The sequence below is a fragment of the Pseudomonas oryzihabitans genome (assembly GCF_032027545.1).
GTDB classification, from domain to species: domain Bacteria; phylum Pseudomonadota; class Gammaproteobacteria; order Pseudomonadales; family Pseudomonadaceae; genus Chryseomonas; species Chryseomonas oryzihabitans_F.
In genome coordinates this window covers 54,365-142,989 of the sequence record NZ_JAVSJB010000011.1, presented here as the reverse complement: position 1 = coordinate 142,989, position 88,625 = coordinate 54,365, and the positions used below count along the sequence as shown (strand labels likewise).

General features: G+C 65.6%; 75 protein-coding genes (1 of these 75 cut by a window edge). 22 read left to right on the top strand and 53 right to left on the bottom strand.

From position 1 onward, the window contains the following. Nucleotides 1–28 precede the first annotated feature (28 nt). From pdxJ to rpoE, 10 genes are all read right to left on the bottom strand, one after another. Complete coding sequence (gene pdxJ / locus RND78_RS18550; protein WP_312731056.1) at nucleotides 29–766, bottom strand: pyridoxine 5'-phosphate synthase; 738 nt, start codon at nucleotides 764–766, stop codon at nucleotides 29–31. After that, entirely contained in the window at nucleotides 759–1,457 is a 699-nt protein-coding gene (gene recO / locus RND78_RS18545) for a DNA repair protein RecO (RefSeq protein ID WP_312731053.1), read from the bottom strand. Before recO ends, pdxJ begins: the two co-directional genes overlap by 8 nt. A 2-nt stretch (nucleotides 1,458–1,459) precedes the next feature. After that, nucleotides 1,460–2,365, bottom strand: coding sequence for a GTPase Era (gene era / locus RND78_RS18540; RefSeq protein ID WP_312731050.1), 906 nt, complete (start codon nucleotides 2,363–2,365; stop codon nucleotides 1,460–1,462). Further along, nucleotides 2,358–3,047, bottom strand: a complete 690-nt coding sequence (gene rnc / locus RND78_RS18535) for a ribonuclease III (RefSeq protein ID WP_312731048.1) — start codon at nucleotides 3,045–3,047, stop codon at nucleotides 2,358–2,360. The genes era and rnc overlap by 8 nt, the downstream gene beginning before the upstream one ends. Beyond that, nucleotides 3,044–3,439, bottom strand: a complete 396-nt coding sequence (locus RND78_RS18530; protein WP_312731046.1) for a DUF4845 domain-containing protein — start codon at nucleotides 3,437–3,439, stop codon at nucleotides 3,044–3,046. Before RND78_RS18530 ends, rnc begins: the two co-directional genes overlap by 4 nt. Next, complete coding sequence (lepB, locus tag RND78_RS18525) at nucleotides 3,436–4,290, bottom strand: signal peptidase I (protein WP_295515335.1); 855 nt, start codon at nucleotides 4,288–4,290, stop codon at nucleotides 3,436–3,438. The genes RND78_RS18530 and lepB overlap by 4 nt, the downstream gene beginning before the upstream one ends. Before the next feature lie 5 nt (nucleotides 4,291–4,295). Beyond that, nucleotides 4,296–6,095, bottom strand: coding sequence for a translation elongation factor 4 (lepA, locus tag RND78_RS18520; protein ID WP_312731039.1), 1,800 nt, complete (start codon nucleotides 6,093–6,095; stop codon nucleotides 4,296–4,298). A 146-nt stretch (nucleotides 6,096–6,241) separates the two neighbouring features. Beyond that, nucleotides 6,242–7,666, bottom strand: coding sequence for a DegQ family serine endoprotease (locus RND78_RS18515; RefSeq protein WP_312731038.1), 1,425 nt, complete (start codon nucleotides 7,664–7,666; stop codon nucleotides 6,242–6,244). 219 nt (nucleotides 7,667–7,885) lie between these two features. Then, the gene (locus RND78_RS18510) at nucleotides 7,886–8,413 is read right to left on the bottom strand and encodes an RseA family anti-sigma factor (protein ID WP_312731037.1); all 528 of its coding nucleotides are present in this window, start codon (nucleotides 8,411–8,413) and stop codon (nucleotides 7,886–7,888) included. Nucleotides 8,414–8,446: 33 nt separating this feature from the next. Next, complete coding sequence (gene rpoE / locus RND78_RS18505; RefSeq protein WP_026083736.1) at nucleotides 8,447–9,028, bottom strand: RNA polymerase sigma factor RpoE; 582 nt, start codon at nucleotides 9,026–9,028, stop codon at nucleotides 8,447–8,449. Between the two features lie 330 nt (nucleotides 9,029–9,358). Between rpoE and nadB the strand changes: the two genes are divergently transcribed. Then, a complete protein-coding gene (gene nadB, locus RND78_RS18500) occupies nucleotides 9,359–10,981 on the top strand; it encodes an L-aspartate oxidase (RefSeq protein WP_312731036.1) in 1,623 nt (540 codons plus the stop codon). Here nadB and RND78_RS18495 read toward each other — a convergent pair. Beyond that, nucleotides 10,938–11,390, bottom strand: coding sequence for a protein YgfX (locus RND78_RS18495; RefSeq protein ID WP_312731035.1), 453 nt, complete (start codon nucleotides 11,388–11,390; stop codon nucleotides 10,938–10,940). The genes nadB and RND78_RS18495 overlap by 44 nt on opposite strands. Further along, on the bottom strand, nucleotides 11,374–11,631 hold the full coding sequence (locus RND78_RS18490) for a succinate dehydrogenase assembly factor 2 (protein ID WP_312731033.1): 258 nt from the start codon (nucleotides 11,629–11,631) through the stop codon (nucleotides 11,374–11,376). The genes RND78_RS18495 and RND78_RS18490 overlap by 17 nt, the downstream gene beginning before the upstream one ends. Before the next feature lie 122 nt (nucleotides 11,632–11,753). On the opposite strand from RND78_RS18490, the gene RND78_RS18485 reads away from it, so the two are divergent. Then, complete coding sequence (locus RND78_RS18485) at nucleotides 11,754–12,671, top strand: folate-binding protein YgfZ (protein ID WP_312731031.1); 918 nt, start codon at nucleotides 11,754–11,756, stop codon at nucleotides 12,669–12,671. A 42-nt stretch (nucleotides 12,672–12,713) separates the two neighbouring features. Then, the gene (locus tag RND78_RS18480; protein ID WP_312731029.1) at nucleotides 12,714–13,541 is read left to right on the top strand and encodes an HDOD domain-containing protein; all 828 of its coding nucleotides are present in this window, start codon (nucleotides 12,714–12,716) and stop codon (nucleotides 13,539–13,541) included. Here the strand turns inward: RND78_RS18480 and RND78_RS18475 are convergent, their stop codons facing one another. Both RND78_RS18475 and RND78_RS18470 read right to left on the bottom strand, forming a co-directional pair. Next, nucleotides 13,542–14,945, bottom strand: a complete 1,404-nt coding sequence (locus RND78_RS18475) for a sensor histidine kinase (RefSeq protein ID WP_312731028.1) — start codon at nucleotides 14,943–14,945, stop codon at nucleotides 13,542–13,544. Beyond that, nucleotides 14,938–15,609, bottom strand: coding sequence for a response regulator (locus RND78_RS18470; RefSeq protein ID WP_312731027.1), 672 nt, complete (start codon nucleotides 15,607–15,609; stop codon nucleotides 14,938–14,940). The genes RND78_RS18475 and RND78_RS18470 overlap by 8 nt, the downstream gene beginning before the upstream one ends. A gap of 339 nt (nucleotides 15,610–15,948) precedes the next feature. Here RND78_RS18470 and RND78_RS18465 point away from each other — a divergent pair, with 339 nt between their 5' ends. Genes RND78_RS18465 through RND78_RS18455 form a run of 3 tightly spaced genes read left to right on the top strand, consistent with a single transcriptional unit; the run spans nucleotide 15,949 to nucleotide 18,947 of the window. Then, nucleotides 15,949–16,929 carry a tripartite tricarboxylate transporter substrate binding protein gene (locus RND78_RS18465; RefSeq protein WP_312731026.1) on the top strand — a complete coding sequence of 327 codons (981 nt, stop codon included), beginning with the start codon at nucleotides 15,949–15,951 and terminating at the stop codon, nucleotides 16,927–16,929. 49 nt (nucleotides 16,930–16,978) lie between these two features. Further along, nucleotides 16,979–17,437, top strand: a complete 459-nt coding sequence (locus tag RND78_RS18460) for a tripartite tricarboxylate transporter TctB family protein (protein ID WP_312731025.1) — start codon at nucleotides 16,979–16,981, stop codon at nucleotides 17,435–17,437. A 1-nt stretch (nucleotide 17,438) separates the two neighbouring features. After that, nucleotides 17,439–18,947 (top strand): tripartite tricarboxylate transporter permease, encoded by a 1,509-nt coding sequence (locus RND78_RS18455; RefSeq protein ID WP_312731024.1) that lies wholly within the window; start codon nucleotides 17,439–17,441, stop codon nucleotides 18,945–18,947. A gap of 55 nt (nucleotides 18,948–19,002) precedes the next feature. On the opposite strand, the gene RND78_RS18450 is transcribed toward RND78_RS18455, so the two are convergent. The 7 genes from RND78_RS18450 to ppc form a co-directional block, all read right to left on the bottom strand. Next, nucleotides 19,003–19,785: a class I SAM-dependent methyltransferase gene (locus tag RND78_RS18450; protein WP_312731022.1), complete on the bottom strand. Its 783-nt coding sequence runs from the start codon at nucleotides 19,783–19,785 to the stop codon at nucleotides 19,003–19,005. 31 nt (nucleotides 19,786–19,816) lie between these two features. Then, a complete protein-coding gene (locus RND78_RS18445; RefSeq protein WP_312731021.1) occupies nucleotides 19,817–20,518 on the bottom strand; it encodes an extensin family protein in 702 nt (233 codons plus the stop codon). A gap of 100 nt (nucleotides 20,519–20,618) precedes the next feature. Next, the gene (locus tag RND78_RS18440; RefSeq protein ID WP_312731020.1) at nucleotides 20,619–21,476 is read right to left on the bottom strand and encodes a DUF72 domain-containing protein; all 858 of its coding nucleotides are present in this window, start codon (nucleotides 21,474–21,476) and stop codon (nucleotides 20,619–20,621) included. After that, nucleotides 21,476–21,835, bottom strand: a complete 360-nt coding sequence (locus RND78_RS18435; RefSeq protein WP_312731018.1) for a hypothetical protein — start codon at nucleotides 21,833–21,835, stop codon at nucleotides 21,476–21,478. The genes RND78_RS18440 and RND78_RS18435 overlap by 1 nt, the downstream gene beginning before the upstream one ends. Before the next feature lie 138 nt (nucleotides 21,836–21,973). Beyond that, nucleotides 21,974–22,657 carry a tRNA (adenosine(37)-N6)-threonylcarbamoyltransferase complex dimerization subunit type 1 TsaB gene (gene tsaB, locus RND78_RS18430; protein ID WP_312731015.1) on the bottom strand — a complete coding sequence of 228 codons (684 nt, stop codon included), beginning with the start codon at nucleotides 22,655–22,657 and terminating at the stop codon, nucleotides 21,974–21,976. Between the two features lie 138 nt (nucleotides 22,658–22,795). Further along, nucleotides 22,796–23,443, bottom strand: a complete 648-nt coding sequence (gene adk, locus RND78_RS18425; protein ID WP_312731013.1) for an adenylate kinase — start codon at nucleotides 23,441–23,443, stop codon at nucleotides 22,796–22,798. Nucleotides 23,444–23,633: 190 nt separating this feature from the next. Further along, entirely contained in the window at nucleotides 23,634–26,270 is a 2,637-nt protein-coding gene (ppc, locus tag RND78_RS18420) for a phosphoenolpyruvate carboxylase (protein ID WP_312731011.1), read from the bottom strand. A 163-nt stretch (nucleotides 26,271–26,433) separates the two neighbouring features. Here ppc and RND78_RS18415 point away from each other — a divergent pair, with 163 nt between their 5' ends. The 3 genes from RND78_RS18415 to RND78_RS18405 all read left to right on the top strand — a co-directional run bounded on the left by RND78_RS18415 (nucleotide 26,434) and on the right by RND78_RS18405 (nucleotide 28,285). Further along, nucleotides 26,434–26,778, top strand: coding sequence for a pilin assembly protein (locus RND78_RS18415; RefSeq protein WP_312731009.1), 345 nt, complete (start codon nucleotides 26,434–26,436; stop codon nucleotides 26,776–26,778). 258 nt (nucleotides 26,779–27,036) lie between these two features. Then, complete coding sequence (locus tag RND78_RS18410) at nucleotides 27,037–27,468, top strand: DUF4398 domain-containing protein (protein WP_288477487.1); 432 nt, start codon at nucleotides 27,037–27,039, stop codon at nucleotides 27,466–27,468. 43 nt (nucleotides 27,469–27,511) lie between these two features. Then, nucleotides 27,512–28,285 (top strand): OmpA family protein, encoded by a 774-nt coding sequence (locus RND78_RS18405; protein WP_312731001.1) that lies wholly within the window; start codon nucleotides 27,512–27,514, stop codon nucleotides 28,283–28,285. A gap of 60 nt (nucleotides 28,286–28,345) precedes the next feature. Here the strand turns inward: RND78_RS18405 and RND78_RS18400 are convergent, their stop codons facing one another. The 5 genes from RND78_RS18400 to msbA form a co-directional block, all read right to left on the bottom strand. Then, nucleotides 28,346–29,830 carry a helicase HerA-like domain-containing protein gene (locus RND78_RS18400; protein WP_312731000.1) on the bottom strand — a complete coding sequence of 495 codons (1,485 nt, stop codon included), beginning with the start codon at nucleotides 29,828–29,830 and terminating at the stop codon, nucleotides 28,346–28,348. 49 nt (nucleotides 29,831–29,879) lie between these two features. Continuing rightward, nucleotides 29,880–31,307, bottom strand: coding sequence for a bifunctional D-glycero-beta-D-manno-heptose-7-phosphate kinase/D-glycero-beta-D-manno-heptose 1-phosphate adenylyltransferase HldE (gene hldE, locus RND78_RS18395; protein WP_312730999.1), 1,428 nt, complete (start codon nucleotides 31,305–31,307; stop codon nucleotides 29,880–29,882). 90 nt (nucleotides 31,308–31,397) lie between these two features. Further along, on the bottom strand, nucleotides 31,398–32,810 hold the full coding sequence (locus tag RND78_RS18390; protein ID WP_312730998.1) for a PIG-L family deacetylase: 1,413 nt from the start codon (nucleotides 32,808–32,810) through the stop codon (nucleotides 31,398–31,400). 1 nt (nucleotide 32,811) lies between these two features. Then, nucleotides 32,812–33,708: a GNAT family N-acetyltransferase gene (locus RND78_RS18385; protein WP_312730996.1), complete on the bottom strand. Its 897-nt coding sequence runs from the start codon at nucleotides 33,706–33,708 to the stop codon at nucleotides 32,812–32,814. Further along, nucleotides 33,702–35,513, bottom strand: a complete 1,812-nt coding sequence (gene msbA, locus RND78_RS18380) for a lipid A export permease/ATP-binding protein MsbA (protein ID WP_312730995.1) — start codon at nucleotides 35,511–35,513, stop codon at nucleotides 33,702–33,704. The genes RND78_RS18385 and msbA overlap by 7 nt, the downstream gene beginning before the upstream one ends. A gap of 476 nt (nucleotides 35,514–35,989) precedes the next feature. Between msbA and RND78_RS18375 the strand changes: the two genes are divergently transcribed. Then, nucleotides 35,990–36,646, top strand: coding sequence for a phosphotransferase (locus RND78_RS18375; RefSeq protein ID WP_312730993.1), 657 nt, complete (start codon nucleotides 35,990–35,992; stop codon nucleotides 36,644–36,646). Next, on the top strand, nucleotides 36,643–37,848 hold the full coding sequence (locus tag RND78_RS18370; protein WP_312730991.1) for an O-antigen ligase family protein: 1,206 nt from the start codon (nucleotides 36,643–36,645) through the stop codon (nucleotides 37,846–37,848). The genes RND78_RS18375 and RND78_RS18370 overlap by 4 nt, the downstream gene beginning before the upstream one ends. Here the strand turns inward: RND78_RS18370 and RND78_RS18365 are convergent. The 14 genes from RND78_RS18365 to glnE all read right to left on the bottom strand — a co-directional run bounded on the left by RND78_RS18365 (nucleotide 37,828) and on the right by glnE (nucleotide 56,558). Further along, a complete protein-coding gene (locus RND78_RS18365; protein ID WP_312730990.1) occupies nucleotides 37,828–38,730 on the bottom strand; it encodes a glycosyltransferase in 903 nt (300 codons plus the stop codon). The genes RND78_RS18370 and RND78_RS18365 overlap by 21 nt on opposite strands. 4 nt (nucleotides 38,731–38,734) lie before the next feature. Next, a complete protein-coding gene (locus tag RND78_RS18360) occupies nucleotides 38,735–39,796 on the bottom strand; it encodes a hypothetical protein (RefSeq protein ID WP_312730988.1) in 1,062 nt (353 codons plus the stop codon). A gap of 42 nt (nucleotides 39,797–39,838) precedes the next feature. After that, nucleotides 39,839–40,798, bottom strand: coding sequence for a glycosyltransferase (locus RND78_RS18355; RefSeq protein WP_312730986.1), 960 nt, complete (start codon nucleotides 40,796–40,798; stop codon nucleotides 39,839–39,841). Next, on the bottom strand, nucleotides 40,795–41,928 hold the full coding sequence (locus RND78_RS18350; RefSeq protein WP_312730985.1) for a glycosyltransferase: 1,134 nt from the start codon (nucleotides 41,926–41,928) through the stop codon (nucleotides 40,795–40,797). The genes RND78_RS18355 and RND78_RS18350 overlap by 4 nt, the downstream gene beginning before the upstream one ends. Next, the gene (locus RND78_RS18345; protein WP_312730984.1) at nucleotides 41,925–43,667 is read right to left on the bottom strand and encodes a carbamoyltransferase; all 1,743 of its coding nucleotides are present in this window, start codon (nucleotides 43,665–43,667) and stop codon (nucleotides 41,925–41,927) included. Before RND78_RS18345 ends, RND78_RS18350 begins: the two co-directional genes overlap by 4 nt. A 222-nt stretch (nucleotides 43,668–43,889) precedes the next feature. Then, on the bottom strand, nucleotides 43,890–46,292 hold the full coding sequence (locus RND78_RS18340; RefSeq protein ID WP_312730983.1) for a glucose/quinate/shikimate family membrane-bound PQQ-dependent dehydrogenase: 2,403 nt from the start codon (nucleotides 46,290–46,292) through the stop codon (nucleotides 43,890–43,892). Nucleotides 46,293–46,497: 205 nt separating this feature from the next. Further along, nucleotides 46,498–47,919 (bottom strand): lipopolysaccharide kinase InaA family protein, encoded by a 1,422-nt coding sequence (locus RND78_RS18335; protein ID WP_312730982.1) that lies wholly within the window; start codon nucleotides 47,917–47,919, stop codon nucleotides 46,498–46,500. Further along, entirely contained in the window at nucleotides 47,916–48,671 is a 756-nt protein-coding gene (locus tag RND78_RS18330; protein ID WP_312730980.1) for a lipopolysaccharide kinase InaA family protein, read from the bottom strand. Before RND78_RS18330 ends, RND78_RS18335 begins: the two co-directional genes overlap by 4 nt. After that, nucleotides 48,668–49,399, bottom strand: a complete 732-nt coding sequence (locus tag RND78_RS18325; protein ID WP_312730978.1) for a lipopolysaccharide kinase InaA family protein — start codon at nucleotides 49,397–49,399, stop codon at nucleotides 48,668–48,670. Before RND78_RS18325 ends, RND78_RS18330 begins: the two co-directional genes overlap by 4 nt. After that, complete coding sequence (gene rfaP, locus RND78_RS18320) at nucleotides 49,399–50,205, bottom strand: lipopolysaccharide core heptose(I) kinase RfaP (protein WP_312730976.1); 807 nt, start codon at nucleotides 50,203–50,205, stop codon at nucleotides 49,399–49,401. The genes RND78_RS18325 and rfaP overlap by 1 nt, the downstream gene beginning before the upstream one ends. Continuing rightward, the gene (locus RND78_RS18315) at nucleotides 50,202–51,320 is read right to left on the bottom strand and encodes a glycosyltransferase family 4 protein (RefSeq protein ID WP_312730974.1); all 1,119 of its coding nucleotides are present in this window, start codon (nucleotides 51,318–51,320) and stop codon (nucleotides 50,202–50,204) included. Before RND78_RS18315 ends, rfaP begins: the two co-directional genes overlap by 4 nt. Next, nucleotides 51,317–52,324, bottom strand: coding sequence for a lipopolysaccharide heptosyltransferase I (waaC, locus tag RND78_RS18310; RefSeq protein ID WP_312730973.1), 1,008 nt, complete (start codon nucleotides 52,322–52,324; stop codon nucleotides 51,317–51,319). Before waaC ends, RND78_RS18315 begins: the two co-directional genes overlap by 4 nt. Next, nucleotides 52,325–53,359: a lipopolysaccharide heptosyltransferase II gene (gene waaF / locus RND78_RS18305; RefSeq protein ID WP_312730972.1), complete on the bottom strand. Its 1,035-nt coding sequence runs from the start codon at nucleotides 53,357–53,359 to the stop codon at nucleotides 52,325–52,327. Nucleotides 53,360–53,615: 256 nt separating this feature from the next. Beyond that, the gene (gene glnE / locus RND78_RS18300) at nucleotides 53,616–56,558 is read right to left on the bottom strand and encodes a bifunctional [glutamate--ammonia ligase]-adenylyl-L-tyrosine phosphorylase/[glutamate--ammonia-ligase] adenylyltransferase (protein WP_312730971.1); all 2,943 of its coding nucleotides are present in this window, start codon (nucleotides 56,556–56,558) and stop codon (nucleotides 53,616–53,618) included. Between the two features lie 329 nt (nucleotides 56,559–56,887). On the opposite strand from glnE, the gene aceE reads away from it, so the two are divergent. The 4 genes from aceE to msrA all read left to right on the top strand — a co-directional run bounded on the left by aceE (nucleotide 56,888) and on the right by msrA (nucleotide 65,136). Further along, nucleotides 56,888–59,530 carry a pyruvate dehydrogenase (acetyl-transferring), homodimeric type gene (aceE, locus tag RND78_RS18295; RefSeq protein WP_312730969.1) on the top strand — a complete coding sequence of 881 codons (2,643 nt, stop codon included), beginning with the start codon at nucleotides 56,888–56,890 and terminating at the stop codon, nucleotides 59,528–59,530. A gap of 28 nt (nucleotides 59,531–59,558) precedes the next feature. Next, entirely contained in the window at nucleotides 59,559–61,544 is a 1,986-nt protein-coding gene (aceF, locus tag RND78_RS18290) for a dihydrolipoyllysine-residue acetyltransferase (RefSeq protein ID WP_312730967.1), read from the top strand. Nucleotides 61,545–61,782: 238 nt separating this feature from the next. Continuing rightward, entirely contained in the window at nucleotides 61,783–64,389 is a 2,607-nt protein-coding gene (locus tag RND78_RS18285; protein WP_312730965.1) for an EAL domain-containing protein, read from the top strand. 81 nt (nucleotides 64,390–64,470) lie between these two features. Then, nucleotides 64,471–65,136 (top strand): peptide-methionine (S)-S-oxide reductase MsrA, encoded by a 666-nt coding sequence (gene msrA / locus RND78_RS18280; protein WP_312730964.1) that lies wholly within the window; start codon nucleotides 64,471–64,473, stop codon nucleotides 65,134–65,136. A gap of 61 nt (nucleotides 65,137–65,197) precedes the next feature. Here msrA and RND78_RS18275 read toward each other — a convergent pair whose 3' ends face one another. Then, nucleotides 65,198–66,034, bottom strand: a complete 837-nt coding sequence (locus tag RND78_RS18275; protein ID WP_059225915.1) for a 23S rRNA (adenine(2030)-N(6))-methyltransferase RlmJ — start codon at nucleotides 66,032–66,034, stop codon at nucleotides 65,198–65,200. Between the two features lie 128 nt (nucleotides 66,035–66,162). On the opposite strand from RND78_RS18275, the gene RND78_RS18270 reads away from it, so the two are divergent. The 3 genes from RND78_RS18270 (at nucleotide 66,163) to selO (ending at nucleotide 72,837) form a co-directional block, all read left to right on the top strand. Then, nucleotides 66,163–67,902, top strand: coding sequence for a potassium/proton antiporter (locus RND78_RS18270; protein ID WP_312730963.1), 1,740 nt, complete (start codon nucleotides 66,163–66,165; stop codon nucleotides 67,900–67,902). A gap of 98 nt (nucleotides 67,903–68,000) precedes the next feature. Beyond that, nucleotides 68,001–71,345 (top strand): mechanosensitive channel MscK, encoded by a 3,345-nt coding sequence (gene mscK / locus RND78_RS18265; RefSeq protein WP_312730961.1) that lies wholly within the window; start codon nucleotides 68,001–68,003, stop codon nucleotides 71,343–71,345. 31 nt (nucleotides 71,346–71,376) lie between these two features. After that, a complete protein-coding gene (selO, locus tag RND78_RS18260) occupies nucleotides 71,377–72,837 on the top strand; it encodes a protein adenylyltransferase SelO (RefSeq protein ID WP_312730960.1) in 1,461 nt (486 codons plus the stop codon). A gap of 27 nt (nucleotides 72,838–72,864) precedes the next feature. Here selO and pncB read toward each other — a convergent pair whose 3' ends face one another. The 10 genes from pncB to RND78_RS18210 form a co-directional block, all read right to left on the bottom strand. Beyond that, nucleotides 72,865–74,067, bottom strand: a complete 1,203-nt coding sequence (gene pncB, locus RND78_RS18255) for a nicotinate phosphoribosyltransferase (RefSeq protein WP_312730958.1) — start codon at nucleotides 74,065–74,067, stop codon at nucleotides 72,865–72,867. A gap of 225 nt (nucleotides 74,068–74,292) precedes the next feature. Continuing rightward, nucleotides 74,293–74,484 carry a hypothetical protein gene (locus RND78_RS18250; protein ID WP_312730956.1) on the bottom strand — a complete coding sequence of 64 codons (192 nt, stop codon included), beginning with the start codon at nucleotides 74,482–74,484 and terminating at the stop codon, nucleotides 74,293–74,295. A gap of 23 nt (nucleotides 74,485–74,507) precedes the next feature. Beyond that, nucleotides 74,508–75,206 (bottom strand): lipopolysaccharide kinase InaA family protein, encoded by a 699-nt coding sequence (locus RND78_RS18245; protein WP_312730955.1) that lies wholly within the window; start codon nucleotides 75,204–75,206, stop codon nucleotides 74,508–74,510. A 30-nt stretch (nucleotides 75,207–75,236) separates the two neighbouring features. Further along, a complete protein-coding gene (locus RND78_RS18240; protein ID WP_312730952.1) occupies nucleotides 75,237–75,923 on the bottom strand; it encodes a class I SAM-dependent methyltransferase in 687 nt (228 codons plus the stop codon). Between the two features lie 253 nt (nucleotides 75,924–76,176). Beyond that, the gene (locus RND78_RS18235) at nucleotides 76,177–77,466 is read right to left on the bottom strand and encodes a HAMP domain-containing sensor histidine kinase (RefSeq protein ID WP_312730950.1); all 1,290 of its coding nucleotides are present in this window, start codon (nucleotides 77,464–77,466) and stop codon (nucleotides 76,177–76,179) included. A gap of 2 nt (nucleotides 77,467–77,468) precedes the next feature. Beyond that, nucleotides 77,469–78,143: a response regulator transcription factor gene (locus RND78_RS18230; protein ID WP_059225924.1), complete on the bottom strand. Its 675-nt coding sequence runs from the start codon at nucleotides 78,141–78,143 to the stop codon at nucleotides 77,469–77,471. A gap of 221 nt (nucleotides 78,144–78,364) precedes the next feature. Continuing rightward, complete coding sequence (gene groL / locus RND78_RS18225) at nucleotides 78,365–80,005, bottom strand: chaperonin GroEL (protein WP_312730947.1); 1,641 nt, start codon at nucleotides 80,003–80,005, stop codon at nucleotides 78,365–78,367. Between the two features lie 39 nt (nucleotides 80,006–80,044). Next, nucleotides 80,045–80,338 carry a co-chaperone GroES gene (locus RND78_RS18220; RefSeq protein WP_007161933.1) on the bottom strand — a complete coding sequence of 98 codons (294 nt, stop codon included), beginning with the start codon at nucleotides 80,336–80,338 and terminating at the stop codon, nucleotides 80,045–80,047. A gap of 189 nt (nucleotides 80,339–80,527) precedes the next feature. Further along, on the bottom strand, nucleotides 80,528–80,986 hold the full coding sequence (locus tag RND78_RS18215; protein WP_312730945.1) for an FxsA family protein: 459 nt from the start codon (nucleotides 80,984–80,986) through the stop codon (nucleotides 80,528–80,530). 151 nt (nucleotides 80,987–81,137) lie between these two features. Further along, nucleotides 81,138–82,145, bottom strand: a complete 1,008-nt coding sequence (locus tag RND78_RS18210) for a DUF481 domain-containing protein (RefSeq protein ID WP_312730943.1) — start codon at nucleotides 82,143–82,145, stop codon at nucleotides 81,138–81,140. Between the two features lie 237 nt (nucleotides 82,146–82,382). On the opposite strand from RND78_RS18210, the gene RND78_RS18205 reads away from it, so the two are divergent. After that, nucleotides 82,383–82,721: an MGMT family protein gene (locus tag RND78_RS18205; protein ID WP_312730942.1), complete on the top strand. Its 339-nt coding sequence runs from the start codon at nucleotides 82,383–82,385 to the stop codon at nucleotides 82,719–82,721. A gap of 28 nt (nucleotides 82,722–82,749) precedes the next feature. Further along, on the top strand, nucleotides 82,750–84,471 hold the full coding sequence (locus RND78_RS18200) for an AmpG family muropeptide MFS transporter (RefSeq protein ID WP_312730941.1): 1,722 nt from the start codon (nucleotides 82,750–82,752) through the stop codon (nucleotides 84,469–84,471). 27 nt (nucleotides 84,472–84,498) lie between these two features. Here the strand turns inward: RND78_RS18200 and RND78_RS18195 are convergent, their stop codons facing one another. Together RND78_RS18195 and RND78_RS18190 are read right to left on the bottom strand one after the other, a co-directional pair. Then, entirely contained in the window at nucleotides 84,499–85,371 is an 873-nt protein-coding gene (locus RND78_RS18195; RefSeq protein WP_312730939.1) for a mechanosensitive ion channel family protein, read from the bottom strand. A gap of 96 nt (nucleotides 85,372–85,467) precedes the next feature. After that, on the bottom strand, nucleotides 85,468–85,947 hold the full coding sequence (locus tag RND78_RS18190; protein ID WP_059225930.1) for a YajQ family cyclic di-GMP-binding protein: 480 nt from the start codon (nucleotides 85,945–85,947) through the stop codon (nucleotides 85,468–85,470). 124 nt (nucleotides 85,948–86,071) lie between these two features. Between RND78_RS18190 and RND78_RS18185 the strand changes: the two genes are divergently transcribed. Both RND78_RS18185 and RND78_RS18180 read left to right on the top strand, forming a co-directional pair. Then, nucleotides 86,072–86,986, top strand: a complete 915-nt coding sequence (locus RND78_RS18185; RefSeq protein WP_312730934.1) for a putative 2-dehydropantoate 2-reductase — start codon at nucleotides 86,072–86,074, stop codon at nucleotides 86,984–86,986. A 43-nt stretch (nucleotides 86,987–87,029) separates the two neighbouring features. After that, nucleotides 87,030–88,625: the 5' portion of an ATP-binding protein gene (locus RND78_RS18180; protein ID WP_312730932.1), read on the top strand. The gene runs 426 nt beyond the window's last position; the window shows 1,596 of its 2,022 coding nt (coding positions 1–1,596); its start codon is at nucleotides 87,030–87,032; its stop codon lies beyond the right edge, outside the window.

Below are 88,625 nucleotides of genomic sequence, written 5' to 3'. Positions count from 1 at the left end.
AGGAACAGGACAACAGGTTATTTCAATTTTATTGCGGAGCGTTGGCGCGGATCAGCTCGGCCATCTCCGCGATCGCCTGCTTGAAGCCGACGAAGACGGCATGGGCCACGATGGCATGACCGATGTTCAGCTCGTTGATGCCAGGCAGCGCCGCTATGGCCTGGACATTATGGTAATGCAGACCATGGCCGGCATTGACCACCAGCCCGAGGCCAGCCGCGAATTCCACGGCCTGGGCCAGGCGCTGCAACTCGTACGCCTGCTCTTTCGAATTCTCGGCTTCCGCGTAGCGACCGGTATGGAGTTCGATCACCGGAGCGCCACTGTCCTTGGCGGCCTGGATCTGCTGCAGATCGGGATCTATAAAGAGGGATACTTCAGACGCGGGCAGCGCGGCAATGGCGTCGCGAATACGCTGGACCTGGCCAAGCACGTCCAACCCACCTTCAGTGGTCAGTTCTTCCCGACGTTCGGGCACCAGGCAGACGTGCTGCGGACGGATCTCCCCGGCGAACGCCAGCATTTCCGGTGTCAGGGCCACTTCGAGATTCATGCGGGTCTGCAGGAGCTCACGCAGAAGACGTACATCCCGCTCCTGGATATGCCGGCGATCTTCGCGCAGGTGCAGCGTGATACCGTCCGCGCCAGCCTCCTCGGCATCCAGCGCTGCCTTGACCGGATCGGGATATCTCGTACCCCGGGCCTGGCGCAGGGTGGCGATATGATCGATGTTGACGCCCAACAGAACACGATGAAGCTCATTCATGGCTGGATTCACTTGGTTTGGCGAACAATTCGCGACTCATCAGGGGCTTGCTGCCCAGGTGTGGCGCCAGAGCCTGGCGCATCAGGCGCTTGGCCGCGCGGACTACGGTGGGATCGTCCCACTCGCCCCGTTCAAGCGCCAGGATTTCCGCACCGGCGAGACAGCCGGGGCGAACCTCCTCCACCGGATCGAAGCCCTGGTCCGGCACAAAGCGATAGAGACGCCGAGCCTCTATGTGCTGGCCATCCAAGGCATGGGTCAGGGAAAAACCGTATCCGAGCAGGTCGAGCAGGCGCCATTCGAAGGTGCGAAGCAGAGGCTCGACAGGACGCCCCTGGGCCAAGGCCGCCAAGGTCAAGCCATAGAGGTCGAACAACGCGGGATAGGGATCTTCGGCAGGCAGCAGGCGGACCAGCAGCTCATTGAGATAGAAGCCACTGAACAGCGCCTGTCCCTGGAGCAGATGAGGCGGCGCCAGGGCAGCCACCCTTTGCAGGTTCTTCAATTCCCCTCGCCCGCCGATCTGGGCTTCGAGGGGAATGAAGGGCCTGGCCAGGCTTCCGGAGCGGGAGCGGGCCGCGCGTAGAACCGTGCGGAGCCGGCCGAAGGCACCGAACACCTCGACCAGGGCACTGCTTTCGCGATAGGGACGTGAATGCAGGACGAACAGCGGTTCGGACGCCTGCGTCATCGCTAGAGGTCGGAGTAACCCAGGGACCGCAGGGCGCGCTCGTCATCGGACCAACCACCCTTGACCTTGACCCAGAGGTTGAGCATGACCTTGGCGTCGAACAGGGTTTCCATGTCCTGGCGGGCTTCCTGGCCGATCCGCTTGATGCGTTCACCCTTCTCGCCGATGAGGATCTTCTTCTGGCCGTCGCGCTCGACGAGGATCAGGCCGTGGATATGCAGCACCCCCTTCTCGTACTTGAACTCCTCGATTTCGACAGCTACCTGGTAGGGCAGCTCGGCGCCCAACTGACGCATGATCTTCTCGCGGATCAGTTCCGCGGCGAGAAAGCGACTGGATCTGTCGGTGATCTGGTCCTCGGGGAAGAAGTGCTCCCCTTCCGGCAGGCGCTCGGCGACCAGCTCTTCGAGCGCGTCGAGGTTGTGGCCGTGCTGGGCGGAAATCGGAATGAGCGTGGCCTCTGGCAACTGCTCCTGCAGCCATTGCAGGTGCGGCAGCATGTCGGCCTTGTCTTCCAGACGGTCCATCTTGTTGACGGCGAGCAGGACCGGGCACTTCACGAAGCGTACCCGCTCCAGCACCATCTGGTCTTCGTCGGTCCAGCGGGTGCGGTCGACCACGAAGACCACGACGTCCACATCGCGCAGGGCGGTGACGGCGGTCTTGTTCATGAAGCGGTTGAGCGCCTTCTGGTTTTCCTTGTGCAGGCCGGGGGTATCGACATAGATGGTCTGCACCTCACCCTCGGTCTTGATGCCGAGCATGTTGTGTCTCGTGGTCTGCGGCTTGCGTGAGGTGATGGCGAGCTTCTGACCCAGGATGTGGTTGAGCAGCGTGGACTTGCCGACGTTGGGACGACCGACGATGGCTACGTAGCCGCACCGCGATGCCTTGAGCTCATCATTCATGACCATTCTCCACGCCCAGGGCGATCAAGGCCGCCGAGGCGGCTATCTGTTCGGCGATACGGCGACTGGCGCCCTGCCCCGTCGTCTTCTCGCTGAGCATCGCGATTTCGCATTCGACGAAGAACACCCGGCAGTGGGGCTCGCCTTCGATGGCGACCACTTCGTAACGCGGCAGCTCGCAGGCCCGCGCCTGCAGGAACTCTTGCAGGCGCGTCTTGGGATCCTTGTTGGTATCGACCGGCGTCAGCTCGCGCAGTTGCGGGCCCAGCCAGGCCATGACCCGCTCCTTGGCCGCGTCCATGCCGGCGTCGAGGTAGATGCCGCCGATCAGGGCTTCCATGGCATCGGCGAGGATGGATTCACGGCGGAAGCCACCGCTCTTGAGTTCACCCGAGCCCAGGCGCAGGTAATCGCCCAGTTCGAAGCTGCGGGCCAGCAATGCCAGGGTCTCCCCCTTCACCAGCTTGGCCCGCAGACGGGACAACTGGCCTTCGCGGGCCTGGGGGAAGTGATCGTAGAGGGCTTCGCCGATGATGAAATTGAGGATGGCGTCACCGAGGAATTCCAGCCGCTCGTTGTTGCGACCGGCGAAACTGCGATGGGTAAGGGCGAGCAGCATCAGATCCGGGTCCTGGAAGGTATAACCCAGCCGACGCTCGAGGCGATCTAGAGATAAAGTCACGGGAGATTTATATGGAAATCACGGTTGAAACGAACGACCAGATCGATGTTGCGGATCAGGTGTTCACGTTCTTCGTAGTCGAGATGGACCAGCAGACGATTGCCGTCGACCTCGACGCGCATGGCCTTCTGCAGATCGAGATCACGGATGTCGTTCACCTGCATACCCTTCCCCACATAGCTGTAGACGTCGGACACGCTGCGAATCTGCTGGTCGTGGTTGTCGCCAATGGATTCGATGACCTTGCTCAGGGCATTGTAGTCCATGTAATGCGGGATGAGCTTGAAGGCGGTACTGGCGAGGAAGGCGATGATGCAGAGCGCCAGGAGACCGCCGAGGAACGACAGACCTTGCTGACGAGACGGACGACAGGGCGCACTGCGATTCATCATCGAATGATACCTACGCGGGACAGGGTGGGCATGCTCTGCAGCTTGGGTTCCGGCCAGCTCAGCCAGACGGCGAAGGCCTTGCCGACGATATTGCGGTCGGGAACCATGCCGAGCAAGTCACGCGGGATGTTGGGGTCGTCCCAGTAGCGGCTGTCGTTGGAGTTGTCGCGGTTGTCACCCATCATGAAGTAGTGGCCGGCGGGGACCTTCCACTCGTGATCGGGCTCCATGCGATAGCGGGTCATCTCTTCGCGGATCAGGTGCTCGGCCTTGCCGAGTTGCTCCTTGAACAGCTTGACGCTGCCCAGCGAACCGGGCTCGTCGCCTACCAGCTGTTCGCTGACGTGCTGGCCGTTGATGTACAGCTGCTTGTCGCTGGTGTAGCGGATGGTATCGCCCGGCACACCGACGACGCGTTTGATGTAGTTGACGCTGGGATCGCTGGGATAGCGGAACACCATGACGTCGCCGCGCTGGGGGTCGCCGACCGGGATGACCTTGAGGTCGATCACCGGCAGACGGATGCCGTAGGCGAACTTGTTCACCAGGATGAAGTCACCCACTTCCAGGGTCGGCTTCATGGAACCCGAAGGGATCTGGAAGGGTTCCACCAGGAAGGACCTTAGGATCAGCACGATGGCCAGGACCGGGAAGAAGGACTTGCCGTATTCGACCAGTGCCGGCTCCTTGTTCAGTTGCTCCAGCACGACCGGGTCCGGCTCGCTCACTTGCTGGCCGTAGGTCTGGATCGCCTTGCGCCGGCGCGGCGCCAGCACCAGCAGATCGATGAGCGCCAGCGCCCCACAGACGGCGACGGCAATTACCAGCAGCAGAGGGAAGTTCAAAGACATGGGCTTCAGCTATCCACCTTGAGCACGGCCAGGAAGGCCTCCTGAGGAATCTCGACGCTACCGACCTGTTTCATGCGTTTCTTACCCGCTTTCTGCTTTTCCAGCAGCTTGCGCTTACGGGAGACATCACCGCCATAGCACTTGGCCAGGACGTTCTTGCGCAACGCCTTGACCGTGGTCCGGGCGACGATCTGACCGCCGATGGCCGCCTGGATCGCCACGTCGAACATTTGCCGCGGGATCAGCTCCTTCATCTTCTCGGTCAGGGCGCGACCCTTGTAGTGCGCCTTGTCGCGATGGACGATCAGCGCCAGGGCGTCGACCTTCTCGCCGTTGATGAGGACGTCGAGCTTGACCAGGCTGGCGGCTTCGAAGCGATCGAAGCTGTAGTCCAGCGAGGCGTAGCCGCGGCTGACCGACTTCAGGCGGTCGAAGAAATCCAGGACAACTTCGTTCATCGGCAGGTCGTAGCTGACCTGCACCTGACTGCTGAGGAACTGCATGTCGCGCTGGACGCCACGCTTCTCGATGCACAGGGTGATGACGTTGCCCAGATGCTCCTGGGGCACCAGGATGTTGGCGCGCACGATGGGCTCGCGCATCTCGGCAACGGAAGCCAGGTCGGGCAGCTTGGACGGGTTGTCGACATAGATGATGCTGCCGTCCTTGAGCACCACCTCGAAGACCACGGTCGGCGCCGTGGTGATGAGGTCGAGATCGTATTCTCGTTCCAGCCGCTCCTGGATGATCTCCATGTGCAGCATGCCAAGGAAGCCGATGCGGAAACCGAAGCCGAGGGCCTCGGAGCTTTCCGGCTCGTATTGCAGGGCGGCGTCGTTGAGGGTGAGCTTCTGCAGGGCTTCGCGGAAATCCTCGAAGTCATCGGAGCTGACCGGGAACAGACCGGCATAGACCTGCGGCTTGACCCGCTGGAAGCCCGGCAGCATGGCGACGTCCGGGGTGGCGCTGAGGGTCAGGGTGTCACCGACCGGAGCACCGAGGATTTCCTTGATGCCGGCGATGATGAAGCCTACTTCGCCCGCCTTGAGGTCGACCGTTTCGGTGTGCTTGGGCGAGAAGACGCCGACGCTGTCGACCTGGTGGACCTTGCCGGTGGACTTGACCAGGATCTTGTCGCCCTTCCTGACCCGACCGTGCTTGACGCGCACCAGGGAGACGACGCCCAGGTAGTTGTCGAACCAGGAGTCGATGATCAGCGCCTGCAAGGGGGCGTCGATCTCGCCTTCGGGCGGCGGGATGACCTTGACCAGTTGCTCGAGCACCTCGGGCACGCCCATGCCGCTCTTGGCGCTGCAGGGCACGGCATCGGTGGCGTCGATGCCGATGATGTGTTCGATCTCGGCCTTGACCTTCTCCGGATCGGCCTGGGGCAGGTCCATCTTGTTCAGCACCGGCATGACCTCGAGCCCCTGCTCGATGGCGGTGTAGCAGTTGGCGACCGACTGGGCTTCCACGCCCTGCCCCGCATCCACCACCAGCAAGGCGCCTTCGCAAGCAGCCAGGGAGCGGCTGACTTCGTAGGTGAAGTCGACATGGCCGGGGGTGTCGATGAAGTTGAGCTGGTAGGTCTTACCGTCCTGAGCCTTGTAGTACAGCGTGACGCTGTGGGCCTTGATGGTGATGCCGCGCTCGCGCTCCAGATCCATGGAATCCAGAACCTGGGCCTCCATTTCCCGGTCGCTCAAACCACCACAGATCTGGATGAAGCGATCCGCAAGGGTCGACTTGCCGTGATCGATGTGGGCGATGATGGAGAAATTGCGGATATGGCTCAGATCACTCACGAATCAGCACTCGAATAGCCAGCAGCGGAACATCCGCCGGGAAAATAGCGGGGAAGTTTACCTGAATGCGGCAAACAAGGGGACTCACGCCGTTCGAGCGGACAAAAAGAAGGGGCGGTCGCCCGCCCCTCGCCTGATCCCTGCCGTTACTTGCCCGGCAGCTTGAAGGTGATGAAGCTGGCGCGACCGTCGCGCACCACGCGCATCGAGATGGGGCGACTGGCCGGCAGCGCCGAGGTGATCTTCTCGAAGGCGCTGGCCGATTCGATGGGCTGGTTGTTCAGGTGGGTGATGACATCGCCCGGGCGCAGACCGATGGCCGCGGCGGGACCGTCGCCACTGAGCTTGTTGATCACCACGCCGCCCTGGATATCCAGGGTCTTCTTCTGTTCGGCGGTCAGGTTGGCCACGGCGATGCCCAGGCGATTGCTCGCCCGATCGGAGCCACGCTCGCCACCGGAGGCCAGGTCGTCGTCCTTGGGCATGTCGCCCACGGTAACGCTGATGGTCTGCCGCTTGCCTTCCCGGATGATTTCCATGTCGGCCTTGGCACCTGGCTTGAGATTGCCGATCAGGTGCGGCAGGTCGGCGGATTCCTCGATCTTCTGGCCATTGACCGAGAGGATGACGTCGCCCACCTTGATGCCGCTCTTGGCAGCCGGACCATCGTCCAGGGTCTGGGCCACGAGGGCGCCGGCCGGACGCTCAAGACCGAAGGACTCGGCGAGGTCCTTGTCGACTTCCTGGATGACCACGCCCAGCCAGCCACGGCTGACCTTGCCATCGGCGCGCAGTTGGTTGGCCACGTTCATGGCGACGTCGATCGGGATGGCGAAGGACAGGCCCATGAAGCCGCCCGAACGGGTGAAGATCTGCGAGTTGATCCCCACGACCTCACCCTTCAGGTTGAACAGGGGGCCGCCGGAATTGCCCGGGTTGATGGCGACGTCGGTCTGGATGAAGGGGACGTAGCTCTCGTTGGGCAGGCTGCGGCCCTTGGCGCTGACGATACCGGCAGTCACCGAGTGGTCGAAACCGAAGGGCGAGCCAATGGCCAGCACCCATTCGCCCACTTTCAACTGGTCGGAATTGCCCAGCTTGAGGGTGGGCAGGTCCTTGGCTTCGATCTTGAGCAGGGCGACGTCGGTGCGCGGATCGGCACCGATCAGCTTGGCGGTGTGGTCGCTGCGATCGGAGAGACGCACGATGATCTCGTCGGCATCGGCGACCACGTGATTGTTAGTGAGGATGTAGCCGTCGGGCGAGATGATGAAGCCCGAGCCCAGCGACTGGGCCTGTTCCTGCTTGCCACGCGGGCTGCGCGGCATCTGCGGAATGCTGCGCTCGAAGAATTCACGGATGCCGGGCGGCAGGCCATCCAGATCCGGCATGCCCATGGCATTGGCGCCACGGCCTTCCGGGATCTTCTGGCGAGTACTGATATTGACCACCGCAGGGGATGCCGCCTCGACCAAGCCGGTGAAGTCCGGCAAATCGGCCCGAGCCATGGCCGCCATTCCCATCAGCCAAAGCCCCATCAGGGCAGCCGTATAACGCTTGAGGTTACGCATGCGCGTGCAGCTCCACTCTATCCAATGACTTGAACGCATCGTTGGCGACTGCCGTCCCCCAATGGGGCTAGCGCAGTCAATGATGACTGGCAGCAGAAATACCACGCCCTTGCTGAACGATAGCTTTCGAAGCATTTTCCCAGGTCGCTGAAAGACGCCGGGCATAAAAAACGGCGACCGGACAAGGCCCGGTCGCCGTTTCGAGGCGAAGCCAGCGGATCAACGCTGGGCAGGGGTTTCCTGCTTGTCACCGACGGCAGGCTGGTCAGCCTTGCTGTCGACGTTCGCCTTGGTGCTTTCCTCGCTGAAGCTGGCCAGCACGGCCGGACTGCGGGCAGGCTGCGGCACGCTCAGCTGGCTCGGGGACTGCTGAGCCAGACCCTGGGTAGACACATCGGACTGGTTGTACATCCGCACCCCTGCCAGCACGGCGAAGGTGACGGAGGCGGCGACCGCGACGCGACCGATACCCGACCAGCGACGGCTGGCGACCGGCGCGGTAGCAGGAGCTGCCGGTGCGCCGGCCACATCGTCGCGCTCAAGGGTGCTGGTAACACCACGGGCGATGTCCAGGTTGGGCATCATCGGCTCGCCACGAATGACGGCGCTGACCATGGCATAGCGCGACCAGGTGGCGCGCAGTTCCGGGTCCTTGCTGACCTCGGCGAGTACGCGCCGGGTTTCGAATTCGTCCGCTTCGTTATCCATCACAGCGGACAGGGATTCCAGCAGGGCTTCACGACTCATACGTATTACCTCTCTAAAAGCTGTCGCCGCTGTCTATGCATCACGCAGCAGGGGCTGCAGTGCCTTGTCTATCGCTTCCCGAGCCCGGAAAATCCGAGAGCGGACCGTTCCCACTGGACATTGCATGACATTGGCAATGTCCTCGTAGCTGAGGCCTTCGAACTCACGAAGGGTCAGCGCCGTGCGCAGATCTTCTGGGAGCTGCTGGATGGTACGGTGCACGGTGGCCTCGATTTCATCCCGTAGAAGAGACCGCTCTGGGGACTCGATATCCTTTAGAGCGTGGTCGCCTTCATAAAATTCCGCATCTTCGGCGCTGACGTCGCTGTCCGGTGGACGACGACCCCGGGCAACCAGATGGTTCTTCGCCGTGTTGATGGCGATGCGATAGAGCCATGTGTAGAAAGCACTGTCCCCACGGAAGTTCCCGAGTGCCCGATAGGCCTTGATGAAAGCCTCCTGAGCGACGTCCTGGGCTTCCTGGGTGTCATGCACGAAACGCACGATCAGACCGAGGATCTTGTGCTGGTACTTGAGCACCAGCAGATCGAAAGCACGCTTGTCACCACGTTGCACACGCTCGACGAGCTGTTGATCCTGCTCCTGCGTCGGCAGGGCCGGCTTGCTGTCCTTGGCTTGCAGCTCGGTATCGTCCTTGCTTTCACTCTCGACGCGCGCTGCTAGACTGGGCTGTTGCACGAAAGTTCTCCCCTCCACAGCAGTTGATGAGCGAGCATTCAATGGCTGCTGATCGCTCCTGGGTGTTGCTAATTAGCTTTGGCAGACGTCCCACCTTTCGTCCAGGCATTCCAGCCACACGGATGGGCAATTATCTGTACATAGACCCGGCTCGGTACCGATGAGTTCCCTGAACGCGCCCGGCGGGTGGCTATGCCGTCGGCCACCTTGTTCCTATACTCGCCGATCCGGCGAGAAGGAAACGACATGGCGCGTCACCTGGAATTCGATGTTCTGGTAATCGGCAGTGGCGCGGCAGGCCTCACGCTCGCCCTCAATCTTCCGGCGACGCTCTCGGTCGCGGTGCTGAGCAAGGGCGAGCTGGCCCACGGTTCGACCTACTGGGCCCAGGGCGGCGTCGCCGCCGTGCTGGACGAGGGCGACACCGTCGAGGCGCACGTGCAGGATACCCTAATCGCGGGTGCCGGGCTGTGCGACGAGGACGCCGTGCGCTTCACCGTCGAGCACAGCCGCGAGGCCATGCAGTGGCTGATCGACCAGGGCGTGCCCTTCACTCGCGAACCGGCCGAGGGCAAGGGCGGCCTGGGCTTCCACCTGACCCGCGAGGGGGGCCACAGCCATCGGCGGATCATCCACGCCGCGGACGCCACCGGCATGGCGATCTTCGACACCCTGCTGCGCACCGCCGAAGGCCGGCCCAACATCCAGCTACTGAGCCAGCGGGTGGCAGTGGACCTGATCACCACGGAGAAGCTCGGTCGACCGGGCCAGCGCTGCCTGGGCGCCTATGTGCTGGATCGGACCAGTGGCGCGGTGGACACCCTGCACGCCCGCTTCACCGTGCTGGCCACCGGTGGTGCCAGCAAGGCGTACCTCTATAGCACCAACCAGGACAGCGCCAGCGGCGACGGCATCGCCATGGCCTGGCGCGCGGGTTGCTCGGTGGCGAACCTGGAGTTCAACCAGTTCCACCCCACCTGTCTCTATCACCCCCATGCGCGCAGCTTCCTGATCACCGAGGCCTTGCGCGGGGAAGGCGCCGTGCTGCGGCTGCCGGATGGCGAGCGCTTCATGCCGCGCTTCGACGAGCGCGCCGACCTGGCGCCGCGGGACGTGGTGGCACGCGCCATCGACCACGAGATGAAGCGCCTGGGCGTCGACTGCGTATTCCTCGACATCAGCCACAAGCCGGCGGACTTCATCCAGGAACACTTCCCTACCGTCTATCGCCGCTGCCTGGAGCTGGGCATCGACATCACGCGCGACCCCATTCCAGTAGTGCCGGCAGCGCACTACACCTGTGGCGGCGTGCAGGTCGATGCGCACGGGCGGACGGAACTCGCCGGCCTCTATGCCATCGGCGAGACCAGTTGCACCGGCCTGCACGGTGCCAATCGCATGGCCAGCAACTCGTTGCTGGAATGCTTCGTCTATGCCCGCTCGGCGGCGCTGGACATCCAGGCGCAGCAGACGCAGGTGGCCATGCCGCGCGAGCTGCCGGACTGGGACGCCAGCCAGGTGACGGATTCCGACGAGGACGTGGTGATCGCCCATAACTGGGACGAGTTGCGGCGCTTCATGTGGGACTACGTTGGCATCGTCCGGACCACCAAGCGCCTGCTCCGCGCCCGGCATCGCATCCGCTTGCTGATGGACGAGATCGACGAGTTCTACAGCAACTACAAGGTCAGCCGCGACCTGATCGAACTGCGCAACCTGGCGCAGGTGGCGGAGCTGATCATCGAGAGCGCCCTCGCCCGCAAGGAAAGCCGCGGCCTGCACTTCACCCTGGATTATCCGCAGACCGATAGCTGTGCCCGGGACACTATCCTGGCACCACGAAGCGGCGAGGCGCGAAGCGAAGCCTGACGCGCAGGCGCCGATGGGCGGCGGCGGACAGGCTGTCCCGGGCGAGACACAGGCTGCGCGTACGGCGTTCGCCGGGGAACCGATAGCGCAGGACGATGAGCCACGGCAACGCCAGGCTATCCGGCCGCAGCTGGACAGCCTGCCAGCCAGCGGCCGGAGACCAGAGCTGCCAACCTTCAGCATCGTGGCGCAGGCGGCGGGGTACCTGGGGATACTGCTGCTGGAGTTGTCGATAGCGCACGCGGTGCCCTGACCAGAGCACGAGCAGCGTCAGCAGGAGCTTGAGCGTCCAGGGGATGGCGGCGAGCCAGAGGCCGGCGACGCCAGCGATCGTTATCGCGGCGTGCAGCCGCAGGAGCGTCGGCGAGGCGCTCCAGCTGCATTCGAGGGGTTCAAGCCGGCTGGACACGGTCCAGGATCATGCGCACGATGATCTTCAGGTCGGCATCTTCGGGTTCGCCGCGCTGCATGAACCAGTGGAACATGTCCTGATCCTCGCATTCGAGCAGCTTGCGATAGCGCGCGCGGTCCTCTTCGTCGAGCGACGAGTAGACCTCCTGGACGAAGGGCACCAGCAGCACATCCAGTTCGAGCATGCCGCGACGGCTATGCCAGTACAATCTCTTGAGTTCGGTAGCTTCGGTACTCATGGGGACTCCTGCGACAATCGGCGCAGTATAAGCCCGAAGCGCTTCGCCGCGCAGTGCGCCTGACATTCCCCCCGGCGGAGCCTATGATGAGCGGCTTCACACGACAGGGAGCTTCCGCCGCAATGGCCGACTCGCCGTATTTCTGCCGCTTGACCCACGAAGGCGTCCTCGCCATCCGCGGGGTCGACGCGACCAAGTTCCTGCAGGGCCAACTGACCTGCAACCTCAACTACCTCGGTGACGACCATGCCGGCCTGGGCGGCCGCTGCACGCCCAAGGGGCGGCTGGTCTCCAGCTTTCGCATCGTCAAGCAACCCGATGGCTATCTGCTGGCGATGGCGCAGGAACTGGTCGAGCCGCTGCTGACCGATCTGAAGAAATATGCGGTGTTCTCCAAGTCGACGCTCGCGGACGAAAGCGCCCAATGGCAACGCCTGGGCCTCGACGCCGCAGGCTTCGCCGCCAGCTGGCCCGAAGCCGAGCTGGACGAGACGGCCAACAGCGTCGCGCCGGTGGCCGGCGGCTTCGCCATCCGCCTGGAGGATGGCCGGGTCGAGGCCTGGCTGGCCGCGGATGCCACACTGCCGGCACTGCCGGAGGTCGCCTTGGATACATGGTTGCTGGCACAGGTGCGCGCCGGGGTGGGCCAGGTGTTCGGCGCTACCCGCGAGCTGTTCGTACCCCAGATGATCAACCTGCAGGCCCTGGATGGCGTGAGCTTCCGCAAGGGTTGCTACACCGGCCAGGAAATCGTCGCCCGCATGCAGTACCTGGGCAAGCTCAAGCGGCGCCTCTATCGCCTGGCCAGCAGCGACACGCCCCCGGCCGTGGGTACGGAGTTGTTCTCGCCGGTGCACGGCAGCAGCGTCGGCGAGGTGGTACTCGCTGCCCCCGCCACGGGCGGCTGCGAGTTCCTGGCGGTACTCCAGGCGGATGCCGTGGCGGACGGCCGTATTACCGTCGGCAGCTCGGACGGGCCAAACTGCCGTTTACTCGATTTGCCCTACTCACTCGATAGCGATCGTGAAATAACGCGCTGAAAGGTTGGGATCGCCTTCCGCGCCACTCCATACAGGTACGTCATGACTCCTCTTGCTGAAAAAGTTGTCCAGGACCTTCTGCACGCGATCGATACCGACCGCGTAGTGTTGCCCACGCTTCCCGAGGTGGCGCTGAAGGTGAGAGAGGCGGCCGAAGACCCCAACGTGGGCGTCGCCGAGCTGAGCCGGGTGATCGCCATGGACGCCGCCTTGACCGCGCGCCTGATCAAGGTGGTCAACAGCCCGCTGCTGCGTACCAGCAAGGAAATCACCGACCTGCAGATGGCCGTGGGCCGGCTGGGCATCAACTACACGGCCAACCTGGCTACGGGCCTGGCGATGCAGCAGATGTTCCAGGCCACCAGCGATGCCGTGGACCGCAAGATGCGCGAGGTCTGGAGCCAGGGCACCGAGATCGCCGCCATCAGTCATGCGCTGTGCAAGAAGTACACGCGGCTGATGGCCGATCGCGCCCTGCTGGCCGGCCTGGTGCATCAGATCGGCGTGCTGCCGATCCTGACCTACGCCGAGGAAGAGGAAGGCCTGCTGGCCAATGCCATCACCCTCGACCAGATCACGGCATTGATCCATCCGCAGATCGGCGAACGCATTCTCAAGGTCTGGGACTTCCCGGCCGACATCGCCTGCGTGCCCCGCGAGTACCTGGCGCTGCAGCGCCAGCCAGCGGCGGCCGACTATGCCGACATCGTGCAGGTCGCCACCCAGCTGCAGGCGGCACGCCAGGGGCAGACGGTGGAGGTGCTGGCGCTGCCGGCGGCCAAGCGCCTGGGCCTGCACAACCAGCCGGACCTCGAGAAGGATCCGACCTTCTGGGACGCCGTGGAGCAGTCGCGCAGCCTGCTCGGCTGATCAGCCGTCTTCCGCGGGAAACTCCACCCGCACCCGCAAGCCACCGAGGGCGCCATCCAGCAACTGGATACGCGCCCGATGGGCCGCGCAGATCTCGCCGACGATGGCGAGGCCCAGCCCGGCGCCCCCGGACTGGGGGTCGAGCCGCTGGAAGCGCTCGAAGACCTTGGCCCGGGCGTTGGCCGGAATGCCGGGACCGTCGTCCTCCACCTCCAGGACCGCCGGCGCCAGCACGCGCAGCACGATATTGCCACCTGGCTGGCTATGGGCCAGAGCATTCTCCACCAGGTTGCAGAGCAACTCGTTGAGCAGCGTGGGCTCGCCGATCACCGTGCCCTTGGCGAAGGGTTCGAAGGCCAGGGCGACGCCCTTGGCATGGGCCAGGGGTGCCAGTGCCATGGCCAGCTCCCGTGCCAGCTCGCTGAGTTCCAGGCGCTCGGCACCACCTTCGGCGATGGCCTGGGCGCCGCTTTCGATACGTGCCAGGGACAGTAGCTGATTGGCCAGCCGCGCCAGGCGATCGGTGCTGGCCCGGGTTTCTTCCAAGGTGGCGTACCAGGCCTGGGGCTCGCGTTCACGCAGACCTAGTTCGACCCGGGCCTTGATCGCCGCCAGCGGGGTACGCAATTCATGGGCGGCATTGGCGATGAAGTCGGCCTGGCGTTCGAACAGGCGGCGCAATCTCAGGGTGAAGCCTTCCAGGGCGTGCACCAGGGGCAACAGCTCCTGGGGCGCGCGCACCTCGGGTAGCGGCCGCAGGTCATCGACGCCCCGCTCCTCCACCGCCTGACGCAGGCGTTCCAGGGGACGCAGGGCAGCCCCGACCGCCATCCACACCAGCAGAATGGCGCCCAGCCCCATCAGGCCCAGGCGAATCAGGGTGTCGGTGAGCAGGCTGCGGGCCACTTCCTCGCGGGCTTCGGCGGTTTCGGCGACACGAATCTCGGCCATGCCGGTGAGGTCCGGCTCGCTGACGGGCTGGGCCAGGCTGACCACCCGGACGTCCTTGCCGCGGTAGGTGGCGTTGTAGAAACGCGCCAGGGCGGGATAGTCGCGGGTCAGCGGGGCGTCCGCGGGTGGCGGCGGGATCTCCTCGTAGCCGGAGATCAAGCGGCCGCGGGTGTCCAGCACCTGGTAGAAGATGCGGCCGACGTTGTCGTAGGCAAAGTTGTCCAGGGCGATGTAGGGCACGTCGGCGCGCAGGGTGCCATTGCTGGCCGACAGGCCCGCGGCGATGGTTCGAGCCGAGGCCAGGAGGGTCCGATCATAGGCGACGTCGGCCAGGCGCCGGCCGTTAAGATAGGCGGCCAGGCTGCTGATCGCCAGGATCACCGCCAGCAGCACCACCAGCCGCAGCAGCAGTCGACCGCGCAGACTGCCGGCCGCCTTCGCCACCTCAGCCATGCTGTTCTTCCAGCAGATAACCCAGGCCGCGGAAGGTGACGATGCGCACGGCGCCGGCTTCCAGCTTCTTGCGCAGGCGATGCACATAGATCTCGATGGCCTCGGGACTGGCCTCTTCGTCCAGGCCGAAGACCTGGGCCGCCAGTTGCTCCTTGCTCATGACCCGACCGGGCCGGGCGATGAGCGCAGCGAGCACGGCGTGCTCCCGGGAGGTGAGCGGCAAGGCCTCCTCGCCCAAAGTGAAGCGCGAGGTATTGAGATCGTAGACCAGCGGTCCGCAGCGCTGCTGACGATCGCCTCCCAGCACACTGCGGCGCAGCAGCGCCTTGACCCGGGCTTCCAGCTCGGTGAGTTCGAAAGGCTTGGCCAGGTAGTCGTCGGCGCCCAGGTTGAGGCCCTGGACACGATCCTTCACTTCGCCACGAGCGGTGAGCATCAGCACCGGCAGGCGATCGCCGCGCTCGCGTAGACGCGCCAGCACCTCGAAGCCATCCAGCCGCGGCAGGCCGACATCAAGGATGGCCAGGGCGTAGCTTTCGCTCTGCAGTGCCAGATCGGCCGCGACGCCGTCGGTGAGCAGGTCGAGGTTGAGGCCGGCGTTCTTGAGCGCCTGGGCGACGCTCTCGGCCAGGGGCGGATGATCTTCGACCAGAAGGATGCGCACGGTTAAAGCTCCCGCCCAAGAGGTTGAAAAGTCGGAGTTTACCGGGATACGCGTCGGCTGACTTCCCGCCCCGGCCGGGCGATCGACGCCCGTCAGGACTGAAAGGCTGTTGAAAGTTTAGTGGTCTAGAGTGAAAGGTAGCGGTCCTAGAACCGCGCGATGCTTGCCCAAGCGCCACCCCTGGTTGGCCAACAACAATAACAAGCGGAACGACATCCATGCTCGCCCTCGCGCAGCTCCACGTGCTCCCGTATTCCCTCTCCGAACGATCGCCGCCCCGGCGAGCCTGAGCCGTGTCCGCCTGTCAGCTTCTGAAATAACAACAAAAGGAAGACGTCGATGAGCACCACCTTGCGCAACCTCACCCTGACCCTGGCCGCCTCCGTGCTGCTGTCCGCCCAGGCCATGGCCGAACCCAAGCGCCCCGAATGCATTGCCCCGGCGTCCCCTGGCGGCGGTTTCGACCTGACCTGCAAGCTGGCGCAGAGCGGCCTGGTGGAAGCCAAGCTGCTGGACAAGCCGATGCGGGTGACCTACATGCCCGGCGGCGTGGGCGCGGTGGCCTACAACACCGTGGTGGCCCAGCGGCCGGCCGATGGCGACACCATCGTCGCCTTCTCCAGTGGCTCGCTGCTGAACCTGGCCCAGGGCAAGTTCGGTCGCTTCGACGAGAAGGCCGTGCGCTGGCTGGCAGCGGTGGGTGCCAGCTACGGCGCCATCGCGGTCAAGGCCGATTCACCCTACAAGACCCTGGGTGACCTGGTCGAGGCGTTGAAGAAGGATCCGAGCAAGGTGGTGATCGGCTCCGGCGGTACCGTGGGCAGCCAGGATTGGATGCAGACGGCGCTGATCGCCAAGGCTGCCGGCATCAATCCAAAGGAGCTGCGCTACGTGGCCCTGGAAGGCGGCGGCGAGATCGCCACTGCGCTGCTGGGCGGTCACATCCAGGTGGGCAGCACCGATATCTCCGACTCCATGCCCCATGTCGAGGCCGGCAACATGCGCCTCCTGGCGGTCTTCGCCGAACAGCGTTTCGACGAACCGGCGATGAAAGACATCCCCACCGCCCGCGAGCAGGGCTACGACATCGTCTGGCCGGTGGTCCGCGGCTTCTACGTCGGCCCGAAGGTGACCGACGAGCAGTACAACTGGTGGAAAGCCAGCTTCGACAAGCTGCTGGCTTCCGAGGACTTCGCCAAGCTGCGTGACCAGCGCGAGCTCTTCCCCTTCGCCATGACCGGTGCCGAACTGGATGCCTATGTGCAGAAGGAAGTCGCCCGCTACCGCAGCATGGCCAAGGAATTCGGCCTGATCCAGTAACGCGCCCTGCCGCTCCGGCGCCCATCCGGGCGCCTTCGAGGATATCGACATGATCTTCCAACGCGCCTTCATGGCGGTCTGGCTGGTGGCCGGACTCGCCATGCTGTTCATCGCCCGGGATTACCAGGCGCCCTTTTCCTACGAGCCGGTCGGTCCGCGGGCCTATCCGATGCTGATGTTCGGCCTGATGAGCCTGGGCCTGGCCTACCTGATCATCCGCCCCACGCCCATCGGCGATGGCGAGGACCAGAAGCCGCTGGACGCCTCGTCGCTGCGCAAGGTGGTGGCCTGTTGCGCCATCCTGCTGGGCTACGCCCTGACCTTCCAGCCGCTGGGCTTTCCGCTGAGCGCCTTCCTCACCGCCACTCTCTGCGGCCTGCTCTATGGCGGCCGGCTGGTGCCCTGCGCCCTGGTCAGCCTGCTGCTCTCGGTAAGCCTCTATGTGCTGTTCGATCGGGTGATGGAAGTCCCCCTACCCCTTGGCGTGCTGGAATTCCTGGAGGGCTGACATGGATACCTTGAACTTCCTGATGCAGGGCTTCGGCGTCGCCCTGACACCGACCAACCTGATCGTGGCGCTGATCGGCACCCTGATCGGCACTGTGGTCGGCCTGCTACCGGGCCTGGGACCGATCAACGGCATCGCTCTCTTGATCCCGGTGGCCTTCGCCCTGGGCCTGCCACCGGAGACCTCGCTGATCCTGTTGGCCGCGGTCTACCTGGGCTGCGAATACGGCGGCCGGATCTCCTCGATCCTGCTGAACATCCCTGGCGAAGCCGCGACCATGATGACCTGCCTGGACGGCTATCCACTGGCCCGCCAGGGGCTGGCCGGCGTGGCCCTGTCGCTGTCGGCCTGGAGTTCCTTCATCGGCGCCTTCATCGCCACCTGCGGCATGGTGCTGTTCTCGCCGCTGCTGGCGAAATGGGCCATCGCCTTCGGTCCGGCGGAATACTTCGCACTGATGGCCCTGGCCATCCTCAGTCTCTCCGGCATGGCCGCCGAGAAGCCGGTCAAGACCCTGGTCGCCGCCCTCTTCGGCCTGGCCATCGCTTCGGTGGGCATCGACGCCAACAGCGGCGTCTATCGTTTCACCTTCGACAACGTGCACCTGGCCGACGGCATCGATTTCGTGATCCTGGTGCTGGGCCTGTTCTCGGTGAGCGAGCTGCTCCTGCTGCTGGAGCAGACCCATCATGGTCAGGTCGCGGTGAAGGCCACCGGGCGCATGCTGTTCAACGTGCGCGAGGCGCGCAGCGTGTTCATGGTCAACCTGCGGAGTTCGGTGAGCGGTTTCATCATCGGCGTCCTGCCGGGCGCCGGTGCGACCCTGGCCAGTGCCCTGGCCTACACCACCGAGAAGCGCTTGGCCGGTGCCGATGGCACCTTCGGCAAGGGTGACCTGCGCGGCCTGGCGGCGCCGGAAACCGCCATCGGTGCGGCAGTGTGCGGCAACATGATCCCCATGCTGACCCTGGGCATCCCCGGCTCGGGCACCACCGCGGTGATGATCGGCGCCCTGACGCTCTACAACATCACTCCCGGCCCGCTGCTGTTCCAGAACGAGCCGAACCTGGTGTGGGGGCTGATCGCCTCGCTGTTCATCGCCAACGTGATGCTGCTGATCCTCAACGTGCCCATGGTGAAGATGTTCACCAAGATCCTCGAGGTGCCAAACTGGTCGCTGGCGCCCGCCATCGCCATCATCACCGGCATCGGCGTCTACGCGGTGCATGCCACCACCTTCGACCTGGTGCTGATGGTCTGCGTGGGTATCTTCGGCTACATCATGCGCAAGCTGGACTTCCCGCTGTCGCCGCTGCTGCTGGGCTTCATCCTCGGCGAGCTGATGGAGACGAGCCTGAGACGCGCCCTGTCGATCTCCAATGGCGAGGTGGGCATCCTCTGGCAGAGCGGCATCAGCCAGGCCATCTGGATCGTCTGCATCCTGATGGTGGCCCTGCCCTTCTATCGCGCCTGGCGCAAGCGTCGCGCGCCCAAGGCCGCGACCGTCTGAGACCGGCGAACCCAAAGCCCGCGGCCGGAGCCCTTCCGCCCGCGGGCTTTTTCATTCAAGAAGATTTGAAGCTCTTCTTCGGGTAGATGTCATAGCGGCTGGACTTGCCCTCCAGCACGTAGCCCGGTTTCACGCCCTCGATGGCCGGCGCCTTGCGCGGGCGCTTGACCACCACCCGGTGGCTGGCGCGGGCCAAAGCCGCGGCCAGCAGCGCCGGGGCATCCAGGTCGTCGCCCACCAGCGGCCGGAACAGGCGCATTTCCTTCTTCACCAGGGCGCTCTTGTCGCGGTGCGGGAACATGGGGTCCAGGTAGATCACCTCGGGCGCCTCGCCTTCCCCGCCTTGCAGGTAGGCGGTGGAATCGGCCTGCACCAGAGTCATCAGGGTGGCGATGCCGGCCGCGTCATGATCCCGTGCCGCACGGGCGAGGCCGTCTTCGAGCAGGGCGGCGATCAGCGGCTGGCGCTCGACCAGCGTCACCGTGCAGCCCAGGGTCGCCAGCACGAAGGCGTCGCGGCCCAGACCCGCGGTGGCGTCGAGCACGCGCGGGCGCACGCCGGGTCCGACCCCGACCGCCTTGGCGATCATCTGGCCGGCGCCACCGCCGAACTTGCGCCTGTGCGCCGCCGCGCCCTCGACGAAGTCCACCCGCACCGGACCCGGCGCATCGGGACCCCGCTGGACCAGTTGCAGGCCTTGAGCACCGACTTGCAGGGCGAATTCCTCGGTCGTGGCGGTGCCCAGGGGCAGGTCAAGGCGCGCGGCCCAGGCAGCAGCAGCCTCGGTGAAGGCGGATTCCAGGGCTTCGACGATAAGCGCGGGGCGGGCGGTGGACATGGGCGACTCGCTGGCGAAAGGACCGGCCATTCTACCGGCAGACGCGAAAGCCACCCATGTCGACGTGGAAATGATCGCGGTGGGCAGCGTTGTAGTCCGGCCCCAGGGTGGTGTTGAAGGACCGACAGGCCCCGTCGCGCACCTGACGGAGGAAACGTTGCGCCTGGGGATCGCCGTTCCAGTCCCGTGCCACGCTGATCCGCCGGCCATCGGCCAGGCGCAGCCCGGCGATGTCCAGGGCATTGGCCTCGGCATGCTGGCTGCGCCGTCCGGTGGCGCGGCCATAGACGTTGCGGCAGGCGAAGCTGCCGTAGTGCTCCACCTCGGACACCCGCTGGCCGTAGACGGCCTCGGCCGCCGGTTGCAGCGCCTGGCGCTCGAACAGGGCGAAACTCACCGCCAGCGGGCAACTGGCGAGGAAGCTGCCGCTGAGTCGCACCTCTTCACCGCGCTGGATGCGCACCGCACGCTCCAGCGGGCAGTCGGCCGAACCGGGATTGCCGCGCAGCTCGCGATAGGTCAGCGCCGAGGTCGCCAAGGACGCCGCGCAGTAGTCGGCATCGGCTTGCAAGCGCCAGAGCTTGAGACGGGTGACGGGATTGGTCGGCGCCTGGATGTCCAGTGGCGCCCAGGGATTGTAGGTCGGCGGGAGGCGCAGCCAACCCTGGTCGAAGGCGGTATGCAGGCCCCCGTAGAGCAGGATGACGAGACCGAGCAGCTGTCTGGCTTTCATGGACCGCCGGCAGGAGGTTGGAAGGCGAATATCCGTCAGACCGGCCAGCGGAGCGGGAATGCCAGGGAAAACGTCGCCAAACGTATCGCGCCGGGCGAACCTACAGCAGACCGAGTTGCTCGGTATCGGCGGTACTCAGGGTGGGCAACTCCGGCAGACCGGGCAGCCGCTCGCGCAACTGGGCATGGAATCTCAGGGCCAGTTCGGGTGCCTGGCGATTGTCCGGGGTGTGCAGGAAGACAAAGGGCTGCTTGCCCGCCTCGATCCAGTCGGCGACACGGGTTACCCACTTGGCGAGGTAGTAGTCGTTGGCGGCCAGCTCCAAGCGACCGATGAAACGCACCTGGGGCTGGGCGCTGAAAGCCAGAGCACGGGCCGGTACCCGAGGTTTCTTGGCTTGCGCGAGGCGCACGGCCGGATCGCTCGGGTCGGCACTGAACAGCGCCGCGGAATCCAGGCCGATGCGCTCCACGCCCAGCTCCAGGAGCAGCCGATTGAGGGCCCGCTCGGTGTCGCCCTTGTCGAAGAAGGCCAGGTGGCGGACCTCCACGGCCAGGGTACGTCGCGGCGCCAGCGCGTCGAGGAACACCTTGAGTTCATTCAACCGCTCCGGGCCGAAGCGACGGGGCAGCTGCAACCACAGCGGACTGGCCCGCTCGCCCAGCGGCGCCAGCAGGTCGATGAAGGTACGGGCACTGGACAGCTGGACCCGCAGATCGTCGGCGTGGCTGATGTCCTGGGGAAATTTGGCGCAGAAACGAAAACCTGCCGGCATCACCTCCGCCCAGTGGCGAATCTTGTCCGCCGATGGCCAGGCGTAGAGGGTAGTGTTGCCTTCCACGGCGTTGAACACCTGGGTGTAGCGCGGCAGGAAATCAGTGGGGCGCAGGCCGTGGTAGAGGCTCTCGCGCCAGGCGTTGTCGTTCCAGGAAGGACAACCGAGGAAATACGGCAGCATCAGGCGTAGAGATCGAGACCCACGACGCTGGACGAGCCCTCTGGCTCGGCGCCGAAGGTGGCGGTACTGCCGTAGCTGGCCAGGGCCTGCTGGGCGCGGGCGGTGAGGTTACCGGCAAAGCGGCCTTCCCGTTCGCTGAGCACCAGGCCATTGGCTCCGGCGTCGCCGCTGTCGGTGGCGGCAGCCGCCTCCACCCGACGCACCGGGGCGACATTCGGCTGGGCAGTGCCGGCGTTTTCCCTGGCAATAGCGTTCTGGCGGGCGTCCTCGTCCCTCGCCACTTCGCGCACGGGGGTGACCGCGCGGGAGGAGCGATTCAGGGGATAGGCAGAGGAGGAGTAGCCGCTGTCGATGCGCATGGCAGGTCCTGAACGGATGACGCTACTCTAGGTAGGGTCGAGGGCGGTGGCAATCAAGAGCCGGACGTCCGTCGCGACGGGCGGACGAGCGGCCTTTGCAGCTTAGAGGCGCATGCCCCATAACTGGGTTCCGCGACCTCAGACCGGCGTCTTGGGAGTGGCGACCCGGTCACGCAGATAGACCGGTTGGGCCGCTTCCGATTCCGCCGCCACGGCTTCGCCACGCGCCCAGGCCGCCGCCGCCAGCACCGCCAGATCCCGGGCGTGGGGCAGCAGGGTGGCGTCCACCGCGGTCAGCGGCAAGGCCATGCGGCCCACGTAGCCCCAACCGGTGCCGGCACCGAACCAGTCGCCCGTGGCGGCCTCGGGCAACACGATGGCCTCGGGGGCCAGCACGGCCTCCACGCCCGTCAATACCATGACCTCGCCGTCCAGGCGATAGCAGCCCCAATAGACCTCGTCCATGCGGGCGTCGATGGCGGCGGCCACTTGACTGACACCCCGCTCACGCCAGGCGCGCTGGGCGATGATCGCCAGGTTCGACATCGGCAGCACCGGGCGCTCGAGGCCAAAGGCCAGGCCCTGCACCACGCCGATGGCGATGCGCACCCCGGTGAAGGCACCGGGACCGCGACCGAAGGCGATGGCATCCACCTGGGACAGGCTCAGACCGGCCTCGGCCAGTACTTCCTGCACCATGGGCAGCACCCGTTGGGCGTGCAGGCGCGGGGCGATCTCGTAGCGATGGATGATCTCGTCGCCCAGGTGCAAGGCGACCGAGCAGGCTTCGGTGGCGGTATCGAGGGCGAGCAGGATGGACATGGGGGCGAATCCGCAACGGTTGCAAGGGCTGCGCATTCTAGAGGAAGACGGGACCCAGGGGGACCCGCCCATCGGTCACGACACCAGGACGGTGCCCCGACCGGACCGCCTGCAGGCACAGGCGGCCGTTATCGACATTCAGCTCAGCGCTTGCAGCACCTTGGCGGTGATGGCATCGACCGAACCCACGCCTTCGATACGGCTGCAGGTGGGCGTGCCCTGGGCGGCGCCGAGCTTCTGGTAGAAGTCCACCAGTGGCTTGGTCTGGGAATGGTAGAGCTCTAGGCGCTTGCGGATGGTGGCTTCGCGGTCGTCCTCGCGCTGCACCAGCGGCTCGCCGGTCAGGTCATCGACGTCGGCGACCTTGGGCGGATTGTGCTGCACGTGGTAGACGCGACCCGAACCCGGGTGGACGCGGCGACCGGACAGGCGCTGGACGATTTCCTCGTCATCGACGGCGATTTCCAGCACGTGGTCGATCTTGACGCCGGCGGCTTCGAGGGCCTCGGCCTGGGGAATGGTGCGCGGGAAGCCGTCGAACAGGAAACCCTGGGCGCAGTCGGCTTCCAGGATACGCTCGCTGATCAGCGCGATGATGATCTCGTCGGACACCAGGCCGCCGCTGTCCATGATGTCCTTGACCTGCAGCCCCAGGGGGGTGCCGGCCTTGACCGCCGCGCGCAGCATGTCGCCGGTGGATACCTGCGGAATGCCGAATTTTTCAGTGATGAACCGGGCCTGAGTACCTTTGCCGGCACCGGGCGCTCCCAGCAGGATTACGCGCATCTGTTGCTCCTTAGAATGGTCTCGGACTGGCAGCCCGCGCGGGGCGCTGTCGCGATGATTGTTGTCGACGACACGAGACGGCCAAAGGGACCAACCATACACAGCGCCCCCAGGCCGCACAAGTTACCTAGCGTCGCAGGGACCGCGCAGGTCGCAGCGACCCGCCGTCCCGGCGAACGCGACTGCTCCTTCAGCCGGTATTGCGCAGTCCGGCCGCGATGCCCGCCACGCTTACCAACAGCGCCTGGTCCAGCGCCGCCGGCTGGCTTTCGCCCGCCGCCCGGGCCCGTGCCAGCAGCTCGATCTGCAGCAGGTGCAGCGGATCGAGGTAGGTATTGCGCACGGCGAAGAACACCAGGGTTTCCGGATGCTGTTCGAGCAGCTCGCCCTGCCCCGTCAGCCGCAGTACCGCGACGCCGGCCTGCCGCAGCCGTTCGCGCAGCTGGCTGCCGAGCACCTGCAGCTCGTCTTCGACCAGGCGCTGGTCATACAGCCGGGCCACCTCGGCCTCGGCCTTGGCCAGCACCATCTCCAGCATGTCGATGCGGGTCTGGAAGAACGGCCAGCGCTCGCGCATCTCGCGCAACAAGGGCGACTCGCCGCGCCGCTCGGCCTGCTCCAGCGCGGCCTCCCAGCCCAGCCAGGCGGGCAGCATCAGCCGCGTCTGGGTCCAGGCGAAGATCCAGGGGATGGCCCTCAGGCTTTCCACGCCCCCTTCGCGACGCTTGGCCGGGCGACTGCCCAGGGGCAGCCGGCCCAGTTCCTGCTCGGGCGTGGCCTGGCGGAAATAGCTGACGAAATGCGGGTCTTCGCGCACCACGCCACGATAGGCCCCGAGGCTGTCGCTGGCGAGGCGGTCCATCTGCTCGCGCCAGGCCGGCTCGGGCGCCGGCGGCGGCAACAGGGTGGCTTCCAGGACGGCGCCCAGGTACAGCGCGAGGTTCTGCTCGGCGACCGCGGGCTGGCCGAACTTGAAGCGGATCATCTCGCCCTGCTCGGTGGTGCGGAAGCGCCCGGCCACCGAGCCCGGCGGCTGCGACAGGATGGCCGCGTGGGCCGGACCGCCGCCGCGGCCCACGGTACCGCCACGACCATGGAACAGCAGCAGTTCGACACCGCGGGTGGCGCAGATCTCCACCAGGGCTTCCTGGGCACGATACTGGGCCCAGGCGGCGGCCAGGGTGCCGGCGTCCTTGGCCGAATCCGAGTAGCCGATCATGACTTCCTGGGGACCGGCCAGGCGCCCGCGGTAGTCGGGCAGGTCGAGCAGACTGGCGATGACCCCACCGGCATGGTTGAGGTCATCGAGGGTCTCGAACAACGGCACCACACGCATCGGATGCCGAACGCCGCACTCACGCAGCAGCAACTGCACGGCGAGGACGTCGGACGCCGCGCCGGCCATGGAGATGACGTAGGAACCCAGGGCCGCCGGTGGCGAGGCGGCGATGACACGGCAGGTGGCGAGCACCTCGCGGGTATCGTCCGCAAGCTCCGCATCCAGCGGCAGCAGCGGTCGGCGGCTGGTCAGCTCCTTGCGCAGGAAGTCCAGGCGCTGTTCCTCGCTCCAGGCGGTGTAGTCGCCCAGCTCCAGGTAGCGGCAGATGTCGGCCAGGGCAGCCGCGTGGCGCGCGGCGTCCTGGCGAATGTCCAGGCGGACCAGATAGAGGCCGAAGGTACGCGCCCGGCGCAGGGTATCGAGCAGCGAGCCGTCGGCGATGACGCCCAGGCCGCAGCGCTGCAGGGAGTCGTAGCACAGCTGCAGCGGCGCGATCAGCTCGGCGTTGTCGCTGAGGATGTGGCGCGCCCCGGCATGGGGGTCGGTGAGGGCATGAGCCGCCCAGCTACGGGTGATCTGCAGGCGCTCGCGCAGGCCCTTGAGCACCTGGCGATAGGGTTCGGGGTGATCGCCGGCCTGCTCGCGCAGGGCCGGGCTGGCGGCCTGCATGGACAGTTCGGCGGCCAGCCGATCGACGTCGCGCAGGTAGAGGTCCGCAGCCATCCAGCGGGCCAACAGCAGCACCTCGCGGGTGATGCTGGCGGTGACGTTGGGATTGCCGTCGCGGTCGCCGCCCATCCAGGAGGAGAAGCGCAGCGGCGCGGCCGTCAGCGGCAGGCGCTGGCCGGTGCGCTCCTGCAGGCAGCCATCGAGGTTGCGCAGGAGAGTGGGGACCGCCTGCCAGAGGGAATTCTCGATCACCGCGAAGCCCCACTTGGCTTCGTCCACCGGCGTCGGACGCTGGCGACGGATTTCCTCGGTGTGCCAGGCCTCGGCGATCAGCCGACGCAGGCGCCCCTCGATGGTGGCCACCTCGGCGGAGGTCAGGTCGCGATGATCGAGCAGGGCGAGCTGAGCGCTGATCTCGTCGTATTTCTGGATCAGGGTACGCCGCGACACCTCGGTGGGGTGGGCGGTCAGCACCAGGTCGATGTCCAGCGCCGCTACCCGCTCGGCCAGCTCCGCGCCCGGCAGGCCGGCGTTCGTCAGACGCGCCAGCAACTCGGGCAGCACCCGCTGCTCGAAGGGCGGCGGCTCGTCTTCGCCGCGCCGCCGGACCCGGTGATACTCCTCGGCGATGTTGGCCAGGTTGAGGAAGTGACTGAAGGCCCGCGCCACCGGTAGCAGTTCGTCCTCGGCCAGGGTGTCTAGGGTGTCGCCCAGTTGCCGCGCGCCCTCGGCGGAACCACCGCGGGCCGCCTTGGCGCCCTTGCGGATCCGCTCGATCTTGTCGAGAAAGGCGGCGCCATGCTGATCGGCGATGGTCTGCCCCAGGAGTTCGCCCAGCAACCGCACCTGCTCGCGCAGGCGAACGTCGATTTCCACCATCTCGTGCTCCTCGAAAGTACCGGTTGGGACCTCGCGGCAAGCGCTGCGGTCTAGCGCTGAGGACAGCACCTTGCCACGCCGGTTGCAAGACCCGCCGGCTCAGGGTGCCCAGCCCCGCACGGACTGACCATCCGACCTTTGCCTAACGCCACGGGAGATGCCCATGAAGATTCGCGAACTCGCTCACCAATGGGAGCAACAGGCCACGCCCGCGCGCGGCACCCGCCGCTACACCCTGAAGTTGGACCTGGAAACCGCCGCCCGCCTGGAAGCCCTGCATGAGCTGTATCCCCAGCGTACGCCCGAGGCGCTGCTGGGCGAATTGCTGGCGGCCGCCTTCGAGGAACTCGAAGCCAGTTTTCCCTACGTCCAGGGTGACGAGGTGGTGGCCACCGACGAATTGGGTGACCCCCTCTATGCGGACGTCGGGACAACCCCGCGCTTTCTCGAACTGGCACGCAAGCACCTGCAGCGACTGCAGGCGGAAGACGGTCGCCAGGCGCCCTGACCTGCAGTCTTACCTACGGCGCCACCGCTCTGCGAAGGGCTTTGGCGCCCGGGGAAATTCGATAGCTAGTGAACATTTTTGTCGGATGAGCGGTCATAGGATCAGACCGCAGCGCTGGACGAGGGCTGTTTGTAGACGCTCGCCACGGACCTTTCGGAACGGGCAGGGCTTTCTTCCACTTGCGGCTTTTCCTGACCAGGCGCCCGCCCTGCCCGTGCCGGCGGCGCGCTTTTCGGATCAATAACGGAGCTTGAATCCATGAAGAGTGCCACTGCCCAAAAGTCCCTTTCCAAAGCCTGCACCCTGAAACTCGCAGCCCTTGCGCTGGGCAGCTCGCTGTTGCTGGCCGGTTGTGCCGGCAACCCGCCGACCGCGCAGATGGCCGTGACCCAGTCCGCCGTCAACGAGGCCGTGAGCTCGGGTGGCAACCAGTACGCCCCCATCGAGACCAAGTCGGCCCAGGACAAGTGGACCCAGGCCCAGACCGCCCTCTCCAACGAGAAGTACGACGAAGCCAAGCAGCTGGCCGAGCAGGCCGAATGGGACGCTCGCCTGGCCACCCGCAAGACCCAGGCCGCCAAGGCCGAAGCGGCGCTCAAGGATGCCCAGAACAGCATCCAGCAGATCCGTGAGGAAGGTCAGATCAACCTGCAGCTCCAGCAGAACCTGCAGAAGAAGGTCCAGCAGTAAGAGTCCTTCCCTCCTCACCTTCGCCCATTAAAGGATGACCACCATGCGTAAACACATTCTGATCCCTGCCGTGTCGCTGCTCAGCCTGGCCCTGGCGGCCTGCTCCACGCCGCCCAACCCCAACCTGGAAAAGGCCAAGGCCGACTACTCCGCACTGGAGTCACAGCCCCAGGCCGCCCAACTGGCCGCTCTGGAGACCAAGGACGCCGGCGCCTGGCTGCAGAAGACCGAGAAGGCCTACAAGGACGGTGAGAACGAGAAGACCGTCGACCAGTTGGCCTACCTGACCAACCAGCGTATCCAGACCGCCCTGCAGACCATCAAGCTGCGCATGACCGAAGCCGACATGCAGAATGTCGACGCCGAGCGCACCCAGGCCCGTCTGGATGCCCGTACCGCCCAGCTCAAGCAATTGCAGGACGCCCTGCAGGCCAAGCAGACCGACCGCGGCACCGTGGTGACCTTCGGCAACGTGCTGTTCGACTTCAACAAGGCCGAGCTCAAGCCCCAGGGCTATGCCAACGCCCAGAAGCTGGCCGACTACCTGAAGCAAAATCCCGAGCGCAAGGTGATCGTCGAGGGCTATACCGACAGCGTCGGCAGCGACTCCTACAACCAGCAGCTGTCCGAGCGTCGCGCCCAGGCCATCCAGACCGCACTGATCAGCGCCGGGGTCGAGCCGAGCCGCATCCAGACCCGTGGCTATGGCAAGAACTTCCCGGTGGCCAGCAACAGCAATGCCTCCGACCGCGCCCTGAACCGTCGCGTGGAAGTCACCATCTCCAACGACGCCAACCCGGTCGCCCCGCGCATGTAATGTCAGCGTGAGACGAAAAGACCCTGCCACGGCGGGGTCTTTTTTTGTCCACGGCCTGGGCTAGCGGCGCTTGCCGCCCAGCAGCGAGCCCAGCAAGCCGCGCACCAGCTGGCGACCCAGCTGATTGGCTGCCTGACGCGCCGCGCTCTTGAGCGCCTGGCCGGCCAGCTCGCCCAGCACATCGCTCAGGGCACCGCCCTCCTTCGCCTTCGCCGGTGCGGGCGCATCGTCCGGCACCCGCTCGGCCTGACGATCCCGCAGGATCTCGTAAGCCGACTCGCGATCCAGCGGGCGGTCGTAGCGACCCGCCTGGGGCGACTGGCGGATCAGCGCCTGGCGCTCGGCTTCGCTCAAGGGACCGACCCGCGATTGCGGCGGGGCGATGGCTACCCGCTCGACCATGGCCGGCGTGCCCCTGTCCTCCAGACTGCCCACCAGGACCTCGCCGATACCCAGCTCGGTGAGCACCTGCAGGCTGTCGAAGGCCGGATTGGGGCGAAAGCCATCGGCCACCGCGCGCAGCGCCTTCTGCTCCTTCGCGGTGAAGGCGCGCAGGCCGTGCTGGATGCGCAGGCCCAGTTGGGCCAGGATGTCGTCCGGTAGATCGGCGGGCGACTGGGTGACGAAATAGACGCCGACGCCCTTGGAGCGGACCAGCCGCACCACCTGCTCCAAGCGATCGCGCAGCGCCTTGGGCGTATCGCCGAACAGCAGATGGGCCTCGTCGAAGAACAGCGCCAGCACCGGCTGGTCCGCGTCCCCTCGCTCGGGCAGTTGCTCGAACAACTCGGCCAGCAGCCAGATCAGGAAGGTGGCATAGACCTTGGGCGCCTCGTGCACCAGCCGGCTGGCATCGAGCAGGTGGATACGGCCGCGGCCATCGGGCTCGGGCCGCAATATATCTTCCAGTTGCAAGGCCGGCTCGCCGAAGAAGGCCTCGGCACCCTGCTGCTCCAGGGTCGCCAGGCGGCGCAGCAACGCCTGGGCCGACGCCCCGGCGAACAGTGCCCGGTCTTCACCGAGGACCTCGGGGTTTTCGCGCAGGTGATTGAGGACGGCCTTGAGATCCTTGAGGTCGAGCAGGAGCAGGCCTTCACGATCGGCCACCTTGAAGGCAGCGTGCAGGGCGGCCTGCTGGCTGTCGGTCAGCTCCAGCAGATTGCCCAGCAGCAGCGGGCCCATTTCGCTCAGGGTGGTCCGCAGCGGATGACCGCTCTTGCCGTCGACGTCCCAGAGGGTGACCGGATAGGCCTGAGGCTGGTGGGGCAGGCCCTGGGCGGCGATGCGCTCGGCCAGCTTGCCCTGGGGCGTACCGGCAGCGCCCAGGCCACAGAGATCGCCCTTGATGTCGGCGGCGAAGACCGCGACGCCCGCATCACTGAAGGCCTCGGCGAGGCGCTGCAGGGTAACCGTCTTGCCGGTCCCCGTCGCCCCGGCGATCAGGCCGTGGCGGTTGGCCAGTTTGAGGGGATGACCGATGGGTTGACCATCGGTCTGGCCATCAGCAACAGCGGTACCGAGGATCAGCAGGGGCGTCGAGGACATGGCGCAGCTCCGTAGCGGTTCTGCGCCAGCTTAACCCGAGACTTCGCACTCAGGTGCGGTTGCGGATGCGCTCGACGATGGCGGTGGTGGAGCTGTTTTCCACCAGGCCGAGGATGCGCACCTCGCCACCGTAGCCCTGGACGATCTGGGCGCCGACCACCTCTTCGACGCTCTTGTAGTCGCCCCCCTTCACCAGCACGTCCGGGCGCACCTGTTCCAGCAGGCGCTCCGGGGTGTTCTCGCTGAAGGGAATGACCCAGTCCACCGCGCCGAGGCCGGCCAGCACCGCCATGCGCCGGTCGACGCTGTTGATGGGGCGACCCGGGCCCTTGAGGCGGGTGACCGAGGCGTCGTCGTTGACCGCCACGATCAGCCGATCACCCTGGGCCCGTGCCTGCTCCAGGTAGGTCACGTGGCCAGCGTGGAGGATGTCGAAGCAGCCGTTGGTGAAGACGATCTTCTCGCCATGGGCGCGGGCGTCCTCGATGGCCAGCTGCAACTGCTCCAGGGTCAGGACACCGCGCTCGGAGCCTTCCGAGCGCTGCACCGCGCGCCGTAGCTCGGGAGCACTGATGGCGGCGGTCCCCAGCTTGCCGACCACGATACCGGCGGCCAGATTGGCCAGGGCCACGGCCTGGGGCAGTTCCTCGCCAGCGGCCAGGGCGGCGGCCAGGGTGGAGATCACGGTATCGCCGGCACCGGTGACGTCGAACACCTCGCGGGCGCGGGCCGGCAGGTGCAGCGCGGGCTGGCCGGGACGAACGAGGGTCATGCCATGCTCGCCGCGGGTCACCAGCAGCGCGCCTAGATCCAGCCGTGCCATCAGCTCGTTACCCTTGGCCACCAGGTCGGCTTCATCGGCACAGACGCCAACGATGGCCTCGAATTCGGACAGGTTGGGGGTGATCAGGCTGGCGCCGCGATAGATGGAGAAGTCCTTGCCCTTGGGGTCGGCCAGCACCGGGATCTTGCGCGCCTTGGCCAGCTGGATCAGCGCCTGGTGGTTCTTCAGCGCGCCCTTGCCGTAGTCGGACAACACCAGCACCTTGACCCCGGCCAGCATGGCGGCGGTGTCCGAGACCAGCGCCTGGGCGTCGGTGTCGAAGGGCTCTTCGAAGTCGACCCGGATCAGTTGCTGATGACGACTCATGATGCGCAGCTTGACGATGGTCGGCTGCGCGGCGATGCGCTGGAAGCGCACCTGCACATGGGCAGCGCGGAGACTGTCGGTGAGGGCATCGGCGGCCTCGTCCTGGCCGGTGACACCGACCAGGTACGCCGGGGCGCCCAGGGCGGCGATGTTGAGGGCGACGTTGGCCGCGCCACCGGGACGATCCTCGTGCTGGTCGACGCGCACCACGGGTACCGGCGCCTCGGGGGAGATCCGCGAGGTGGTGCCGTGCCAGTAGCGGTCGAGCATCACGTCGCCGACCACCAGGACCGGCGCGAGATCGAAGCGAGGCATGGTCAGCTTCATAGGAACAGGCTCCAAAGCGCGAAAATGGCGGCGATCATAGCATAGGGGCCAAGGCGCCCCGGAAGCGCCTGGCAGCGGCAATAGCCGCCATCAGCGCGTACGGCGACCGATCCAGAACAGCTCGTGGCGGCGCACCGCCTTGCGGAAGAACTCGTCCTCCCCCGTGCGCGGCCAGCGGCGGCCGGCCAGCAGCCATTGGATGGCACGCCGCAGGCGCTTCTTGGCCGGCAAGGGCACCAGCAGGTCATGCTGCATCCCGAGGGCCATGGCCTTGTCCAGACGACGCGCCGGGGTCAGCAGCGGACTCCAGGGCACCAAGGGCGCCGGCGTTTCGATGGCCGGTGGCAGGGCGATGCCGCCCTCGGCGGGCCCCATGGGCCAGCGGTCGTTGTCGTGGAGGTGGTTGGCGTAGAGCAATTCGATCTCGGGTTGCCACTGGCTCACCGCCATGGCCTCGCGCAGGGCCTGGGTACTGGCGACGTGATCGGCGTGGGGATCGATCTCTGGATGCGGCAGCACCACCACCTCGGGGCGAAAGTGCTCCAGCAGCGCCGTCAGATCGGCGACCAGATTGCGCCAGGTGGGGGCGCCATCGGCATCGCCGGGCAGGTCGAAGGCGTTGTAGTGGCGCGCGCTGCGGATGTCGGTTTCAGCGGACTCACGGGAGCCGAAGGGCTCTTCGGGCACCTGGCGCATGGCCGGCAGCTGCAGGCAGTAATAGCCCAGCTGGAAGCAGCGCTCCGGCAGTACCCCGCCCCACAGGGGGGTGACCAGGCTGTCCCAGGTACGCAACCGGCCCTTGAGCTGGGCGGCGGCCTGGCGATCAAGGCCCAGCCGCTGGTAGTGCTCGGCCTCGATCTCGCCCTGGGTCAGGGTGACGATGCTGGTCTCCGCTGCCTGGCTGTAGAAGCCGAAGGCGGCCAGCTCGGCATCATCGGCGTGGGGCGCGATGACCATCACCCGCTTGCTGTGGAAATCCGGCTGGGCGAAGACATGCAGGCGCAACTCACCCTGCAACCGGCAGAAGCGGGTCCACAGCTGCAGCTCGCCACGACGCAGGGCTTCGGCATAGCCACTGAGATTGACGTAGCGCCGCCCGGCGACGCCACGCTCGAAGTCCTGGCGATCGCTGTCCTCTCCGGCGCGCAGGCGCACCTGGGGGTCCAGCAGCCGGCCCAGCCAGCTGGCGCGCAGGCGACACTCCAGGAACAGCGTCAGCTCGCCCGGCGGCAACTCCACCGCCGCCAGCCGCCCCTGCTGCAGGTGCAACCCCAGGACCAGGGTGTCAGCGGGAAACTGGTAGTTATAGCTGTCGCGCGGCGAATAGAAGAGGTGATCGGCAAACCAGGCCTCGTGACCGAGCCAGATCAGCAGCGCCAGCAGCGGCGCGCTCCACCAGGGCCCCAGCGCCAGGCAGCCGAGCAGCACCACGGCGATGACCAGCAGGGCCAGCCGCTTATGCCGGCGGTGACGTTTGAGCAGGGCTTGTTTGCGGGCGATCATCTCAGCTCTCGAAGACGGTGACGCGGTGGCACCAGCGATCCTTGTAGTCGCGGTCGGCGCGGCCGAAGGAGTAACGCAATGCCTTGCCCAGGACACGGGCATCCTGCCAGGCCGCCTGGGTATTCAGATAGGTGAGGACGCTGCCAGGGCTGAGGTCGCTGCAGCTCGGTTCGACCCCACCGTTGACGTATTCGACGCTGAGCCACTCCGGCGCCTCGACCCGATACAGCACCTGGATGGCCACAGGCCGCTCGCCGAGCATGAGTACCGAACCGGTCATGAACTCACGCAACAGGGCGAAGACCTCGCCCAGCCGCGCCTTGCCCGGCACCTCGAAGCCCCAGCGGGCTTCGAACAGCTGTGCATAGATACGTGCCTGCTCGGTGCTATCCAGCTCGGCCATGGGTACGGCGCGACCGCCGGCATCTTCGAAAAGACGCTGTTCGCGACGCTGGTTGTAGCGGAATTTCTTCGACCAGGCCTCCGGCTCGCGGAGCATGGCCAGCTCTTCGCTCTGCCGGCGCAGTCCGGCGAAGCGCTCTTCGCACAGCGGCGACAGGTAACGGGCGCGCTGCCGCAGGGGTGCCGCCGCACCAGGTGCAGCCGGCAGGATGATCTCGGCATTGCCCAGGTCGAACAGGGCGCGTTGGCGGCGCTTCTTGAGCACCGCGCGCGACAGCGCCAACTCGCGTCCCCAGCAGGGTACCGCGGCCTGCCAGCCATCCGCGCCGGCCCAGCCCAGGTAGCGCACCGGAATGCCGGCCAGCTCGGCCAGGCGGGCGACCACCTCGGGATGGGTGGCGACACTGCCGCCATGGCGCTGCCAGGTGGCGGCGTAGTCGGCAGCGGAGATCGCCGTCCAGCCGCGCTCGCGCCAGAAGCGCAATCTACTCAGCATTCGATCGTCGGCGCCGGCGGCGCGACCTCCTCGAATTGCTTGGCATGCAGGCGGGCGTAGTAACCGTTCAACGCCAGCAGCTCGCCATGGCTGCCACGCTCGACGATGCGGCCGTGGTCCATCACCAGGATCAGGTCAGCCTTCTCGATGGTGGAGAGCCGGTGGGCGATCACCAGGGTGGTACGCCCCTGCATGACGCGGTCCAGCGCGCCCTGGATGTGGCGCTCGGATTCGGTATCCAGGGCCGAGGTGGCCTCGTCGAGGATCAGCAGCGGCGCATTCTTCAGCAGCGCCCGGGCGATGGCCAGGCGCTGGCGCTGGCCGCCGGAGAGCAGCACGCCATTCTCGCCGACCTGGGTGTCGTACTGCTGCGGCAGGCGCTGGATGAATTCGTCGGCATAGGCCGCCTCGGCCGCCGCCTTGACCTGCTCCATGGGCGCCCCGGCCAGATCGCCATAGGCGATGTTGTTGGTCACGCTGTCATTGAACAGGGTGACGTGCTGGGTCACCAGGGCGATGTGCCGGCGCAGGTTGGCCAGTCGATAATTCTGGATCTCCAGGCCGTCGAGGAGGATCTCGCCCTCTTCGTGCTGGTAGAAACGGGGAATGAGGTTGGCCAGGGTCGACTTGCCGCTGCCCGAGCGGCCCACCAGGGCCACCATCTGGCCGGGCTCGGCGACGAAGTCGATGCCTTCCAGCACGGCCTTGTCGGTGCCGGGGTAACAGAAGGTCAGGTTGCGCACCTCCAGGCGGCCCTGGACGTGCTCGCGCTCTTTACGGCCATCGTCGCGCTCGGCAGGTTCATCGAGTTGCTCGAAGATGCTCTCCGCGCCAGCCACGCCACGCTGGATGGTGGAGCTGACCTCGGAGAGCTGGCGGATCGGCTTGGGCAGCAGACCGGCCATGGTGATGTAGGCCACCAGATCACCGGCGGAGGCCTCGCCGCGCAACCAGAGCACCAGGAACATCAGTACCGCCATGGCCGAGTAGATGACCAGCTGCAGCATGGGCGTATAGACCGCGCCGGTCTTGGTCATGGTCAGCTGCTTGTCGGTGTTGGCGATGCTGGAGTCGAGGAAGCGTCGCTGCTCGTAGGTCTCGCCGCCGAAGCTGCGCACCACCCGGTAGCCCTGGATGGCCTCCGAGGTGATGTGGGTGACGTCGCCCATGGCCGACTGGATCTTGCTGCTCTGCTTGCGGAACTTGCGACTGGCGCTGGTCACCATGAGGGCGATCAACGGCAGGATGGCGACCATTACCAGGGTCAGCTTCCAGTTCATCCACAGCAGCGAGGCGAACAGGAAGACTACCGTCATGCCCTCGCGGATCACCACCTTGATCGCCTCGGTGGCGGCACCGGTCACCATGGTGACGTTGAAGGTGATGCGTGAGATCAGGTGGCCGGAGTTGTTCGCATCGAAGTAGCGATTGGGCAGGCGCAGCATGTGGTTGAACAGCGCCACCCGTAGATCGTGGACCAGGCCCAGGGAAACCCGCGCCAGGTAGTAGTTGCCGAGAAAGGAGCCCACGCCCTGCCAGGCGGCGATCAGGATGATCATCAGCGGCACCGCCGCGACCAGGTTCAGCCCGCCGACGATTGGCCAACCGGGAAACATGGCGGCGTTGGGGTTGTTCAGGCCATCGACGAAATACTTGAGGATACCGGCCAGCATGGGCTGGGTGGAGGCGAAGATCAGGAAGCCGACGATACTCAGGGCGAACATGCCGATGTAGGGCCGTACATAGCCGAGCAGGCGGAAATAGATCTTCAGGCTGGAAGTCTGCGCAGGGGAGTCTTGGCTCATGGTCTCGTCGTGACGCAAAACGTCGATGGTAGCACGAGTGTCCTGAAGCCCGGACCGCCGCAAAAACTGCCGAAACGGCGTGGATCTCCTGGCGGCGCCGAGCTAAGTCCGGTTTATTCCGCCAATAGGGCAGCGAAGCCTCGACTAGCTATCTGAAAAAACTTGAGACGTCCTGTGCCTACCAGCATCCCCTAACAGGAACGCCGTCCGGGTCGGAAGGCGGAAGCCATGGCGGTTGGCATCGCATACCGAGCAACTATTCCACAAAATCGCCAGGGAGCAAGAGCGCGGCCAGGTGGTGACTTTATACTGGATTCAGCCCTCTGAAAGCCCCAAGCAAGCGCACCAGGACGGTTAAAGAGCTCGATCCCGCGACAAAGACCGATGCGCCTTGCCGAATGCCGCCCTTCCAACCAAGGATCATAAACCGCCAGGCACTGAGGTAAGATGCGCTGCTTGATAGCAGTGGGCCGCCCATGAATTCTCTTGAACACCAACAATTCCTCGACCTACGCCAAGGCGCGCGGGTGCTGGAGGCAGATGCCCATGGAGACAAGGTCCTTCAGCTGCCTGATGGCACCTATCTCAAGCTATTTCGGCGCAAGCGCCTGCTGACCTCTGCCGCGCTCTATCCCTATGCCCAACGCTTTGCCGACAATACAAGGCGCCTGGCCCAGCTCGGCATTCCTTGCCCTCGGATACTGGCGGTGTACCGAATCGTCTCCATTTCCCGCGATGCCGTTCATTATGAGCCACTGCCTGGACAGACACTCCGTCAACTGCTGACAGAGGACAACCCGGAGCTCCGCTTGCGCCTTGCCCGCTTCATAGCACAGCTGCATGAACAAGGTATCTACTTCCGCTCGCTGCACTTGGGCAATCTCGTTCTTACTCCCGACGGCGCCCTGGGGCTGATCGATATAGCCGACTTGCGCTGCCTAGACGCTCCCCTTTCTCGGCGCATGCGTTTGCGTAATTTTCATCATCTGCTGCGTTACTCGCAGGATAGCGCCTGGCTCCTGCAAGATAATCCCATGACCTTCATTCAGGCCTACGTGGCGTCATCGTCCATCCAGCTGAACGCCGAGGCATTTTGGCGGCACTTGGGTTTAGTGGATAAACCTGCACCATGATTCAATACGACCAGTTTCAACCCGCTCCGCTGACCACCCGCTCGGCCAATTGGCTGATCCGCTATCTGCTCCCGCTGGGCTGGCTGGCCCTTGCGACCGGCATGTTCTGGGTAGGAGATAGATCCCTCTATCACAAGGTCTACTACGGCCTGCTGGTGACTCCAGCCGTGCTGCTGGTCGTTCTTTCTCCGCGACAGACCGCTCGCCTCTGGTCCGAACCCATTCTGCTGGCGTTCACGCCTTTCGCCCTATACATCGCCCTTACCCTGGTCTGGTCAAGCGATGCAGAACCATCTTCACTCAAGTATCCCCTCTACATCCTCATGCTGTTCGTGGCGCTGGGTCATCTGGTACGTACCGATGCCAGACCTCTCTTGCTAGGAACTCTGCTAGCTGCTCTCGTGGCTCCCTTGAGCGCGCTCGCGACTTTGGGCTGGTGGTTCCATCTGGGCGCGACGGATCGGCTGACCGGCTATGGCGCACTCTACAACCCACTGCTGACGACCCATGTTTTTGGATTCTATGCTGCACTGTGGCTGGCCGTCTGGTGTTCCAGGATCAGGGTTCCCGCTGTCTTGCCCCTGACCGCTCTCGCCCTTCTGATGACCCTGATTTTCTTTACCGGCTCACGTACACCCTTGCTGGCGCTGGCCGCCTGTTTGCTTTGGTTGATGCTGGCGGCCCCCAACCGACGCAGCTTAGTCAGCGCTGGCTGCGCCCTTTTGATCGCGGCGCTGTTGCTATGGCTCGTCCCCGAGACCATCTTGCAACGCGGTGCCTCTTTCCGGCCGGCTATCTGGCACGAAGCCTGGCGCCAGATTCAAGAAGCCTTTTGGTTCGGTCATGGATTCGGCACACCCATGGTGGTTCGCGTACCCGGCCTGAATGAACCTCTGGCAGATCCGCACAACCTGACCCTGGGGGTGCTTTACCAGGGCGGCATCTTGGGGGGTATTCTGTGGCTAGCCCTTTACAGCGTGGCGCTGTATCAGGCTTGGGTTAAGCGCCACGCACCCCTGGTGCTCATTGCAGGCACTACGGTGGTTTTCGGTCTGATGGCGGGCATGACCGAAGGCAGCTCCTTCATGTCACGCCCGAAAGAACACTGGTTCTTGATCTGGATTCCGTTGGGCCTCCTCTTTGCGGCTCTTCTGGAGGAGCGCCTGACCTTGATTAAGGGGTCAGGGAATCAGGAGTCTTAGTAGACCGCGGCAGGTCTTGCGCCCCCATAGTGAGAGAGGAAGCTGCCGCAAGATGCTCCAGGCCAACGCCTTGTTGTCCTTGGCGGCCTTCAAGAACATCGAATTCATGAAACGGCCACGTACTTCCTGATAGCGCGGATGGTCGGAGAAACGCTCGTAGGTCTTGACCAGATTCTCGTACATGAATGGCAAATTCTTGTAGGTGTTGCTGCCGTGTTTACGATATTGCGCTAAAACCTCTGGGAGGATGTCGATAAAATAGCCCGCACGCAGGATGCTCAGAGTGATGTAGACATCCTCCAAGCGTATGCTCGGGTCGAACCCCCCCACCTTGATCAAGGCTTCGCGACGAAACATCTGGGTCGCTACCATGGGGCCTGGCTTGCGGTCCAGGAAGAGGTCATCGAAGTCGAGCCGACGGAAAGGCAGATCACGCTGGTTCTGTTTGGGATCAGGATACAGGCGCCCTTCACTGTCGATGATTTCCACATTAGCGGCGCATAAGCCCACTTCCGGTTTATCGGCGAGGTACTCCACCTGTCTCTGCAAGCGCTGGGGCAACATGATGTCATCCGAGCCGAAAGGGACGATGAATGATCCTCGGGCTCGAGAAATTGCCTCATTGAGCGTCCGACTCAGCCCCTGATTCTGTTGTACCTTGAAATCGAAACCATGGCGTTGCTGCAGGCGCTGGATACGCTCGACACTGTCATCGCAAGAGCCATCGTCGATTACCAGCAACTCGATGTGCGGGTAAGTCTGGTTTAGTACACTGGCAATACTCGCCTCGATATACTTGCCATGGTTATACGACGCTATGATCACTGTGACCAATAGGCGCTGATCATCGCCGGATGCCCTCGAACTAAGCTCGCTTTTCATGGATTCAGCCAATCATTTCGCTATAACGCTTCAAGTACTGTCTAACTTCGACCCGCCGCTTTCCCAACAGCGTGCCGATCAAATGGCTTTCTAGCCACCGTAAAACTCTGGCGCGATCCGCGCCGCGCCCCAGAGCGTTGTCGAAGGCCTTCTCCCACCAGACAGGCGCACAAGCCGCATCGAATTCGTTCGGATAGGGATAGCAACCGTAAAGGATTTCGCGCACGAATTGACGACAGGAGCCTGGCAGCGCGCGAGTTGCCAAGCGATAGCCGAGGCGAATGGCGGTTGGCGGCCGAGGAAGAGCGTCAGTGACCCGCTCCGTATCTGCCAATGCCTGCTCACTGAGCGGTTGCTGTCCATGCTTGGCGTTCCACGCCTGGACCTTGGCCCGAAACAACTTCTTACGGCTCCAATAATGATGAATGACATCGGTGCAGTCAGCCAGGCTTAGCCCTGCCCTCCGCGCTGAAACGGCCAAGGTGAATTCCTCGAGGGTATAGGCCTGTCCGCTTTGGACATAGTATTCATCCATTAGCCGCATGGCCTGCTGCAGGATTCCACGGTCCGCTTGAGTCAACCCGATAACCCCCGAGTTGGTAAGGCGCATACCATCATCTGCCAGGCCTTTACTCTGCAACGTGCCGGCCAGCAATCGATAGAGCGGTTGCTCCCGGATCCCTCCGTAATGGGGCCCTAGGGCATTGCATAACAGTTGCCCTGGCATCACACGCTCAAAAAGCCGCAATGGAGAATGATGGAAGAAGGTGTCGGTATCGATCAGGACAGCGGCGGATACCTCCTCGAGCGCCTCGAACAGAATGGCGTGCTTGGCTCTGAACACGTAATGGATCGGCGCTGTAAGGGCATCGCGTCTTGCGGAGGAAAAGTCCGCCAGCTCCACAGGTAACCCTGCATAGGGAACGGGATCGTCGGTGTAGACACGTATACGTAACTGCAGCGACGGGGTCTGCCTGGCTCTAGCGATGGCACTGACGATGCTGAAGCGAGCCTCTGCGTGGTAAGTCGGCGAACCGAACACCAGGTAAATCAGCAAAGGGGACATCCGTGAGACTCCAAGAACGAAGGAAGCTTGATCCAGTCGGCGCTAAGGAAGGTACCGGCTCAGCCAGCCCAGCCATCTTGAGGATGGTCTAGCAGGGCGTAGCGGTGCGGTCAGTTGCCTTATCACCTCACTACCTAAACCGCTGAAGCCAAACCTAGATGCCACCATTTTTCGCCCCTCGGACGCGATACGGGCTGCCCAAACGGCATCCTGCCGCAGGAGGCCAAGCTTTTCCCGCAACTCCGCCAGCGAGCGATAGAGCACCACGTTGACGCCATCCTCGAAACCCAGCGCCCGATTCTCTTCTTCGCCCTGATCAAAGGTGAAGAGCAGGCAGCCGCAGGCCATGGCCTCGAAGTTCTTGATCATGTATTCGCCCATGCCGACATCGGCGCCGACGAAGAAGCGGATACGATTGAGCGTCTGCAGGTATTCCTCGCCCGAGCGAGTCTTGGTGATCAGCAGCGGCTCGACCTTGGCCAGGTCTTCCAGCAGTTGCTTGCGTCCGCTGTAGGCCACACTACCCAGGCTGCCGACGAAGCCCAGCTCGATGTCACGCGCCAGGCCCAGGTCCCGCAGGCGGCTGTCGTCGTAGCCCTTGGGCACGAAGACGGCGTCCACCCCCTCCTCCCGCAGCCGCCGCGCCACACCGGCGCCGGAGACCAGCACCCGGACGTGGGGCATGGCCCGGTAGTAGCGGCTGAATTTGCCGGTGTACTTGCAGGGGATGAAGTTCTGGTAGGCGTCGTGTTCCAACTCGACCAGATTGGGCAGGCTGCGGATGAAGGCGATCTGCTTGAGCTGCTTCTTGAAACGGAGGAACAGCAGGATGCGGTCGTATTGCTCGGGCCGGGGTACGGCGCGGCGAAAATAGCCGCGCAGATCGGCCTGTTCCTCGTCGCTCAGCCAGCGCAGATCGCAGTCGCAGTGGGCGGCGATGCTGGCATAGAAATGGTCCAGGAGGATGCGTTGCTCCTTCTGGACCAGGAACAGGACTCTCACGGCGCCGGAGCCTTGAAGGCCGCGACCATCGGCAGCCGCCAGAACTCGCGGCGCACGGCTTCGTCGGAGAAGCGTTCGGCCAGGCGTTCGCGCATGTGCTGAACGCAGGCGCGTTTCTGGCTCGGTGCCAGCCGGCCGAGGTGCTGCAGGCCCTGGCCGAGGGCTTCGGCATCGCCCAGGGGGAAGAGGAAGCCGACGCCCTCGACGATTTCCCGGGCGCCGCCGCAGGCGGTGGCGATCAAGGGTACACCGGCGGCCATGGCCTCCAGCAGGACCATGCCGAAGGGCTCGTGGTCGGAACTCAGGGCGAAGACGTCGAAGGCCTTGAAGTAGCGCCGGGCACCTTCCACCTGGCCGAGGAACAGCACCCGGTCGGCAATGGCCAGCTCGCGGGCCAGGTCCTTGAGATCGTCTTCCAGACGGCCCTTGCCGAGGATCGCCAGCAGAGCATCGGCCGGCAGATTCGGCAGCGCGGCAGCGAAGCCACGCAGCAGGGTCGCCTGGTCCTTGTCCGGATGCAGGCGCCCGACGTTGCCGACGATCCAGGCGTCATGGGGCAACTTGAGTTCGGCGCGGGCCTGGTCGGCCGGCAGCAGCTCGCGCTCCACCGTCTCGATATCCAGGCGATTGTAGAGGGTCTCGATGCGTTCGGCCGGCCAGTCCCTGAGACGCTGGCGGATCTCGTCGCGCACCGCATCGGACACGGCGAGCAGGCCCAGGCGCTTACTCATCAGCTTGGCGAACAGCCGCCGGCCAAGCCGGTCGTAGTCGCCGAAGGCATGGTGCACGCCGATGACCGGCAGGTTGGTGGCCAGGCAGGCGATCCAGATCGGCTTGAAGCGATGGGCGATGATGAAGCGGATGCCCCGCGAGCGGACGATCTCGCGCAGCGCCTGGATGGCGCCGAGCTTGAGGCCGCGCACGTCCCGCGAGGAATACTCGAGGAACAGCACCTCGTCGCTGCCGCAGCCGGCAGCCACCTCGGCGTCGGCGGTGCCGGTGAGGAAGACCGTGGTGACGCGATAGCCGCTGCCCGCGAAGAGACTGGCGGTCTGGCGGGCGCAGTCGAGGAAGGGACCGTCGTAGCCGTGACAGAACTGCAGCACCCGCGGTTCGGCGGAACGCGTCATAGGCCAGCTCCCTCCTTGACCACCAGGATATCTTCCATGATCAGGTACTGCAGGTCCGAGCCGAAGAACATGTTCAGGGCGTCGGTGGGCGAGCAGACCATGGGTTCGCCGCGGCGGTTGAGCGAGGTGTTGAGGGAAACCCCGTTGCCGGTGAGCTTCTCCAGCTCGACCATCAGGTCGTACCAGCGCGGATTGTGGCGTCGCTCCAGGACCTGGGCGCGAGAGGTGCCGTCTTCGTGGACCACCTCGGGCACCCGGCTCTTCCACTCTTCGTTGACCTCGAAGGTGAAGGTCATGAAGGGCGAGGGATGATCGACCTTGAGCATCTGCGGCGCCACGGTGTCGAGCATGGACGGGCAGAATGGCCGCCAGCGCTCGCGGAACTTGATCTGGGCGTTGATGCGATCGGCCACGCCCGGCACGCTGGGGCAGCCGATGATGGAGCGACCGCCGAGGGCACGCGGACCGAATTCCAGGCGCCCCTGGAACCAGGCTACCGGATTGCCGGCCACCATGATCTCGGCGATGCGCTGGGGCATGTTCTCGATCTTTTGCCACCTGGGCGCCTGGGGATGGCGGGTGCAGGCGGCGATGACGTCTTCGTTGCTGTAGCCGGGGCCGAGATAGACGTGCTCCATCTTCTCCACCGGCACGCCGCGGGCATGGGAGACGTAGGCCGCGGCGCCGACGGCGGTGCCGGCATCGCCCGAGGCGGGCTGGACGAACAGTTCCTTGACCTCGGGGCGGGCGATGATCTTCTGGTTGAGCTTGACGTTGAGCGCGCAACCGCCGGCGAAGGCGAGCTTGCCGGTCTCGCGGATGATGTCGCCCAGGTAGTAGTCCATCATCTCCAGCGCCAGCCGCTCGAACAGTGCCTGCATGCTGGCGGCATAGTGGATGTAGGGGTCGTCGGCGATGTCGCCTTCCCGCTTGGGTCCCAGCCACTCGATCAGCTTGGGCGAGAAGTAATAACCCTTGCCCTTTTCCTTGTAGCGCCGGAAGCCGATCACGTTGGCGTAGTCGGTGTTGATGATCAGCTCGCCGTTCTCGAATTTCGCCAGGCGCGAGAAATCGTACTTGCTGGCATCGCCATAGGGCGCCATGCCCATCACCTTGAATTCGCCATCGAGCATCTCGAAGCCGAGGAATTCGGTGAGGGCGCCATAGAGGCCACCCAGGGAATCCGGATCGTAGAACTCCTTGATCTTGTGGATCTTGCCGTTCTCGCCATAGCCGAAGAAGGTGGTGGCGTACTCGCCCTTGCCGTCGATGCCGAGGATGGCGGTCTTCTCGCTGAAGCCCGAGCAGTGATAGGCGCTGGAGGCATGGGCCAGGTGGTGCTCGACGGCTTCCAGCTTGACCTTCTTCAGGTCGAAGCCGAGCTGTACCAGGCACCATTCGATGCGCTTCTGGTAGCGGTGGTAGCGGCGATTGCCGAACAGGATGGCGTCCAGGGCGCGATCCGGCGCGTAGGCATAGCGCTTGGCGTAGTGCCAGCGAGCCTCGCCGAACAGACTGATGGGCGCATAGGGAATGGCCACCACGTCGACGTCGGCAGGGGTGATCCCGGCCTGTTCCAGGCAGAACTTGGCCGCCTCGTAGGGCATGCGGTTCTTGGCATGCTTGTCGCGCACGAAGCGTTCTTCTTCCACCGCGGCGATCAGCTTGCCGTCGATGTAAAGCGCGGCGGAGGGATCATGGCTGAGGGCGCCGGACAGGCCAAGGACGGTCAGGGACACAGGTAAAGCCTCTGTACAGGGCGAAGCCAGGGGAGTTCGCCGGGGTTTCGCGAGGCCGCTGCAGGCCCGCCTCGCCTCAAAAACGGCGAATTATAGCCGTTCGCCGCCACCGGGGGTAATCGCGCCACGGCACATTGTGGCCAGACGGCTCAGGCGGGGAGGCAAAAAAGACGAAGCCCGCCGGATCGCTCCGGCGGGCTTCGCCTGGTCAAGCCGCCAGGATCAGCGCTTGTCGGGCAGGGCGTAGGCGATCACGTAGTCGCCACGATCCGGCGACTGGCGGGCGCCACCGGCGCTGATCACCACGTACTGCTTGCCGGTCTTGGGCGAGACGTAGGTGATGGGCGTGCCCTGGCTGCCCACCGGCAGGCGCGCGCGCCAGATCTCGCGACCGGTACCGCTGTCGTAGGCGCGCAGGTAGTAGTCCTGGGTGCCGGCGAAGAACAGCAGGCCGGACTGGGTCGCCAGGGAGCCACCCAGGGTGGGCATGCCGATGGGAATCGGCAGGTGCATCTTGATGCCCAGGGGACCGGTGTCCTGCACGGTACCTACCGGCACCTGCCAGGCGACCTGGCGGGTCTTGAGGTCGATGGCGGTCATGGTGCCGTAGGGCGGCGCCTGGCAGGGAATGCCCAGCGGCGAGAGGAAGCGATTGCGCAGCGAGCCGTAGGGGGTACCGGTCTGGGAGGCGGCACCCATCTCGACGCCACCGGCCTTGTCGTTCTCCATCTGGGCGCGCGGGATCAGCCTCGTCCACAGGCCCAGGCGCATGTCGTTGACGAACAAGTAGCCGGTGGTGGGATCGATGGAGTTGCTTCCCCAGTTCATGCCACCCAGGGAGCCCGGCCACTGCAGGGAGACGTCGGTGCTGGGGGCAGTGAACAGGCCGTCATAGCGCATCTTCTTGAACTGGATGCGGCAGACCAGTTGGTCATAGGGGGTAGCGCCCCACATGGCCGACTCGGTGAGGGTCTCGGTGCCGATCGACGGCATGCCGACGGACACCGGCTGGGTCGGGGAATGGCGTTCACCGTCCACGGCGGGGACCGGCGCCTTGACGGGCTGATCGCGCACCTCGGCGATGGGCTTGCCGGTTTCGCGGTTGAGCAGGAAGACCTGGCCCGCCTTGGTGGTCTGGATCAGTCCCGGCAGGGTTCCGCCCTGCCCGTCCGGTACGTCGACCAGGGTCGGCTGCGCCGGCAGGTCATAGTCCCAGAGGTCGTGGTGCACGGTCTGGTAGACCCACCGCTCCTGGCCGGTCCTGGCATCCAGGGCGACCACCGCCGAGCTGTACTTGTCGTCCTGCGGCGTCCGCTCGCCACCCCAGGCATCAGGGGTGGTATTGCCGGTCGGCAGGTAGATCAGCCCGAGCTGGGCGTCATAGGCCATGGAGGTCCAGACGTTGGGCGTGGCGCGGGTGTAGTCGATGTTGGGGTCGAGCGGGGTATCCGGTTTTTCCTTGGCCAGGTCCCAGGCCCAGACCTTCTTGCCGGTGTGGACATCGAAGGCGCGGATCACGCCGCTCGGCTCGTTGACCTCGATGTTGTCGGCCACCCGACCGCCGACCACGATGAGGTCACCCGCCACCAACGGCGCGGCGGTCAGGGTATAGAAGCCGGGCTTGACCTGGCCCATGCCGGCCTTGAGGTCGACCATGCCGTTGTCGCCGAAATCGGCGCAGGGCTTGCCAGTGTCGGCGTCGAGGGCGAACAGCCGGGCGTCGATGGTGGTGGTGAGGATGCGGCGCTGGCAGACCGCGGCTGGCTGGGCCGGCGTCGCGGTGGCGACGGCACTGGCCGGGGCGGCGGGCGCATCCTCGTAATAGGCGACGCCGCGGCAGCGCTGCCAGTTGGGCGCAGTGGCCTTGGGATCGAAGGACCAGCGCTTGGCGCCGGTGTCGGCGTCCACGGCGAACACCTGGTTGTGCGGACTGCACAGGTAGAGGGTGTCACCGACCTGCAGCGGGGTCTCCTGGTCTTCGGCGCCGAAGCCGTTGCTCAGGGGCACGTCGCCGGTCTGGAAGGTCCAGGCGACCTGCAGCTCGCCGACATTGGCCTTGGTGATCTGATCCAGGGCGGCGAAGCGGGTCCCGGCGGTGGTGTTGCCCCAACTCCGCCAGTCCTTCTGGGCGGTCTCGGGGGTCACCGGGGTGATGGCAGGCGTGGTGGTGGCAGCCACCAGCGGCTGGGGCTTGAACATCCAGGCGAAACTCGTCGCGCAGGCCACCGCCAACAGGCCAGCCAGCACGTAGCCCCCCTTGCCGGCCACGCCACCACGGCTGCGCACCAGCGCCGGATAGGCCAGGGCCACCACCGCGCCGATCACGGCGAACATCATCAGGCGCGATACCAAGGGCCAGAACACCAGGCCGACATCGGCCAGCGCCCAGACTAGGGTCGCCAGCAGGAACAAGGCGTAGAGCCAGGCGCCCAGCGGTCGCCGGACGGCGATCAAGGCGCCGGCCAGGGTCAGCAACACGCCGCCCAGGGCAAAATACAGACTACCGCCGAGGGTGGCGAGATAGACGCCCCCGCTCCCCAAGGCCAGACCCAGGAGGGCGATCAACACGCCCAGGGCGGATACCAGGAATTTGCAGGCGCCCAGGGCGCCGCCGTTGCCACTCATCGTTGTCTCCTTAAATAAGTGCACGCCAGAAGCCCGCCGCCGGCGGGTCTGTTCATCGATCTCGTTATGGATGCCAGGCGTATGGCACGGACTAGCCGCCCTGGCGGGCCCCTCAGGCTGCGGCATTCTGCCACAAAGGTAGTCAGCTAATTAACTGGCCGGTCCATTTTTCAGCGAAACGGGTCGGTTATCGAACAACCCGCACTCAGGCTGGCGGTAGACGGCTATCGAGCAATTGATAGAGGCTGCTACCGACCGGCCAGTTGCGCAGCAGCCGGGCACGGTCGCGGGCATAGGCACGGGCATAGGCCTGGTCGCTGCCATAGGCCTGGAGGGCATCGAGATCAATCACCAGCCAGCGATCCTGATGCCAGATCAGGTTGGTCCCCTTGAAGTCGCCATGGCCGAGACGCTCGCGACGCAAGGCGTCGACCAGCGCCAGCAGGGCGTCCAGCTCCACTGCGGGCGGGGCCGAATCCACGTACGGCGCGAAACGCTCCAGCAGGTTGGGGCCGGCGACATAGGGCGTGACCAGGTAGGCGCGGCCACGCAGGCCGAGGAAGCGCCGCTCGCGTACCGCCAGGGGTTCGGGCGTGGGAATGCCGAGGAACAGCAGCCGGTGCCCTTCGCGCCAGCTGTGCCAGGCTCGACTGGGGCGCCAGAAGCGCGTCAGCCAATGGCCGACACCCTTGATGTTGTATCTCTTGAGCACCAGGTCGTGGTCCTGCCACTGCAGCCGCGCCACGGTGGCAGCGCCGCCGTCCTTGAAGGTCGGCAAGCCGGCCAGGGCGGCGTCGGGATCGGCTACGAGGTCCTCCAGGGTGGCCAGCCAGCGGCGGCGAATGGCGATCAAGCCAAAGGCGCTACGGGTGACGGCGAACAGGGTGCACTCCCGGCCGCTCTTCTTCAGGTAGTCCGCCAGGCGCCAGCGACGGATCTCGGCCGTTCGCGCCAGCAGGGCGTCCAGCCGCAGGGCGTGCTCGGCATTGACCAGCAGGTAGTGGATCAGCAGCTCTTCCAGCTGGGCATCCAGTACTGCCGGCAACTGGGCGAAGAACACCGCCAGATTCTCCTGTGCCCGTGCCTGGGACAGCGGCTGGCCGACCCTCTCGGCCTGGATGTCCGCGGCATCTATCACCAGGACGGTTCCGTCCTTGACCAGCAGGTTGTCCAGGTGCAGGTCGGCCTGCCAGAGGCCCTGGGCATGCAAGCGGGCCAGGGTGGCGAGCGCTGCGCCGAGCAGCTCGTTCTGCGCGGGAGACAGCGGGGGCTCAACGGCGATCTGCTGCCAGAGCTGTTCGACGCTGGGCGCCGCTTCGATGAAGTCGAACAGCAGCCAGGCACCCTGCCCGCTCGCCTCGCCGCTATCCAGGAGTGCCGGGGTCGGTGCCGCGGCGGCGGCCAGCAGCGCGCAGCCCTCGCGCTCCCGCGCGAATTGGCGGGCAGCGCGTTCACCTACCAGCAGCTTGGCCAATACCCGTTGCCCTTGCCAGAGCGCCTCGCCGACGTAGCGCTGGCCAGGCAGCACCCGCAACAGCGACAGCAGTTCCAGCTCGCCGCCAGGCAGGTCGATCCTGAGCGGCAGCGTCGGAGCGCGGCCGGCCTTGGCCAGTTGTTCCAAGGTCATGCCTTGCGTTCCTTGTGCCGACGCCGCCCGGCCAGGCGACGAGTCCAGTCGCGCACCGCCGCGCTGTCCAGCGGTTGCTCCAGATAGCTCGCCAACAGGCGGGCGATATCCTGCGCGCTCCACTGCGGCGCGCGGCGCAGCAGAGGTTCGAGATCACGCAGGCGATCGCGCCGGCCGAACAGCAGTGGCCGGGTCTTCTCCAGGTCGATCAGGCGGGCGACCAGTCCCTCGCCCTGGCGCTGCAGGAACAGGTGCTTGGGATAGAAGCAGCCATGGACCTGGCCCGCCGCATGCAGCCGTCGCGCCAGTTCGCCCACGGCGATCAGCACGGCGTCGCGCTCGCCAGGGGCCAGTTGCGGCCAGAAGCGCAGCCAGCTGTCGAGGTCGCGCCAGTCGTCCAGGGCACGGGTCACCAGGATGGCGCGCCAGCCCTGGTCGTCACGGCGCTCGCCGTAGAAAGCCAGCGCCAGTGCCGGAACGTCCAGCTCGGCGTAGCGCCGGATGTTGCGACTTTCGCGGGCGAAGGTCGGCTCGCCCAGCGGGCGGGCCAGGGTACGGGTCAGGTAGTCGCGCTGGCGCTTGAGGTAGTAGCCATGGCCGGCCACGTCCAGGCGGAACACCTGGCTGAAGCCGCCGCGTTCCTGGTTGGGTTCGTCCACCGCGACCAGGTCCAATGCCCACAGCGCCTCGAAGCTGTCCAGGCCCTGGCCCGCCAGCACGGCCCTGTCCTCGGCTGCCCACCAGTCGTTCATTCCCGCCCCTTGAAGTAGTCCAGCACCTCGCGGATGCGCCCCTTGTCGTTGTCGCTGAGGCGCTCGCGACCGCGGTATTGCAGATAGAACCTCAGACGCTGGGTACGCGACAGCTGGTACTTGGCCACCTTGTCCAGGCAGGCCAGGTCCTTGACGATGCGCCAGCGCAGCCAATGGCCGACCCAGAAGGCGCCGGCCGGGCAGTCGATGAAATAGAGCACGCCCTGGCCATCCACCAGCAGGTTGCGCCACTTGAGATCGTTATGGACGAAATGGTGGTCGTGCAGGGTGCGGGTCGCGGCGGCCAACTGGCGGCTGACGTTGTCCACCCAGACCCGGTCGCGCAGGCGCGGATCACCGCGCCGCGCCAGCTCGGCAAGGTCCAGGGTATCGGGAATCTCCCGGGTGATCATGGCGCCGCGGGTGAAACCCCGTGACGAGCGCTCCATCCCCCAGGCCACCACCGGCGCGGTGGCGATGCCCCACTTGGCGAAACGCTTGAGATTCTGCCATTCGGCCTTGACCCGCGGCCGCCCGACGTAGCGCCGCAGCCCCTTGCCGGCGCCGTGATAGCGCTTGACGTAATAGCGGATGCCGTCGCGCTCGATGCGAATCACCTCCGACAGCGGATCGCTGGTCAGGCGTTCGCCGCTGAGGGCGAACACCGCCTCCAGCGTCGCGAACTCGGTCAGGTGGGCGACGCTGGAATCGAGGCGCCAGTCAGCCATCAGAGCCGGTCCCCGTAGCGTTCCTTGCGCTCCAGCAAGGCGGCGGCCTTGCGCTCCAGACGCGCCAGCAGTGGTGCCTCGTCGCGCAGGATCTCGCGCAGCGGCCGCTGGAAGTAGCCGCGCAGGAAGCGCAGGAAGTCGCGCTGCGTCAGGCCGATGCCCAGGGCGGAGAAGTACAGCCCGGCCAGGTCCTTGTCGCGCCAGCGCCGGGGCACCTGGGTGCGGCACTGGGCGCGGTGCAGGTCGATCAGCCAGAGCCGCAGATTGGCCACGGTGACCGGCTGGGCGGTGTCGAGCAGGAAATGGCAGATGTAGCAGTCGCGATGGTTGACCCCGGCCCGGTGCATGGCGCCGGTCATGCGCGCCACCTCGGCGATCAGCGCCCGCTTTAGCTGTGGCTCCGGTGGTTGGCGGCCCCAGTCGAGACTGAAGTCTTCGAGGCTGACGGTGGGCGCCAGCTCCTCGGTGATGATGAAGGAATGCTGGGTCGCCGGATTGGCGCCGCGTTCGCCGAAGGCCACGGCGGTCATGGTCGGCACGCCGACCTGGTGCAGCCGCTCGATGGCCTGCCACTCCTGGCGCGCGCCCAGTACCGGCTGCTTGGCCTGCAGCAGGTTCTTGGCGATCTCGCCCCAGCCGATGCCACGGTGGATCTTGACGAAGTAACCCCGGCCGGCCACCTCGGTGCGCAGGGTGCGGCGTCCGTCCAGTTCGCGATAGACCTGACCCTGCAGGGCTTCCACCGCGACGAAAGGGTCCTGGCCGGCCCAGAGGCTGGCGAAGGGCTCGCGCAATTCCAGGGTCATGCCACCCCCAGGATGACGTCGGCGGCACGCTCGGGCAGCGAATAGAGATCGGCGCTGTCGGCGAAGGCCAGGCCATTGCGCCCCTGCACCGCGCGGCGCTCGGGATCGGCCAGCAGCTCGGCGAGCATCCGATCCAGGGTTTCCTGGACGAAGGGCGACGGCACCACCGCGCCGGCACGCGCCTCGTCGATGTAGTGGGCATAGCCGCAGACGTCGGTGACCAGCACCGGCAGCCCGGCGACCAGCGCCTCCAGCAGCACGGTGCCGGTGTTCTCGTTGTAGGCCGGATGGATCAGCAGATCGGCGCCGAGCAGGAAGCGTGGAATGTCGCTACGGCCCTTGAGAATCTGCACCCGTTCGCTCACGCCCAGGGCCTTGGCTTGCAGGATGAACGGCTTGGGATCGTCCTGGCCGATGACGAACAGCCGGGTGCGACGACGCAATTCCTTGGGCAAGGACGCCAGGGCGCGCAGGCTGCGATCCAGCCCCTTGGTCTTGAAACCGGAGCCGATCTGCACCAGCAGCAACTCGCCCTCCTCCAGTCCGAATTCACGCCGGAAGTCGGCGCGGATCTCGGCGGCGTTCGACGGCGCCCGGCGATCGGCGGCGATGCCCGGTGGCAGCAGGTGGAAGCGCGGCGCCGGCGTCCCGTAGTGCTTGACGAACAGCGGCTGCTGCACCTCGGAGATCATCAGGATCTCGGTGCGCGACTCGGGCGCGAACACCGCCCGCTCGTACTCGGCGAAGTGGCGATAGCGTCCCCACTGGCGATACAGCGGATTGCGCAGGGTCTGAGCCTTGTCCTCGAAGCAGGGATCGGCGGCGTAGTAGACGTCCAGCCCCGGCATCTTGTTGAATCCGATCACCCGGTCCACCGGATCGCGCGCCAGGTCCGCCTGCAGCCAGGCGTGGAATTTCTCGTTGCGCCGGTGATTGAACAGGGCACTGACCTTGGCCACCCGTACATCGAAGCCTTCCGGCACCGGACCTTCCCAGATCAGGGTATAGACGCGAATGGTATGGCCCCGGCGCTGGCACTCCTGGGCGATGCGCAGGAAGTCCCGCTGCAGGCCGCCGAAGGGAAAGTACTTGTAGAGCACGAAGGCCAGGGTCATGCGGGGAGGTCTTCCAACAGCAGGGTTTCCAGTTCCAGTTCGACCCGTTCCGGGGTCAGAGCGGCCAGGCTGGCGGCTGGCTGATCACGCGGCTCGTCGGTGCCGTCCAGGCCCACGGCGCTCAGGTGTACCTGGGAGCGGCCATAGGCGCCGACCTTCTTCGGACTGGTCGGGCCATAGAGGGAGACGGTGGGTACATCCAGGGCGGCGGCCAGATGCCCGAGGCCGGTGTCCACCGCCACGCAGGCGCGGGCGCCAGCGAGCACCTTGGCCACCCCGGCCAGGTTCAGTCGCGGCAAGACCTGGACACCGTCCAGGCCGTCGGCGATGCGTTCGGCGCGGGCATGCTCCGCCTCGTTGCCCCATAGCAGTCGCACCGGCCAGTCCAGTTGGCTCATACGCTCGGCCAGCTCGCGCCAGTGCGCCTCGGGCCAGTGCTTGCTGACCCAGGTGGTGCCGTGCAGGAAGACCACGTAGGGCGTCTCGTTGGGACCGGCCAGGCGCTGCCGATCCAGCCCGTAGTCACCTACGCCGGTCGGCAGCGGATAATCCAGGGCCTGGGCGAACAGCTGGCGCACTCGCTCCAGGGCATGTTGCCCCTTGGCCACGTGGTAGCGTTCGTCGTAGAAACGACTGGCTAGCGGCTCGCGTGCCGAAGTGTGGTCGAGACCGGCCACCGGCGCGTCGACGTAGCGGGTCAACCAGGCGCTCTTGAGCAGACCCTGGGCATCGATCACCCGGTCGTAGCGCTGCTCGCGCACGCGATTCCTGAATTCGCCCCACTCGCCACTGGCCCAGGCGGAAAAGGGCTGCTTGCGCCAGCGGCGCAGCGCCACCGGGATCACCTGGCCCACGGCCGGGTGCCAGGCGGGAATCTCGGCGAAGCCCTCCTCCACCACCCAGTCGAAGCAGATGCCCGGGATGGCCCGGGCCGCATCGGTCAGCGCCGGCAGGGTATGGATGACGTCGCCCAGGGACGAGGTCTTGACCACTAGCACGCGCATCTAGCCCACCTCGACCGGATCGGCGACCAGGCGGCCGAGGGCTTCCTGCACCTGGCTCGGCTGCAACAGGCGCAGGCAGTCGTAGTGACCAAAGCGGCAGGTGCGGTCGAAGCAAGGACTGCACTCCAGACCCAGCCGTACCACCTCCACCTGGCTCGCCAGCGGCGGCGTGAAGCCGGGCGAGGTGGAGCCGTACACCGCCACCAGCGGCCGATCCAGGGCGGCGGCCACATGCATCAGCCCGGAATCGTTGCTGATCACTGCGCTCGCGCAGGAAAGCAGGTCGATGGCTTCGGCCAGGGAGGTCCGCCCGGCGAGGTTGTAGACGTCGTCGTCCAGGCCAGGGGTGACCCACTCGCGGATTTCCTCTCCACCCGGGGCGTCCTTCTGCGAGCCGAACAACCAGACCTGCCAGCCCTGGCGCAGCCGGGCATCGGCCACCTTGGCATAGTGCCCGGCCGGCCAGCGCTTGGCCTCGCCGAATTCGGCACCCGGGCAGAGTGCCAGCACCGGGCGGTCCAGGGTGAGTCCGAAGCGCTCCAGGGCGGCCTCGCGGCTGGCCGGAGATATGGCCAGCCGCGGCTCGGGATAGGGCTTGGGCAATTCGGCACCCGGCGCATAGGCCAGGGCCATGAAGCGCTCGATCATCAACGGGTAGCGCGCCTTGTCCAGGGTGCGGATGTCGTTGAGCAGGCCGAATCTCAGCTCGCCGCGCCAGCCGGTGCGCTTGGGGATACCGGCGAAATAGGGCACCAGCGCCGACTTCAGCGAATTGGGCAGGAGGATCGCCTGGTCGTAGCGACCGCGCAGCTGCTGACCGATGCGCCGGCGCGTGGCCAGTTCCAGGGCGCCATGGCCGAGGGGGAAGCTCAGGGCCTCGCGCACCTCGGGCATGCGTTCGAGCAGCGGGCGGCTCCACTCCGGGGCAAGGACGTCGATCTGGCAGTCGGGATGCTGGCGCTTGAGGCAGACGAAGAGGGTCTGCGCCATCACCATGTCGCCGACCCAACTGGGTCCGATGATCAGAATATTCATGCTTGAAGGCGTCGGCACCTAGCGGCCAGCCGACTCCGGCACGACCAGGCCGTGCCTGATCGAAAGGTCCCGCAGGGACAGCGACATCTTGCCTCTCCTTACTGATGGCGGCCTAAGAGCCTGTTCAAAGTCTGCTGCGCGTCGGCCAAACTGCATTGAAAAGGCCTTCGGAATGCTCATTTACCACTCGTAAACTCCGCTTCCTCAGGCCTTTTCGCCTTGTTTGTCTCTAGCTCGCGAGACGTTGAACAGGCTCTTAAAGAGTAGCCGGATTGCCGGACGCCATGTCCAGTCCCAGCGCGTGCCAGATGCGCCGCACCTCGTCGCGCTCGGCGAGGAAGCCATCGGCCGGCACCTTGCCCGGTTGCTTCTGCAGCACCAGACGATGCAGCGCGGCACGGTAGGCCTTGTAGACCTCGCGCAGGGCGATGGCGTCCGTGGCGGGTAGCAGACCGACCGCCTCGAGGGACTCCAGGATGCGGATATTGTCGGGAAAACGCAGCAATTCGGGATGCTGCCACGACCAGGCCAGAACGGCGTATTGGACCATAAATTCGATATCGACGATACCGCCGGCATCCTGCTTGAGGTCGAACGCCTGGGTCGCCGCCCGGGCATTGGCGCCCAGCCCACCGGCGGTAGCCGAGGTCCCCAGGTTGTCGAGCATCTTGGCACGCATGCCAGCCACGTCGGCCTGCAGCGCCGGCAACTCCCGCCGCTGCGCCAGCACCGCGGCCCGCACGGCGGCGAAGCGCTCGGCCAGTCGCGGACAGCCGGCGACCACCCGGGCGCGCACCAGGGCCTGGTGCTCCCAGGTCCAGGCCTCGCCGCGCTGGTAACGCTCGAAGGCCTCCAGCGAGCTGACCAGCAGCCCCGCCGCCCCGGACGGCCGCAGCCGCATGTCCACTTCGTAGAGGGTGCCCACCGGCGTCGCGGTGGTCAGCAGGTGGATGATGCGCTGGCCCAGCCGGTTGAAGAACTGGGCGCCGTCCACCGGCTTGGCTCCATCGGTCTCGGCCAGGGGATCGGCATCATGGATGAACACCAGGTCGAGGTCAGAGCCGTGCCCCAGCTCGATGCCGCCGACCTTGCCATAACCGACGATGATGAAGTCCGGCTGGCAGGCCGAGCCATCGCGCCGCTGCGGGGTGCCGTGGCGTTGCACCAGCTGGCGCCAGGCCAGGCCGAACACCTCTTCGAGGATCACCTCGGCCAGCCAGGTGAGGTAGTCGCTCACCTTCATCAGTGGCAGGCTGCCGACGATCTCCGCCGCGGCCACCCGCAGGCTGTGGGCGCGCTTGAAGTGGCGCAGCACGTCCATCTGCTGCTCCAGATCCTCCTCGGGCAGGCGCATCAGCCGCTCGCGCAATTCGGCGGCCAGCTCCGGTTTCTGTGGCGGATTGTAGAGTCGCCCCTCGTTGAGCAGCTCATCGAGCAACGCCGGATAACGAGCGATCTGCTCGGCCACCCAGGCACTGGCACCGCAGAGTTCCAGCAGCCGGGCCAGGGCCGGCGGATTCTCGCTGAGCAGCACCAGGTAGGCAGACCGCCGCGCCACCGCTTCTACCAGCGGCAGCACGCGCTCCAGTGCCCGATCAGGGTGTTCGTCGGCAACGACCGCATCCAACAGCCGCGGCATGAAGGCATCCAGGCGTTCGCGACCGGCGCGCTGCATGGCCCGTACCTGGCCACTGACGCGCAACTGCGCCAACAACGCCAGGGCCTGTTCTGGTGCCTGGAAACCCGCCTCGCGCAAGCGCGCCAGGCTTTCCTCGGGGTCGAGCAGGTCTTCCCAGAGCGGCAGCCAGCTGTCTTCCAGCTCGGCGCTCTGGGCCTCCTCTTCGGGATCGGCGATGGTTTGCTGGAAGTGCCAGTCGACCCGGCTACGCCAGCCGTCGAGCGCCACACTGAATTCGTCCCAGTCGGCGTAACCCATCAGGAAAGCCACCCGCGCTCGATTCCGGGGGTCCACGGGCAGGGTCTGGGTCTGCTGATCGGCGATGGCCTGCAGGCCATGCTCGACATAACGCAGGAAGCAGTAGCCCTCGCGCAGCTCCGCTTCGGCCGATGCCGGCAGATAACCGCGCTCGCGCAGGCTGGTCAGTACCCTGAGCAACGGCCGTTGCTGCAGCGCCGGATCCCGGCCGCCGTGGATCAGTTGATAGGCCTGGGCGATGAATTCCACCTCGCGAATGCCGCCCGCCCCCAGCTTGACGTTGTCGGTCATGCCGCGCCGCCGCACCTCCTGGCGAATCAGCTGCTTCATGCTGCGCAGGGCTTCAATGGCGGAGAAGTCCAGGTAGCGGCGATAGACGAAGGGCCGCAGCAGGGTCAGCAGTTCGGCGCCGCTGGCCTGGTCACCGCCGACCACCCGTGCCTTGATCATGGCGTAGCGTTCCCAGTCGCGCCCCTGGTCCTGGTAATAGAGTTCCATTGCGGCAAAGCTGAGTACCAGGGCACCGGCGCTGCCATAGGGCCGCAGACGCATGTCGACGCGGAAGACGAAGCCGTCCACCGTAGTGGCGTCCAGCGCCTTGATCAGTCGCTGCCCGAGGCGGGTGAAGAATTCCTGGTTGTCCTGCTCGCGTCGTGCGCCGCGGGTCTCGCCCGCCTCGCCATAGGCGAAGATCAGGTCGATGTCGGACGACAGGTTCAGCTCGCCCGCACCCAGCTTGCCCATGCCCAGCACCACGAGCTGTTGCGGCGCGCCGCTGGACTGGCCGGTGGGCACGCCGAACTGGACGCACTGCTGGGCGTACAGCCAGGCACAGGCCTGGTCGATGCAGGCATCGGCCAGATCGCTGAGGTCACGACAGGTTTCCACCAGGTCGGCCTGACGGGTCAGGTCGCGCCAGACGATACGGACCTGCTGCAGCATGCGAAAGCGCCGCAGGCGCCGTCCCAGCTCGGCCTCGTCCGGGCAGTCCGCCAGCGCCTCGCGCAAGCGCTGCGCCATCTCGCCTGGCGCCAGCGCCTGGTGCAGGGCACCACTGTCGACGAGCGCCAGGCATGGCTCCGGCAGACGACAGAATTGCTCGACGACGAAATCACTGAGGGCGGCCACCCGCTGCCACTCCGCCCGTAGCGACGCGGACCAGTTCGCCTGCCGAGCGGCCAGGACCTCGACCAGGCGACGTTCGGCAAGGTCGGCACAGGCGACGAGAGCAGGAGGCAGATCGTAACGAAGAGGCGGTATCATGGGCAGTCCTGCACAAGGGCAGTCGAACGCTACCACCCCTGCCGCACAGCCGATTCCAGGGACATTCCGACGGACCACCTGGTCCGAGCGGGAACCGTTTTCGTGTCCGCGGTTCGGAGTTCGCGAGCCCTGGAGCAGAGCATTCGACAAACGTCGAATTGTTTTTTATCCATTTCAGCTCGGAGCTGAAACGGAATCGAATTTGTAGTAAAACTACACGCCGGCCGGAACCGTCCGGTCATAAATCCAAGAATTTTCGCTGCCCCCAAGAGGCCGGCGGCGACCCTGAGGCGACCGATTCTGGAAGCCTTTCCGCCCTGGAGCAAGCCATGCAAGATCTCGATCCCGTCGAAACCCAGGAATGGCTGGACGCCCTGGAGTCCGTTCTCGACCATGAAGGCGAGGAGCGTGTTCATTATCTGATGACCCGCATGGGCGAACTGGCCACCCGCAGTGGTACCCAGCTGCCCTACTCCATCAATACCCCCTATCGCAACACCATTCCGGTGACCAAGGAAGCCCATATGCCGGGCGACCTGTTCATGGAGCGGCGCATCCGCTCGCTGGTCCGCTGGAACGCCCTGGCGATGGTCATGCGTGCCAACCTCAAGGATCCGGATCTGGGTGGCCACATCTCCACCTTCGCCTCCAGCGCCACCCTCTACGACATCGGCTTCAACTATTTCTGGAAGGCGCCCAACGAAGAGCACGGCGGCGACCTGATCTACTACCAGGGCCACGCCTCCCCAGGCGTCTACGCCCGTGCCTTCCTGGAAGGCCGCCTCTCCGAAGACCAGATGAACAACTTCCGTCAGGAAGTGGACGGCAAGGGGCTGTCGAGCTACCCGCACCCGCACCTGATGCCCGACTTCTGGCAGTTCCCCACCGTTTCCATGGGCCTGGGTCCGATCACCGCTATCTATCAGGCCCGCTTCATGAAGTACCTGGAGAACCGCGGCTACATCCCCGCCGGCAAGCAGAAGGTCTGGTGCTTCATCGGCGACGGCGAGTGCGACGAGCCGGAAACCCTGGGCGCCATCTCCCTGGCCGGCCGCGAGAATCTCGACAACCTGATCTTCGTCATCAACTGCAACCTGCAGCGCCTCGATGGCCCGGTACGCGGTAACGGCAAGATCGTCCAGGAACTGGAAGGCATCTTCCGTGGCGCCGACTGGAACGTCACCAAGGTCCTCTGGGGCCGCATGTGGGACCCGTTGTTCGCCCGTGACACCGAAGGCCGCATGCAGCAGCGCATGGACGCCGTGGTCGATGGTGAATACCAGAACTACAAGGCCAAGGACGGTGCCTACGTACGCAAGCACTTCTTCGGCGCCAACCCCGAGCTGCTCAAGATGGTCGAGGACCTGTCCGACGACGAGATCTGGAAGCTCAACCGTGGCGGTCACGACCCCTACAAGGTCTACGCGGCCTACCACCAGGCGGTCAACCACAAGGGCCAGCCCACCGTCATCCTGGCCAAGACCATCAAGGGCTACGGCACCGGTGCGGGCGAAGCCAAGAACACCGCCCACAACACCAAGAAGGTCGATGTGGAGTCGCTGAAGAAATTCCGCGATCGCTTCGACATCCCGCTGAACGACTCCCAGCTCAGCGAACTGCCCTTCTATCGTCCGGCCGACGACAGCGCCGAAATGAAGTACCTGATGAGTCGTCGCGAGTCCCTGGGGGGTCACCTGCCCCAGCGTCGCGCCCGCAGCATCAGCATCCCCACCCCGCCCCTGGACACCCTGAAGGCCGTACTGGATGGCTCCGGCGATCGCGAGATCTCCACCACCATGGCCTTCGGCCGCATCCTGTCGCAACTGGTCAAGGACAAGGACCTGGGCAAGCGCATCGTGCCCATCCTCGCCGATGAGGCCCGTACCTTCGGCATGGAAGGCATGTTCCGCCAGCTGGGCATCTATTCACCCCACGGCCAGCTCTATGAGCCGGTCGACCGCGACCAGGTGATGTACTACCGCGAAGAGAAGGACGGCCAGATCCTCCAGGAAGGCCTCAACGAGGCCGGCGCCATGTCCTCCTTCATCGCCGCCGGTACCGCCTACAGCAACTACAACCAGCCCATGCTGCCGGTCTACATCTTCTATTCGATGTTCGGCTTCCAGCGCATCGGCGACCTGGCCTGGGCGGCGGGCGATGCCCAGACCCGTGGCTTCCTGCTCGGCGGCACCTCCGGCCGGACCACCCTGAACGGTGAAGGCCTGCAGCACGAGGACGGTCACAGCCACATCCTGGCCGGCACCATCCCCAACTGCCGCAGCTACGATCCCACCTATGCCTACGAGCTGGCGGTGATCATGCGCGAAGGCATCCATCAGATGATGGAACTGCAGCAGAGCGTCTTCTACTACATCACCGTGATGAACGAGAACTACCAGCAGCCGGCCATGCCCGAGGGTGTCGAGGAAGGCATCATCAAGGGCATGTACCTGCTGGAAGAAGAAAAAGGCGACTTCAAGCACCGCGTCCAGCTGCTAGGCTCGGGCACCATCCTCAACGAGGTCCGCGCTGCCGCGAGCCTGCTGCGTGAGATGGGCGTTGGCGCCGACATCTGGAGCGTCACCAGCTTCAACGAACTGCGCCGCGAAGGCCTGGCCGTGGATCGCTGGAACCGCCTGCACCCGCTGGAAGAGCGCCGCCTGACCTACGTCGAGCAGTGCCTGGGCGAGCGTCAGGGCCCGGTCATCGCCTCCACCGACTACATGAAGCTGTTCGCCGACCAGATCCGCCAGTGGGTCCCCACCGAATTCCAGGTGCTGGGTACCGACGGCTTCGGTCGCAGTGACAGCCGCAAGAAGCTGCGTGATCACTTCGAGGTCGACCGCCGCTGGGTCGCCGTCGCCGCTCTGCAGGCGCTGGCCAACCAAGGCAAGCTGGAACGCAAGGTCGTGGCCGACGCCATCACCAAGTTCGGTATCGACACCGAGAAGCGCAATCCCCTGGATTGCTGATGCGGCACACGGATAAGAGGAAACAATTGTGAGCGAGACCATCCGCGTACCCGACATCGGCAGTGGCGACGGCGAAGTCATCGAACTGCTGGTGAAGGTCGGCGATACCGTCGAGGCCGAGCAGAGCCTGGTGGTGCTGGAGTCCGACAAGGCCAGCATGGAGATCCCGGCCCCCAAGGCCGGCAAGATCGCCGCCCTGCACATCAAGGTCGGCGACACCCTCAAGACCGGTGATCTGTTGATCGACCTGGAAGGCGAGGACGCTGCCACCGGCAGCGAGCCCGCCGCCGAACCCAAGGCCGAGTCCAAGCAGCCCCAGGTCGAAGAAAGCGAAACCCCGACGCCGGCCGGCGACGAGGACGCCTCGGCGTCCGCCGGTGAAGGCGAGTCCCAGGAGATCCATGTCCCGGACATCGGCTCCAGCGGCAAGGCCAGCATCATCGAGGTGGCGGTCAAGCCCGGCGACACCATCGCCGCCGAGCAGACGCTGATGACCCTGGAATCCGACAAGGCCAGCATGGAAATCCCCTCCCCCGCCGCCGGCGTGGTGGAGAGCGTTTCCGTCAAGGTCGGCGACGAAGTGGGCACCGGCGATCTGATCCTGGTGCTCAAGGGCGCCGCCAATGCCAAGCCGAGCAAGAGCGTCGAATCCACGGCTGGCGACAAGCCCGCCCAGTCAGCCGCCGAGCCCGAACTGCACGAGGAAGCCGCCGCCGAGCCGGCCGGTGAGTCGGTCGAGGAGATCAAGGTCCCCGACATCGGTTCCACCGGCAGCGCCAACGTCATCGAGGTGCTGGTCAAGGCCGGTGACCAGGTCAAGGCCGAACAGTCGCTGATCGTGCTGGAGTCCGACAAGGCCAGCATGGAAATCCCCGCGCCCAAGGCGGGTGTGGTGGAAAGCGTCGCCATCAAGGTCAACGACCAGGCCAAGACCGGCGATCTGATCCTGACCCTCAAGGTGGCCGGTGCCGCGCCCAAGCAGGCGGCCAAGCCCGCTGCCGGCAACGCTGCCAGCGCGCCGGCTGCCGAGAAGAAAGCCGAGGCTCCGGCCAAGGCCGCTGCGCCTGCCAGTGCACCTGCTGCCGGCAAGGGCAAGAAGGTCCATGCCGGCCCAGCGGTGCGCATGGTCGCCCGCGAGTTCGGCGTCGACCTGGGCGAGGTCACCCCGACCGGTCCCAAGGGTCGCATCCTCAAGGAAGACGTCCAGACCTACGTCAAGGACCAGCTGCAGAAGAGCAAGGCGGCTCCGGCCGCGGCGGCAGGAGCCACCGGTGGCGCCGGCATCCCGCCGATCCCCACCGTGGACTTCAGCAAGTTCGGCGAGATCGAAGAGGTGCCGATGACGCGCCTCATGCAGGTTGGCGCCAACAACCTGCATCGCAGCTGGCTGAACGTGCCCCACGTGACCCAGTTCGACCAGTCCGACGTGACCGATCTGGAAGCCTTCCGCGTTGGCCAGAAAGCCGTGGCGGAAAAGGCCGGCGTCAAGCTGACCATCCTGCCGTTCCTGCTCAAGGCCTGTGCCCATGTGCTCAAGGAACTGCCGGACTTCAACGCCTCCCTGGCCCCCAGTGGCAAGGCGGTGATCCGCAAGAAGTACGTGCACATCGGCTTCGCCGTGGACACCCCGGACGGCTTGCTGGTCCCGGTCATCCGCAACGTCGACCAGAAGAGCCTCCTGCAACTCGCTGCCGAAGCCGCCCAACTGGCGGAAAAGGCGCGGACCAAGAAGCTCAGCGGCGACGACATGCAGGGCGCCTGCTTCACCATCTCCAGCCTGGGTCACATCGGCGGTACCGGCTTCACGCCGATCGTCAATGCCCCGGAAGTGGCGATCCTCGGCGTGTCCAAGGCCAGCATGCAGCCGGTCTGGGACGGCAAGGCCTTCCAGCCACGCCTGATGCTGCCGCTGTCGCTGTCCTACGATCACCGCGTGATCAACGGGGCGGCCGCCGCGCGCTTCACCAAGCGCCTGGGCGATCTGCTGGCCGAGATCCGCAGCCTGCTGCTGTAACGGCCGACGGCTGAACAATGGGAACCCCGCCGATGCGGGGTTCCTGTTTTTTTGTCTTGGAGAAAGGGTAGGATGGCGGCTGACTGCAGGCGCTTGCGCGCTCCCGGTCCGATCGGGCAACCTTGTTAGTCATCCGATATCGCCAGTGAGGCGGAAAGGAAAAAGGGTTAATGATTTGTCTATCCTTTCCGATAACCCTAGGACACTTATCCGTCTTCACAAGGACGCGACCTCTCGCATGAGTATTCATTCCGACGCTGCCGATGCCGCGGTAGCCGATCAGGCGGGCGCCCTCAGCGCTCCTGCCCGATTGGGCTTGCTGCGCTTCGAGCGTCTGAATGAAGCCTCCTGGGCGATGCTCTATCTCGATCCACGCTGTGACGTCAGTCTCGGCCTGCCGGCACAGGCGCTGTGCTCGCTCATCGATGCGCCCTATGCCAGCCTGATGGAACCCAGTGTCCGTCACCGGCTGCACGAAGATATCCAGCTGCAGCTCGCCGAACACGGCAGCTACCAAGTGCGCTACCTGTTCCATTCCCCCAGCGCGCCCTGCCAGGTCGTCGAGGTAGGCGAAAGCCTGCAGCGCCATGGGCGACCCCTGCTGCGTGGCTATCTGTTGCGAGTAGCCAACGACGACGCGCTCTCCAGCCAGTGGGAAGCCCATACCCTGGCGCTACGCTCCAGCCTCGCCCTGCTGCAGGACAACCAGGACCACCACCAGCGCCGCCTGGCGATCGCCCAGGCCCGCCAGGACCTGCTGCTCGGCCTGTCCCGCCTGGCCCTGCGCCAGGACCCGACGGACGCCGAGCTGGGACAACTCATCCTCGCCCATGGGCCCGCGGCCTTCGACGTGGACCACGTCGGCCTATGGCGCCTGGACGGCAATGGCCTGAGCGGCCTGACCAGTGACGAGCGGATCACCGCGATGTGCACCGAGCATCGCCGCCTGTTGCGTGAGCAGCAGGTGATCGAAGAGGCGAGCCAGGTGCTGCAGCCAGCGAACACCGGCGGCGGGACCGCCCTGGACGTGGCGCTGCTCCAGGATGGTCACCTGGCCGGCGTGCTCTGCCTGAGACGCCAGCAGGCCGCCACCTGGGCGGCGGAAGACGTCGCCTTTGCCCGCAGCCTGGCCGATTGCCTGGCCGCCCTCATCAACAGCCCGGCGAGCCTGCCGAAGCTGATCCACCCGCTCACCCGGGTCATGGAAGCCAGCACCGATGCCTTCCTGTTGCTCGACGCCCAGGGGCGGCTGGAGCATGCCACCGACAGCTTCGCCCGCATCACCGGCCATCCCATCACCAAGATCCAGGGCATGCTCATCGAGTCGCTGCCGGCCCTGGAGAACTGGAGCGAGCTGCTTTACGAAGCCTGGCAGCGGCTCGCGCACCAGGACAGCTGGCAGGGCGAGATGCGCTGCTACCGGCGTGACGGCGAGAGTTACTGGGGCCTGCTCTCGATCTCCAAGATCCTGCAGCCCAGCGGCGACCTGCAGGGCTACCTGGGGATTTTCCAGGACACCAGCAAGACCCGCTTCGCACCCGAGCAGAACGACGAGATCGCCTTCCGCGACAGCCTAACCGGCCTGGCCAACCGCAGCCATTTCATCGCCCGCCTGGAGGCACGCCTGGAGCAGTCCAACGCCAGCCGCGAGCACTCGCTGCTGCTGGTGGACGTCGACAACTTCAAGCGGGTCAACGACAGCCTGGGCCATCGCATCGGCGACCAACTGCTGGTCGGGCTGGCTCGTCGCCTGCGCACTGCCTTGGGCAAGAGCGCCCTGATCGCCCGCATCGCCAGCAACGAATTCGCCGTGCTGCTGGAGGGGATGGACGCCGTTTCCGCCGCCGCCCTGGCCCGCGACACCCTGGTGGCCCTCGATCCGCCGCTCTACGTGGACGGCCATCCCACCCTGATCAGCTGTTCGATCGGCCTGACTACCGCGCGCCCGCACGAAACCGACCCCCAGACCCTGATCAAGCATGCCGGCCTCGCCCTGCATCGCGCCAAGGCCAATGGTGGCCATCAGGTTCAGATCTTCACCGAGGCGCTGATCGCCGAGGCCAGCAACAAGCTGTTCATGCAGAACAACCTGCGCCGCGCCCTCGAGCAGAACGAACTCCTGCTGCACTACCAGCCCAAGGTCTGCCTGAAGCGCGCCAGGCTGCTCGGCCTGGAGGCTCTGATCCGCTGGCAGCATCCGGAAAAGGGCATGATCCGTCCGGACCAGTTCATCAGCATCGCCGAAGAAACCGGTCTGATCATCCCCATCGGCAAATGGATCATCCGTGAGGTCTGCCGCCAGCTGCACCGGCTGGCCGCGATGGGGTTCGGCGACCTGCAGATCGCCATCAACCTGTCGCCCAAGCAATTCACCGATCCCGAACTGGTGCAGTCCTTCGTCACCATCCTCGACGAAGAGCGCATCGCCCCGGAGCGCCTGGAGCTTGAACTCACCGAAAGCCTGCTGCTGGACGCCACCGACGCTACCCGCGAAACCCTGGAAGCCCTCAAGCGCCTGGGCATGAGTTTGGCGATGGACGACTTCGGTACCGGTTATTCGTCGCTCAGCTACTTGAAAAAATTCCCCATCGACATCATCAAGATCGACAGGAGTTTCATCAAGGACATCCCGGACAACCAGGACGACATGGAAATCACCTCCGCGGTGATCGCCATGGCCCACAACCTTCGACTGGAGGTGGTTGCCGAGGGCATAGAGACGACCGAGCAGCTGGCTTTCCTGCGCCATCATCGTTGCGATATCGGCCAGGGCTACCTGTTCGACAAGCCGATCCCGGCCGAGCAGCTCGAGACCGCGCTGACGCGCTACCTGCCGGTGCGCTGAACCGCCGAGCGGCCCCGACCCCGCCTGGGCGACCTTGCCGACGAGGCGCGTTTCGCCAGGCCTTCCCCCACGAGGTAACCCATGGTCCTGCGTTCCGAAATTCTGACCAAGAAGAGCCACCTGCCCTCCGCCGACCAGGCATTGCCCGGTCGCGAGACCCCCATGGCCGTCCCCGCTGCCCACTACGTCAACGGCAATCCGTTGCAGGCCCCCTTCCCCGCCGGCCTGCAGAGCCTGGTGGTCGGCATGGGCTGCTTCTGGGGCGTCGAACGCCGTTTCTGGCAGCAACCGGGGGTCTGGACCACCGCTGCCGGTTATGCTGGCGGCTATACCCCCAATCCGACCTACGAAGAGGTCTGCTCGGGGCTGACCGGCCATACCGAGGTGGTGCTGGTGGTGTTCGATCCGGCCCAGACTTCCCTGGAGGCACTGCTCAAGGTGTTCTGGGAAGCCCACGACCCGACCCAGGGCATGCGCCAGGGCAACGACGTCGGCACCCAGTATCGCTCGGCGCTCTATTACGCCGACGACCGCCAGCGGGAAGTCTTCGAGGCCAGCCAGGCGGCCTTCCAGGCCAAGCTGGCCGAGGCGGGCTATGGCGAGATCACCACCGAGATCGCCCCACTGCCGCCCTTCTACTATGCCGAGGCCTACCACCAGCAGTACCTGGCGAAGAACCCCAACGGCTATTGCGGCCTGGCCGGCACCGGCGTCTGCCTGCCGCCAAGCCTGGCGCGCCAGGCATAGAGGCACAGCTGTGCTGCTGGACGGCGCCGCTACTGCTGCGGCAGCCTAGTCCAGGGGCCGCCTATTCGGCGATCAACCAGTCCAGCTGGCAGCTGCCTTCGCCCTGAGCCAGGTGCTCGGCCAGCCAGGGCAGCAGTTCGCGCAACTCGTCTTCCAGCCCCCAGGGCGCATTGACGATGGCCAATCCGGAGCCATTGAGCCGGGTCGGATCGTCCGCCGAATTGACCAGCAGCTCGGCCCTTAGCAGCTTGGGTGCGCCACTGCCCTGAAGCCCTGCATAGAAGCGCTTGAGCTGACGGCGGTCCTTGATCGGATACCAGAGAGCAATGACCGTCTGGCGCATGCGGCCGATGGCCTCCTGCACCGCTTTGACGCAACGCTCCAGCTCGTCGGCCTTCTCGAAGGGCGGATCGATCAGCAGCAGCGCCCGGCGCTCGGGCACCGGCAGCAGGGCACGCGGCAGCAGCCAGCCATCCTTCTGGTGCACCGCCACCCGGCGATCACCCGCCATGTTCTCCTTGAGCAACCGCCCGTCCTCGGGATGCAATTCGTTGAGCAGCAGCCGATCCTGGTCGCGCAGGGCTTGACGCATCAGCTCGGGCGAACCTGGGTAGTAGCGCAGGGCGCCATCGGGGTTGAGCGCCGCCACCGCTTCCCGATAGCCGGCAAAGGCCGCCGGCGCGCCTTCCAGCGTCCAGAGCCGGCCGATGCCTTCCCGCCACTCATCGGTGCGGCTGGCCTGGTCGCCGGCGAGGTCGTAGCGCCCGACCCCGGAGTGGCTGTCCAGATAGACGAAGGGGGCCTCCTTGCGCGCCAGCAGCGCGGCCAGGCGCAACAGGGTGAGGTGCTTGAAGACATCGGCGTGGTTGCCGGCATGGAAGGCGTGTCGGTAGTTCATGAAATACTCCAGCGTCAGCCCTACAGTGTACCGTCTTACCTGCCCGAGGCCGCGCTGCGCTTTGACACCCCGACCACCCAACGGGTTAAATCCCTAGGTTGTTCAACCCTTTGCCCTAGGAGTCGCGCTTGGACGCCGTCACCATCAACAGTTTGTTCTTGATCGGTGCGGTGCTGATCGGCCTGTCGATTCTGGTCAGCTCGATTTCCTCGCGGATCGGCATCCCGATCCTGGTGATCTTCCTGGTGGTCGGCATGTTCGCCGGGGTCGACGGGCCCGGGCACATCGCCTTCGACAACTATCCGATGGCCTACCTGGTAGGCAACCTGGCACTGGCGGTGATCCTGCTCGACGGCGGCATGCGCACCCGGGTGTCGAGCTTCCGGGTGGCGCTCTGGCCGGCGTTGTCGCTGGCTACCGTGGGGGTGATGATCACCACCGGCCTGACCGGCGTCGCCGCGGCCTGGCTGTTCGATCTCAGCCTGCTGCAGGGCCTACTGATCGGTGCCATCGTCGGCTCCACGGACGCCGCGGCGGTGTTCTCCCTGCTCGGCGGTCGCGGCCTCAACGAACGGGTCACTGCCAGCCTGGAAATCGAGTCGGGCAGTAACGACCCCATGGCGGTGTTTCTCACCGTCACCCTGATCGAGATGCTCGCCAGCGGCCAGAGCGGCTTCACCTGGAGCCTGCTCGGCCACTTCGTCAGCGAATTCGCCATCGGCGGCGTCATCGGCCTGGGTGGCGGCTGGCTGCTGCTGCAGTTGATCAACCGCATCCACCTGGCCGACGGCCTCTATCCGCTGCTGGCCATCAGCGGCGGCCTGCTGATCTTCGCCCTGACCAACGCTGCCCACGGCAGCGGCATCCTCGCCGTGTACCTGGCCGGCCTGCTGCTGGGCAATCGGCCGATCCGCAGCCGGCACAGCATGCTGCACATGCTCGACGGCATGGCCTGGCTGGCGCAGATCGGCATGTTCCTGGTGCTGGGGCTGCTGGTGGAACCGCACAACCTGCTGCCCATCGCCCTGCCCGCCCTGGGCCTGGCGCTGTGGATGATCCTGGTCGCCCGCCCACTGTCGGTGGCCATCGGTCTGCTGCCCTTCCGAGCCTTCCACGACCGCGAGAAGGCCTTCATCGCCTGGGTCGGCCTGCGCGGCGCGGTACCCATCATCCTGGCGGTCTTCCCGATGATGGCCGGTTTGCCCCAGGCGCAGCTGTTCTTCAACGTCGCCTTCTTCATCGTGCTGGTGTCGCTGCTGGTGCAGGGCTCCAGCCTGCCGCTGGCGGCCAAGCTGCTGAAGGTGACCGTCCCTCCGGAACCGGCCCCCTTCTCCCGCGCCGGCCTGCAGGTGCACCCCACCAGCGAGTGGGAGCTGTTCATCTATCGCCTGGGCGCCGAGAAATGGTGCATCGGCGCGGCCCTGCGCGAGCTGAAGATGCCCGAGGGTACCCGCATCGCCGCGCTGTTCCGCGGCGAGACGCTGTTGCACCCCTCCGGCAGTACCACCCTGGAGGCCGGCGACATCCTCTGCGTGGTCGGTCACGAGCACGACCTGCCGGCCCTGGGCCGGCTGTTCAGCCAGGCGCCGCAACAGACCCAGCGCTTCTTCGGCGACTTCGTCCTGGAGGCCGACGCCGAACTCAGCGCCGTGGCCGCGCTGTACGGCCTGCAACTGGGCGACGTGGACGGTAACCAGCGTCTCGGCAGCTTCATCACCCACGAGATCGGTGGCGAACCCATCGTCGGCGACCTGGTGGAATGGAACGGCCTGGTGTGGATCGTCGCGGCCATCGAGAACAAGCGCGTGCGCAAGGTCGGCGTGAAGTTTCCCGAAGGCCAGAGCAGCGGACCCGCGCTCTTTCTTTAACCGTGGATGAACAGGGTTCGCGGCTTGCACGGTGCCGCCTTGCGCCCTCGGCAGCACCGCTTTAACCTCGCGCCTTTCCACTGCCCGACGCCTGCCGCATGCACCGCCTGTCCGCTCTGCTCCGTGCTGCCGCCCTCTGCAGCTGCCTCTTCACCTTCCCTGTCGTCGCCCAGGATTCCGGGCCGCCCGATGCGCAACAGGTCCAGCAGAGCCTGGACGGCCTGGCCGCGCGCAAGCTGCCCGCTGCCGAGCAGGCCGCCGCCCAGGACAGCCTGCAGCAGACGCTGAAGCTGCTCGACCAGCGCGACCAGTACGTCAAGCAGCTGGCCGACCTGCGCCAACAACTGGCCCAGGCGCCGCAGCAGACCAAGGATGCCCAGCGCCAGCTCGCCCGGCTGCGCGCCGAACCGGTCAAGCCGGCCGAGCAGCGCTATGCCGGGGCCACGCCCCAGGCCCTGGAGCAGCGCCTGAGCGAGACCAGCCTGGCGCTCAACAGCGTGCAGGACGACCTCAACGCGGCCAACAGCCTGGTGATCAACGCCCAGACCCGCCCCGAGCGCGCCCAGGTGGACATCGCCAACCTGCAGACCCGGCTGCAGCAGATCGCCGACCTGCTCAAGAGCGGTCGCGAGAACGCCAAGCCGCTGACCGCCGAGCGCCGTGACCAATTGCAGGCCGAGCAGGCAGCCGCCGGCGCCCAGATCCAGTTGCTGCGCCAGGAGCTGGCCGGCAACAGCGTGCTGCAGGACCTGGGCGCCATCCGTCGCGAACTCTTCACCGAGCAGGTCAAGCGCTACGAGCAGGAAACCCTGGACCTGCAGACGCTGATCAGCGGCAAGCGCCGCCAGCAGTCGGAGAAGACCCTGGCCGAGGCCTCACGGGAGTCGGAGAAGACCGCCGGCGATGATGTCCTGTCCCAGGAGACCGGCCTCAACCTGCAACTCTCCGACTACCTGCTGCGCGCCACCGACCGCCTCAACGACCTCAACCGGCGCAACCTCGAGGCCCGCCAGCAGCTGGATCAGCTCAAGCAGACCAGCGAAACCATGGAGCAGCAGATCGGCGTGCTCAAGGGCAGCGTGCTGCTCTCCAAGCTGCTCTACCAGCAGCGCGCCGCCCTGCCGTCGGTCAAGCTGAACAAGGACCTCACCGACGACATCGCCGACCTGCGCCTCTACCAGTTCGAGCTGAACCAGCAGCGCGCCCAGATCGCCAATCCCGACAGCTACGTCAGCGACCTGTTGGCCCAGCAGCCACCGGAAAAGGCGACGCCCCAGCTGCGCCAGCAACTGCTCGACCTGCTCAAGACCCGTAGCGAACTGCAGGAACGCCTGAACACCGAGCTCAATGCCCTGCTCAGCGAGTCCATCGACCTGCAGCTCAACCAGCGTCAGCTGCAGAGCACCATCACCAACCTGCGTGGCACCCTCGACGAGCAGATGTTCTGGATTCCCAGCAACAAGCCGCTGGACTGGAACTGGGCCAAGACTGCCCCGCTCAAGCTGATGCAGCAACTGCGCGACGTACCCTGGGGCTCCAGCCTGCACGAACTCTACGTGGGCCTGGCCGAGCGGCCGCTGCTGCTGGTGCCTCTGGTATTGGCCTTCGCCACCCTGATCTGGCAACGCCCGCGCATCCATGCCCGGGTCAGCAAGCTCAACCAGGACATCGGCCACTACCAGCGCGACAGCCAGCTGCACACGCCCCAGGCCATCCTGCTCACCATTCTGCTCGGCCTGCCGGCGAGCCTGGTGCTCTGGCTGGGCGGCGTGGCCCTGGAGGGTGACGAACGCGGGGTCAACGCCGCCATCGGCGCGGCCCTGCTGGAAATCGCCGCCGGTTGGCTGGTGTTCTATACGGTGTATCGCCTGCTGGCCTCCGGCGGCGTGGCCGAGACCCACTTCCGCTGGGCCCGCCCCCAGGCCCAGTCCCTGCGGCGCCTGGTGCGCCGCGTAGGCCTGCTGGCCCTGGCGCTGATGGCGGTGGTGGCCATCGCCGAACGTCAGCTGGCGGGGCTCGCCGACGACGTCCTGGGCATCCTCATCGTGCTGGTGGCCTACGCCAGCCTGGCCTGGATGCTGGGTCGCTCCCTGCTCAATGCCACCGCCCGCGAGCGCCTGCCGTTCTTCCGCCTGCTGCTCGGCCTGATGATCACCGCCATCCCGGCCGTGCTGTTCTTCGCCGTGCTGTTCGGCTACTACTACACCGCGCTCAAGCTCACCGACCGACTGGTGGATACCCTCTATGTGCTGATGGCCTGGATCATCCTGGAAGCCACCCTGGCCCGCGGCCTGAGCGTGGCCGCCCGGCGCCTGGCCTACCAGCGCGCCCTGCAGAAGCGCCAGGCGCAGCAGGAAGATGCCGAGGGCGTCGAGGTGGTGCAGGAGCCGACCCTGGACATGGAGCAGGTCAACCAGCAGTCCTCGCGCCTGCTGCGCCTGAGCCTGCTGCTGGCCTTCCTCGGCGTGCTCTACCTGGTCTGGGCCGACGTGGTAGCGGTGTTCTCCTATCTGGACAACGTCACCCTCTACCAATACACCAGCGGCACCGGCGCTACCGCCACCGAGGTACCCCTGACGCTGCGGGTGTTCATCATCGCTCTGGTCATCGCCGGCCTCACCGTCGCCCTGGCGCGCAACCTGCCCGGCCTGCTGGAGGTGCTGGTGCTGTCGCGGCTCAACCTGGCCCAGGGCAGCGCCTACGCCACCACCACCCTGCTCTCCTACGTCATCGTCGGGGTCGGCGTCGTCACCACCCTGGCGACCCTCGGAGTGAGCTGGGACAAGCTGCAGTGGCTGGCTACGGCCCTCTCCGTCGGTCTGGGTTTCGGTCTGCAGGAGATCTTCGGTAACTTCATCTCCGGCCTGATCATCCTCTTCGAGCGCCCAGTGCGCGTGGGCGACCTGATCACCATCGGCAACGTGACCGGCACGGTGAACAAGATCCGCATCCGCGCCACCCACATCACCGACGCCGACCGCAAGTCGGTGGTGGTGCCCAACAAGACCTTCGTCACCAGCCAGCTGATCAACTGGACGCTGACCGACACCGTCACCCGCATCGTGCTGACCTTCGGCATCAACCGCGGCAGTGACCTGGTCGAGGCGCAGCGCCTGATCATGCAGGCGGTGAAGGAGAACTCGCGGGTGCTGCACGACCCCGAGCCCTCGCTGTACATCATCCACTACGGCGCCAGCACCCTGGACCACGAGCTGCGCATCTATGTGCGTGAGCTGGGCGACCGCAGCGCCGCCACCGACGAGCTGATCCGGCGCATCGACCAGTTGCTGCGCGATGCGGGCATCAACCTGCTGTCGACCCCGCAGATGGAGATCACCCTGAAGAATCGCCACGGGGCGGAGAAACAACTGGGCAAAAAGTCTTTCCTACCTGAAGAGGATGCCCAGCAGGAGGCCGAGGATCCCAAGTCACCCAAGGCCTGACGGCCCTCCGCGCGGACATTTCGGGATACCCATGAAACAGCTGCTCGACCTGACCTTCGACAACAGATTCGCCCGCCTGGGCGATGACTTCTCCACCCACATCGAGCCCCGGCCGCTGGACGATCCGCGGCTGGTGGTCGCCTCCCCCGCGGCCCTGGCGCTGCTGGACCTGGACCCGGCGGTGGCCGAGACGCCGGAATTCACCCAGGTGTTCGCCGGCGCCCAGCTGTGGGACAGCGCCGAGCCCCGGGCGATGGTCTATTCCGGCCACCAGTTCGGCTCCTACAACCCACGCCTGGGCGATGGCCGCGGCCTGCTGCTGGGCGAGGTGGTGAACGAGCGTGGCGAGCATTGGGACCTGCACCTCAAGGGTGCCGGCCTTACCCCCTTCTCGCGCATGGGTGATGGCCGCGCGGTGCTGCGTTCATCCATCCGCGAATTCCTTGCCTCAGAAGCCCTGCATGCCCTGGGCGTCCCGACCACCCGCGCCGGTTGCGTGATCGGCTCCTCGACCCAGGTGGTCCGCGAGCGGCTGGAAACCGGCGCCACCCTGCTGCGCCTGGCACCCAGCCACGTGCGCTTCGGACACTTCGAATACTTCTACTACACGCGCCAGCACGAAGTGCTGCAGCGCCTGGGCGAGCACGTGCTGGCGGCGCACTTCCCACACCTGCAAGGCCAGCCGCAACCCTGGGCAGCAATGTTCCGCGAGGTGGTGGAACGTACCGCGGCCCTGATCGCCCACTGGCAGGCCCATGGCTTCTGCCACGGGGTGATGAATACCGACAACTTCTCCATCCTGGGCCTGACCTTCGACTTCGGCCCCTATGCCTTCCTCGATGACTTCGACGCCCATTTCATCTGCAACCACTCCGATCACACGGGCCGCTACTCCTACAGCAACCAGGTGCCCATCGCCCATTGGAACCTGGCGGCCCTGGCCCAGGCGCTGACGCCCCAGGTTGAGGTGGAGGAGCTACAGCAGGGCATCGCCCTCTTCCTGCCGCTGTATCAGGCCCACTACCTGGACCTGATGCGCCGCCGGCTGGGCCTGCAGGAAGCCCGGGAAGAGGACCAGGAACTGATCGAGCGGCTGCTCGCGCTGATGCAGCAGGGGGGCGTGGACTATTCGCTGTTCTTCCGCCACTTGGGCGAAGAGGAGCCCGGCGCTGCGCTCGCCCGGGTGCGGGAGGATTTCATCGATCTGCGCGGCTTCGACGACTGGAGCCAGGCCTATCGCACCCGCCTGGACGCCGAAGGCGGCTCGGCAGCGGAGCGGACAACGCGCATGAACGCGGTGAACCCGCTGTATGTGCTACGCAACTACCTGGCCCAGCAAGCCATCGAGCAGGCCGAAGCAGGGGACTACAGCGAGGTGCGGTTGCTGCACGAGGTGCTGTCGCGTCCCTTCGAGGCCCAGCCCGGGCGGGAACGCTTCGCCCAGCGGCCGCCGGACTGGGGCAAGCATCTGGAGATCAGCTGCTCGTCCTGAGGACTGGCCCCGGCAAGGCGCCCGAACTCAGGCGCCGTCGACCTGGAAGACGTGCCGCAGATAGTGCAGGAAATCCGGCTCGCCGCCCTGGGACTTGCCCGGGGCGTCGGAAATCTTGGCCACCGGCTGGCCGTTGCAGCGACTCATCTTGAGCACCATGTTCATCGGCTGCACCCCAGGGATGTCGCAGGTGAAATGGGTACCGATGCCGAAGCTGACGTTGATCCGCTCACGTAGCGCCCGGAACAGGGCGAGCGCCTTTTCCAGGTTGAGCGAATCGGAGAACACCAGGGTCTTGGTCAGGGGATCTATGCCCAGTTGCTGGTAATGGGCGATAGCTTTCTCCGCCCACTGCAGCGGATCGCCGCTGTCGTGGCGCAGGCCGTCGAACAGCTTGGCGAAGTAGAGATCGAAGTCACGCAGGAAGGCGTCCATGGTGATGGTATCGGTCAAGGCGATACCCAGCTGGCCGCGATACTCGCGCACCCAGCAATCGAGCGCGGCGATCTGGCTGTCGATCAGCCGTGGCCCCAGCTGCTGGTGGGCCATCAGCCACTCGTGGGCCATGGTGCCCAGGGGCGCGACGCCCAGCTCCCAGGCCAAATGCACGTTGCTGGTGCCGACGAAGCGACCGGGAAAGTCGTCCCTCAGGCTGCGCACCACCATTTCCTGTACCCCGTAGGAAAAACGCCGCCGGGTGCCGAAATCGGCCATCTTGAATTCGGCCAGCTCGTCGGCGCCCGCCTCTCGGGCCAGCCAGTCGAACTTGCGATAGAGCTGGTCCCGGGCCACCTGCAGCGGCAGCTCGGCATGCCGTTGGCGATTGCGCACCTCGCTGATCAGCGCCAGGATTGGCACCTCGAAGAGGATGAGATGCAGCCAGGGGCCCTTGAGGGTCAGGGTGAAACGTCCTTCTTCCTCGCCGAGGAACACATAGGACGGATTGAAACGAAACAGCCGCAGGAAACGGATGAAGTCGGGGGTGATGAAAGGGATGCGCTCGAGGAAGGCCAATTGGCTGTCGCTGATGGCGACGTCGGCGAGGGCGTCGATTTCCGCCTGGATAGCCTGATGATAGGGCCGCAGGTCTTCGTCGTTACGGCAACGAAAGGCCCACTCCACTTCCGCATTGGGATAGTTGTGCAGGACGGCCTGCATCATGGTGAGCTTGTAGAAATCGGTATCCAGCAGACTTTGCACTGCCCGCTCGGAAAAACTATCGGCCATCATTGGCTGGACTCGGCAGCTATGGATCGATCGACAGCATGCCGAACTTGACTGACGAGTGAAAGGACCTTAGAGCCTGTTCATAATCTCGCGAGCTAGAGCCAAACAAGGCGAAAAGGCCTGAGGAAGCGGAGTTTACGAGTGGTAAATGAGCATTCCGAAGGCATTTTCAACGCGGTTTGGCCGACGCGCAGCAGATTTTGAACAGGCTCTGAGCGCTCACGGGAGTCAGCGGTTATGGGTCTGGGTCATGCCGAAGAGGAACAGCAGCAGGTCGTGGCTGCCGGTGTTGGAGGTGCTCAGGTTGCGGGCGACCGGGGTCTGGCAGTAGTCGAGCCCTTCGCTGCCGACCACCACCGCCGCGGGTCGTAGCCAGCTGGCATAGGCCAGCGTGGTGACGCCGCAAAAAAGCGCGATCAACAAACCTCGAGTAATTTGTGAAGTCATGACTCCAACCCTCTGATTTTCCGCCCCAACGCCTGTTGATAAACGTAAATCAGAGTTCGCCATTGCGCAGCATTCCACGACGAATGGCGGCGTAATTGCAGCATATCCCGACGGGCGGCAGTCTCCAACGACAACCGCTGCCGGCATTTCTCCAGATCCAGTAGAGCGATGGCGAATTCCTTGCCTTCGGCCCCCTGACGTTCGGTGACGAAGATGTGCTTGGGATAGAGGCAGCCATGCTGCCAGCGGTGCTGGTGCATCCGCGCCAGGACTTCGCCCAGGGTGGTCAGGAAACGCTCGTGTTCGGCCTCGCTGAGCTGGCTGCCGCCCCCCTGCGCGTACCAGTGATCGAGATCCTGGTAGCCGTCCAGCGCGGCGCTGACCAACAGCGCACGCCAGCCGCCCGCGGCATGCTGGGCATCGCAGAACAGCAGTTCGGGCACCTGGATGCCAAGGTCGCGGAAGGCCAGCAGGGCGTCGCGCTCGCGCAGGGCGGTGGGACGCCCCAGGGGATGACGCAGGCTGCGATAGAGGTGGCCGACCTGGCGCTTGACGTAGGCCAGGGTGCCGTCGGGCAATCGCAGGCGCTGGACGCCGCTCTCGCCACCGCGTCGTACGTTGGGCGCTTCCACCCAGTCGCCAGTGGTGTTCCACCACTGATCGAAACGCCCTTCTCCCCGCGTCGCGGCTCCCATCGACTACCTCTCTCTTATTCTCTAACGAGTTCAGCTGGCCTTGCGCAGGACATAGACCCGCCACATGGCGTAGCCCGGCAGGAAATCCAGGGTTCGGTCGACCACGAAACCAGCCTGGGCGACTTCCGCCTCGAACTGAGCACGCTCGACGATGAATCTGTTCTGATAACCGCCACGGTCGCGGCCCTGGGCTTGACGCCGACGTTCCAGCGCCTTGCGCCGCCAGGCCTTGAAATTGCCATCGACCCAGAGCGACAGGATGACGCTGTCGCGGGTCACGCGGTGGAACTCCTGCAGCAGCGCCAGTCGGTCCGCCGATTCGCCCACGTGGTGCAACAACCGCATACAGAAAATGCAATCTACAGAATTGTCGGACAAGTCGATAGAGAAAGCCGACGTCTGCAACGTCTTGACCCGGGCTACCACCTCTGCCGGCTGCTGCGCGCAGGCGGTGGCCAGCATGTTTTCCGAATAGTCGGCACCGATGATCACCCGATTGCGCTTCTCCGCCAAGAGCGGCCAGAAGCGACCGGCGCCGCTGGGCAGGTCCAGCACCAGGTTAGGCTGGCCGGCGATGTTCAGGGCCTGCCGCGCCAGTTGCTCGTCGCGCCAGTGGGACAGGCGCCGGGCCAGACCATCCTGGTGCTTCAGGTAGTACTGGCGGGCGTGGTCGGCGTCGTACTTTTGCGAAAAGGGCAGGTCGATGGGCGCTTTCACGAAGGCGGCTCCTGGGGCGTAGGAAGATGTCGCTACCCTAACCAGGAGCCTGTCAAACGCCGGTCAAGCCATTGTGAAAATTCTGTAACGCTAGTGTGGTGCTTCAGAAGTTAACTACACAATTTTGGCGGCGCTTTTTTGGCTTAGGCGTCGTTGCCACTCCTCGCCATAGCCCTGCTATGACTCGTCGCGGCGCCTAGCCTAAGTCAAAAAATCACCTGCCAATTCTTGCCCGAACTTCTGAAACACCACACTAGCCCGTTATCCTGTCGTGTCCCAGGTCGATCTCGAAGCGACAACCGCCGGTCGAACTCTCCCCCAGCGCCACGCTCCAGCCCTGCAGCTGACAGATCCGTCGAACCAGCGACAGCCCCAGGCCGAGTCCTTCCCCGCGCCCCTCGGCGCCACGCACGAAGGGTTGGAACATGGCTTCGCGCTGTTCTTCGGGAATGCCTACGCCACTGTCTTCCACCACGAAGCCGTGGGCACCGACCTGCAGGGCGATGTAGCCACTCTCGGTGTAGTGCAGGGCATTGCGCAGCAGATTGCTCATCACCGAGCGCAGGAAGGGCTCGTGCCACAGATAGGCGTCCGCCTCGGGTGCCACGCTCAGGTGCCAGCGCAGGCCCTTGGCCTCCACCGCCGCGCGCCACTCGCCGGTCTGCCGTCGCGCCGCCGCGGCCAGGGACGCCCGCGGCGCCTGGCCATCGCCGTCACCCTGGTTGCGGGCCAGCGCCAGGAAGGTCTGTACCAGCTCCTGCATCTCGCGCGCGGCGCGGGTCATGCGCTCCAGCGGCCCCTGGGCCCGCGGTGGCAGGTCGGGCGTGGCGGCCAGCAGCTCGCAGGAGGAATGGATGACCATCAGGGGGGTGCGCAACTCATGGCTGACGTCGCTGGTGAACAGCCGCTCGCGGGCCAGGGCGGCGCGCAGGCGGTCGAAGGCGTCGTCGAAGGCGCCCGCCAGTTCGCCTACTTCATCCTTGGCGTAGTCCGGCGCCAGCGGCGGCGTGACATCGAGGATCTGGTCGCGGCGACGGACCTGGCGCGCCAGCCGCACCACCGGGGCGATCACCCGCCGCGCCAGGGCCCAGCCCAGCAGCCAGGCCAGGGCCACGCTGATCAGGAAGCCACCCAGCACTACCTTGTAGAGCAGCCGCTCCCGCGCTTCGAAATCGCTCTGGTTCTGCAGCAGGACGAAGTGATTGCCATCGATCTCGGCCACGTAGGCATAGAAGTACTGCTGGTCTTCCTCTACCTCGCTGAAACCCTCGGGCAGGTCACGCAGGTGCTCGGGCAACTGCGCCACCTCGGCCAGGGGCACGTAGTACAGCCGCATGTCGGGGTCCAGCACCGGCTGCCCCCCCCTGCGCATGTCGCGCTGCACCATGCGCTCCAGCTCGTTGCGCAGGTCGGTGGAGATCAGCCGCTCTTCCACGGTGTGTACCACCGCGACGATCCCCAGGGAAAACACGCCGCCGACCAGGAAGGTCATCAGGACGAAGGCGATGACGATCCGCCGCGACAGGCTCAGGTGGTATTCCATGCTCAATCCTGCTCGACCAGCTTGTAGCCCACGCCATGGATGGTGCGCAGCAACGGCTGCGCGAAGGGTTTGTCGATGATCTGCCGCAACTGGTGGACATGGCTGCGCAGGCTGTCGCTGTCCGGATAGTCCTCACCCCAGACCGCCTCCTCCAGCACCTCGCGACGGACCACATGGGGCGACTTCTGCATCAGCAGGGCGAGAATCTTCAGCCCGATGGGGTTGAGCTTGAGTGGCTTGCCGGCCCGGCTCACCTCCAGGGTGTCGAGGTCGTAGCTGAGATCGGCCACTTGCAGCTGGCGGCGCCCACCGCCCTTGGTGCGACGCATCACCGCCTCGACCCGAGCCGCCAGCTCGGACAGGGCGAAGGGCTTCACCAGGTAGTCGTCGGCGCCGGAGCGGAAGCCCTCCAGGCGATCGTCGAGCTGGTCGCGGGCAGTGAGCATGATCACCGGGGTATCGCGCCGGGCATCCTGGCGCAGCCGCTGGCAGAGGGTGTAGCCATCGATGCCGGGCAGCATGATGTCGAGGATCAGCAGGTCGTAGTGCTCGGTCGCCGCCAGGTGCAGACCGGAGAGCCCGTCCTGGGCGCAGTCCACGCTGTAGCCCTTCAGACTGAGGTAATCCAGCAGGTTGCTGAGGATGTCTTTGTTGTCTTCCACCACCAGGATACGCATGTCGCTGACCTCTGCTGCGGATCGCCTGCGCGGCCCGCACTAATTCTGTTCGCTATCCAGCCTAACCGTCGTCACTGGACTCGGCCAGCCAAGGCCGACCTGACTGCCGATGCTCCGCAGGCTGGCCAGCTCGGTCGGAGGCCTGGAAGGCGGCCATAAAAAACCCCGGTGTCCGCGAGGAACACCGGGGTTCGGGCTCGGCCGTAAGGCCTAAGCGGTTCTTACATCATGCCGCCCATGCCACCCATGCCGCCCATGTCGGGCATGGCCGGGGCTGCGTCGTCTTTCGGCAGCTCAGCCACGATGGCTTCGGTGGTGATCAGCAGACCGGCGATGGACGAAGCAGCCTGCAGCGCGCTGCGGGTCACCTTGGCCGGGTCGATGATGCCGAATTCCAGCATGTCGCCGTATTCGCCGGTAGCGGCGTTGTAGCCGTAGTTGCCGCTGCCTTGCTTGACCTTGTCCAGCACGACGGAGGCTTCGTCACCGGCGTTGGTCACGATCTGGCGCAGGGGCGCTTCGACGGCGCGACGCAGGATGTTAATACCGGCGTTCTGCTCTTCGTTGATGCCTTTCAGATCCTTCAGAGCATCCAGGGCACGCACCAGGGCGACACCGCCACCAGGCACCACGCCTTCTTCCACCGCAGCGCGGGTAGCGTGCAGGGCGTCTTCCACGCGGGCTTTCTTCTCTTTCATCTCGACTTCGGTGGCAGCGCCAACCTTGATCACGGCAACACCGCCGGCCAGTTTGGCCAGACGCTCTTGCAGCTTCTCTTTGTCGTAGTCGGAAGAGGTTTCTTCGACCTGGGCACGGATCTGCTTGATCCGCGCCTGGATGTCAGCCTCGACGCCAGCGCCGTCGATGACGGTGGTGTTTTCCTTGTTCAGGACCACGCGCTTGGCTTGACCCAGGTGCTCCAGGGTGGTGCTTTCCAGGCTCAGGCCGACTTCTTCGGAGATGACGGTACCGCCGGTCAGGATGGCGATGTCCTGCAGCATGGCCTTGCGACGATCACCGAAGCCGGGCGCCTTGACGGCGGCGACCTTGACGATACCGCGCATGTTGTTGACCACCAGGGTAGCCAGGGCTTCGCCTTCGACGTCTTCGGCGACGATCAGCAGCGGGCGACCGGCCTTGGCGACGGCTTCCAGCACCGGCAGCAGTTCGCGGATGTTGGAGATCTTCTTGTCGACCAGCAGCAGCAGCGGGCTGTCCAGCTCGGCGGACATGGTGTCGGGCTTGTTGATGAAGTAGGGCGACAGGTAGCCACGGTCGAACTGCATGCCTTCGACGACGGACAGTTCGTTTTCCAGGCCCGAGCCTTCTTCGACGGTGATGACGCCTTCTTTACCGACCTTCTCCATGGCTTCAGCAATGATGTTGCCGATGCTCTCGTCGGAGTTGGCGGAGATGGTGCCTACCTGGGCGATGGCCTTGCTGTCGGCGCAGGGCTTGGACAGGTTCTTCAGCTCGGCGACGACGGCGGCGGTGGCCTTGTCGATGCCGCGCTTCAGGTCCATCGGGTTCAGGCCGGCGGCCACGGACTTCAGGCCTTCGGTGACGATGGCCTGGGCCAGTACGGTGGCGGTGGTGGTGCCGTCGCCGGCCGCGTCGTTGGCCTTGGAGGCCACGTCTTTCACCAGTTGGGCGCCGATGTTCTCGATGCGATCCTTGAGTTCGATCTCCTTGGCGACGGATACGCCGTCCTTGGTGATCAGGGGAGCACCGAAGCTACGCTCCAGAACCACGTTGCGGCCTTTCGGGCCCAGGGTGGCCTTGACGGCGTCGGCCAGGGTGTTGACACCGGTCAGCAGCTTCTTGCGCGCGGAATCACCGAATTTGACGTCTTTTGCAGCCATGTTCTGTTTCCTCTAAGAAATTCGAAAAGTGAGCGGGGATCAGCCTTCGATGACAGCCAGGATTTCGGACTCGGCCATCACCAGCAGTTCTTCGCCATCGACCTTGATGGCATTGCTGCCGGAATAGGGACCGAAAACCACTTTGTCACCCACTTTTACTGCCGGAGCCCGGACATCGCCGTTGTCCAGCACGCGTCCAGTGCCTACGGCAACCACTTCACCGCGGTTCGGCTTCTCGGCAGCCGAGCCCGGCAGCACGATGCCGCCAGCGGATTTGGTCTCTTCTTCGCTGCGACGGATCACAACGCGATCATGCAGAGGACGAAGCGCCATTGTCGTATCTCCCAAAGTTCTAAGTGTTTCCAGCGCCGATGACTGCATCGGCAGTTTGTTTTTACCGGCTGCGCCGGGTGCGGCCCGCCCGAGACGGACCGCGAAACCTGCTCGCCTTGCGGCGACAACCTTGCGGTGTCCGCTACATGAGGTTGTCGCCAGGCATTTCAAGGGCAACCCGCAAATTTTTTAGCGCTTTTGCTCGTCACGATGGACGACCTCGCCCTCGATCACCTCGGGACGATGGGGCGTGGACGGACCTGTGCCAGGCTGATGGCCCTGAGGCCCGGACGCGCGGCGTGTCACCCGGCCCAGCACCGCACCGAGCAAGGCTTTGCGGGTGACGGGCAGCAGGCAGATCAACGCCAGGAAATCGCTGATGAAGCCGGGGAAGATCAGCAGGGCACCGGCGATGGCCAGAGTCAGTCCCTGGACCACTTCCTGCTCGGGCATCTGCCCCTGGGCCAGGCGCATGCGGATGCGCCAGAGGGTGGTGAAACCGGCGATGCGCAGCAGGGCGACGCCGATGAGGAAGCTCAGCAGCAACAGGGCGAAGGTGGCGAGCACGCCGATTTCGCTGCCGATCTTGATGAGTACGGCCAGTTCCACAAAGGGGAACAGCAAGAAGAGTAAGGCGGTCACGCGCATCTGGGATCCTTCACGGTAGACACCGGTTGAAAGACGGGAGATGGAGGCGAGCACGCCGATTTCAAGGTCGGCACCAGGCAGCCGGCAGAAACGACAAGGCCGCGAAAGTCGCGGCCTTGAGGGTATTGCGGGCAGTCAGGGAAACATCGGGTTACCAGGAAACGCCGACACCCGCGGTGTACTCGGTCTGGTTGACGTTGCCCTCGGCGCCACTGGTCAGTTCCTTGGACGCCTTGAGGTTCAGGGACGCCCAGTTGGTGACCTTGTATCTCAGGCCGATGTCGCCATCGAAGGTCAGGTCGGCGGTGTTGTCCAGCGGCCGGCCGAGTTCGCCGGTGGTGAAGAACTGGATGGTCTGGCCATAGAGATACCGGTTGTAATCCCACTTCATGCTCGCCGAGAGGAAGTCGCTGGAACCCCCATCGCGATACTCGTAGCGGTTCTGGTTGAGCAGTCCGGTGAGCGAGAAGGCGCCCAGTTCGTTGTCCCAGAACTGGTAACCCGGACCGGTACCGATGATACGCTGCTTGGCCAGGTCCTGGATCCAGTCGCGCTTGTATTCGGCGCGGCCCTGCCAGAAGAATTTCTCGTCGAAGAAGCGATCCAGGGCGTATTGCAGATCGTACTTGCTGGTCGACACCACGTCGTCGGACTCGTAGCGGTCATAGCTGCCGTTGGCATTGTGCCGCCACATGCCATGCCGAGCCTGGGTCTTGAAGTCGATGTCGTACTTTTCGCTGTCCTGGGACGAGCTGATGTAGTCCAGGCCCGCGTCGATGTTGCCCTTCCAGGCGAAGTCACGCAGGAAGGGACGCGGTGGCACGATCTGGGTGATGCTCGCCAGCGGCACGGTCTGCTGGCCATCCGCGGTGTTCACCACCACCTGGCCGTCGTCGGCCGGCTTCAGGCTTTCCACCGGGAAATCGGGTTCGTACTTGCCGCGCTGGACGATCACGGGCTGGTCACGTTGCAGGGTCTTGATCTTGTCCCAGGACAGCGGAATGTTGCCGCCGTATTCGGTCTGCAGCAGCAGCTTCTTGCTGTCGAGCAGCTTGATGGTTCCGGTCAGGCGGTCGCCGTTCTTGAGCCAGACGGTGTCAGCGTGGGCGAAGGACATGAGCGACAGCAGCGCGAGCGAGGTAAGGAATCGAAAACGCATGGGCACCAGGACACCTTGGGTGGACTTGGGTGGAAAGGTAACGAAACGAGCGGGTGGCGATTATCCGGGTAGCCAGGCCTTGCGCAACAGCTCTTGGGTAAAAGTTGCGCAAGTTTTCGGAAATACCGGCTCAACGGCCGAGTGAATTGCCAGAAAGCGGACAGCTGACACGTTTCACTCCCACCGTAACCAAACTTTTCGGCACACTGGCACTCTTTCTCCGGCAGCAAGAGCATCATGCGCGACGCCCCCGACTCCGATCTCCGCCGCCAAGCGGTTTTCCAGGCTTTGGCCGCCATCCCCCCGGGGCGCGTGGCGAGCTACGGACAGGTGGCCGCGCTCGCCGGCCTGGGGCGCGGCGCACGCTGGGTAGGCTGGATACTGGGCCGGCTGCCCGCGGGCAGCGCCCTGCCCTGGCATCGGGTGATCGCCGCGGATGGCCGGCCGAGCCTGCCCCTGGACAGCCCATCGGGGCGGGAGCAGCGCGAGCGTCTGCGCGCCGAGGGCGTGATGCTGTACGAGGACCGGGTGGACATGCGTCGGTACCGGTGGAATCCAGCTGAGGGTGTCGAGTAGAGTGCGCGTTTTTTCCGAGCCCAAGGGCATGTTTGCACGTTTCTGGCGTGAAGCCGTCACCACCTACAGGTCCAGGGCCTGCCTGGCCATGCTGCTGCTGGGCTTCGCTGCCGGCCTACCGGCCATGCTGGTGTTCTCCACCCTCTCGGTGTGGCTGCGCGAGGCCGGGGTGAGTCGCGAGACCATCGGCTACGCCAGCTGGATCGGTCTGGCCTATGCCTTCAAATGGGTCTGGTCGCCCATGCTCGATCTCTGGAAGCTACCGCTGATCGGCAAGCTCGGGCGCCGTCGCTCCTGGCTGGTGCTGTCGCAGATCCTGGTAGGCCTGGGCCTGGTCGGCATGGCGTTGTGCAATCCGCAGCAGCACCTGGAACAGTTGATCGCCCTGGCCGTGCTGGTGGCCTTCGCCTCGGCGACCCAGGACATCGCGGTGGACGCCTATCGCCTGGAGATCGCCGACGACGAACGCCAGGCCGCCCTGGCCGCCTGCTACATGACCGGTTATCGCATCGCCGCCCTGCTGGCCAGCGCCGGAGCCCTGTTCCTCGCCGAGGAACTGGGCTCGTCGAAGTTGGATTACAGCCAGAGCGCCTGGGCCACCACCTATATGCTGTTCGCCCTGCTGGTCCTGCCGGGCCTGGTGACCAGCCTGATGATCCGCGAGCCGGTGCCGGTGGCGCCCATGGCCATGGCGGAATCGCGCTTCGGCTTCAATCACCAGCTGGTGGCGGTCGCCCTGTTGCTGGTGATGCTGATTTCCATCCCCGCCGCCATCAACGCCATCATCGCCCATGCCTGGCCGCGGGCGCTGCTCTACGGGCTGTTCATCCTCGGCTGCCTGTCGCCCTGGGGGCGCTACTGCTCCAAGCCGCTGAGCGACCTGCTGCGCCGCATGCGCCAGCCCCTGCGACTGCGCGATGCGGTCAACGCCGAGGAGTTGCCGCGCTTCGACTTCGTGCACCAGATGGTCTCGGTGATCCTGTTGATCGTGCTCATCGTCGCCGTCACCGGCGGCCTCTCGGCCCTGGCCGGTGGCTACTGGCCGCGCGGCCTGATGTACGCCCTGATCGCCTGGCTCTGCCTCACCGCGCCCGGTCGCCGGCTGATGGCGCCGGTGCTGACGCCGATCACCGAATTCATCCAGCGCTACCAGTGGCAGGCGCTGCTGCTGCTCGGGCTGATCTCCACCTATCGCCTGTCGGACACGGTGATGGGGGTGATGGCCAGCGTCTTCTATATCGACGTGGGCTACAGCAAGGAAACCATCGCCGGCGTGAGCAAGATCTTCGGGGTGTTCATGACCCTGCTGGGCGCGGGCCTGGGTGGGGTGCTGATCACCCGGGTGGGCATCCTGCCGATCCTCTTCGTCGGCGGCGCCGCCTCGGCCCTGACCAACCTGCTGTTCGTGGTGATCGCCGCCACCGGCGCCAATGTGCCGTTGCTGATTGCCACCATCTGCGCCGACAACATCAGTGGCGGCATGGCCACCTCAGCCTTCGTCGCCTACCTGTCGAGCCTGACCAACCTGAGGTTCTCGGCCACCCAGTACGCCATGCTCAGCTCGCTGATGCTGCTCCTGCCGCGACTGCTGGGCGGTTACTCCGGTGCCTTGGTGGAGCACGTTGGCTACAGCTCCTTCTTCTCGCTGACGGCGCTGATGGGCATTCCCACCCTGCTGCTGATCGCGGTGCTCTGGCTGCGCCAGCGACGCACCCCACTGGCGAGCGGCTCCTCCAGCGGCGGCAACTGAGGCGGCCGATAGCCGCCTCAGCCCGGCCTAGGCCTCGCCGCGTGCTGCCGCCGCGGCACGCTCGTCGCCCTTGTCATCGAGCACCTTGACCACCCGACTGGGCAGCGCGATGTCGATGCCCTCGGCGCGCAGCCGGTCACGGATCTGCTCGTTGAAGGTGAACTGGGTGCCCCAGAAATCGCTGTTGGCGGTCCAGCAGCGCAGCGACACGGTGATGAAGGTCTCACCCAGCCCCGCTACCACGATGGCCGGTGCCGGGGTGTCCAGCACCCGCGGGTCCTTGGCCATGTCGGCCAGCACCTGCTTGGCCTTCTGCAGGTCGGCGTCGTAGCCCACCTTGACGTCGAAGACGATCTGCCGGGTGGTCTGCCGCGACTGGTTGGTGATGATGCCGTTGGACAGATTGCCGTTGGGGATGGTGACGGTCTTGTTGTCGCCGGTACGCAGCACTGTGTGGAAGATCTGGATGGAATCCACGGTGCCCTGCACGCCCTGGGCCTCGATGTAGTCACCGATCTTGAAGGGGCGGAACAGCAGGATCAACACCCCGCCGGCGAAGTTGGCCAGGCTGCCCTGCAGCGACAGGCCGATGGCCAAACTGGCCGCACCGAGGGCGGCGACGAAGGAGGTGGTGGCGATGCCGATCATGGAGGCGACGCTGATCACCAGCATCACCTTGAGGCCGATGTTGACCAGGGTCACCACGAAGGTTTCCAAGGCCTGGTCCATATGCCGTGCGGTGAACAGCGCGGCCAGGCGTCCGGTCAGGCGATTGATGATCCACCAGCCGATCCACAGGGTGATCAGGGCCAGGACCACGTTGCCGCAGTACTGCAGGATGACCGGTAGCCAGGCGGTGAACGCCGTCAGCAGGTGATCGGTCTGGGCACTAAAATCCATCGTCTACCTCTCCACGCACAGGAAAAAATCGGGCGCGGCGCCAGGGCCACGCCTTACCTGCGACGGACGGTAGCTCCAGAGGTTCCGAAATCCGCCTCAGTCGCGGAAGTTGTCGAACTGCAGCGGCATGCCCAGGGACTGGGTGCGCAGCAGGGCGATGACTTCCTGCAATTCATCGCGCTTCTTGCCGGTGACGCGGACCTGTTCGCCCTGGATGGCGGCCTGGACCTTGATCTTGCTGTCCTTGATCAGGGCGACGATCTTCTTCGCCAGCTCCTTGTCGATGCCTTCGCGCAGGGTCGTCTCCTGCTTCACGGTCTTGCCGGAGGCGTAGGCATCCTTGACCTCCAGGCACTGGACGTCGATCTTGCGCTTGGCTAGGTTCACCTTGAGGATCTCCAGCATCTGTTCGAGCTGGAAGTCGGCCTCGGCGGTCAGGGTCACGCTGAGGTCCTTGACTTCGAAGCTGCCCTTGCCGCGCAGGTCGTAGCGGCGGTCGAGCTCCTTGACGGCGTTGTCCACGGCGTTGGTGACTTCGTGCTTGTCCAGCTCCGATACCACGTCGAAGGAAGGCATGGGTTTTCTCCTGGGTTGCGATGGGGCAGCCTTGACGCTGCAGCCTGACCGACCATTATAACGACTGGCCCTCTTCCTCAGGAATCCTGACCATGCCCCGGGAATCGCTACTGGAGTCAAAGCTGTGAGCTGGCACGTGCTGGGCGCCGGCAGTCTGGGCGGTCTCTGGGCGGCGCGGCTGTTCCGCGGCGGCGAGCCGGTGCGGCTGATCCTGCGGGATCGCACACGCCTGGCGCAGTACCGCGCCGGCGGCGGACTGCACCTCACCGAGGGCGATACCACCAGCCTCTATCCCCTGCCCGCCGAGGCGCCCGACGCCGGCAATCCGATCCGTCGGCTGATCCTGGCCTGCAAGAGCTACGACGCCGAGGAGGCCATCGCCAGCGTCGCTGCGCGCCTGGAGCCCGACGCCGAGATCCTGCTGCTACAGAACGGCCTCGGCAGCCAGGATGCCGTGGCGGCGCGAGTCCCGCGGGCGCGTTGCCTGAGGGCCAGCACCACCGAAGGCGCCTTTCGCGAGACCGACTTCCACGTGGTGGCGGCCGGCGCCGGCCAGACCTGGGTCGGTGACCAGCTCGGCAGCCAGTCGCCGCCGCCTTGGTTGGCCACCCTCGCCGCGCTGGGCATTCCCGTGCACTGGACGGACGACATCGACGCCCGCCTATGGCGCAAGCTGGCGATCAATTGCGCCATCAATCCGCTGACGGTGCTCTATCGCTGCCGCAACGGAGAGCTGCGCCAGCACGCCGCCGAGGTCGACGACCTGTGCAGCGAGCTGGCGGCGCTGCTGGAAGCCATGGGCCTGGCGCCAGCCGCCCAGGGCCTGCGACAGGAGGTGGAGGCGGTAATAATGGCAACCGCCAACAACCGATCGTCGATGCTGCAGGACGTGGAACGTGCCCAGCGCACCGAAGTGAGCTACCTGCTCGGCCATGCCCTGCCCATCGCCCAGCGCCTGCGCCTGCCGGTGCCGCAACTGGAGGCCCTGCACCAGCGCCTGCGGGCGCGCCTGGAGGAGCGTGGATTGCCCGTGGACTAGCTGCGGGCTACCCTGCCCGTCCCCTCGCTGGAACGGCTGCGCCATGATCCTCGCCAAACGCCTGAAGAATCTCCCGGTCGGCCGCAAGTTGCTGGCCGCCCTGCTGGTGATGATGATCGCGGTGCTGGTGGTGGCCAACGTGACCTTCATCAGCGCCGCCTACTGGATCTCCCAGGAAAGCGTGGCGCCCCAGGCCTTGCAGACCCTCGGCCGACTGTTCGCCAGTCCAGTGCTGAGCCGCGAGGTGCTGGCCTCGCCGGCGGCGGCCGAAACCCAGCTGCACCAGCTGGACGGCTACGCGCCGCTGCGCCTGGCGGTGGTCTACGACAGCCAGGGACAGCGCTTGGCCGAATTGCACAACGGCGACCGACTGCAGGTACCCGAGCGCTTCGAGGAGTTGCAGACCTGGCGCCTGCGCGAATTCCGCACCAATCTGCTGGTAGAATTGCCCAATCCCGGCAGCCCCCCCGGCCATCTGCTGCTGGTGGCCAGCAGCGAACTGCCGGGGGCCTTCTACCGTGGCACCCTGACCGCCAGCCTGGCCATCCTGACCTTCAGTATCCTGCTCTGGCTGGTGGTGGCGCGGCAGATCAAGAGACTCATCACCCTGCCGATCCGGGAACTGGAAGAACTCTCGCGCCAGGTGACCCGCGAGGAGAACTATTCGTTGCGCGCCAGCAAGGGCAGCGAGGACGAGCTGGGGCGCCTGGCGGAGTCCTTCAACACCATGCTCGGCCGTATCCAGGGCCGCGAACAGCAACTCAAGCGCGCCCGCGACGATGCCCAGTACGCGGTGCTGCAGGCGCAGAGCCTGGCCGAGGAGACGCGCCGCTCCAACCGCAAGCTGGAGCTGGAGGTGCAGGTCCGCGGCAAGATCGAGAAGAAGCTCACCGGCTTCCAGAACTACCTCAACAGCATCATCGACTCCATGCCCTCGGCGCTGATCGCCGTGGACGAGCAGTTCTACGTCACCCAGTGGAACCAGGAAGCCACCCACCTCTCCGGCACCCAGTTGGACGAAGCCCTGAACCAGCCGGTGTTCCTCGCCTTTCCCTCGCTCAAGCCCTTCCTGCCACAGCTGAGCCGCACCGCCGAACTGCTGCGGGTGGAAAAGGTGGAACGAGTGACCTGGGCGCTGACCGACACCCCGCGCCACTACACCCTGACCTTCTACCCGCTGATGGGCGGCGCCGGCCGCGGCGTGGTGATCCGCATCGACGACATCACCCAGCGGCTGAACATGGAAGAGATGATGGTGCAGTCGGAAAAGATGCTCTCGGTGGGCGGCCTCGCCGCCGGCATGGCCCACGAGATCAACAACCCCCTGGGTGCCATCCTGCACAACGTGCAGAACATCCGCCGCCGACTGTCGCCGGAGCTGCCGAAGAATATGGAGCAGGCCGCCGAGTCGGGCGTGGAGCTCAATGCGGTGAACTGCTACCTGGAGAGCCGGCAGATCCCGCGACTGCTGGACGGCATCCACCAGGCCGGCAGCCGTGCGGCCAAGATCGTCAGCCACATGCTCGCCTTCAGCCGCCGCAGCCACCGCAAGATGGAGGCCAGCGAACTGCCGCCGCTGATCGACCAAGCCATCGAGATCGCCGGCAACGACTTCGACCTGGCCGAGGGCTTCGACTTC

Excerpts from the sequence above, each read along its gene's own strand:
- pdxJ (WP_312731056.1), bottom strand. The coding sequence starts at position 766 with ATGAATGAGCTTCATCGTGTTCTGTTGGGCGTCAACATCGATCATATC.
- recO (WP_312731053.1), bottom strand. The coding sequence starts at position 1,457 with ATGACGCAGGCGTCCGAACCGCTGTTCGTCCTGCATTCACGTCCCTAT.
- era (WP_312731050.1), bottom strand. The coding sequence starts at position 2,365 with ATGAATGATGAGCTCAAGGCATCGCGGTGCGGCTACGTAGCCATCGTC.
- RND78_RS18530 (WP_312731046.1), bottom strand. The coding sequence starts at position 3,439 with ATGATGAATCGCAGTGCGCCCTGTCGTCCGTCTCGTCAGCAAGGTCTG.
- lepB (WP_295515335.1), bottom strand. The coding sequence starts at position 4,290 with ATGTCTTTGAACTTCCCTCTGCTGCTGGTAATTGCCGTCGCCGTCTGT.
- RND78_RS18515 (WP_312731038.1), bottom strand. The coding sequence starts at position 7,666 with ATGCGTAACCTCAAGCGTTATACGGCTGCCCTGATGGGGCTTTGGCTG.
- RND78_RS18510 (WP_312731037.1), bottom strand. The coding sequence starts at position 8,413 with ATGAGTCGTGAAGCCCTGCTGGAATCCCTGTCCGCTGTGATGGATAAC.
- nadB (WP_312731036.1), top strand. The coding sequence starts at position 9,359 with ATGGCGCGTCACCTGGAATTCGATGTTCTGGTAATCGGCAGTGGCGCG.
- RND78_RS18490 (WP_312731033.1), bottom strand. The coding sequence starts at position 11,631 with ATGAGTACCGAAGCTACCGAACTCAAGAGATTGTACTGGCATAGCCGT.
- RND78_RS18485 (WP_312731031.1), top strand. The coding sequence starts at position 11,754 with ATGGCCGACTCGCCGTATTTCTGCCGCTTGACCCACGAAGGCGTCCTC.
- RND78_RS18480 (WP_312731029.1), top strand. The coding sequence starts at position 12,714 with ATGACTCCTCTTGCTGAAAAAGTTGTCCAGGACCTTCTGCACGCGATC.
- RND78_RS18475 (WP_312731028.1), bottom strand. The coding sequence starts at position 14,945 with ATGGCTGAGGTGGCGAAGGCGGCCGGCAGTCTGCGCGGTCGACTGCTG.
- RND78_RS18465 (WP_312731026.1), top strand. The coding sequence starts at position 15,949 with ATGAGCACCACCTTGCGCAACCTCACCCTGACCCTGGCCGCCTCCGTG.
- RND78_RS18460 (WP_312731025.1), top strand. The coding sequence starts at position 16,979 with ATGATCTTCCAACGCGCCTTCATGGCGGTCTGGCTGGTGGCCGGACTC.
- RND78_RS18455 (WP_312731024.1), top strand. The coding sequence starts at position 17,439 with ATGGATACCTTGAACTTCCTGATGCAGGGCTTCGGCGTCGCCCTGACA.
- RND78_RS18450 (WP_312731022.1), bottom strand. The coding sequence starts at position 19,785 with ATGTCCACCGCCCGCCCCGCGCTTATCGTCGAAGCCCTGGAATCCGCC.
- RND78_RS18445 (WP_312731021.1), bottom strand. The coding sequence starts at position 20,518 with ATGAAAGCCAGACAGCTGCTCGGTCTCGTCATCCTGCTCTACGGGGGC.
- RND78_RS18440 (WP_312731020.1), bottom strand. The coding sequence starts at position 21,476 with ATGCTGCCGTATTTCCTCGGTTGTCCTTCCTGGAACGACAACGCCTGG.
- RND78_RS18435 (WP_312731018.1), bottom strand. The coding sequence starts at position 21,835 with ATGCGCATCGACAGCGGCTACTCCTCCTCTGCCTATCCCCTGAATCGC.
- tsaB (WP_312731015.1), bottom strand. The coding sequence starts at position 22,657 with ATGTCCATCCTGCTCGCCCTCGATACCGCCACCGAAGCCTGCTCGGTC.
- adk (WP_312731013.1), bottom strand. The coding sequence starts at position 23,443 with ATGCGCGTAATCCTGCTGGGAGCGCCCGGTGCCGGCAAAGGTACTCAG.
- ppc (WP_312731011.1), bottom strand. The coding sequence starts at position 26,270 with ATGGTGGAAATCGACGTTCGCCTGCGCGAGCAGGTGCGGTTGCTGGGC.
- RND78_RS18415 (WP_312731009.1), top strand. The coding sequence starts at position 26,434 with ATGAAGATTCGCGAACTCGCTCACCAATGGGAGCAACAGGCCACGCCC.
- RND78_RS18410 (WP_288477487.1), top strand. The coding sequence starts at position 27,037 with ATGAAGAGTGCCACTGCCCAAAAGTCCCTTTCCAAAGCCTGCACCCTG.
- RND78_RS18405 (WP_312731001.1), top strand. The coding sequence starts at position 27,512 with ATGCGTAAACACATTCTGATCCCTGCCGTGTCGCTGCTCAGCCTGGCC.
- RND78_RS18400 (WP_312731000.1), bottom strand. The coding sequence starts at position 29,830 with ATGTCCTCGACGCCCCTGCTGATCCTCGGTACCGCTGTTGCTGATGGC.
- hldE (WP_312730999.1), bottom strand. The coding sequence starts at position 31,307 with ATGAAGCTGACCATGCCTCGCTTCGATCTCGCGCCGGTCCTGGTGGTC.
- RND78_RS18390 (WP_312730998.1), bottom strand. The coding sequence starts at position 32,810 with ATGATCGCCCGCAAACAAGCCCTGCTCAAACGTCACCGCCGGCATAAG.
- RND78_RS18385 (WP_312730996.1), bottom strand. The coding sequence starts at position 33,708 with ATGCTGAGTAGATTGCGCTTCTGGCGCGAGCGCGGCTGGACGGCGATC.
- msbA (WP_312730995.1), bottom strand. The coding sequence starts at position 35,513 with ATGAGCCAAGACTCCCCTGCGCAGACTTCCAGCCTGAAGATCTATTTC.
- RND78_RS18375 (WP_312730993.1), top strand. The coding sequence starts at position 35,990 with ATGAATTCTCTTGAACACCAACAATTCCTCGACCTACGCCAAGGCGCG.
- RND78_RS18370 (WP_312730991.1), top strand. The coding sequence starts at position 36,643 with ATGATTCAATACGACCAGTTTCAACCCGCTCCGCTGACCACCCGCTCG.
- RND78_RS18365 (WP_312730990.1), bottom strand. The coding sequence starts at position 38,730 with ATGAAAAGCGAGCTTAGTTCGAGGGCATCCGGCGATGATCAGCGCCTA.
- RND78_RS18360 (WP_312730988.1), bottom strand. The coding sequence starts at position 39,796 with ATGTCCCCTTTGCTGATTTACCTGGTGTTCGGTTCGCCGACTTACCAC.
- RND78_RS18350 (WP_312730985.1), bottom strand. The coding sequence starts at position 41,928 with ATGACGCGTTCCGCCGAACCGCGGGTGCTGCAGTTCTGTCACGGCTAC.
- RND78_RS18340 (WP_312730983.1), bottom strand. The coding sequence starts at position 46,292 with ATGAGTGGCAACGGCGGCGCCCTGGGCGCCTGCAAATTCCTGGTATCC.
- RND78_RS18335 (WP_312730982.1), bottom strand. The coding sequence starts at position 47,919 with ATGACCTTGGAACAACTGGCCAAGGCCGGCCGCGCTCCGACGCTGCCG.
- RND78_RS18330 (WP_312730980.1), bottom strand. The coding sequence starts at position 48,671 with ATGAACGACTGGTGGGCAGCCGAGGACAGGGCCGTGCTGGCGGGCCAG.
- RND78_RS18325 (WP_312730978.1), bottom strand. The coding sequence starts at position 49,399 with ATGGCTGACTGGCGCCTCGATTCCAGCGTCGCCCACCTGACCGAGTTC.
- rfaP (WP_312730976.1), bottom strand. The coding sequence starts at position 50,205 with ATGACCCTGGAATTGCGCGAGCCCTTCGCCAGCCTCTGGGCCGGCCAG.
- RND78_RS18315 (WP_312730974.1), bottom strand. The coding sequence starts at position 51,320 with ATGACCCTGGCCTTCGTGCTCTACAAGTACTTTCCCTTCGGCGGCCTG.
- waaC (WP_312730973.1), bottom strand. The coding sequence starts at position 52,324 with ATGCGCGTGCTAGTGGTCAAGACCTCGTCCCTGGGCGACGTCATCCAT.
- waaF (WP_312730972.1), bottom strand. The coding sequence starts at position 53,359 with ATGAATATTCTGATCATCGGACCCAGTTGGGTCGGCGACATGGTGATG.
- glnE (WP_312730971.1), bottom strand. The coding sequence starts at position 56,558 with ATGATACCGCCTCTTCGTTACGATCTGCCTCCTGCTCTCGTCGCCTGT.
- aceE (WP_312730969.1), top strand. The coding sequence starts at position 56,888 with ATGCAAGATCTCGATCCCGTCGAAACCCAGGAATGGCTGGACGCCCTG.
- RND78_RS18285 (WP_312730965.1), top strand. The coding sequence starts at position 61,783 with ATGAGTATTCATTCCGACGCTGCCGATGCCGCGGTAGCCGATCAGGCG.
- msrA (WP_312730964.1), top strand. The coding sequence starts at position 64,471 with ATGGTCCTGCGTTCCGAAATTCTGACCAAGAAGAGCCACCTGCCCTCC.
- RND78_RS18275 (WP_059225915.1), bottom strand. The coding sequence starts at position 66,034 with ATGAACTACCGACACGCCTTCCATGCCGGCAACCACGCCGATGTCTTC.
- mscK (WP_312730961.1), top strand. The coding sequence starts at position 68,001 with ATGCACCGCCTGTCCGCTCTGCTCCGTGCTGCCGCCCTCTGCAGCTGC.
- selO (WP_312730960.1), top strand. The coding sequence starts at position 71,377 with ATGAAACAGCTGCTCGACCTGACCTTCGACAACAGATTCGCCCGCCTG.
- pncB (WP_312730958.1), bottom strand. The coding sequence starts at position 74,067 with ATGATGGCCGATAGTTTTTCCGAGCGGGCAGTGCAAAGTCTGCTGGAT.
- RND78_RS18245 (WP_312730955.1), bottom strand. The coding sequence starts at position 75,206 with ATGGGAGCCGCGACGCGGGGAGAAGGGCGTTTCGATCAGTGGTGGAAC.
- RND78_RS18235 (WP_312730950.1), bottom strand. The coding sequence starts at position 77,466 with ATGGAATACCACCTGAGCCTGTCGCGGCGGATCGTCATCGCCTTCGTC.
- RND78_RS18230 (WP_059225924.1), bottom strand. The coding sequence starts at position 78,143 with ATGCGTATCCTGGTGGTGGAAGACAACAAAGACATCCTCAGCAACCTG.
- groL (WP_312730947.1), bottom strand. The coding sequence starts at position 80,005 with ATGGCTGCAAAAGACGTCAAATTCGGTGATTCCGCGCGCAAGAAGCTG.
- RND78_RS18220 (WP_007161933.1), bottom strand. The coding sequence starts at position 80,338 with ATGGCGCTTCGTCCTCTGCATGATCGCGTTGTGATCCGTCGCAGCGAA.
- RND78_RS18215 (WP_312730945.1), bottom strand. The coding sequence starts at position 80,986 with ATGCGCGTGACCGCCTTACTCTTCTTGCTGTTCCCCTTTGTGGAACTG.
- RND78_RS18210 (WP_312730943.1), bottom strand. The coding sequence starts at position 82,145 with ATGCGTTTTCGATTCCTTACCTCGCTCGCGCTGCTGTCGCTCATGTCC.
- RND78_RS18205 (WP_312730942.1), top strand. The coding sequence starts at position 82,383 with ATGCGCGACGCCCCCGACTCCGATCTCCGCCGCCAAGCGGTTTTCCAG.
- RND78_RS18200 (WP_312730941.1), top strand. The coding sequence starts at position 82,750 with ATGTTTGCACGTTTCTGGCGTGAAGCCGTCACCACCTACAGGTCCAGG.
- RND78_RS18195 (WP_312730939.1), bottom strand. The coding sequence starts at position 85,371 with ATGGATTTTAGTGCCCAGACCGATCACCTGCTGACGGCGTTCACCGCC.
- RND78_RS18190 (WP_059225930.1), bottom strand. The coding sequence starts at position 85,947 with ATGCCTTCCTTCGACGTGGTATCGGAGCTGGACAAGCACGAAGTCACC.